Raw genomic sequence first — 115,343 nt, 5'->3', positions numbered from 1 at the left:
ATAACATAATCAAACTTTTTTACCTGGGCAACTTCTTTCTTTGCCGTTTTAAGACGCACATCAATATTATTTGTTCCGCCGGGTCTTGCCAAAAGTCTTTTTTTAAGCTCATTCCAGCTTGGCGGCAGTATAAAAACGCTTACGGCGTTCTTATAATGTTTTTTTATTGATTTTTGGCCTTGCACGTCTATAACCAAAACGGGTATTAAACCTTTTTTTAACACGGTGTCCAAAGATTCTTTAGGCACGCCGTAGTAGTCGGTAAATACGTTGGCCCACTCGGCCATTTTGTTATTTTTGATAGCGCTTTGAAACTTTTTAACAGACCAAAAATGATAATCCTTCCCGTCTTTTTCGCCTTTTCTAGGCGAGCGGGTTGTGGCGGTTACCACCCTCTTAGCAGTGCGGTCTTTTTTAAGAAGTTCGTTAACTATAGTTGTTTTCCCTCCGCCTGAAGGCGAAGAGACTATAAGTACAAAAGCGTCCATAGTTTATTTTATTAAATATAAATGTTTTTATCAAGGTAAGAACGTAATCCGTTTAAAATTGTTAAAATTTAAATAATGAAGCTTTTTAACAATAAAAAATTTTACTATATTTTACCGTCTGTTATTATACTGCTGGCGGCGGGAACATTTTATTACTTTTTTAAAAAAGCGGACCGTGTGCATAATTATACAGTCTCTCCGTCTGTAATATTTTATGACCGAAACGGCATTCCCATGCGTACTTTTCTTTCCGCCACGCAAACTTATTCCAAGCCCGTGTCCGTTGAAAATGTTTCGCCCTGGATGATACTAGCTTTAGTAGCCGTGGAAGATAAACGCTTTTTTACACACCCGGGCATTGACGTTAAAGCTGTTTCAAGGGCGGCTTGGCAAAATTTATCAAGCGGGGAAGTTGTGTCTGGCGCCAGCACCATTACACAGCAGCTTGTGCGCGCTATTGAACCCAGGAAAAAAAATATATGGTCAAAAATAAAAGAGGCTTTAACCGCTGTTACCGTTGAAAAAAGTTTAGATAAACAGCAAATACTTGAGCAATACCTAAATACGGTAGAGTTTTCCAACATGGTGCAAGGCGTTGAATATGCCTCAAATTATTATTTTAATACAAGCGCGGAGGGGTTGTCACTTTCCCAGGCGGCGTTTTTGGCGGCGATGGTAAAATCCCCGGTTAAATTTAACCCTGTAAAAAATTTCCCCGCGGCTTTAAAAAGGCGTAACAGCGTTTTACAAAAAATGGCTTCCAACGGTTTTATAACCGACGAAATGTATGATATCGCCATTCGTGAAACTATTGAAATTACCGCGGAAGGCCGTTCCTTTTCAGCCCCGCATCTGGCCGAGTTTTTACTCCGTGAAATAAAAACCGACGACCATGAAATAATAACAACAATAGATTCCTCCTTACAAAAATTTGTGTCCGAGCTGGTACCCGCTTATGTGGCTAAACTTGAAAAAAACAATGTAACTAACGCCGCGGTAATAGTGATTGATAATAAAACCGGCGAGGTGCTTGCTTATTTAGGTTCGGCCGATTATTTTGATTCCGACACCCAAGGCCAGGTCAACGGGGTTAACGCTTTGCGCCAGCCCGGATCAGCCTTAAAGCCTTTTATATACGCTTTGGGGCTTGAAAACGGCTACACCGCCGCTACTGTTATTAATGATGAGGACACTTTTTTTAAAGGCGGTTTCAGGCCTAAAAATTATGACGAGACCTTTCACGGCCCCGTAAGCGTGCGTAATGCTTTAGCCTGCTCTTACAATGTGCCCGTTGTGCGCGTGGCTGAAGATATGGGTACGCAAAAAATAATTAAAATGCTGCAAAACGCGGGTTTTGACTCTTTAAATAAAAATTCCGATTTTTACGGCCTTGGCATTTCTTTAGGAAACGGGGAAGTTAAACTTTTAGAGCTTGCCCGCGCCTATATGATGCTTGCAAATAATGGTGTTTTTAAGGATTTAAGATTTACTATAAGGCCCGCTGTCGGGGAGCGCAGGGCAAGCAAACGTGTTTTCGGAGCGAGAACGGCTTTTATAATAAGTGACATTCTTTCAGACAACAACGCGAGAGCGGCGGCTTTTGGTTTAAACTCACCATTAAACACGCCCTTTGCTTTTGCGGCTAAAACGGGCACTTCCAAAGATTACCGTGATAACTGGGCGCTTGGTTATACGCCGCAGTGGACAATAGGCGTTTGGGCGGGCAATTTTGACGGGCAGCCTATGCGCAAGGTTTCCGGCATTTCCGGCGCGGCCCCGCTTTTAAAAGATATCGCTGTTTATATGCATGAAAAATACGGTTCAACCGATTTTATCGTACCGCAGGGAATAGAACGCCGTTATATATGCCCCTCCTCGGGCCAATTGGCGAGCCCGCGCTGCCCCCATAAAAAGGCGGAGGTTTTTAATATTGATAACTTTCCCGTGGAAATATGCCGCCTGCATAACGGAGCAAATGAGAGCGGGGATAACTTTGAAATACAATTTCCAAGAGAAGGCGACGTTTTTAAAATAGATTCCGCCATACCTTTAAACACGCAAAAAGTTTTGTTTAAAGCTTCTGGCAAAAGGCCTTTAAAATGGGTTGTAAACGGTAAACAGTTCGGCTCTGACGAGCACAGCGTGTGGTGGCAGCTCGATAAAGGGGAGCATACTCTAGAGCTGTATTCTGCCGACGGTAAACACCAAAAAATAAAGTTTTTAGTTTTAGACTGATTATTAAAAATCTATATTTTGTACAGGTTTTTGTTTCCAGCCTGTTTTATCAAAATGCCACCATTCGGTGCGGGTGTAGGTAAAGCCCGCTTCAGTCATTACTTTTTTAAGCAAGTCCCTGTTTTCTAAAGCTTCTTTTGATACACTGCTTCCGTTGTAATCCATATGAGCTTCTTTTTTAAAAGAATCAAATTCGGTTGGCATAGGTAAAGGGGTGCCGTCTTGTTTGGCAAGCGTTAAATCAACCGCCATCCCCCTGCTGTGGCGGGAGCCTTTTTCCGGCCTTGCCACATAACTTGGGTTAGGATATGCCAGCCAAAGCTTTTCCTGCGCGCTTTGCGGGCGGTAACAGTCGTAAAAAATAAAAGTAAGGGGTTCGTCCCTTTTCTGAAGGATTTTTAAAGCCTTTAAAATGCCCTCGGACGCTTCTTTTTGTAAATAGCATTGGTCGGTGTCATAAATAACTTTGCCTGTAAAATTGTTGGTTGTTGCGTAACGTATGTCAAAATAAAAAAGGGGGGAAAGCTCTTTTATATTAACAAACCCGGCGGTTTTTAAGGCGTTGTCGTGAAAAAGGGGGAGAGTTTCCTGCTCAGAAGTAATGGCGGAAGCTTCAATAATTTGAGGGGTAATATCCTTTACAGGGGGAATAGCGTTATTTTCTTTTCCCCCGTTATTTTGGGAAGGGAAAAACAAAATAAGCCCAGTAAAAACTAAACAAATAATAAGAACCGCAATCCATGTTCTGTTAACGCGTTTGTTAATGCTTTGGTGTTTATCAAAATTGTTGTTCATAACTTAAGTATATAAAAATAAAAAAGGCGGGTTTTTATATCCGCCTTTTTTATTAAATATTTTTTGTTAGTTTATACCGTGCATCCACTTTTTAAGCTTGCCCGAAAGCGCCCAAATAATTAAAGCGCATATAAGGGCCGTAGCCGCGGGTATAGAGAATAAAGAAACCAAACTGGCCTCATTATATTCCCCCGCGAAGAAGCCGCCCAAAAGTCCGCCGAAAAAGTCCGAAGCGAACCAAACACCCATAAATAAAGAAACATATTTAGCGGGTGAAAGCTTGGTAATCATAGATAATCCTACGGGAGAAATACATAATTCGCCCAAAACATGCATAAGATACAAACCGCAAAGCCAAAATATGCTTACCAGGCCGCTGTTTTTGTATGCGTATGCGGCTATGGCTATGATAATATAACCTATGCCCAGTAAAGCTAAACCCCAGGCAAATTTAGCGGGGGTGGAAAGTTCTTTTTCGCCCATTCTGCGCCATAACCAGGCGAACACGGGCGCTAATAACACCACAAGTAATGCCGGGAAAGACTGAAAAAAGCTTGTAGGCATTTCCCACCCGAATATTACTCTGTCAGTGGATCTGTCCGCGAACAAAGTTAAAGAAGAACCCGCCTGCTCATAAAACGCCCAAAAAAAGATTGAAAAGAAAGTAAATATGAATATAGCTAAAATCCTGTCCTTTTCCACTTTGGTAAGGGGCTCATTTTCCCCTTTATCGTTTTTATTTTCCTCAATAGCGGGACGTATGCCTATATCGCCCAAAAACCTGTTCTTTAACCAAATAAACCATACTAAACTGATTAACATGCCTATACCGGCGGCTAAAAAGCCGTATCTGAAGGCTACTTTTTCGCCTAAATAACCGCATACTAACGGAGCTAAAAACGCGCCTATGTTAATACCCATATAAAATATGGTAAAACCGGCGTCGCGGCGATTGTCATTTTCATCATAGAGTTCCCCCACTATAGAGGAAATATTCGGTTTAAAAAAACCATTGCCCGCTATAATAAGGGTTAAACCTATTGCTAAAGCCGCTATAGGAGGTAAAAACCCATAAGAGGCAAGCACAAACTGCCCGCACATCATTAAAACGGCGCCTATGATAATAGATTTTCTTTTTCCTAAATAGGCGTCCGCTATTAAACCGCCAAATACCGGCGTAAGGTATACCAAAGCGCCGAAAAGTCCATAAACTCGGCCCGCGGCCCTGTCTGAAAGGCCTATTATTTGGCTGGTCATAAAAAGCACCAGCAGCGCGCGCATCCCGTAATAATTAAAACGTTCCCACATTTCCACGCCTGAAAGCATGAACAGGGCAGGAGGCTGTTTATTTTTATTAGTGTCCATTTATTGTTGTTTTCCTTTGTTTTCAAGAAGTCTTTTAATATATTTTGAAGCTTTATAAATTATATTAAAAAAAGAACCCCGCGTTTAAACTGGGTATATCCGTGTTTTGTTATGTAACATTTTCTAATTTATCAAGCATCCGCTTTTACAAGTTCACAAAAAAGAAATTAAAAAACGGTTATGATATGGAACAATCCGCTTTTTGTCGCTTATTGTAAAAATATTGTTATTAACTCTGGCTGGCGCAAAAAAGGGGGGCTGGGGGGAAAGAGCGATTTTGATTTTGGGGATACCTAGATATCCCCAAAATCAAAATAACGCATTTTAAAAAAAGGATTATTTTAAAATAACCATAAATTTTGAAAAATAAGCCAAAAAGTAAAGAAAAAAGACAATTTTCAAAATCATGGGTAATTTTGCATTTTTAAAATAGTGTCTAAAAATACCAAATTATATTTTACAAAAATCTAATAATTAATATTAGATTTTAAAAAATGTTTTGGTTGTAATTTATAGTAAATTTAAAAACTGCCTTGTTGCTTATTAAAAAAATCTAAAATAAATATTAAATTATATTTTTATTTTGTTATAAAATAAACAATAATATAATTTTTATAACAATAATTATAGGTTGCTAAAAGATTGTTTATTGAGGTATTTTAATTGACATAATAAAAATTATCGTTAGTAATTGATGCATGACAAATAACTCCCCCAGACTAAAAATGCCTTTAAATTTGAGATTTAGCTTTTTTGTTTATTGTGTAAAAACATAAAAATTGATTTTATTGGGTAACCTTTATGCTTTAAATTATGACTTTTAAAAATTGGCAGCGATTTTGGAATTTAAGTTTTGGGGTAGGGGAATGTATATAAAAATTGAAAATTTATAAAAAAGGCATCTTTTTTAAAAATAGAAATTTTGTAAAAAAATATGACTTTTGTGATATCTTAGGTTTTTCTTTACTTTTTTTTAATAAATAGATAGCATTAAATTATTGAAAATAATGTTGGCCTATTTGTTGGGCAAAGCTATTTTTGTGTTTACCGTAACAATTGCGAATGCTCTTAAACCCCTTCTTTTGGCTTACAAAAACCTTATATTTAGCGCGGTTTGGCTTAAAAAAATATTTTGGGAAGATAAAAAATATAATTTCCCCCTTTCTCCAAAAGGCGGCGGGAGGCGTGCAAAAAAACATTTTTATTATATTTGGAGGCATTTATGAGTAAAGTTGCATTATTTATTATTGACGGGTTTGAGGAGGCTGAGGCCGTTGTAACGGCTGATTTATTAAGACGGGCGGACGTTGGGCTTAAAATAGTTTCCTTATCAGATAAAAAAGAAGTTTTAGGCAAACATAACATTACCGTAACCGCGGATGTTCTTTTTAATGAGGTTAAAAACGATATTTTTGATATGCTTGTAATACCGGGCGGCACCATTAAATATATAGAACATAAAGGCTTGTTGGAACTTGTAAAAAAACAGCACGCCGCAAAGCGGAATTTGGCGGCTATTTGCGCGGCCCCCGCTGTATTTGGCACGGCAGGTATTTTGGAAGGTTATAAAGCCACAATTTACACCGGTATGAGGGTATACTTGGGGCCCGGGGCCGTTTATGAGGAAGAGCCTGTTGTTACCGACAGACACATTACAACTTCCCGCGGGCCTGGCACATCAATGGCTTTCGGCGTGCGTTTGATAGAAATACTTAAAGGTAAGGATGTTGCGGATAAAATTAAGGAAGATTTCCTTTTAAAATAATCCCCCTTCCTCCTCAATAAATTTAGGTAAAACAGCCTAAAACTAAGATGATAACCACGGGCGGCGGCTAACCCCGTGGTTGTTTTTTTGCAAATTTTTGCCGGAGCGCAAAATTTAACTTGCGTAGTCAGCTTGGGGTTGAAGGACTTCCTCTTCTATAGTGAGGTTATGGAATATGGAGCTGTTTGTTATTAATAACTAATAAAGGCCATACCCGCGGCAGCAATGCTTAAGCGTCGTGAAACAGTAAAAGTGTCTACCCCCCGGCGGGGGTGCGTTGCTTACAAAGCACGCTTATTTACTAGAAATAGGTGTCTACCCCCCGGCTTACGCAGGGGGTGCGTCGCAGTACTTTTATAAAAAATACCCGCTGTTTAATTTAAACAGCGGGTATTTTTTATAAATATTAATTATTTTTCTATATTTTCCACGGCTTCTTTTAAAGCTCTTTCCCTTACTTCGGGAGGAAGGTTCCTGTAATAATCCTGCCAGCCGGCTGAAATAGTAGTTTTTTTACCAAAAACTGTTGTAGTTTTTTGAAATGCCGGCCCGCCGGTTTTAACTTTAATCGCGGCGTCATCATCACACATAAGCGTATAGATGCTTAAATCTTTCAATTTGCTTACATTGCGTATTATAGCGTAATGGGCCTGTTGTTTAATTTCTTCTTCTTTAGATGTTTTTTTAACGGTTTCAAGAGTTTCAACTCTTTCATTGTAAAGTTCTTTAACGGGTTTTATAATTTTATTGCAGTATTCGACAATATTTTCACTGTTTGAGGTTGAGGTAATATATATGAAAGCCGAAGACATAAGATATTCGAAATCACCATCTTTATAATGTTTAACCGCGCCGTTAGCTAAAGAAAAATCGGATTGTCTTTTATATTTGTAATCACTTATTGCGTTTTGGATATAATCCGCCATTTTACCTATGCTGCGGCCTTCTTTTGGCGAATTATTAAAAATTACGGTTTTAAAGTCTGAAGCGAAAGCCGTTTGAGACATTAAAAGCGCTGCTGAAAATAACGTTAAAACAATATTTTTTTTCATCTGTTGCCCCTTAATATAACCTGAATAAATAAATTATATGGATTTTTAACAATATTTACAAGGTCCAAAAGACCTAGATTCATATAGGTCCTTTAAATGGTAAAAGCGTTATAAATTGTTATAATAATTATTAAGCAGGAGGAGTAATATGAAAAAATTTTTAACAGCTGCCGCCTTATGCGCGATTTTATTTATAACCGCCTACGCTGGGGATAACGCGTCACCTAAACACCCTATGTTTACCGGAAGGCCGGCAAGACCTGAAAGAGACGCCGAAAACGACTGGCGTGCCAAAAACCCTTATTATATTGCCATACGCTCGGGCGATATTAATGAAATAAAAAAACTTGTTAATAAAGATAATGTTAACACTCCCCTTGTTAATGAAGAGACGGGCCAGGCTGTTATCACCCCTCTTTTTATTGCTGTTATTTCTGATAATCCTAAATCCGTGAAATATCTTTTATCAATAGGTGCGGATGTTAATTATAACCCCGGTTATTTTACCCCCCTTTCAATATCGGCTATAAGAAAAAGCGCCGGCATGGTTAAATTGCTTGTTGAAAACGGTGCTGACTTAAATTATAAAAACCCGCTTTTAAGCGCTGTAACGGGCAGAACGTCTGACCCCGAACTTGTTAAATACCTTATAGAAAAAGGCGCTAAAGTTGACGCCCCAGACGGTATGGGCGTAACAGCTTTAATGACGGCCGCTTTATACGGTAAGTTTGAAGAGGTTAAAATTTTAGTCCAAAGCGGGGCCGATGTTAATGCCGTTTCTAAATTAGGGTATGACGCACAGGGCAGGGTTTTGGGAACCACGCCTTTATTTGACGCTTTGGCCACTATGGGTACAAAGGACCTGCCTTCTTATGAAATAGCCAAGTATTTAATAGATAACGGCGCCGGAGTGGTTTTTTCAATAGAAAAATTAAACGGGCTTTTCCCCTTTTATCCGAAAGTAAAAAACTACCCGAATGATAAAAAATATATTAAAAATTTAAACAAATATCTTAAATCCGTTGAAAAAAAAGAGAGAAAAGCTTTAGACCAGGCGCTTAAAAAACAATAGTCTTATTTATACAAAAGTTTATAACTTTATAAAAAACACCCTTATAAAAACAAGGGTGTTTTTTTTTGCGAAAAAAGATGTACAATATTTGGGAAGCACCTTTCTGAAGTAAATTTCTGTTAATAAAAATATATGGAGGCTTACTATGTGGTATGGAATGAGCGGCCTGCACCTGTATGAACAATACGCTATATTCGGCGTTTTGGGAGTTGCGGTGTTAGGTCTTTTTTATGCCTTGTTTTTAAAAAGACAAGTTATGGCCCACCCTGCAGGGGACGCGAAAATGCAAGAGGTTTGGGGCGCTATAAAAGAAGGCGCGAACGCTTACTTAAACAAACAGTTCAAAGCGATTGTACCTTTAATTGTTATTTTGACAATATGTCTTTTCCTTTCAGTATATATTGTCCCGGTGACTGCCGAAGCTATGAAACGCTTTGAAGGTCTATCCCCCGAAAAAATAAAGTTAATTATCGCTTTCGGGCGCGCAGGTTCTTTTATTTTGGGATCAGTCTTTTCGCTTTTAGTGGGACAAATAGGTATGCGTATAGCAGTTGCCGCCAACGTGCGCGTGGCGGACGCTTCGCGCAGATCTTTTGGCGAATCGCTTAAAATAGCTTACCGCGCGGGTACCGTTACAGGTATGCTTACCGACGGTTTAGGCTTATTTGGCGGTACGATAATATTTGTTATTTTCGGTATTTCCGCGCCGGACGCTTTGTTGGGTTTCGGTTTTGGCGGTACTCTTGTAGCTCTCTTTATGAGGGTAGGCGGCGGTATTTATACCAAAGCCGCTGACGTAGGCGCCGACTTGGTGGGTAAAGTTGAAGCGGGCATTCCGGAAGACGACCCCAGAAACCCCGCCGTGGTAGCCGACTTAGTAGGCGATAACGTGGGCGACTGCGCGGGTATGGCGGCCGACATTTTTGAATCCTACGAAGTTACCATTGTGTCAGGCCTTATTTTAGGTCTTGCGCTTTGGCATATTACAGGCAACTATGAATGGATAGTTTACCCCCTTATCGTACGCGGTATCGGCGTAATGTGCTCTATCATAGGTACTTACGTTGTGCGTGATCACGGCGGCAAAGGCGACGCGATGAGCGCCATTTTCAGAGGATATTTTACTTCAGCCGTTATTTCCATAACGCTTTTTGCCGTATTAGCGTATTTTTATATGAGGGACATTCCCGGCGGTTGGTGGAGACCATGGGTAGCCGTTTCCGTCGGTGTAATTTTAGCTATGGCCATTGACAGACTTACCGAGCACTTTACGGGTACGGAAGGCGCGCCTGTTAAAGAAGTTAAACGTTCCACGTCTACAGGTTCCGCCACAACCATATTAAGCGGTTTCGCCGTAGGTTTGGAATCTTCGGTATGGTCGGTAGTCGTTATCGCTATAACGATATTTATTTCAATCGTTGTTTTCGGCTCAATTGAAGGTTTGACGGGGGCCGCTAAATTTAACTTTATTCTTTACGGCGTAGCTATGACCGGTATCGGCATGCTCACCTTAACGGGTAATAACGTGGCTATGGACTCCTTTGGCCCCATTGCGGATAACGCTAACGGCATAGGCGAAATGGCCTGGCACGGCAAAACGGATGAAGAAACAAAAAAAGCCCGCCAAATCATGGCTGACTTAGACGGCGTAGGCAACACAACAAAAGCTATTACGAAAGGCGTGGCCATAAGCTCCGCTGTTATAGCGGCAGTGTCTTTGTTCGGCTCTTACATGGTTGACGTAAGCAATGTTCAGGTAATTATTAATAACGCCTGGCAGAACGCCGGGCTTGACCAGGCGATGGTGCTTTTAAAAGACGTGGGTATAGTTGTTTCCAACCCGTTAGTCTTTGTAGGCATGTTGCTTGGCGGCGCGGTGCCTTGGCTGTTCTCTTCTTTCGCTATTAACTCCGTAACACGCGCGGCTTCATTAATTGTGCACGAAGTAAGAAGACAGTTCGGCTTAGGTATTTTGGAAGGCAAAGCCAAACCCGATTATGATAAAGTTGTAAGAATTTCAACAGCCGCTGCCCAGAAAGAACTTGTTAATCTGGCACTTTTAGGCGTTATTTCCCCTATTCTTGTGGGCTTGACGCTGGGTGTTGAAGCTTTGGGCGGTTTCCTTGCCGGTATTATTTTATCGGGCCAGCTGCTTGCCGTGTTTATGTCTAACGCGGGTGGTGCTTGGGATAATGCCAAAAAACTTATTGAGGATGAACCTTCCGACCCCGCGAACAATACGGGTAAAGGGTCAGAACGCCATAAAGCCAGCGTAGTAGGCGATACGGTGGGCGATCCTCTTAAAGATACGGCGGGCCCGGCTCTTAACCCTATGATTAAGGTTGTTAACCTTGTATCGGTTATCGTGGCGCCTGTTATCGTTACTTATAATAACGAATATACAAAATTAGGCGTGTGGGGCTGGTGCTTAGCGGCGGCGCTGCTCGCTATCTTAACTTGGGCTATTGTAAGAAGTAAAGCAAGAGTTGAGTAACATTTTAAAAGCCCCGCCGTACGGCGGGGCTTTTTTATGAGAATACGGAACACTCCTGCGTAAAGCCGGGGGATAGTTAGCCTTCTGATTTCACAACACCTCCGCCTTGCTGCTGCGGAGGTGTTGTTTAGTGAAATCGCAAAGCGAAGCTTTGAAACAAAATAAACCACGGGCGTGAGACTGGGTAGTTTTATTAAAAAGCGGATTATTTATTGGAGTAGCGCAGTCTTTAGGTGTAAGTGGCGGCAATCCCTTACCAATGTAAATTAACGCATATTTGCCGAGGAAACCCGCTTACCGTGCGCGCAGGGCAAAGCCGGGCTTTAAAACAGGTAAATACTCCTCTTCTAAGCCGGGGGAGTTTTGCTTTTTAACTGTGTGAAATTACGTTGCGTATCAGTTTATATTTTCAAGTTCTGTTTTTATTTTTCTTATAAGTTCTTTTCTTTTTATGTTATTTTCAGCTCGTGACAGGTTGTTATTGGTAATTTCTTCTTGTTTAAAAAGTCCGTCCGCGTAGGCCCGTGTTTCTAGGTTAGAGGCGTATTGCTCCAGAAAAAATTTATAAAATTCTTTATATTCCGACAGTCCGCCTTTTTCTATTAAAGCGTTATCCCATTTAAAAATTAAGCTTCTGTCACGGTAAAGAGAGGCTAAATCCGTATCTTCAAGCGTTAAAGGCATATCAGTAAGAGCGTTTTCAATTATCACAAGAGCGCCTGCCGCTATACTTAAATAAAGAACTGAGCGGCCCGCCGTTTTTAAAGCGCGGTTTGTTTTTGAAAGTTTTGCCGCCGCCGCATTTGCCGCCGGGACCGCTTTAACGCCCCGTTTCACGAATTTTTTTGGAAATTTTAACCTGTTTTCAGAATCCTCTATAACTTTGTTTATTGAAACCATGCTTTTTTTAAACCCGTCATTATAAAAAACATATTTTCCCCCCGAACTTTCCAAATCCGTTCTTGCCATCATGCGGAAACAATCCCTGGCTTTCTTTACATTTTCAAGCATTTCGGTTTCTTTTACGGTAATAGCTGTTTTTTCTAAAACATGCGACGGCGCATTGCTTTTTAAAGCCCGTTCCATGTATTCCAAGCCTCTTTGGTAATCTTGCGCTATTTTCGCCATATTTGAAACATATTCGCCGCCCAAATAACCGTTTTTTTCGAAATAGGCTATATAAGAGGAGGTATTGGCTTTTATTTTTATTTCGCGCTCTAAATAGCTAAGATATCCGCGGAAATTCTTTGCGTAAAGCGGATCAATAGGTATTAGTTTAGAAGGAAAATCATTCATAAGCCTATTAAAATCTGTTAAAAAAGTTAAATAAACCGTTCTTTCATGCGCCATGGCGGTAAAGTGGAAGAGTTTATCCCCCCGCATATATCCTAATAAAGAAAGTCCCGCGGCGGCTGAAGCGGTGTCAGTCCTTTCTATTTTAAAAGAAGCTGGAAATTTCGCTTCAATGTTTTTTAAAATTTCAACGGCCTCCGCATCGGAAATAGAGGATTTTGGCGTTTCTTGCGAAAAAGCAAAAAAAGCAGACATGCAAAATATAATTACTGCGGAGGTTTTAATTATTTTCATATTATTTTTTGTTTGGTTAAGTTAAAAAAGATAGCCTTACCTAACTATTATATAAAAATATTCCTCTTACGTAAATATTTACCCCGCGTTCGTGGGGCAAAAAACTTGCTCTTTTTGTAATTATCTTCTTTCAAAGTTGGTGCTTGTTTTGGGGTCAATAACAAAAAGCGCCTCCCAAGACTTCTCGCAGGGGAAGGCGGACGGCAAGCAAAATATCTCCGCTACTGCATTTACATAAAGTGGTCTTTAGCGATATAAATAAACATTTTTTGGTGTAGTATGAGGACTGCTTAACAGATAAAAAACCCCGGCATTAAAAGCCGGGGTTTAAAGTTTTTTGTTTTATGAACGGTTTATACTGTCTTGAAGTTGCGAATTTATTTCCTGAGCTATACCCTTTTGCTGTAATTTAGCTTTTTTAAGCCTTTCAATGGCGTCTTTCTTTTTATTTTGCTCAAGTTGTTCCTTTTTTACGGGCGTTTTGTTTTCTTTTTCCGCCAAAAGAACAAGTTCTTTTGTTATTTGAATTACGGTTGCTTTTCTCGCGGAATTATCTCTTATTTCCTGGAACATAAGGGCCAGCATGTTTTTTTCCGCCAGTATTTCAGGGTGGTTTTTCAAATTGGCTGAATCTATATTAAAAAGATGCATAGGATCTCTTGCCATGGATTCCAAATCCGTATCGTCGAGCTTGTTTGTATCCGGAGCGTTAAACACAAAACTGTCCATTATACTATACCCGGCCAAAACCGCGCCGACAACGATTAATATGTTACCCGCTTTTGTAAACGCTTTAAGGCTTCTTATATGTTTTGCTTCTTTAGCTAAACTTCCCGCAGAGCTGCCTACAAATTTTTCATAAGAAATTTTGTTTTGGGCAAGTAAAACATCGAGTTCTTTTTCAACGTTTAAAATCGCGTTATGCTTTTTTTCTATAATGCTTATTTTTGTACCGCCGCCTAATTCTATGCTTCCGGGTTTAAGCATGCCGGAACTTATTCTCTGTCCTTCTGAAGTATATCCCATGGCTTTGCTGTGAATATCTTGCAGTTCTTTTATAAGCATATCCTGCCCTTGCTGGGTGAGCCCTAAGGAAGGCACGTCTCTTTTTAATTGTGATAAAGATTTCAACATGTTTTCAGGGTAAGTGTTGGAAGCTTTGTTTAAATCATAAATAAATACTTTCATACCGCTGATATCTTTTGCGTTTTCTAACCTTTTCGCAAGTTCTTTTAAAGCGGTTGTGGTTTCCGCTTTAAGCGTTAAATCCACATTACCGATATTACTGAGCTGTCTTCTTATTTGAATGGCTTTTGCCGATTGCGCAAATGCAGGGTCAGCCGCTATAGCTTTTTCAAGGGTGTGGGACATATATGATATGGCAAACTCATGATTTTCAGCCAAAAGCGCTATTAATTGAGGTCTTTTGCGAAGCCTTGCATAATACGCGCCGGTAAAACTTGCGAAAGCGCCGGCAGTTGCGGGAACATTATAATTGGAAGCTTTATGGTCATGTTTTAAAATTTCTTGTACTTCTGTGGGAAGTTCCTTTTCCATTTCTTGAACCATAGCCTTAACTTCAGCGTCGGTAATGGTTGCCATGGGAAGTCCGTTAGCGTCTCTAGGTATTGAGTCTTGCGCTTGTAAAGGCAATGTTACGCTGCCGGTTACAAGAGCAAAAGATAATATAATGCTTGCGGCTGATTTGAGTATTTTCATAAACCCTCTTTAAAATAAGCTTAAATCTATCTTTATATTATAAATTATATATATAGGGCGTTATTATTGCATGAGCCTAAAGACCTAAATAAAAATAGGACTAAAGACCTATTTTTTCAAATCTTCCGATATCTGCTTTTTTAAATCATCCGCCTTTTTACGCATAGTGTCGCTTGCGGCGGGAATATTTTCCTTGTTTTGGGAAATATAATTTAAATAGGAATAAAACTCCCCGGGGTTATTTTTATAGTCGTTAAGCATTAATTTTATATCATGTTTAACTTGGTTTAAACCCGCAGAAAGTACAAGTTCATCCCCCATTTGGAATAAATAGGCTATGTCTCTGTTTAATGCTTCCAGGTCGGTATCGCTTAAAGAAAAACTGGTTTTGGTAGCGGCGGTTTCATACATAATATATAGAATTCCCGCTATGAAAATAAAAGAACCCGCGCGGGAAAACATTTTTGCTTTATTGGAATAAGCCGCTATATTGGTTGTTTTGGCTTTTATAACGTGAAGTTCATCATAATATTTTAAAAACTCGGATGATTCTCTAAAAAAAGGTTTTTGCGCTTTGTTTTCCAAAATAAGTATTTCCCCAAAATCGTTGATAGCTTCGTCCAAAAGAAGGTTTATTTTAGAAATATTTTTTGTTTCCGACGCCTGATGAAGGCTGTTTAGAGCGTTTTTGTAATAATGAAGACGGAAGGTTTGGTCATTAGATATTCTTAAAAGACTGCCTTCGGCGTTATAAATATTTGTCATTGCGCGCTTTGTTTCATTTAAAGACAGGTGCAGTTTTTTTAACGCTTGCTGTTGGGATAAAAGCAATACCGGGTGCGCGCCTGCCATTAAAAACAACCCCGTAACGGATGTTGCAAATCCTTTTTTATGCCCGCGCTCTCTTTTAATATTTAATTGGTTTACTTTTTGTTCTATTTCACGTATTAAGCGTATGCATTCTTCGTCCGTGGGAAGAGGCGCGCTTTGCGCAAAACAGAGACATACGCCGTTGTTTAACAGCGCTAATGATAAAATAATGCTTATAAATATACGCTTAATCATCATTGTTTATGTCTCTGTTTTTTATTTTACCGCAAATTATAAATTTGAGGCTATTTGCGCTCTCATATTTTCTGTTTTAGCCTGCGCCGTTTTTTGCTGAGTTTTACTCTGTTTAAGAATTTCTTTAGCTTTTTGGAGCTGTAATTCTTTTTTCTGCTCAGGCGTTAAAGCTTTCCTAATCATGTTTTGGCTTGCTTTTATTTTGGCAAAATCATTATCCGCCGATTTGGCGAATTCGGGGTCGTTGTCATATTTTTGCAAGAAGTATTGAAAACTTACAGCGTAATCTTCTATTCCCGCTTTTTCCCTGACGGCTTGCGGAATGTGGAAGACGTAAGAAGGGTCCCTTAAAAGATTCTGCTGGTCCGTTTCGTCTAATTTGGCTAAAGATGGGCCGGATTCATCTTCACTAAAAGCAGAGCTTATGATGCTGTAAGAAACAAGCGCTACGGAAATTACTATAAGGCCTTTTCCGACGGCTCTTCCGATTTTTGCGGCTTTGCTTACACCCGCCGCTTTTGCGGCTGAAGCCGACCTTGCGGCATTAACCGCTTTTATTTGGGCTTGCGCGGCTTCCGAGGCGAGAGCGTTAGCTCTTTTGCTCAACTGGGCTACATTCTCAACATTTTTAACAAAATCGGCGTCTATCATAAAAAAACCTAAATTATGCCCGTCTCTTATTTTTGCTACTTCAAGGCATTTTGTGGCTTCGTCAATATATCTAGCCATTCGCTGGGCTTTTTGAGCTTGGCTTAAATGTGGAAAAGCTTTATTTATTTTGGTAAGGTTGGCCATTTCAAGGTATTCTTCCGCTCTTTTTAAGTCGAAAATAGTTTTAAAAAAATCAACGTTTCCCACAAAATCAGGGTAAACATTGGCTTTAAAAGAGGTAAATGTTTTACCTTGGGCAAGTAATTGTCTGGCAAAGTTGCCTTCGGCATGTTTTACTGCCGACTCCAGGACGCGGGCTTCTTTTACAAAAATGATTTCCTTTGCCGTTAAATAGTTGCGGAATGTTTCGGCTAAATCGTTTTGTATGTGTACGATATTCGTTTCGGCAAGAACATTAAAAATTTTATTGTTATAGATTAAAACAATAGGTGCGGCTGCAAGCGCTGTACCGGCGGCAACCGCGCTGATTCCCTGCGGGGTTGGTTTTATTTCAGGAAATTTTGTTTCTATTTTTTTATAAATACGTATAGCGTCAGAGTCGGAAATTGTAATTTCTTTTTTTAATTTTCCGATATCCTGTGCGGACACATATGTAAAACTATTTGAGATAAGCACTATAGAAAGAGATAATCCCAATATTTTTTTTATTTTATTCATAAGTTTGGCTCTCCGTTAAGCAGTTGTATAAATAACCGTTAAGATAATTATAAATTTAATTTAACAAAATAACATGAGCCGAAAGACCTAAACGCTGATGGGTCTTTAGACCCAAAAATTAAAAAATAAATTTGGTGTGGCAGCTGATATTTATTTAAAAGGTTTTTCGACATGTATGCGGGATTTTAAAGAGGATTTGCGGCAATGGTTGTTGATTTTATTGTAATACTATTAATGTTGTTTTAGATTTTGTATTTAAAAACGCTTTAATTGGAAAAACTCGGCAATATTTATTATTTACATTGTTACAATTTTGTATTTTGCTATTTTAGGGTTCTCTTTACGGCGGGCTGATATAGATAAAATGTTATTAGGTATAAAGCTTGCGGGATGGCAAAAGAAATTCTTTTTATAGGTTATATAATGGCCGCGTTCACTAATAAAAAACAGGCTTTGCACGATATAATGGCGGATTGTTTGCCGGCAGATAAAAATTTTAGTGTTAAAAAAACAAAAACATAATGCCCGGCGCAGCTTCTTTAGTTTAAAGAGTTGCGGCAGGCATTTTTATGTTTTATATAAGTTTTTCGGCTATAACGAACGCTCTTGCAAAGCCTTCGTCGGAAATTTTATAACTTCTGTTTCTTTTTGTGCCTTCAAAAGAAAGGGTGCCCTGCTTTAACTCTGAAGATAAAATACGGTCCAGCCTGTCATTTCCCTCCATAAAACCGGATAGTTTCATTGACTTAGACAGTTTTAACGCCCCGTAAAGGGGTTCCTTTAGCAGTATTTTAGCCGCAGCCGCTATTATTAAAGCGGCCGAGGAAGGGGTTAAAGCTTTGAATTTTCGTCTTATTACAACAATGCCCCCCTCCGTACGGCAAACGTTTTGCCAAACGCTTAAAGCATTGATTACAATGGCGTTATTTGTAAAAGAGGTGTCCTCTTTCTGTGCGTTGACGTCGGAAAGTGATTCTTTTCTTTGCGCCTGCCTTAGAAATTTAGGGATATTAAAGTTTTGCGCAACGGAGTAGGCTTCCGGGTCAGGTTTATATTCTTTCGGAGCGGAGTCAAACTGTTTGGGGCGGGCAAATTCCGTTTTTTGCATTTTTGCAAAATCACCGTTTGTTTTGCCTATTAATGTCAAAAATTCATTCTTTTGCTCATTTATGAAGGCTTTGTCGCCTTCCGCTTCAAACTCCTCTCCGGTTTTTAGTTTAATTTTAATTCTCGCGTTTTTTCCATATTCCATAGTATCCGCCCGCTCTAAAATAATTGTTAAAAACAATCTGCCAACATGGCTATGACATATAATAACAATTGGTATGACATATGTCAATATATGGCAAACATATGCCATTATATGTCAGTATTTATGGATAACCTTAATTTTCTGACGTGAAATCAAGTTTGTTTTTTGCTATATCTGATAATTTAGCTTAGATGTCCGGTAAATTATTTGTCAAAATTTGCAACTGCTTTTACTTTTAAAAAACAAACAGCTTTTTTACGGAGTTTTAAAAAATGACCCCTTTTTTGCTTTTTTGCAAAAAAAACAAAAAAGAGACTTGTTCTTGCGGGGCTTTAAAATCAGGTGTGTTTTTTTTGTTTTTTAAAATCCCTGCTAATTTTGCTTTTTTGTTAAAATCAAAAATTACGAGTTAAAAACTATTGCGGAAAGGGGTAATTTATTTATAAAATAACAAAGTAATTAAAATTAATGAAAGGAGCTTGTAATGAAAAAAATAATAGCTGTGCTGTTTGTCGGAATGTTAATTTCAACATCCGCTTTCGCAAACGAGTTTGGTTTTGGATTTAAGCTTGGCGCTACCCAGAAAAAAACTAACATTGATAAATTTAAAGATTCTATTCAACCGTATATGAGAAGTACTGATTTAACGGAAAATAATTTTGTTTACGGTTTAGAAGGTTTTTATGAATATTCTTTAAATAATGACGCTTCAATCGGTGTAAAATTAGGTTTTGAAGGAATAAGCAAAGATGAACTTGAGGGCGTTTCTCTCTCCAATCTTAAGTATGATGTAGAAATAACATCATCTGTTCTTCCTTTAACAGTTTATTATAAATATAATTTAAATGAGAAGTTTAACGTTTGGGGCGGCGCCGGTGTTTCTATGGTGTTTGCTAAATTAAAAGACGGCATGGAGTCCTATAAAGAAAACAAAGTTTTCCCTCATATTAACGCCGGAGTTGAGTGGAGAATTTCACAAATGATGGGCTTAGGTTTTGACGCCAGATATTCTTTTTCTTCAAAAATAGACAAATGGGACGGAACCACATTCTACGCGACCGCTTCCGAAAAGGTTATGCTTGATTTAGACGGTATTAACGCAGGTTTAACATTAAGATTCTATTTTTAAATAAATTCCAAATAAATTTACCCCAGGCTTACGGCCTGGGGTTTTTTCTTATAAAACCGCGCTTTATGCCATGAACCATGGCAATCAAATCTTTTTTTTGGTAAATTTATGCGGTAACATCGCATTCCTTGGCGTTAAGTATGCCGAGCAGTTGCTTAAAACTTGTTTTTACCGAGGAAGACGCTGTGCCTGCCGCAGGGTATACCGCATCATAAACGCTAAGGCTTTTGTCTATATATAAAGGTACATTATCCAGGCCGAAAGGACATACCCCCCCTATAGCAAAGCCTGTTACGTCAATAGTTTCTTGCGGTTTGGTAAACTCCGCTTTAGATTTTGTTATTTCCTTTACCTTGGAAGAAGATATTTTTTTATCCCCTGCGCACAAAATTAAAAAAAATTGACCTTCTTTATTTTTTAAAAGAAGGCTTTTGGCTATTTGGCCCACTTCAACGCCCAATTTTTCTGCCGCCATAACGGATGTTGCCGTGGAGCCTTCCTCATGTTCAATGGCTAAAAGGCAGTGTTTGTCTAAAAAATCCTTAACTTTAGCTGGTATCATGAGCTTAAAAGTTCCTTTTAAATACATCAACCACATCGTGGAGTGAGTTAAAAACAGCGGTCGCTTTTTTTTCTATTTCAGGTGAAGGCATTTTTATATCCGGTATCATAAACACCCGCATTTGGGCTGCGTTTGCGGCCAAAACCCCGTTTTCGGAGTCTTCCAAAACAAGGGTTTGTGAGGCAGGCACGCCAAAATCTTTTGCCGTTTTAAGAAACAAATCCGGCGAAGGTTTTGTTTTTTTAACGTCTTGAGCGGTGTTTATAACAGAAAATCTATTAATTAAATTACTGTTTTTTAAAGCGTGCAAAACAAATTCTTTGTCATTTGAGGAGGCAATGCCTTTATTTATGTTAAGGCTGTCAAGCAAGTCTAAAAGTTCGCTGACTCCCGGCCTGTGATCTACCCCTTTTTCAATTACGTAGTCGTAGGCTCTTTTAAACATAAGACCCTCATGCCTTTCCGCCGGGAAATCCTGCCCAAGTTTGCTTTTTAAATAAGCCCTTCCATTTGCGCTGCCCACGCCTACACAGGGCAAATAAAGTTCTTTATCGGCTTTATACCCCAGCTCGTCCATGGTTTTGCAAAATAAATCCATATAAAGCTTTTCAGTTTCAAGCAAAAGTCCGTCCATATCAAAAATTACAAGTTTTATATCTTTTATGTTCATAATCAAGTCCTTAAAGTAATTTTGCCATTTTTTGACGGCTAATGCCATTATTTTGTAAATTATTTGTATATGACACCTTTATTAATTGCCGCATTCATAATTTTTCCTACTTTAGGTTTTTGCGCTTATTCTTATTATAAAATGCAAAAACTTGAAAAAGCTTTAAACACCGCCTGGAATACTTTAGATATACACCTGCGCGCGCGAAACGATGTTATAAAAAAAATGGCTTCCATAGCGTCGTATGGTATGCAGGATAACAAATCCTTTTTATCTTTAGCAAACAATCTGAAAGAAGAAATTGATTTTTCTGCTGACCCTGTAAAAAGAACTTTAGAAGAGAAGGTTCTTGCCGAAAATTTTTCTTCTTTTTTAAGACAGCTTTATTTAATAAAAAAAATTGAAGAAAATGAGGATTTCCAATCCTGTAAAACACAACTTGAAAAAGTGGAAAGAAAAATTAAATACGCTTCGGGCGGTTATCATCACGCCGTAAGGGATATGAACACCGTAACGGGTGCGTTTCCCGTTAATATAGTGGCTAAAATGCTTGATTTTAACAAGAAAGAATATTTTGATTTTACTTTTACAAAAATATAAAAGGTATTTAAAAATGAAAAAAATATACGCTTTGCTTATATTATTGTCAGCTTTACCCGGGCTCAACGCCGCCGTTTTAACTGATTATAAGGCAGATATTACGCTAGCCGATTCCCCGGCTGTACTTGTTAAAGAAAAACTGGTTTTCGATATAGGCGAAGATGAAACACCCGATACTTTTTTTAAGGATTTTAACACAATACATAATTCCGCCCTGTGGGTAAAAAAAGATAAGGATTTTAAAATTTTATCCGTTGAAAAAGACGGCCAACCCGTAGCCTATACAGAGCAAAACACCCCAAACAGTAAAAGGATTTTTATTGACTCTTCAGACCTTAAAAAAGGCAGCCATGAATATACCGTATATTACAAAACCTCTTTAATAAAATTTTATAGCGATTCCGACGAGCTTTATATAGATACAACCGGTTCTTTTAATAAATACAATCCTTCAAATATTTCCGTTACCGTTAATCTACCCAAGGGCGTGATTCCCGTTTATTTAAAAACACTATACGGTGTTGACGGTAAATTAGCCGAATTTAACGGCGGCAGGGAGTATTCCGAAGGTAAGCTGAATTTCAATTTTGAAAATAAAGACAATAAAGACGCCTCCGTTATTATTTCTTTAGGTTTACCCAAAGGAACGGTTTCCGCACCCGCCGTCAGTGAGTTCCATGATTTTATGGCGGATAATAAAAAAATTGTTTTGCCCCTTTTAATAATTTTTACGCTGCTTATTTACTATATTATTGTATGGATAGTTTTAAGAAACAGGAAACCGCAGGAAGATAAAACAGTTTCAACGCCGCCTTCTGATTTAAGCGTTGCGGCCGTACGCTACTTATATAAAAAAAACCCCGGCCAGATTAAAGACAGATATAAAATGCTTACGTCTTCTATTTTAAACATGGCTGTTAACGGCATTTTAAAAATTGTGTTAAGCGGTAAAAACATATATTTGGAAAAAACAGGTAAAGAAAATAAGAGTATTTCTGAAGATGAAAAAGCTTTACTTTCCGTTTTATTTGAAGGAGGCGCCAAAAAATTTACACCCGCTGATAAAACATCCAAAGAAATACAATCTATAATAAGCGCCCACAAAAAAAACGCCAAAGAGCATGTTAAATCCAAATATATAAGAAGCGATAAAGCGCTTGATATAACCGGCTATGTTTTGGGTTTGTTAGGTTTTATTTTCTTATTATTTAGTTCTGGGGGCGGTATTTTGTATTTAGGCAGTATGTTTATTTTTATAATAATTACCGTTATTACTTTTAGAAGGTTTTTCCCCCCGTTTACGGACGCCGGGATTGAAAAAATATCTGAAATAGAAGGTTTTAGGAAGTTTTTAAGCGGCTCTGATAATAACGGGCAAGCAAAGCTTGATAACGATGTTTTTGCCAAATATCTGCCCTACGCCGTGGCCTTAGGAGTTGAACATAAATGGGTAAGTAAATACGCCGCTTACGTGGAAAGCGTTTATTCGGAAACACAGTTTAACTGGTGCGAAATAGATTTTGGCAGCGAGCTTTTTGAAGAGCACCACACAAGCAAATCCGGGCAGCTTGCCTTTATTGCCGGCAGCGGGTTGGTTGAGGAGTTTAGCAAAACAAAAAATATATCCTACACAGAGGATTTGTAAGCTGACGGCGCAATTTAATTTTAAAAATATTTCTATTGTATTTATTTTGCCTTAAATATAAGTCATTCTTAATACAGGAAATATAAAATCACTAACAGGAGATAAGAATGATAAAACAAGGCTCAAAAGTGAAGTTTGATTATACTTTAAAGGTTGACGGCGAAGTAAGGGATACTTCCGAAGGGAGAGCGCCTTTGGAATACGTTCACGGCGCGGGACATATAATTAAAGGGCTTGAAAAAGAACTTGAAGGCATGAAAGCGGGCGAATCAAAAGTAGTCACCGTTGCCGCCGCTGAAGGTTACGGCGAAGTAAACCCTGAAGCTAAAAAAACCGTTCCAGCAGAGGCTATTACGAACGCTAAAGAAATTAAAGTGGGCGATGTTGTCGGCGCGCAATCGGGCGGGCACAGCTTTCAAGCGGTGGTTACAAAAGTTTCCGATAAAGAAATTGAGCTTGATTTTAACCATCCTTTAGCGGGTAAAGAATTGCTTTTTGATGTTAAAATAGTTGAAGTAAACTAGCTTATTTTACTAAAAAACCTCCCCCGGCAAAAACCGGGGGAGGTTTTTTTGTGTATTTAGATATAACAGCCGTTTCATAATTTTCAGGCAGCGCTGTTATAAAACATAATAATTAAAAACAAAAAGATATCGGTTTATAAAGCAGTGTAAAAAGGATAATCTGTACTTAATTACTTTTGCTGTTGCTTTTATTTTTAGACACACCTTCTTAGCGGGAGCAATGAAACTACCCGGTTTAACGCCCAGGAGTTTCTTTTGTTTCAAAGCTTTGCTTTGCGGTTTCACTCAACAACAAACAGCAACACCTCCGCGGCAGTAAGGCGGAGGTGTTGCGAAATAAGAGGTTATCCATCCCCCGGCTTACGCAGGAGGTGTTTATCCTATCATAAAAAAAAGGGCCTTCAACTTGAAGGCCCTTTTTTTAGTGTTAAATTAATTACATATAATTGTTTGGCTTTCATTGCCTACTTGAATTGTTGAAGCGGCTGCAATATTATCTTTCATGCTGGTAAGGCAGGCCGTAGAGGAAGGATCTATACAGCAGTAATCATTTGCCTTACAATTTGCAGTTCCTGCCGATTGCTCAACTAAAATCATATGCTTCCCGCCGCTTATATCCTGTATTTCAACCCAGCGTAAAGTTCCGCTCGCGCTTGCTGAAGGGAACGCCGCATACCCGCCGCCCTGTGTTTGCACTGAAATATTGCTGGCGGAATCTTGCCCTTTTACTTTACAGGTAAGAACGTTTTGGGCGTTAAAAGTAGCCGCTTTTGTATTTGCGTCGTTAGCCAGTTTTGCTATTTTCGCGTTACCTTTAACATCAACTTCTGAGGTGCCCGTAATATCTAATTTCGGGGTAATAAGTTCAGCGCTGGGCAAACTTGCCGCCTGGCCTACAGTTAACCCTTTGCCTACCACTATTGTGCCCGCGCCGCCGTCAGTTCCTTTTACGGTTAAACTGCCTTTAGCTTCTAAAAAATTAATATTTGCTTTTTCTTTAAGCTCAAGGTTTTTGCTTATATTAAGCACGTCATAATTACCGGTTGGCGAAGGGTGGAACGCAACGCTGTCAATGGTTTCCGCAAAACAGAAAGCTGTTAATAATAAAACAAACGGTATTGGTATAAATTTTTTCATAATTATCTCCTTATTGCGCTACTAAAGCCCTATATGTGCCTGAAGCCTGGTTCAAGGGCGCGGCCGGAATAGTTTGGTATGCCAGTGTTGCCGCGGCTTTTGATACTGATGTGTCATTATAGGCTTTACCGTCAGATGCGGCAGCTTTTACCGCCGGTTTTTCAAGAGCCACATTATTAATTGTAACAGCGTTAAATTTGATTTCTTTAGCCGCAATACCATCAGCACCGTCGACAACCAAAGTTCCGCCTACATTCGCGGTTTTAAAACTGGCTTCACTGGTCGTATCAAGCGTGGCTACCTGCATTGAATTACCGACAAAAACATTTTCAACGTTTATTTCTTTGGTTTCAACTTCCATCTCGGTATTTTTGCCTAATTCCATTTGGTAAAACTGTGAATCTTTTTTTACATCTAAATTCACAAAGGCCGCAGCGGGTTTAGGTAAGATAGTAACCATAGTAATGGTTTCCGCCTGAGAAGATGCGGCAAAAAACACTAAACATAAGACAAAACATAATGAAACTATAATATTTTTCATATTCCCTCCCCTTTTTATTAAAGGGTAAATAGTTGTTATACTCTTAATATAATAATCATATAATAGATAAAAGTCAAGCCCTTAAAAATATTTGAAGGCAGTACCCTGTTATATCAGTTCTAATATAAAATAATATATTGACATGACTATTTTATTGCATATAATAAAGATATCTGTACAATTGTAGTTTAATGGAGAATGCACTATGAAAAGACCTTTAAGGCTGTTTTTTGTGCTTGTTTTTTTGTTGATATTTTCAAGCATATGCTGTAAAGCTGACATTTATGTTTCAAAAGTTATTCCCGAAATAGGCTTTGACATACTTACCATTAACGGAAAAGAAGTAGTAAGAGTCAAGCTCCCCTATTCTGTTAAGGCAAAAATTGATACGGATGAACCCGCCCAAGTAAAATTTCAAATATATACTCCGAAATCTGATTTTATAAATTCCATTTCCGGAACCAAAAGTCTTAAATCTTTTTCCTCGTCGAAAACTACAGTAAAAAACATATTAAGCTCAAAATCTTTTGCAGATTATAATATGTTAAAGGCCATTACAGAAGGCCCTAAAACAAAAGCGGGGACTACGAGAGGCAGTGATGAGGAAGATGTTGAGCAAAATATGTATAAAATATGGGAATCAAATATTTTTACTCTTACCCCGGGGGAACATGAAATTCAAGAAGAATGGGACGGATATGGCACGGTAAACGGTAAAAAATATCCCATGGGCGGCATGATTTTAACTTTGGTAAGAGACGTTAAAACAGATTTAATAGTAGGCAGCCATTCTTCTGTAGGCGAACATTTTATGCCTTATTACTCCGATTTTGAAGTTGTAAATGAAGATAATTACCTCAAAGTAAAAGAAACTAAAATGACTAACGGCGACGCTCAGCACGGTTATATTATTGTTAAAAATTACGGCTGCGGGGCTGACGTAACTTCAACAGAAGCCTACAACGCAGGCGTTGAAGCTATAGCCAGGGAGTATAACGGTTTTTGCGCGAACAATGTTATAGGATATGGTTTCGTGCAAGATGATAATGATAAAACCAAATATAAAAATTTCCCGGCTGATACTTTAAATACCATGACGGCTACTATAAGAGATTTAAACGGTAAACCTGTTAAAACCAACGGAGAGGAATATTATCTTTATTTCTATTCTGTGCCTGTAAAAAAAGAACCCACGCTTCCTTTCGGAAAGTATTCGGGTGTTATATTTATGATGCAAACAAAAATGCCGGTTATTACCGAAGACCCCGATGACGGCGGCGGTGACGAACCTCCCCCTCCGCAACCAGGCGTTGTAACGGCGGATAACCTTGCGGTAACACTTACATCTTCACAGGTTTCATTAGGCGGCGGAATCAGCGTGGTAAAGGAATTTACCCCTGTAAAATACGCCTATAATGTTAACGTGGCAAACCAACCCGCCAAACTTAACGTAGAGGTTCATGTGGAAAAGACAGCTTTTGTTAACGGTTTGCTTGCAGGGGCAAAGTCCGCCAAAGCAAATTCTAAAGATTTAAATTCAGCTGTGCTTCTTAATACAAGAGGACAAGAAATAAAAGTTAGAAGTACAAAGAGCGCGCCGGTAATTGATACTGATACCGTTAAAGTTTGGGAAGGCGGAGTTTTTGAACAGCCTGTGGGTGAAGGTAACCTTGCCGGAACCTGGGATGGTATGGGCACTGTGGGCTCAAGCAAACTTTTTGTTGACGGGGATTTTATACTTCTTGTAAGGGACGCTCAAACCGGGCAGGTGTTAAAATCTGTTCAAAAAAATATTACAAGATTCTCGCTTTTATATTCCGACACTAAGTTTGAGGAAGAAAAAAGAAACGGCTCCGCCGGTGTTGACAGCATGGCTGTTTTAAAAGACGCAAGAGCGGTAACCATGGACGGTGAAAACACAGGATATATTTTATTAAAAGACTACAAATGCGCCATGAACTATACATCTGAGGCTTTTAACAAAGGAATGCAGGGTATGCTTAATTATATTAACTCAGAATGCCCTTCAGGCACTATTGTGACCTCATTTTCTTCTTTAAAAGAATTAACGGCTGACAAAATAAGCCAAGATGATATTGTTCTATATAATGAGAAAGGTAAATTGTTGGTTACAAACAGCGAGCAATATTATCTTTTAACGCTTAACAGAAATAAAAACCAAAATCTTACTTTAAATACAGGAAAAAGAGAAGGTTTTGTAACCATCGCAAAATTTGTAATGCCGGTTGCTACCGGTGAATATGAACCGTCTACAGGTGTTGAGGATGAGGATAAACCGGACGCTCCTAAAGTTACTTTTTTAGGAGCCATAAGAAACCAAGATCTTAACGTCAGACTTGAAAATTGCGGCAACGGAAAATGCGATATTTACAATTTGAGCGGCCTTAAAATAGGTTCTGTAAGCCTTACTGAAGGAGAAAACCGTATTGACATAGGCAAGCTTAGAGAAAGAGGTAACGGAGTTTATATAATAAACGGCACCGCTAAAGACAAAACCGGTAAAAACGTTAAAATAAACGGTAAAGTATTTTAATTAGCCTTAAAAACAACAAAAAAATTCCCGGAAAGGCAAAACTTTCCGGGAATTTTTTTATGAGAATACGGCTTCCCCCTTCTAAGCCGGGGTATAGATAGTCCGGACACTCTTATAGACTTGACGGGGCAATACGGCTTCCCCTTCTAAGCCGGGGTATAGATAGTATCTTGATTTCACGATGCCTCCGCCTTGCCGCTTCGGAGGCGTTACTGTTTGTTGTTGAGGGAAACCGCAGCTTTGAAACAAAAGAAATCCCGGGCGCTAGTATGGGAAGTTTTATAAATCCGGCGCCGCCGCTGCCTAAATTGAATATTGCCGCCTAGGGTAATTTTTGTATCGCTCTCTTGTAGTTTGCGCTGTTTGCTATGGTATAAATACAAAAAAATAAACTCCCGGGGTTTAAAACCCGGGAGTTTGATTAATAACGCATAATTTTGGAAGAAAGGTTGTTATTTTTTCCCCTTCCCTCCCAAAAACGTCATTATTTTCCAGCCGTCGCCTATAAGATAATCGCTCAAGCTTTCTATGGGAGTTTTTTCTTTACAGGCACCCTGGCTTATTTCCCCGTCTTTCTTTAAGACGTTTTTCTTCTTTTTTCTACCAGACATAAGCCTTGCCCCGCTGTTTATTGTTATTAGTCTTAACAATAGAACTACAACAAATATATTGTAATAAATTTACACTAAAATTGCATAGTTTGTTTATACTACTGTAAAATTAGTGTAAAAAATACTTTTCCAATGCGCGCATATATGCATATAATACTTCTTGAAAGAAATGTATTAATTTAATAGCATAATACTGAAGCTAAAAAATTATCACGTAAGAGGGGTTTTATGGCAAAGGGCTTATTTTCTTTTTTCTCACATGAAATGTTACCTGAAACAAAGGCTGTTTTTGACAACGCTAAATCGTTGTTTGAAAACTTTTACGCGCCCACGCTTATTATTGACGATAGAGGCTCAATACTATACGCCAACCAAAAAGCCCTTGACCTGCTTAGCTATACGGCTGAGGAAATTGACAATACTCAAATTACAAAGCTCTCGATAAAAAAAGAAACCATTACCCAACAGCCTGTTTTTTACCAAAAAATAACCGCAAAAGACGGCAAAAAAATATATTCTAAAATAGCCGTGACGATTTTTGAGAAAGAAAAACTTTGTATTTTAAATATAGAAGAACTTTCCCCCGGTTCCCAAATAACAAAAGATAATATTTTTCAGATGACGGACTCCTCCCCCTACGCCATGATTATAAGGGATAAAGACGGCATTGTTCTTTTTTGGAATAAAAAAGCCGAGGAACTTACGGATGTCCCCGCCAAAGATATCATAGGCCAAAATCTCGGCGTGTTTGTAAAAGATAAAAAAGCTTTAAAAGAAATAGAAAAACGGGATAAAGAGGTTATTTCGTCTAAAAAACAGCAATATATACAAAATCTCCATATAGAATTTGGCGATAAAAAAAGAATTTATAATATTTTTAAGAACTACATGGAATCGTCTTACGGAGATGTTTTTCTTTTTGATATTTTTGAGGATATTACCGTATCCGTTGCAGAAAATGTCAAGAACCAACAGGTTCTTGCCTTCCTTCAGGCTTTAATAGACAATGTTCCTTTAAGTCTTTACGCAAGGGATAAACACGGCAGATATTTATTAAGAAACAAAAAATCCGTTGAAATGTTTCATGGTGGAGACACGGCGGATTTTTCTGAAAATATAGCTATGCTTTATGATGAAGAAGTTGCCGAAGACGCCTGGAAAAACGCCAATAACCCCAAACATGAAAGCGAGGAAAGGGTTAAAGGTTATTTAAGCAGGGAAAATACAGTATTAAAAACGGGAAAAATTTTAGACATACCTGTTGAAGAGTATAAACAGCCGGACGGTTCAACAGCGCTTATTCACCTTACAAAAGTTCCCGTGCGCGATAAAGACGGCAAAATGATTTCCGTTTTAAGCGTTGCGCAAGATATAACGGCCGATGTTAAAAAAGAACGTGATATATTAGAAACCAAAAAACTTTTAGAAGCGGTTTTTATGCACTCGCCCATTCCGATGTACGTACGTGATATAGACGGCAAAATAATACTTTCCAACAAAACTAGCGAAGAACTTTTGGGCCGGGATACCGTCCGCGCCGAATATGTTAAAGACGACGCTATGGACCACTACTATATATCCCGTGAACAGGAAATGTTAAAAGCCGGCAAAATAGTTGACATGCCCGAAGAAACATTTATTACTAAAACGGGCGATGAATTTATTTTGCATCTTATTAAAGCGCCTATTTTTGACGAAACGGGCAAACCTTTTTGGATGCTTACTATAGCCGAAGACATTACGGCCAAAAGAAAGAGCGAAAAAGAAATAATAACGCTTAATGAGTTTTTACAGACCGTGGTTGATAACTTGCCCGTTTCTCTTATAGCTAAAAAATATAACGGCGAATATATTTTATGGAATAAAAAGAGCGAGGAACTTTTCGGTTACAAAGCTTCCGAAGTCGTGGGTAAAGATTTTTATCAGACAGGCGTCAGCCAGGATTTAAAAGACTACATTAAGGAACAGGACGCCAGAGTATTTGGATCCGGACGGGAAATGGACATTCCCCAGGAACTTATTTCAACCGTTAAAGAGGGCGTTAAAATAATGCATACGGTAAAAACGCCTATATTTAAAAAAGATGGAACGCCCGACTATCTTATTTCCGTTTCGGAAGACATTACAGTTAAAAGCAAAATGGAAAAGCAGCTCAGGGAATCAAGGGAAAAGTATTCCTTGCTGGTTGAAAATTCAGGCGAAGGCGTTATAATCGTTGAAAGGGACAAAATTATTTTCGCCAACACCACTTTTGCAAAGCTGATGGGCTACGACTCTGTGGAAGAACTTGCCGATGTTAATATAAACAATTTGGTAAGCCCGCAGCACATAAAAGAATTTGAGGAAGTGTATAACTCCGTATCAAGCAATGTGGACGTTATTTCCCCCCATGACATTACCCTTCTTAAAAAAGATGAAGATGAAGTTCAGCTTGAGGTAAAAGCGGTAACTTCTAAATACATGGGTAAGAAAATAATACTGATGTTTTTTAAAGACGTTACAATAGTTAACCGCGCCATACATGATTTGAGGCGCGACAGAGAACTGTTTAGAAACAGTTTTGAAAATTATCCTTCAGAGCTGGCCATTGTTTCACATAACGGGTATGTATCGCAGCTTAATTCCGCAGCCAGAAGAATGTTCGGCGTCAGGCTTGAGGATAGGAATGTTTACCGCCAATTCTACATAAAGCCTTTCTTAAACCTTGCGGCGCGTAAAAAAATGAAACGTCTTGAAACTGCGGAAACGGAATTTATTTTTGACCCTTCAAAATTTGACGGAAATTTAATAAAACTTTCCAACGGTAATAAAAAGAACCTTAGCCTTAAACTTGTACCGATAAACAAAAAAGAGATAAAGAAAAACACTTTGTCTTCGGAGTATCTTGTTGTTATAAACGAGATAATTCCAATAAAGGCTGATTTGGATATACAAGATGTTATGCTTCTTAATATACCCGCCGTCAAATGTAAAACAGACGGTAAAATAGAGGCTGTCAACTCCGCGTTTTTCACGCTTGGGCTTGCTAAAGAGCTTTGCCAAAAAGGCGCTCTTATAAACAATATGTTTATAAAGTCCGACCGCCGCGTGGTTTACCGCGACATGGAAGAGCTTTTTAAACAAGGTTATATTTATTCAAGGTTTTACCATTTACAGACGCCGGTTCCTATGGAGGTTGAATTTAACGCCGCCGTAACAGAGGACCGCGGGTTTATAGTAACGCTTAAAAACAACACCGCGCATAAACAAATGCTTGAGCTTCTTGCTGAAAGGCAGGAAACTACGGACGCTGTTCTTTCCGTCACAAACGGCGCTGTGATAATAAGTAAGATGAGAGGCTCGTTCCCGGGTAAAATAGTACGCGCCAATAAAGAAGCGCAGGAGTTGTTCGGTTACAATTTGGCTGAGTTTTTTGAAATGTATCTTGATAATTTGATGGTTTCGCGCAATAATAGCAAAACTGACTTTGCCAAACACATTATTGAGCAGCATATAGAAAAAATTGGAAAAGAAGGAAAAGCTATTTTTACCGCTAATGTTTATAATAAAGAAAATAAAGAATTCTTGGCTGAAATAATGTTAAGCTTGTTTAATATAAACTCCGAGCTTATGCTTCTTGCGGTAATAAGGGACGTTAATTCTATAGTCAAACTTGCCGGCGGCGCTAAACTGCAAAATAATAATGAAATGGAAAGCATAAAAAAACTTTTACCCGGAGTTATGTTAAAAGTTGACGCGGAAGGCATTGTTGAGGAAGGCTATGCCGGCGGAAATTCCCGAGGCGGTATTTATAATATAGCGCGTTACCAGTATAAATCTCCTTACAGCTATTTACCTAAAGACGTGGCTGACCATATAATTTACTCAATTAAAGAGGCTGTAAGCGTAAACACGCCGCTCACATTTTCTTTCTCAATAAAAGAGTCCGACGGTATCAAATCTTATGAAGCGGCAGTTTCCCCCATAGCGTCAGAACAAAAAGCCTTTTTACTCGTAAGGGAAATTACTAATAAAACGGAATTTGAACGCAGAATCCAGGAACTTTATAGTGTAACGTCTACCCATCCGGAACGGTTTACAAATAAAGTGGACGAAATTTTAAATCTCGGTAAAGAAATTTTTAAGGCGGACGCCGGGTTTATAATGCGTTATTCGGGTAAAAATGACGGCAGTTTTACCATAGTATACGCTTCGGAAAATGATATTAACATTAATAACGGAATGGTTTTTCCCGAGGAAAAGTGCTTTTCTAATATTAAAATGGGCGATACCATAGTGTCTGACGAGGTTAACCTTACCGACTGCAGTTCAAACTCGTTTTGTAAAAATAAGGAAATTAAAGTTCTTATCGCGGGGCCTTTATATCTGTCGGGCGAGGTCACGGGCGCGCTTTGCTTTGTAAGCCAAAAGAAGAAAATAAAAATTAAAGAAGGGGACAGTGATTTTATAGGTTTAATGTCACGCCTTTTGAGTTTTGGTATAGAGCTTAGGGAAGCCGATAAAATTGTTTTAGAAAGCAAAAGCAGGCTTGAGAAAACATTAAAATATCTTTCGCTGCCCGCCGCCGTAATAGATAAAAACGGTAAAGTGGAATTTGTTAACGGCAAATTTCAAATGGTATATAATCCTAAAACGGAAGAAAACTTAATCGGCAAGGATTTTTTTGAGGAGTTTACAGTTTCCCCCCCGTCGGCCAGAAAGAAATTTTATTCTATTAATGAGGTGGACGAAGCCTTTTCCTGGGAGCAGTCTTTTGTAACGGGTACAGGTAAAAGAATTGAATGCGTTTGGAAAGTAAACGGGATTAAAGACAAGAACGGCAAATTAAGCGCTTACTCGCTTATAGCCGATTTTAAATAAATTAAAAGCCCCGCCTGACAGCGGGGCTTTTTTTGCCCTTAAATATTTTTGCAAACAAATAAAATATTTTTAAACTAACACGTGAAATTATTTTATTTAACCTTTTTCTTCATTATATCGACTATAACAGCGTCAACGTCGCACATTCCGGTAATTGATATATTGCCCAGGTTTTGTATGGTTTCTTCGGCTGTTTTACCTATAAATCCTTCAAGTTCCGTAATGCCGTAATTGTTAAGGCCCATATAGGCGGCTCTTATAGCGCTGTCAACGGAGCTTACCACCTTTAAAGCGCAGCCGCTTTTTGCCCCGTCGCATAACATGCCGCCGATATCGCTTATAATATTATTTATGGCTAATGTTATTTTTTTTAAATCGCCGTTTTGCTGGTAGACAATAGCTCCCGCGGCGCCGACTCCCGCGGCTATGGCGCAGCCGCATAGAGGAGAAAGACTTCCCGTATAAACTTTAACATATCCGTTAAGTAAATGAGAAAAAGCTATGCTTTTTAATATCTTTTCTTCTTTTACCTTTGATTTTTTACCCACGTTATAAGGCACTAAAATGGCCACTACGCCCTGATTTCCGCTTTCGCCGCTGCTCATTACCGGTACGGCAATGCCGTCCATCCTTGCGTCGGCCACGCGGGCGGCCATTATTTTAGTTTCGGTAACAAGATTTTTTTGCAAAATACTTTTTTCCACAGTGCTTTCTAAAAAAAAGCCTACTTTTTTTAGTTTTTTGCCTTCTTTACAGGCGTTTAAATTCATTTCAACGCCTTTTTTTATATATTTTAAATCCGTGTTGTCAGCGTTATCCGCAAGTGCTATAAGATCTTTTAATGTGGCTTTACCCAAAAGCTGCTTATAATTATCTTCTTTCTTTTTGGAAGGTTTGTTTTCAAAAATAACTTTGCCGTTTTTTGTTAATTTGCTGACCGTGGTGTGGCTGTCCGATATAACACAGGAGGCTTTGTCTTTACCGTTTTCAACCTCTACTTTTATATAAAAGTGTTTTTTACAGGGAGCTACTTTGATAAACGCTTTTTTATCGTCTATTAATTGTTTGGCGCGCTTAAGTATTGACGGTGTGGCGGCTTTTAAAATTTCCATTTTTAACTGCGGTTTTGCTATCAAAAGCCCGGCGGTTCCGGCAAGTAAATTACCCCTTTCCCCGCTGGTATTGGGAATACGTACCGCAAGGCCGTTTTTAAATGTGCCGGCGTCTAAATAAAAAACCGCTTTTTGCACGGGTTTGCCCAATTCTTTAGCTGCGTAAGCGGCACATAAGGCCACGGAAACAGGTTCCGTACAGCCCATAGCGGGGTAAACTTGGTTTTTTAAAACTTCTTTAAGCAGGTTCATTATATAACTCTCCAAATAATTTTGTTTAATTGCCCGTTATCTGCGTTTCCTCAAGCGCGGGCGGCGGAGGAACAGGCGTTTGGTTTATGCCGTCCTCCTCATCAGTAAACATAGGTTTAATTTTATAAAACAAAAACGCTACCGTAAATGAAATAAATCCTATTAAAAGCCAGGGAATAATTTGTGATATCGGGCTTAAATACTCAATCATAACGCCCGCGCCGAACATGCCGGCCGCCGTGCCTATATGGCGCGAAACTTCCTGCATACCCAAATATCTTCCTCTTGCTTTTTCGGGCGCGATGTTGGAAATTAATGTATTGCTGCCGGGTGATATTGCCATTTCGCCCGTGGCTACAAGAGCTATGCCTATTGCGGCAAGGGTAAAACCGTGTGCCGCGCCTACTAAAATGTATCCGCTTCCGTATATTATACAGCCTATTATTAAAGCTGTTGTTATGCGCATATCAGTCATAATTTTACTTGCGTGGTATTGCAGCAAGACTACTATGGAGCCGTCTATCGTAAACAATAAACCTATTTGGGCCTGCGTAAGGCCTATATATTTTACCCCGTGCAGAGAAAGACCCGTTACCAACTGCGCCGCCACTACCGAAATTAAAAAAATAAGGGCGCAAAGTTTAGCCAGCCTTTGGTTTTTAAGTTCCAGAATCATATCGGTAAATTTAGATTTATGTTCTTTGCTTCTTACAAAAGTTTCTTTAATTTTTGCTTGAAGCATAGCTGCCGTGCCGATATAAGATACCGCGGTGATAATAAAAGCCGCGCCGAAAGAGTAGTTTGCTATCAAACCGCCCAAAGCGGGGCCTGCCGCCCAGCCCAAATTAAGGCCTATTCTTATATATCCGAAAGCTTCAAGCCTGTTTTTCGGGGCGACATTGTCCGCCACCCAGGCGTTTGACGAAGGACGGAAAAACGCGCCGAAAAAGCTTGCTATCATATGAAAGATTATAATCCATATATAATGCGCGTCCAAAATCATTCCAAGGCCCATTAAAGCTAAAAAAACCGCCCCTAATACGAGCGAGGCGTTCATTAATTTCTTTCTGCCGAAAATGTCCGAAAGTTCCCCGCTTATGCCGCTCGCGAAAGCCCTGCCTATAGTGGAAATAGCTATAACCGCGCCTACCATACTTGCGGGCAAAGCGCGCTCTACGTTAAGATATATCGCAAAAAAAGGCACGCTCATTCCATAGCCTGCCAATATAAGCGCGTTAGCGAGTGTGATTATAAAAATTTCACGCGTCATTTTCATATAACAAATTGTAACATTTATAAATTAGTAACACTTAAAGGAAATTTTTATTATAATTATATTTGTTTAATTAGCGCAAATAAGTTATTAAAGTTTAGGAGAAAAAACATGTCTGATATCAGAAAATATATAGCTGAATGTGTAGGTACGATGTTTTTGGTTTTTATGGGTTGCGGCAGCGCTGTTTTGGCGGCAAACCATGTAGGTAATTTAGGCATATCTTTTGCTTTCGGTTTAAGCGTACTTGTTATGGTGTACGCTATAGGGCCTGTTTCAGGCTGTCATATTAACCCCGCTATTACTTTAGCCATGCTTGTGTTTAAAAGAATAAAGACTAAGGAAGCGGTGTGGTATATGGTTGCTCAGTTTATAGGCGCCGCTGTCGGTGCCGCTGTTTTATACGGCATAGCTAACGGCACTGTGGGATATAATATTTTAATTAACGGCCTTGGACAAAACGGTTATGGGGCGGTAGGTTCGCCGGGTGGATATTGCGTTTTATCCGGCGCTTTAATCGAATTCGTGTTAACGGCCTTATTTTTGTTTGTTATTTTTGGCGCCATTCACAAAAATACACCTGCGGGATTTGCGGGTATTGCTATAGGTTTTGCCTTGGTTTTAATTCATATAGTAGGTATTCCCGTAACAGGCGTGTCGGTCAATCCGGCAAGGTCTTTCGGCCCCGCTTTAATTAATCTGATAGCAGGGAATTCATTTCCAATGTCGCAGCTTTGGTTGTTTATTTTAATGCCTTCGCTTGGCGCGCTTTTCGGCGGGTGGATGCATCACGTGATTTATAAAGAAAGCAATTAATCTTTGTTTAAGCAAAACCCCTTCTTAGTTTATTAAGAAGGGGTTTTTTTATGCAAAAAGGGCCAAAAGTCCCAGCATTTATTAGGACTTTTGGCCCTTGCGGACTAAGTAACTCAATCGTAGAATATAAATACTATGATAATACTTAAAAAACTTATATCAATATTTTTATGCGGGGTTTTAATTTGCGGTAATTTATCCGCCCAAGTGCCCGCCGGGGAAAAACACCCTCAAACACTAAAAGAATACCAAACACGTCTTAAACAAGACGAAGTTACTTTAGCCGGTATGAATATTCCTTTAAAAATTTTTATCGGAGGCGGCATAGCTTTTGTGGCTTATAAAATTTTAAACACGGCCAGTGTGATAAGAGTTGATGTAAAAGTAGGCGGATATATTGTAGAAAACTATCATCTTAATAAATCTTTTATAGATGATGTTATAGATTACGCCACCGTAACAAAAGATGTGAACTTACGAAATAAATTTCTAACTTTAAGAAGAAGAGGGGTTAGAAGCGGCAGCGGGTTTTTGGATTCTTTTGCTACGTTAGAAGCTCATGAAGTTTCTTTAAATATACAGAACTGGCAAAAACTTAGACTATCCCCAAAAATATCAAAAAGTACTTATATGATTGGAGCAATTGACGATATTTCCTTTAGTTCCGCTTATATACTTAAAGAATACCTTGATGAAAGGATGCCCGTAAAAAAATTTTTACAAATGAAGGAAAAGTTATATGCGAATATTGAAAACACCACAGACTTGATACCTGTAAAACGGTTAAGAGAGGAAATTTTTGTAAATAAATTGCCCCAAACCGAACAGGCTCAAGCATTATTGGAATTAAAAAAATACAGAAATGCTTACCTTGAAGGTAAAGGTATGATTTATGAACATGCCGCCGTTAGAGATGAAAGCTGGGCGCTTCGTAACGCCAAGGGCGTTAAAGGTATTGTTAAAAGATTTTTATGGGTTTCGGCGTTGCTTTTTACGGTTGATACTCTCAGCGCCAAAACAAGTGATGACGCGGCTGTTATAAGAATAAAAAATAATTTCGCTTTATTTTTACAGGCTGATGACTCCGTTTTAAATCAAATAGAAAAAAATAAAGAATTAACCGCCGCTATAAAAGTTATTTTAGACGACGTTCACGATCTGGCGCAAAAACCAGAAGAAGCGCTGCTTGAAGAACAGAAAAAGCATGAAGATTTAAAAAAGCAGGTGAAAGTAAAACTTGAAAATAAAGTAAATTTAAAAAAATACGGTATAAAATAAAAAATCGCCGCTTAACGGCGGGAATTTTTTTGCCTAAACGGTACGTTTACGGGAGTGTAAATAGCATTTATAATTATAAGAAGATATTTCCAATATCTAATTTCCCTCTTTATTATTTAATAAAAGTCTTTTGCCCTGCTTACCTAAATAAAAAAACCTTCCGTTCGGGCGGAAGGTTTTTACTTTGAATTTAATTTTTTAATTCAGCCTGTGCATTTTTGAACCGGAGGAGTTTGTTTGTGATGTTTTTTGCGCTCCTACAGCCACACATAAACCAGCGGGAGTTGTGGAAAGCTGCACGCAGTATATACACGGGGATTTTTCTGTAGAAGAGCAAGTCTCTGTACCGGGAGGGTAAGCCATAACCGTAAGCCCTCTCATTGTTATAGCGCAATTTGAGTTAGCAGTAATTTCTCCCATTCCCCAAACGTTTTCCTTTAATATTATCTGGTGTTTACCGTTTGTATAGTATTGTCCTCGCGCGTCGGAAGCGCACAAAGTAAACCCGGCGGTAACATCTATATCAAGTTCGTCAACGCTGGTAGCGTATCTGCCCATAGCAAGAAAAACCCTTTCCTGGGCGTCCGTAAGAGCTTTATTCATAAGTATAAGCTGTGACATTCTGCTTTTTGCCACGGCTTTATTATATTGTGGCAAGGCTATAGCAGCCAAAATACCTATTATAAGCACAACAACAAGAAGTTCAATTAAAGTAAAAGCTTTTTTATTATTTAAATGTTTTCTCATAATAAGTATATTAGCAAAAAATTAAACATCTTTTATTAAAATGAGTAATTAAATGAGCTAAAATATTTAAATAATTTAAAAGAGCAGGGAATTCATTTTTAACGAGAAAAGGGTTTATTTTAATTAAATTTAAAAATAGTAAAGAATAAAGCCCCTTTTTATGAGCGGCTTTATTCTTTTGCGTAAAACGTAAAAAAACACGCTAAAAAGTTAATTTTTGAGCGTGTTTTTGTTTACAAAGTAAAATTGCGATAATAAATTATATCGGTTTGGCTGTAAATTGTCAATTTTACGTCGTAAAGTTAGTCTAAGCTAAAATTTGCTTAAAGCATCCTAAAGTTATAAAATATAATTATTAAAACCAATAAGCAATACGGTTTAAAATTTTTGTGGCCCGTTTATTACGGGTATCAGTTGTTTTAAATTTAAATAACAGGGGCCGTATAACCGCCCCATTACAGGAGAGTACCATATATGGCAAAATTAGTCGCAATGGACGGTAACAGCGCAGTCGCTCATGTAGCGCACGCAACGAATGAAGTTATCGCTATTTATCCTATCACTCCCTCATCAAATATGGGTGAGATAAGTGACCTTAAATCCGCCAAAGGCGAAAAAAATATTTGGGGTAATACACCAATAGTAAGCGAATTGCAGTCTGAAGGCGGGGCTTCCGGCACCGTTCACGGCGCTTTATCCGCGGGCGCGTTAACCACAACGTTTACAGCTTCCCAAGGTTTGCTTTTGATGATTCCTAATATGTACAAAATATCAGGGGAACTTACGCCTACGGTATTTCATGTTTCAGCCCGCGCTATAGCCACGCACGCCTTATCAATTTTCGGCGACCATTCGGACGTTATGGCGGTACGCCAGACAGGCTGGGCAATGCTTGCCAGCGCAAACCCGCAAGAAGCAATGGACTTCGCTTTAATCTCACAGGCGGCTACATTAGAAGCAAGGGTTCCTTTCCTTCACTTCTTTGACGGTTTTAGGACTTCACACGAACTTAACATGGTTGACCCTTTAACCAAAGAACAGATGCTTGAGATGCTAGATGCGGATTTAATAGCCAAACACAGAACAACAGCCTTAAACCCCGAACATCCTACAATTCGCGGTACGGCTCAAAACCCTGATGTTTACTTCCAGGGCCGTGAAGCGGTTAACAAGTTTTTTACCGCTACGCCCGCTATCGTTAAAAAATACATGGAAAAGTTTGAAAAAGTGGCCGGCCGCAAATATGATTTATTTGAATACGTGGGCGACGCTGACGCGGATAAACTTGTTATTATTATGGCTTCCGGCGCGGACGTTGCCGAAACAGCCGTTGAATGCTTAAAAGGAAGTAAGGTAGGCGTATTAAAAGTAAGACTTTTCAGACCTTTCTCAATCGAACACTTTGTAAACGCCATTCCTAAAACAGTTAAAAAAATAGCCGTTATGGACAGAACAAAAGAACCCGGCGCTTTGGGCGAGCCTTTATTCCTTGACGTTTGCTCCGCTTTCTTAACGGAAGAAGGCCGCAAAGCTTTCCCCGTTACGCCCATTATAGTAGGCGGCCGCTACGGTATCGGTTCAAAAGAATTTACCCCCGGTATGGTTAAAGCTGTTTTTGATAACTTAGCCAAAGACCAGCCCAAGAAAAGCTTTGTAGTGGGTATCATTGACGATTTGACTGACTCATCTCTTCCCAACTCAATTGACTGCGATTCTTTAGGCACAAGCGATACGTTCGGCGCGATGTTCTTCGGTTTAGGCTCTGACGGTACTGTCGGCGCTAACAAAAACACAATGAAAATCATCAGCGAAAAGTCGGACAATTATTCACAGGGCTATTTCGTTTATGACTCTAAAAAAGCGGGCTCAATGACAACATCACATATCCGCTTCGGCAAAAAAGTTATCAAAGCTCCGTATCTTATTGAAAAAGCTGATTTTATAGCCTGCCATATGTTCTCTTTCTTAGAAAAATATGACGTGCTCAGCAAACTTAAAATAGGCGGTACATTCCTTCTTAACGCGCCTTACCCGGCCGACCAGGTTTGGGACCATATACCCGCCGAAGTACAACAGCAGATAATAGACAAAAACGCTAAATTCTACGCTATTGACGCTTCCGAAATAGCGCTTAAAACAGGCATGGGCGCAAGAACAAACACTATAATGCAAACGGCATTCTTTGCTATTTCAGACGTAATTGAAACAGCAAAAGCCATTGAAGCCATTAAAGAAGCTATTAAGAAAACCTATTCCAAAAAAGGCGAAGAAATTGTTAACAAGAACTATGCCGCCGTTGACGCGGCTTTAGACGGTTTAAAAGAAGTAAAATATGATAAAAAAGTTACTTCAAAACTTAATGTAAAACCTTCTGTTCCCTCATCAGCCCCCAAAATGGTTAAAGAAGTGCTTGGTGAAATGATTGCTTTTAGAGGCGATAGTTTACCCACTTCAGCTATGCCCGAAGGCGGTATTTTCCCTACGGCTACAACACAATATGAAAAACGTAACATCGCGCTTTTGTGCCCCCAATGGGACCCCGAAGTTTGTATACAGTGCGGTATTTGTTCTTTAGTCTGTCCGCACGCCGCTATCAGAATGAAGGCCTACAGCGCGGATCAGCTTGACAATGCACCTAAAACATTTAAATCGGCAGATGGTAAAGCCGACCTTGCCGGCAACAAAGTAACAATACAGGTTGCCGTTGAGGACTGCACGGGCTGCGGCGCGTGTGTTTTTAACTGCCCCGCCAAAAATAAAACCAACCCGGAAAGAAAAGCTATCAATATGACGCACCAGCTTCCTTTAAGAGACACCGAAATTGATAACTTTGCTTTCTTCTTAGGTCTTAAGAGCGCAGAAGTTAAAACCAAAAAAGAAAGTATTAAAGGCTCACAGTTGCAAACGCCTTTATTTGAATTCTCCGGCGCTTGCGCAGGCTGCGGTGAAACGCCTTACGTTAAACTTTTAACACAGCTCCATGGCGACCATATTACAATCGCCAACGCTACGGGATGTTCCTCAATTTACGGCGGTAACCTGCCTACAACTCCTTATTGCAAACGCGACGACGGCAAAGGCCCTGCTTGGGCAAACTCCCTGTTTGAGGATAACGCCGAATTCGGTTTGGGTATCAGACTCGCTTACGACCAGCTTAAATCTGACGCCGAAGCCTTGCTTAAAGACGTTGCCGCCAACGTTAAAGAAGTTGAACCCTTGGCAAAAGAAATTCTTGAAGCCAAGCAAGTTTCAACACAAGACGTTGACGCGCAAAGAGCAAGAGTTGCCGCTCTTAAAGAAGTTTTAGCCAAGCAAAAATGCGCCCACTGCGCAAGGCTTGCAAGCATTGCGGATTACCTTATTAAAAAATCCGTTTGGATTTTAGGTGGCGACGGCTGGGCTTACGATATCGGTTACGGCGGTTTGGACCATGTTTTGGCAAGCGGTAAAAACGTTAAAGTTTTGGTTATGGATACGGAAGTTTACTCCAACACCGGCGGACAAATGTCAAAAGCTACGCCTATGGGCGCGGTTGCGCAGTTTGCCGCGGGCGGTAAAACACAGCCTAAGAAAGATTTGGGCATGATTTCCATGACATACGGCAATATTTATGTGGCGCAAATTTCTATGGGCGCTAACATGTACCAGGCCGTACAGGCTTTGGCCGAAGCGGAAGCTTATGACGGCCCGGCTATAGTTATAGCTTACGCGCATTGTATAGCGCACGGTATTGACATGAGCAAAGGTATGGGTGAAGGTAAAAAAGCAGTGCAAAGCGGCCGTTGGCAGCTTTACCGCTTTAACCCCGATCTTAAAGCCCAGGGTAAAAACCCGCTTACACTCGACAGCGGCGCGCCTACAATTGACGTTGCCGATTTTATGGGCGGTGAAAACCGCTTTAAAACATTGGCAAAAGCCAATCCCGAAGTGGCGGCAAAGTTGTTAAACCTCGCCAAAGCGGAATACGATTGGAGACGCAGCGTTTACGAACAGCTCGCAAACTTCAAATGCGACGTTAAAAAAGCTGATTAGTTTTAGAACAAAAAATCCCCGCTTGAAAGGCGGGGATTTTTTTATTGAAAATTGCTGTAAATTCTACTATACTTTTAATGTTATGATTTTGAAAAGTAAAATATATATTGGTTTAAACTACCGGCGTCAATATTAATTAAAGAAATACTTGCCGCCATTTTTTTTGCAATAATACGGCAGAGTAAAAAAATAAACGAATTTTAAGGGTGTAAAGGGATAATTTTTTGAAAAGCATAAAAAATATTATTTTAATGTTTGACCCGTATAAGCAAAGTTTTTTGTTTTTTAAATATACTTGGCTTACGGTTGTTTTTATTTGCGCGGCTGTTTGGCTTGTTTATGTTTTCCGTGACAGCGGCTTTATAAACGGAGTGCTTTATAACCCTATAGTTTATCTTCCAAACTTTCTTATTCACGAATTTTCGCACAGATTTGCGGGCCCGGTAATGATGATACTGGGCGCGCAATACGGCGATGCCATGAATTTTCAAGCAGTGCTTGTAATTATTGCCGGCAACGCGGGTGAAACATTGGTGCCTGTTTTTTTATTTTTTTGCGCTTTAAGGTTAAAAGGCGGACGTATGCTTATGCCTCCTTTGCTTTATTGGATTTCAACAACCTGGTACGACGTGGCGAGATATGTGTCCGACGCAAGAGCAATGACTTTTCATCTTGCTTCTTCTGACATGGTCAGCGACTCAAAACCCGGCACAAAAGGGGACTGGTGGTATATTTTGGACTATTTTGATGCGTTAGAATACGATATTTTAATAGGCCATGTTTTTTATTTTATAGCCGCGTTTTGCTTGGTTATGGCAATATTTAGCGCGTGGTATATTTTTACGCATCTTGAGGAATTTGCTCTTGAAGGTAAAAAAAATATTAACAAAACTCCGGTAAAAATGCAAACTTACGAGGAGCTTACTAAAGATCCTTTTTCTAATATTGTTCCCCCTCCCTCACAAACGGACAACTCCATGCATGTTATAAAAATAAAACCTAAAAACGAGGACCTATAATTATACTAGGTCTAAAGACCCATGTAATTAACACAGCCTTTACATATAATTATAGTTACTAAGACAGTACGGATAAGGCATTTTATGAGGAAATTATTTTTTATTTTTACGATTTTATCTTTTTCTTCCTTCCTTTTAGCTCAGGAAGCGCCCTCCGTTGCGGCTAAGAAGGATACGTCCTCTTCCCGCGCGTATAAAACTGTGCCGTCAAATGAATACAGACATTATGAAACGCCTGAGGTTGCTGGCTCAAGCCAACAGGAAGATAGAAAAAACCAAAAGCATTCAAAAGCTATACAGAACGTAGTTGAAAAAAGACTTACACCCGAAGAAAAAGAAAAAATTTTGGAAAATTTAAGAAAAACCTCCCAAGAAATAGAAAAAACTAAACAGGAAGCTCTTGCCGCAAGAAAAGCGTCTTCCAAAACTCTTTATGCCTTTGTTGAGGAAACCTCCCAAAACGGCGTGTATACTGAGGAAGAAATATCCGAAATAAAAAATTTTTTAATCATTTCCGTCACAGGCAGCGCGGATGGCGTGTCTGACTTTGACGCTAAGGAAGCTATAAATAAAGCTGATATTGACCAAAATTTAAAAGCTTTAGACCAAATCATTCTTTCGTATGACAAACTGGGTAATGTAAACGGCGTAGTGGAAACGCTTAAGATGAAACATTTTCTTAACGTGGTAAAAACTAAAAAAGAAGTATATGAAAACGCGCTAAAAAACGCAGTTTCCTCAAAAAATAAATAGCTCTTGATTTTACCTGAAAAAATTATTTACTTTTGGTGTATAGAGCAGTTATAAAAGGTTTCTGTACTATAAATTTGTTTAAGGAGAGATTTTATGAAATATACAATAATTCCTCCCGCGCAGGTTCCCCCATTACCGGTACCGCCTACTGTTTAATTTAAAACAATTACAGGCCCTTTAAAAGGGCCTGTTTTTTTTTGCTTTTAGACCCATAGCAAAAATAGGTCTTTTGGCCCATGAAATAGTTTAACCTCTTTTGTATATTTAATTAAAGGAAGTTCAATCCAAATGTGTCAATGGAGAAAAAAAATGAAAAATACCAAAGTTTTATTAGCAGTTTTATTTTTAGTTTTTGCTATTACTGCTAAAGCCGTTCCGCCTAAAAATTTTGACTTATCCGGAGTTAGTGAAAAAATTAATGTTTTGTTACAAGAAGATAACAAAACTAAATTTAAAAAAGATAACCCCGTTCTCCCGCAAAACGTGCATACAAACAATTGTGATGGTTACCATTGCGACGCTTATAACTGCGCCTTAGCGGGAAATGAAAACGCCCCGGCACACAAGAAAGGTACCCACACAAATAACTGCGACGGTTACCATTGTGACGCTTATAACTGTGCTTTAGCGGGAAATGAAAACGCGCCTGTTCCTCCTAAGCATAAACCGGTTCCTCCGCAAAATAAAAGCGGACACACAAATAATTGTGACGGTTACCATTGCGACGCTTATAACTGTGCTTTAGCGGGAAATGAAAACGCTCCGGCGCACAATAAAGGTACCCACACAAATAACTGCGACGGTTACCATTGTGACGCTTATAATTGCGCTTTAGCGGGAAATGAAAACGCGCCTGTTCCTCCCCAGACAAAACAAAATATTATAGATGAGGAATATTTCCAGTACGGCTATTATAAATTAAACCCTTATTACAACAGCGTTGATCCGCACAGCGTAAAATATGTTCAAACTAAAGAAAATGATAAGGATGTTGTTTTTGCAGTATTAAAGGACGGCAGGATTATTAAAAAAAATGATTCAAAAAAAATTAACCCGTATTACAATCCTTCGGATCCTCATTCAGAAAAATATTTAGATTAGTTCTAAACATTAAAAACACGGGATTATATATCCCGTGTTTTTTTGTGCCAACGTCAGAAAAGTTATATTTTAAAGAAGAGATTTTTATTTTTTGATATAATAAATATATAACGGGCGTGTAGCTCAGTTGGGAGAGCGCTTCGTTCGCAACGAAGAGGTCGTGGGTTCGACTCCCATCACGTCCAAAATTTAAAAAACGCGGATTGAAAAATCCGTGTTTTTTTATGAGAACATGGAACACCCCTGCGTAAAACGGAGGATAAATATAGCCTCCTGACTTCATAACGCCTCGGTCTTGTTGGCGTGGAAGCGCTGCTGTTTATTGCTGAGTTAAACCGCAAAGCGAAGCTTTGAAACAAAAGAAACTTCAGGAGCGGAATTTGGGAGTTTCATTTAATATCTATTGCAAAAAACTTATTTATTAATATAATGAATAATAGGTTATTAACAAAGGATATATATGAAAAAAGGCTTTACATTAATAGAGTTATTGGTTGTTGTGCTTATTATAGGCATACTTGCCGCTATCGCTTTGCCCCAATATACTAACACGGTGGAAAAATCACGTACGGCGGAAGCAAAAATTGTTCTTAAGGCTATGAAGGAAGCCCAGGAAAGATATTTTCTTACAACCGGCGCTTATACAACAGATTGGGATGATTTAGATTTAGAAAAACCTGTAAGCAAAAACTGGAATTACGTTATAGCGGCTGATTTATCAGTTTACGCTGTAAGAAATAAAACCGCGCCGACATATTTACTTGCTTACAGATTTAACAATCCCGTAGCGCGCGGAAGGGATTCTATTATCTGTCGTTCGGATACTGATACTGATTACGGCAGAAAAATATGCAAAATGCTTGGAGCTGCTGAATATGTATCCGAGGGTGGTTATGAAAATTGGGTTTTGCCTTTGTAATTAAAAATTTAATAAGATACTTATATAATGGAGGGTTTTATATGAAAAAAATAACAGTTTTAATATTCGCCGCGTTAGTTTTGGGCGCGTGCGCTTCAACAAGCGCTAAAAAGCAGGATTTTCCGCCTGACTTTTACTGCAAATCTGCCGCTGCTTACAACAAGGGGAATTTTGACGAGGCTAAGGCTTTGCTGGCGCAAGGCTGCGCGGGAGGCATTAACAGCGCATGCGTAAGGCAGGCTATAATAGCTATGGAGCAGGGTAATATTGCGGAAGCTTCCGCTATTTTTGAGCAAACCTGTAAAAGAGGCGACGGTGCTGCCTGCTATAACTTAGCTTTGCTTAAAGAAGATTCGGACGCTAAAGCGGCAAAAAAGTTCTATAAAAAAGCGTGCAAACTTAAAGTTGAGCAAGCCTGTGAAAAAGCAAAATAAATAATTTACGCAAAAAAACGCCCCGTCAAACGACGGGGCGTTTTTTTGCGTTTTAAAATCAAATCGGATGGTCCTTCCATCCGGTCATATTGGTTATCGGCGCCTGGGAAGTAAGCGTTTTGCAAATACTTTCGCCTGTCGCGTCATTATCCATACGTCTGCAAAATGTACCTGTAGTGCCAAAAATAATTTCATACCTTATCGCCTGGGGCGTGGTTCCCCCCATGCTTCTTACAACAACCGTTTGGTAGGGCTGCTGGCGCAGACTTATATCAAAATTTTTAAGTTTTATATTACCGAAGGTTGAAGCGCTGTCCCCGGCCGCAAGAATAGCCCCCGGGAAGTCGATATCAAGCTCATTCGGGTCAAAACAATAGTATCCGTTGGCCAGGTAATAAGCCTGCTCAGCCTGCCATACGGCTTTGCCTACTATATAGCCTTCAGCCGAGCGTGATTTTATAACCGCCTTTTGATATTGCGGTAATGCGATGGCGGCTAATATGCCTATTATAAGCACCACCACTAATAACTCTATTAAAGTAAATCCATTTTGTATTTTCATTTAAAAAGTATATAAGTTTTTATCTGTTACATCAAGATATTATTTGATAAAATATATTAACGTTTTAACGAGGGAGATTTTATGCCACAAAAAATTTATGTAAATCACATCGGAGAATATTTGGGCAGTGAAGTAACTTTAAACGGCTGGGTGTATAATATGCGTTCCAGCGGTAAACTTCATTTTATACAATTGCGCGACGGCAGCGGAATAATACAATGCGTTATTTTTAAAGGCAATGTAACGCCTGAAGTTTTTGATACGGCCGCTAATTTAACACAGGAAACTTCCGTTTCAATTACAGGCACCGTTAAGGAAGACAATCGCTCCAAATTGGGTTTTGAATTAGACGTAAAAGATATTAAAATTATAGCCCCTTCGGTTGATTATCCCATTACCCCCAAAGAACACGGCGACGCTTTTTTAATGCACAACAGGCACCTTTGGTTGCGCTCTTCCAAACAAACGGCAATTTTAAAAATTAGAGATGAAATTATTTTCGCTATAAGAAAATTTTTTCACGAAAGGGAATTTACTTTAGTTGACTCCCCCATTTTAACCCCGGCCGCCTGTGAAGGCAGAAGCACTTTATTTGAAACCGAATATTTTGGCGAAAAAGCCTTTTTAAGCCAAAGCGGCCAGTTATACGGCGAAGCCGCTGCTATGGCGTTGGGTAAAATTTACTGCTTTGGGCCTACTTTCAGGGCGGAAAAATCTAAAACCAGAAGGCATTTGACCGAGTTTTGGATGGTAGAACCAGAAGTCGCTTTTAACGATTTAAATGACAATATGGAACTTGCCGAAGATTTTATTGTATATATTGTTGAATCGGTATTAAAAAACCGCCGGGCCGAGCTTGAGCTTATAGGCCGTGATATAAGCAAACTTGAAAATATTAAAAAGCCTTTTCCCAGAGTTTCTTATACTGAAGCCATTAAAATTTTAAATGATTTGGGCAACCCCACGGAATGGGGCGGCGATATAGGCGGTGATGAAGAAACCTTAATCTCAAACAAATTTGACCGCCCTGTGATTATCCACAGATATCCCGCCGCTATTAAAGCTTTTTACATGAAGCGTGACCCGGAAGATCCCAAAGTAGTTTTAGCTATGGACGTTATCGGCCCTGAAGGCGCGGGTGAAATTATAGGCGGCAGTGAAAGAGAAAGCGACTATAACGCCCTTGTTGAACGTATGAAGGAGCAAGGTATGGCGCCGGAGGATATGGACTGGTACCTGGACCTTCGCAAATACGGCAGCGTGCCGCACAGTGGTTTCGGCATGGGTATTGAGCGTATGGTGCGCTGGATATGCGGTTTACACCATGTGAGAGAAACAATTCCATTTGCCCGTATGATGGATAAAATAAGACCTTAAGTTTTGTGTTGCCCGTAGAAAGAATTTATACCCGCGTAAAATAAGTTTACGCGGGTATTTTTTGTTACAATAGGATAATGATTTGAAATTAAAGGGGTTAAAGATATGACAAACATTAAACACAGATATTTGCAGGATTTGGCTTTCCTTATTGCTAAAATAGATAAAGAACAATCGGAAAATATTGACAAAGCGGCCGTTATAGTAGCGGACACTTTAGAAACAGGCGGTATAATACATACTTTTGGAGCGGGGCACAGCGCCAGCGTGGCTTTGGAAGGCTTTCACAGAAGCGGTTCTTTTGTGCAGGTTAACGCCGTTTTAGACCCTGTGCTTATGTTTCACTCGGGCGCGGTGAGAGCTACCGAAACGGAAAGAAAAGAAGGTTATATGCTAGATATATTAAAAACCCATTCATTCCAACCCCAAGATTGTATGATAATAGTTTCAAACTCCGGCCGTAACCCTGCAGGCATTGACGCCGCTCTTTACGCAAAAGAACGCGGAGTTAAAGTTATAGTAATAACGGCGTATCAGGCGCAAAAAAGCTCCAAGTCACGCCATTCAAGCGGCAAAAAACTGTCCGACATTGCCGACGTTATTATAGATAATCTTGCCGGTAAAGACGAAGCTAATTTAAGTTTATTTGAAGGCAAAAAGTTTGGTCCCGTTTCAACTGTATCCGGCGCGGCTATAATAAACGCCGTTTATTTTACCGCGGCCGAAAAGCTGTTAAAAAAAGGACATAAACCTGAAATTTACACAAGCAGCAACGCGGGCGGTGATGAAGAAAACGCCAAATATGAAAAAAAGTACGCTTCGCGCATCAAACATCTTAATTCTTAAGACTTAAACGTCATAAATTTTATAAAATATAGGCATAGCAAAATTAAGCTGTGCCTGTATTTTTTTATAAGGGCGTTAAACGCCCCATTTTTATGCTGTTTTGGCAGATAAAAGCTTAGTTTTTAATCTTAGCTGTACAAAAATAAGTTTGATTTAATTAATTAGGACACAAGGAGAGTAAAACATGGCTTGCGAAAACAAATGTGCTTACGAATGTTCCCATGAAGTTCAGCAAATGTGCTGTGTAGCTAAAGGCCCCAAGCACGGCCCCGCCCCTATACCTGAAGAAGGCAAATGGGTAAAAGCGACACAGATTTCAGATATAAGCGGTTTAACCCACGGCGTGGGTTGGTGCGCACCGCAACAAGGCGCTTGCAAATTAACATTAAACGTTAAAAAAGGCGTTATTGAAGAAGCTTTAATCGAAACATTAGGCTGCAGCGGTATGACGCACTCCGCCGCCATGGCCGCCGAAGTTTTAACAGGCAAAACAATTTTAGAAGCCTTAAACACCGACCTCGTTTGCGACGCTATTAACACCGCAATGAGGGAGCTTTTTCTCCAAATCGTTTACGGCAGAACGCAGACCGCTTTTTCCGAAAACGGCCTTCCCATAGGCGCGGGCCTTGAAGACTTGGGCAAAGGTTTACGCTCACAAGTCGGCACGATGTACGGCACAAACGCCAAAGGCGTAAGATATTTAGAAATGGCCGAAGGCTACGTGCTTGAAATGGGCTTGGATAAAAATGATGAAGCTATCGGATACAAATTTGTACACCTCGGCAAAATGATGGAAGCTATTAAAAAAGGCGTCGATCCGAAAGAAGCTTTTACAAAGAACGTAAACAGCTACGGCCGCTTTGACGAAGCTGTTAAAAAAATTGACCCGAGACACGAATAAGGAGAGCCAAAATGACAATAAGATTTGAAAGCTATGAAAGAAGAATAAAGCAAATTGAAGCGGCTCTTAAAGAGTACGGTATAAAAGATTTAGAAGAAGCCAAAAAAATCTGCACCGACAAAGGCGTTGACGTTGAAAAAATAGTTAAAGGCATTCAGCCTATCGCTTTTGACAACGCCGTTTGGGCCTACACGGTTGGTGCGGCTATTGCCATTAAAAAAGGTAATAAAGCGGCCTCCGAAGCGGCAGAATCAATAGGCATAGGTTTACAGTCTTTCTGTATTCCCGGTTCCGTGGCGGACCAGCGCTTAGTAGGCTTAGGCCACGGTAATTTAGCCGCTATGTTACTTAGGGAAGAAACAAAATGTTTCTGCTTCTTAGCCGGGCACGAATCCTTTGCCGCCGCTGAAGGCGCCATCGGCATTGCCAGAACGGCCAACAAAGTCCGCAAAGAGCCTTTAAAAGTTATTTTAAACGGTTTAGGTAAAGACGCCGCTTTTATTATAAGCAGAATTAACGGCTTTACCAGCGTTGAAACAGAATACGATTACGCCACGGGTAAACTTAACATTGTTAAAGAAACCCCTTTCTCCAACGGCGATAAAGCCAAAGTAAAATGTTATGGCGCTGACGACGTAAGCGAAGGGGTTGCTATTATGAGGCATGAAGGCGTTGACGTTTCCATTACAGGTAACTCAACTAATCCTACCCGCTTTCAGCATCCCGTTGCCGGCACATATAAAAAATGGGCTGTGGAAAACGGCAAAAAGTACTTCTCAGTCGCTTCCGGCGGCGGTACGGGCAGAACGCTCCACCCGGACAATATGGCCGCGGGTCCCGCGTCTTACGGTATGACTGATACCATGGGCAGAATGCACGGCGACGCGCAGTTTGCCGGCTCGTCATCAGTTCCCGCTCACGTGGAAATGATGGGGCTTATCGGTATGGGTAACAACCCTATGGTAGGTGCCACAGTAGCGGTAGCCGTAGCTATTGAAGAAGCAAAATAAGTTTAAGCTTTAAAACAGCCTTCAGATATTTTTATCTGAAGGCTGTTTTTTTATAAGTAAAACTTAACTTTTATAAAATTCTTTTTTGATAAAATATAAATATGCGAAACATTAAAATAATAGCCTTTGACGCTGATGACACTTTGTGGGATAATGAGCCTTATTTCCGCGAGGCGGAGGCTTTATTTTGCGATCTTATAAGCCCCTATTATCCTAAAAATGAAATTTATTCCGAGTTGCTAAAAACAGAAATAAAAAATATTTCAATTTACGGCTTTGGCGCAAAAAGCATAACATTATCAATGATAGAGGCAGCCATAAAACTTTCCCAAGGTAAAGTTACTTCCGATGTTATAGGTAAAATAATAGAAAATGGCAAAACTTTGCTTAATATGCCTATAAAACTGCTGCCCGGGGTTGAAGACGTTTTAAAAGAGCTTAGTTCTAAATATAAACTTGTTGTGGCTACTAAAGGCGATTTGCTTAATCAGGAGCAAAAACTAAAAAAATCAGGCCTTGCCGGCTATTTCCACCATGTTGAAGTTATGAGCGATAAACGTACTTCAGACTATATAAAACTTATTCGTAACCTACACTATAAGCCTCAAGAACTTATTATGGCGGGCAATTCAATTAAGTCCGATATTTTACCTGTTTTGGAAGCGGGGGCCTGGGCCGCTTATGTGCCTTACCATGTTATGTGGGCGTATGAGGAGGAAGGCTCTTTGCCTGATTCCCCCCGTCTTATAGAGCTTAAAAATATAACTGATTTGCTTAAACATCTAAAATAAAAAAGCCCCGCCAAAACGGCGGGGTTCTTTTTGTTTTAATATTTCTATTACGCTTTTAATTTGTTTATATACTTTTTAATAAGGAAAGTGTGTTTTGTTCAAACACGGGTTTTTGCCTGGCTTGCTGCTCTCTTTGTTTTTTTGCTTTATATTCCATTTCAAAATTGTAAGTTGTTAAAGAAGAGGCAAGTATTTCATAAAACTTTTCCACAGTAAGTTTTTCCGTAGGATAATTTTTAAGTTTTTCAAAAACTCTTTCCGGCACGAAAGGATGTTTGTTTAAAAGTTTTACCGTAGTGTAATAATTGTTCATATATGTTTTTAATTCGGGATACTCTGCAAATATAGCGTACAGATTGTAAGCGGTATCATCAATATCTTCCGAAGAGGATGCGAATAAAGAAGGGTATTTTTTTAACATTTCAACCTTTTTATATGTTTCCACTCCGGGGTGGTTGAAGTAGGAGAAATCTTTGGAAAATGTCATCGTTTGGTGTACTGCTGTGGCCGCCAAAAGCATCCAGCTGGCGCCTTTTATGCCGTATTTTAAGCGTGTGGCGGCGGCGCCGCTTGTTCTTATCGCTTTTTCAATAAGAAGCATGCCTCTAAGAGTTTCCCCCAAAGTAATTATGACAAACAGCCCCTGCCCGGCGGAAATAAGTTTTTCCTGCATTATCGGGTGACTTATATTTATAAATTTACCGGTATACCAAATACGCGCCTGGATATTGCCCGGCATTAAAAGCGTTTGCCCGAAAACCTGGGCAAAACTTCTTTCAGTGGTTTCGGTAATAGCCAGGTAGCGGGCGGTTTTTTCTTCCGCGCCCGCATTTATTTTTCTTTCGTAATTTTCCTCATATTCTTTTTGAAGCTTTTCCTGATAGTCTTGTAAAGAAGCAAGTTCTTTATTTAAATTCTGTATTTTCTGTTTTATGCTGTCAATCTCAAGCATTACTATTTTGGGGTTCTTTGCCCGGGCAAAGCCCGTTAAGGGCAGGTTTAAAAACAGCACGGTTATAAGCACAGCGGAGGTAAATCTTGTCATGTTTAAAAGCGGCTCCTTTTATATGTTGTTTGTTAGTTTAAGATAAGAATATTAATTATAACAAAATATTTTAGTTTATGCTAACACTTTTTTGTTTTCCATTTTTATTATTTCCCCTGTTTACAAGATAGATTTTTAATGGTAATATTTAAATTATTTAATTAGTTTGTATTAAAAGGAGAGGTTATTTTATGGGAACAAAAGACATAGAAATTGTTAAAAATTCAGGTTTAAATGCGGAAGAACTTATAGCTAAACTTAACAGTGCTTTTGCTGATGAATGGCTTGCCTATTATCAGTATTGGGTAGGGGCTAAAGTGGCGGAAGGTTTAATGAGACCCGACGTACAGAAAGAGCTTGAAGAGCACGCCGCCGAAGAACTTGACCACGCCGGAAGAGTGGCGGACAGAATTATTTCTTTAGGCGGAACGCCTATTTTGGAACCTAAAGAATGGTATGAAAAAACTAAAGCGGGATATCTGGTGCCTTCAAACCCCGATACCACGGTTTTACTTGACCAAAATATTAAAGGCGAGCGAGCGGCTATTTCCGTATACAAAGAACTTTTTGATATGACAAAAAGCAAAGACATTATTACGGCCCATATGGCGCGCCATATTATGGAAGAAGAAATTGAACATGAACAGGATTTAGAAGATCTTGTTAAAGATATTTCCTACGCTAAGAAGAAATAAGTTTTTAAAACAAAAAGCCCGCTTAAAGCGGGCTTTTTTATGAGACTATGCTCCCAGCCTGCGTAATCCGCTATGGGATAGACCCCTGATTTTACAATACCTCCGCCTTGCCGCTGCGAGGTATTGCTGTTTGTTGTTGAGTAAAATCAAAAAGCGAAGCTTTGAAACAAAAGAAACCCCGAGCGTAAGCCCGGGGAGTTTTATACGCTAGAAAAGCTGTTATTATTTTTCTGAACGCAAAGCTTTTTTAGACAGAACTCTTTTGGCTTTATTCCTTGCCCTTTTTACTTTTGTTCTGCTTTTAGAATTGGAAGTTGTGTACCTCCATTCATCTTGTTTTACGTGGTTTTCTCTATCCATTACGATATCTCTTGCAGTTTTTCAAAAAGTTTAATTTGTTCAGCAGTTGGCGCTTTAGGAACGTCTATTATTATTTTAACGTATAAATCCCCTTTACCGCCAAGCCCTTTGCCGCTTAATTTCATTCTTTTGCCGCTTTGTGTTCCGGCAGGTATTTTTATTTTTACGTTGCCGTCTAAGGTTGGCACTGTTATCTGTCCGCCCAAAACCGCCGTCCAGGGCATAACGGGCACCCTTATATCTAAATCCTGCTTATTGTGGGTAAACCTTGCGTGCGGTTCAATAGAAATTTTTAAATATAGATCTCTTGGCGCGCCGTTTCTGGCGGTTGAGCCAAGGCCTTTAAGTTTAAGGGTTTGTCCGTCCCGTATTCCGGCGGGGATGTTTACTGTTGCTGTTTTACCTGAAGGCAAAGTAAGCTGCATTTTACCGCCGCGGTGGGCGTCTTCCAAAGAAATTGAAAGGCCTGCCTCATCGGCTTGCTGGCCGGGCTGGCCTTTCATGGAACCAAAACTGTTTGTACCGAAGTCAGCTTCTCCAAAATCGCCCATTCCGCCGAATATACTTTGGAAAAAATCACTAAAATCACCCGCGCCGAAACCTCCTGAAAAATTTTGTTTGCCGCCGCCGAATCCGCCGCCCATATTACCGTAATATTGCTGATATTGCCCTCCCTGCGGGCCGTTACTGCCGTAAGAACGGGAATACCCCCCCGTGCCGCCGCCTGAGCGGGCATGATTTTGGTAATCTGGGCCAAGCTGGTCATAAACCTGCCTTTTTTGTTTGTCTGACAAAACTTCATACGCTTCATTAACGTCTTTAAATTTTTCAGTCATAGTGGCTTTATCCGCGTCTTTATGAAGATCCGGGTGGTATTTGCGGGCAGCCGTTTTAAAAGCTTTTTTTATTTCCGTTTCCGACGCAGTTTTGTTTACGCCTAAAATTTTATAATAATCTTTATATTGTGCCATAGTTTTTTACCCTCTAAATCTATTATACTAATGAAAAAAGCCCCTTGTTAAGGGACTTTTTTATAATTTAAAGACGTCCTTTAAGCATTAAACGCTTTTAAGGTATAGCATCCATTACTTTTTTAAGATGCTCTTCGCTTTTACCCCTTATTTCAACCGTTTTTTCCTTGCCTTTTGCGCCTTTAACAATGTTAATGTAGTTATTTTCAACGCCAAAAAACTCCGCAAGAAAATATTGTATGATGTTGTTTGCCTCATCTTCAATGCTTTTTGTTTTAACTTTTACCCTTAAAACACTACCTATTCTGCTTACAACCTCATTTTCACCTGCTGTCGGTATTACGCGTACTTTTATAATCATTTTACCTCTTACCTCCAAACGGCCGGCCGGTTTGATTCGGCTTTAACTTCTAACCAAAAATTGCGCTTCCTATACGCGGCATGGTTGAACCTTCTTCCACCGCGGTTTCAAAATCGTTCGACATCCCCAAAGAAAGCTCGGCTTCCGGGCCTAATTCTTTATCATTAAGAATTTTAATCTCTTTAAAGAGATGTCTTAAATCCTCTATATTTTCAACTTGCGGCGCTATAGCCATAAAACCTTTTAAATTAATATGTTCTAAAGTTTTTATATGTTCAACCAGGGTATGGACGTCTTGGGGGTTAGCTCCGCTTTGCGTGGCTGATTTAGTAAGTTTTATCTGAAGCAGGCAGTTAACCTTTTTACCCTGTTCTTTAGCTTTTGCATTAATAAATTCGGCGTGTTCAATAGTGTCTACGGAGTCAATGTAATCAAATAAGTTCACTATTTTAGCGATTTTATTTTTTTGTAAGGCGCCTATAAAATGTAATGCCGTTTTATTACGCAAGGCTTTAAATTCGTCTTTATTCCAGCGTTTTTGCGCGTCCTGTAATTTGGACTCGGCCGCGCTCGCGGCACCCAAAAAACCTAAAAGTTCCAAAACATCCAGGTCTTTGGCGTATTTTATTACCAATATAGGTTTAATCCTTTTAAAATTACGGTTTCTTACTTCTGCGGAGTTTCGTATGCGGGTAATTACTTTATTGTATTTTTCTATTACATTATCAGTGTTTTGCATAAAAAGCCCTTGACATATTATACAAAAAATTGTTTCATATGTCCCTTTTTGGAAATTGAATTGCTTTTTACTGTTAAAGTTTATATATTAAATATTATGAATAAAGCATTTACCCTAATAGAACTTTTAGTGGTTGTTTTAATTATCGGTATACTTGCGGCAATAGCTTTGCCGCAGTATAATAAAACTGTTGAAAAATCGCGCGCTTCCGAAGCATTTTTAATAGTTAAAGCCATTTCAGGCGCGGTTGACAGATATCTTTTAGCCACAGGCGTGCCAACTAATGACTTTGACAGTCTTGATATTGAAATACCCGGCACGAAAGCTCGCGGTTAATAAAATACAGGGTAAAACTTTTACTTTTGATATAAGAAATTTAAACGCCGGCTTTACCGGAGCTTATGAAGTGGTAGCCACAAGGAACGGAACTTCGGACTCCACAAATTATTATATTTACAGGCATTTCGGCGGATATTTTACTTGCGTGGCTAAAACGGAAGCCGCTAAAGCCACCTGCCGGGGTATCGGCGGCAAGGGCGGTGGTTGGGCGGCAGGTTCACAGGGATGGGCCTATTCGTTTGATTAAATTTTGTTAAGATAGAATTTATTAAATTTTAAAACCAAAGTTTAACCGCTTTGGTTTTCTTTTTTTAAAAAGCTATAATTTTTTATATGGCATCTTGGTTTAGAATTAATAAAGCGCCGCTGGCGCGCCTTCTTACAATGGAAGGAAGCACCGCCATGGCGCGTTATACCATGGTGCTGGTTTTGCCTTGGTATATTTTATCTACAAATTCAGGCCCGCTTGCTTTGGGAGGCGTTGCTTTTGCCATGATGATGCCGGGCGTTTTTGGCGCCTATACCGGCGGTTGGGCTATAGAAAAATTAGGCGCACGAAGAACTATTTTAATTTCCGATATCTGCCAATTGCTTTGTACGGTTATTATATTTTTTACAGCCGCTTATGATTTTATACCTGTTTATTTTCTTATTTTCATTATATTTTTAAGCGCTTTTTGTTATGCTCCCGGTAAGGTGGCAAGAACAACTGTTATTCCCGTTTACGCACGTTACGGAAGGGTATCGCAGGCAAAGGCGTTCGGTTACAGAGAAGCTGTTAACGGCACCGCCACGGTTATAGCGCCCCTGATAGGCGGGTTTGTTATAGCGTGGTTTGGCATTCCCGTGGCGGTTTTGGTGAGCTTATTGTTTTTTTCCGTAGCGGTGGCTTTATGCCTTCAAATGATTAAAAGAAAGGACCGCAGGCTTAAATATAAATCCAAATCAAGTTTTAAAAGGGGTTTTAAATATGTTTTAAAACATAAACATATTTTTTTGGCCATACTTTTTACGTTGCCGTTCTTTATTTTGGGAACTTCTTGGGAAGTTGTAGTTTTGCCCACTTATGTTAATTTACATTCTTATAATTCGGTTTTCTTTGGGTTTTTGGAAAGCGTTTTCGGCATGGGCATGTTAATAGGCGGACTTTTATACGCCGCTTATGGCAGGAAGGTTAAATTTAAATATATCCTTATAATAAACTACCTTGCCTATATAATTCCCATACTTATGTTTATTATTAACGTAAATAAGGCAACAGTGCTTGGCGCTACTTTTATTTGCGGTATTCCTTTTGGCGCTTATGCCGCGCTTATGACAACATTTTTAACCTTTAATACACCCGAATTTATGAGGGCAAAAATTTTAAGTCTTTATATATCTTTAGGCGCGGTTTTTGAAGCCGCGGGTATACTTTTAATAGCCTTTTTAATAAACGGCCTTAGTTTTAACAATACCATGAAAGTGCTTATAGTTATTTTTTGCCTGGTTTTATCCGCCAGTATTTTTGTGGATATAAAATCCAAACCAATAAGAAAAAAATAAAAAACCCGGTTTCTTTAACCGGGTTTTTTATTTTAAACAGCGTATCTTGTATAAGGGCCTTTCTACAAAGCTTGGGAATCTTAGGAAGTTCCTCCTAAGTTTTTACAAACTTTTTGTGCGGTTGGATTTGTTGTTAAAGCAAAACAATATCTTTTGCCTTGCCTTGAACTTGCTTTATCAAGCCAAACCTCATAAACTATGGGGAATTGCGCTCCCTGCTGCAAATAAACGGTTACCTTTTGGTGTTAGCCATGCAGGTAGTTTAATGTTACATGGTCATTAACATATCTTACCGTATCATCACCTGCGGGTACAGAGCCGACGATATCACTTTAAAGATAAAAAGATTTTCACTTTATATATAAATATTATAAGTTTTTTATTTGCTTGTCTTGTATTTTAGACATTGTTATTAATGCGGTAACAGAACCTAAAAGACACATAAGCATGTCTTTTTGCGCGTCCCAAATGTCGCCCTGAAGGCCAAGGAAATCGGCGGCTCCGCCGGCGGTAAACTCGGCAGCGAGCCACTCAATAATCTCATAAGAGGAGCTTACAAACATAGCCACGCATACGCATAGAAAAAACAGCATTTTCCCTTTTTTCATATCAGATTTTCTTAAAATAAGTTCCCTTGCCACAATAGCCGGCATAAACCCTTGGAAAAAGTGCCCAAACCTGTCATAATGGTTACGGCTCATATTGAACATTTCCTGTAAGTAGTTGCCTATAGGCACTTCTGCGTAGGTATATTTTCCGCCAATCATTAAAATAAGGCCAAAGAACCATATCCAAAAATATGTAACCTCTGTTAATTTAAAATTTTTGTATGTGGCCGCAAGTATTACAAAACCTATTACCGCGGGAGTTACTTCCATGGCCCATGTCATTAAATCTGACGGGCCGAAAAAGGACCATATTAAAACAGCGGCCCATGTGGCTGAGTAGAATAAATGTGTTTTTTTCATTTCTCTATATATTAGCAAAAATAATAAGATAGCCCGCGTACATAATAGCAAGGTCAGCGCCCATATGGGCAAGCCAGGGGGATATAAGGGTTTTTTCCTTTTCATAAAGAATGTTAAATATTATTCCCCCCGTTATAACGCATAATGTTAAAAATAAAGCCCAGCCTAAAGAAAAATAAAAATTACAAATTATAAAGTGGTGCAGTCCGAAAGCCGAGGCCGATAGCAGTATAGCCCCGACCCTTCCCATAACTTTTAATAACCTGCCAAAAACAAACCAGCGCCAGTAATATTCCTCAAGCAGGGAATGAAAAAAAGATATAAATACACTGTATAAAAAATAATGTTCCATTACGCCAAAATTTAAGGCTTTGCTTTTAACGGCTTCGGCCCCGTTTTGCGCCGCAGATGCAAACGGATGAAAATGTAAAAATATAAAAGCGGCGGTAAAAATAAACGCTCCCCAAAATAAGCCTAAAAAAACAGGTTTTGCTTTAAAACGCAAAAGTGCTTTAAAGTCCACAGGCGTTTTGATTATAAAAAACACACATAGAACAGGCCATATAAATATAAATAGTTTACTAAGCGCGTATATGTGTTTCGCAAGCGCTTTACCGTCTAAAATATTAAAATAAAAAACAGAAGCCGCAAACGGAATAAGCATTGCCGGTATAAGGCAAAACCAAATTTTGTTGCTTAAATCTTTTTTTTGTATTTCGTTTTTATAAATACAGGTGTTCATTAATCCTCCAAATATATTTCCTGGTAAATAGTTTACTAGTTAAATATTATTTTGTCAACCTATTTATAAAAATATTGTGTACAATAATAATTACAGATGTAGCGCAGAAATTTTTGGCATTTTAATAACAGGGTTTTTATGGCTGATTTCAGAGATTACGGCATTTTGCCGGAAAAGGGCAGACAATACGAGGAAGTTATTTATGTTATGGCTCTTATTTATAATATTATAAATAACGAGGCTTCCAATTACCTTGCCCGGTTTGATTTAACTCCCGCCAAATTTAATATTTTAATGGTTATTAAATACAGCGGCAAAAATGACGGCTTAACACAGGTTGAAATAGGAAAACGTCTTATTGTATCAGCCGGGAACATAACAAAGATTTTAGACAGGCTTTCCGCACAGGGGTTTATAACCAGGGCTCCCAGTAAAACTGACAGAAGGGCAAACGTTATAAAAATCACCAAAATAGGCAGCGACACTGTGGAAGAGGCCTGGGGCGGATATGACGCAATTTTAAAAAAAGCAAGCTCTTTTCTTACTGCGTCCGAGCAAAAGAATACAGCTTTTGTTTTAAAGAAATGGTTTAACAGTTTAATAAAAGGTGCATAAAATGAGTGAAAATGTTGATTCTATAAACCAGTATTTCAAAAAAATTTCTGAAGTATCGGAAGATTTGAGCCGTGAGGAAATGGAAAAACTTTGGAAGCGCATTAAAAAAGGTGATACCGCGGCAAAACAAAGAATGATGGAACTTAATTTGCGGCTTGTTATACCGGCGGCAAAACGCTTTATGCGCAAGGACATTGATTTACTTGATTTAATTGAGGAAGGCAACTTGGGCCTGCTTCAGGCTATTGAAAAATTTGACCCTTCCAAAGGATTTCGTTTTTCTACATACGCTATTTATTGGATAGATCAGGCTATCCGTAAATATATAGACGAACAAAGCGGCGCCATTAAAATCCCTTCCCATGCCTGGGGCGATATTAAAAAGTGGACACGTACGTGGAACGCGCTTAAAGACTCTTTAGAGAGGGAACCTTCTTTAACAGAAATGTCAAGGGAACTTGACTGGAGCGCTAGGAAGATAAAATCGATTTTAGAAACAATTAATGCCGCCAAGGGTATAGATTCGCTTGCTCTTGCCATAGGCGAAGAGGACGAAGTAACCCTTGAGGACACTTTAACCGATGACGGCAAAGGCAATCCTGATGATGTTTTTTCCCGCTCATCCTCAAACTCCGCGCTGCTTGCCGCCCTTGAAGAGCTTAACCCAAGAGATAAAGAAATTTTAATGATGCGTAACGGTCTTAAAACCAACGAGCCTATGACTTTGAGCGAAGTTTCCAAAATAATGGGTCTTTCGCGCGAGCGTGTGCGCCAAATTGAAGAGCGCGCTATAAGCCATATACGCAAAAAAGCGCATAAGCTTGGTATTTTGGAAACACACAATATAAGCGACAGAAGAACCAGGCAGATACACACGGGTATGGAACTTAAAAACAAAACCAATGTTTTGGGTGAAATAGTGGGTACCAGCGCTTTAGAAAAACTTCTTAAAAAAAGAATGGAAGAAATTAAGTTAAGAGAAGCGGCAAAAAGAGCAAAAAGCGCGCATAGTTTTAAAAAAACGCCGGCGAAGGCTAAAAAAGAATTGAAAAAAACGTTTCCCGCTAAAGAGAAGAGCGCAAAAATTGCGGTTAGCCGGATAAAGAAAACTAAAACACCCCAAAAAAACAAAAAGAAAAAATGAATATAGATTTAAAAAAATATATTTTAGACGTGCCCAATTTCCCGATACACGGAATTGGTTTTAAGGATATAACCCCTCTTTTAAACAATAAGGATGCCTTTAAAACAGCTATTAATTTAATGATAAAGGATTTTAAAGATAAAGGCGTTACAAAGGTTGCGGGTATAGACAGCAGGGGTTTTATTTTATCAGCCCCGGCTGCGTATGCTTTAAACGCGGGTTTTGTTCCTGTAAGAAAAAAGGGCAAATTACCCCGCTCCACCTACTGCGAAAAGTTTGCTTATGAATATGACGAAGCTCATTTGGAAATACATACGGACGCTTTTTCTCCCGCCGATAAAATACTTTTAATTGACGATGTTTTAGCTACCGGCGGAACGGCCGAAGCCGCGGTAAAACTTATTAAAAAAAGCGGCGCGGAGCTTATAGGAATTTCTTTCTTATTGGAAATTTCTTTTTTAAAAGGTATTGATAAGCTTGATAAAAATTTAATAAAAACTATTATAAGGTATTAATTGAGGTCTTATGAAAAAAGGGTTTACGTTAATAGAACTTTTGGTTGTAGTTTTAATTATAGGCATACTAGCGGCAATAGCTTTGCCCCAATATACAAAAACTGTTGAAAAGGCCCGCGCGGCGGAAGTTTTGGCTTCTATAAGAACTTTAAAAGACGCGCTTGAAATTTATTATATGGAAACCGGCGTGTATCCTACAGACCCTGAAGCGTTGAATGTAACTATACCGATATCATCTAATTACGATATTGCACTGGATAATACATTAACAAATATAAGGGCTGTAAATAAAAAAGGATATTCCGGTTATATACATATAAGATACTTCCCCAAAAATGTTGTTTCACCCTTCGCGGGGAAACTGCTTTGCGTAGCAAATGACGCTTCCGCAAGTTCTACCGCTCTTTGTAAATCATTAGGAGGGAAATCTTTGGGTCATTATATCCATATGTCTAGCGGATATATCGCTTATGAATTAAATTAAAAGGTTATTTATATGAAAAAAGGATTCACATTGATAGAACTTTTGGTTGTAGTCTTAATTATCGGTATTTTGGCGGCGATTGCTTTGCCTCAGTACCAGGTGTCTGTAGCCAAGGCAAGGGCAAGCGAAATGTTTATAAACGTTAAAGCTTTGAGAACCGCGTCCGACGCGTATGAACTTGCCACGGGGCAGAGGCCAATAAGTTTTGACCAAATTGACATTGAAATACCTTATGTTAGCACATGCGATGACGGCGGCGCTAATTACCATGTCGGCGGCTGTATAAGAACGGCAAAAGATATTGTTTACGGTTTTGACGTTGATGGTTACATTCATTCCGCTTATAAGGGAATTGCTATAAGCAGCTGGTATAAAAACACAGGCCTCTGGAAAGGCACTTACACATGCGCAGGGCAAGTGTAAATAATAAGGCTGATAACCAGGCCTGCAAATCTTTAGGCGGCGTTTTAAACGGCGTGCAAACTAATACAAACAAGAATGTTTACGCTATTAACTGATTTTAAAAGCCCCTGTTAAAATCAGTGGCTTTTTTACTTAACTAAGTTTATTATTCTTCTTTAAAAAACTATTCATCTTTTCTGAAAAAACAAACATTATTATGATGTAAACGGCGATTACCGCCGGCATAAGAAAAATCTTATCTGAAGCTAAAAAGCCAAATAAAGGCGGCATAAAAGTTGTTCCTGTATAAGCAAAACCCATTTGCAGGCCCATAACAGCCTGTGAATTAATCTTGCCGAAGCGGTTTGGTGTTCTCATGCAGCATGGATGGGTAAATAGGCGCACAGCCGAGTCCTATTAAAAGAAAGTCTGCCAAAGTAAAAATAACCGGCAGCGGCAGCATTGTTATAACTGCGCCCGCTAAACAGGTAAGCTGGCCTATGCGTATTAAGGAATAATTTTTTAAAGCTATTGTGGCAAAGCCGTTTAAAGCCCTTCCGGCGGTAATACCCACAAAAAAAAGCGCGACGCCCCTTGCCGCCATATCAACAGATAAACCTTTATAGGTAACCAAATAACTGCCGCCCCAAAGGCCGGCGGTAGCTTCCGTGGCGCAGTAAAAGAAAAATGGCACAAGACCTGTTTTTATCATGGGGAGTTTAAAAGAGTTTTTATGTTCTGTTTCTTCTTCTTCAGTAGGCGTTTGCGTTTTTGCCGCGGCAAACTTTTTCCATAAAGGAAGCGAGATTAAAAGAATTAAAACAATGCTAAACTGTATAGCGGCAAGCACAATTGCGCCTTTACGCCAACCGTTATTTAAAACTATAAAAAAAGACATTATTACCGGGCCTGAAGAAGCGCCTATACCCCAAAAAGAATGCAGCCAGCTCATATGGTTTGCTTTATAGTGAACTGCTACAAAGTTGTTTAGCGCCGCGTCTATAGCTCCGGCACCTAAACCTAAAGGCGCGGCCGCCAGACAAAGCCATAAAAAAGAAGGGGAGGCCGAAAAACCTAAAATGGCGGCAGCAGTCATTGCTACGCTTACAAGCGTTACCATGCTTGTTCCAAAACGTTTTATTACTTTAGCGCTGGCAAAACTTGATATTATTGTGCCGCCTGATATTATCATGGACGTAATGCCCGCGTAACTGATAGGCACGCCCAAATCCGCATGAATTTTGGGCCAGGCTACGCCTAAAAGAGAATCAGGTAATCCAAGACTTATAAAAATAAGGTATATGATTATAAGAAGTAAAGTAGCCATATTAATTATTATATAATTTAAAAATGATACGTTATTACGGCAAAAAACCTTACAAAGCGGTTGTTGTGCACGGCGGGCCCGGGGCTTTGGGGTCTTTGGGTGCTTTCGCGGGTAAATTATCTTCTTATTTCGGCGTGGCCGAGCCGATTCAAACCAAATATTCCATTAATGAACTTATTGAGGAATTGCACGGGCATATTACTTGTTTAAAAGAAAAAGAGATTACGCTTTTAGGACATTCCTGGGGCGCGTTGCTTTGTGTTTTATACGCGGCAAAATACTCGCAAAAATTAAGGCGGGTTATTTTGGTTTCCTCAGCTTCATTTGAGGAAAGATTTTCCAGCCTGGCTGAAAAAACAAGAAGGGCCCGTCTTACGGATAAAGAATACCAAACTTCTCAGGAAATACTGGCCCGAGGCGACGCTGAAAAAATTAATAAATTTTTTGATAAAACGGATAATTATGACGCGTTTGAAGAAGAAAGCGCTTTAATTAAATTTGATTTAAAAATGTTAAATGAAATATGGAACGAGGCTTCCGGGTTAAGAAATCAAAATAAATTTATTTCTTCATTAAAAAAAATAAAATGTCCTATAACGGTAATCCACGGGGAATATGACCCGCACCCCTACCTGGGTGTGGTAAAACCGCTTGAGGAAAACGGCGTTAAATTTGATAAATATATTTTGCCTAAATGCGGGCATTACCCTTACAGAGAAAGATTCGCCTGCGACGTATTTTATCAAATTCTTAAAAAAATAATTTAATTAAGTATTTTGTATAATATATAAAGAAGTTAACATTTTTATGCCCCGGTAGCTCAATTGGATAGAGCAGATCCGTCCTAAGGATAAGGTTGTAGGTTCAATTCCTATCCGGGGTACCATATTAAAACAAAGGCCCGCGAATTTTCGCGGGCCTTTAATATTCTGCTTTAAATATATTAAGACGTTGCTTCGGATATTCCTTCCTTTTCCAAATCAAGCGCTATGTTTGACTGGTTTAACTCATGCGCTCCCGGGAAGGCCAAGCCTATAAACGGAATTAAAATTAAACATCCGCCTATAAGGTCCAAAACGCCTAATGTGCTTAATGTGGTGCCGATGTGCCTGTAGTCGGTTTTGTAGCCTTCTTTCTTAGCCATTATCTGCACATCCTGGTTTCTTTTTACTTTTACGGTTGTTGTTCCTGTGCCTTTCTTTTCACCGTTAATATAAATTTCGGCTTCGGAAACATTTGTCATAACCGTAAGTTTTTGCTTGCTGCCTCCAAAAGCGGAGCAGCCTGTTAATAAAGCCGCACATAATAAAAACGATATTATTTTTTTCATATTTATCTTCTGTTTCGTTTATTTTTGTTATTGAACTTTTTATGCAAAGCTGTTGCTTTTTTAAAACCTATTTTTTTAGCGTTACGTTTAAATTTATCGCTAAATTTACTTTCGGTTCTGTCATGCCGCGAGTTTTTATTTTTTTGGTTAAACTTTTTATTGTTTTGCCTGTTTTCATAAGGAACTGAGGCTGGCTTTTCTTTAGAAGTAATTTTTTGGTTTTTATTTTCAATCTTTGTTTTAATTCTGGCTTCCCTTCTTTTTTCGGCAAAAGTAAGCGGCTCTTTTTTAGGCTCGGCGTTAACTTTTTTCTTTTTAAAATCTTTTTTTTGGTTTTGGCTCTTTTTATTTTCACGTTTTTTAGAGGCAAAATTTTGTTTTTGTTCTTTATGCGCTCTGCCTATGGGACGCTGGACAACATCCTGCCCTTTTAAAAACTTTTGAATATCATTCCACAAATGTTTGTCATTAGGCGTAACAAAGGAAATGGCAAGCCCTTTTGCGCCAGCCCTGGCGGTGCGGCCTATGCGATGTATATAATCTTCCGCTCTTAAAGGCAAGTCGTAATTAATAACTAACTGTATATGCGGTATATCAAGCCCTCTGGCGGCGACGTCGGTGGCAACAAGTATGTCAAACTTTTCTTCCCTGAAATCTTTTATCGCCAAATTGCGTTTGCCCTGCCTGTATCCGCCGTGTATGGAATTTGCTTTAAAACTTTCTTTTGTAAGATGTTTGTCAAGCCATTCAACGGAAGTTTGCGTACGGGCAAAAATTAAAGTGCTTCCCCCTTTTGCGCGGAGCAGGCTAACAAGGGTTTCAAATTTATTATCTCTTATAACGGAAATAATTTCTTCTTCAACGTTTACCGCGACGGAATTTTCAGGGTCGACTGATATTCTTTTAGGAGCGACCAAATATTTTTCAGCTATTTTTATAACGCGTTTGGGGTAAGTGGCTGAAAACATCATCATTTGCCTTTTAACGGGTAGTTTAGCCATAATGGATTCTATTTGATTTATAAAGCCTATATCAAGCATTCTGTCCATTTCGTCCCAAACGGCTACTTTTGTTTTGGATAAATCAAGCTCACCCCTGTTTATCATATCATTAAGTCTGCCCGGGGTGCCAATAATACAGCGGGGGCGTTTTTTTAAGGCTCTTGACTGTTGGGTAATTGACTTTCCCCCCACTATAAAGGCTGATGTCAGCTGGGGGTAGTTTTTGGTAAGCATGGTAAAAACTTTATGCACCTGCTCGCCCAGTTCGCGGGTAGGGGTTACAATTAAGGCGTTGTTGCTTTTATTTTGCACCAAATGTTCTATAACGGGAATACCGAAAGCGCATGTTTTGCCGCTACCCGTTTGGGCGGAAGCTAAAACATCGTGGCCTTCTATAGCTAAAGGTATTGTTTGAGCCTGAACCGGAGTAGGCGTTGTAAAACCCATGTTTTCAATGGTTTTTAGGGTTATTTCTGAAAGGCTAAAGTCTTGGAAGTTATTATTTTTCATTTAATTTTAAATCTCATATATATTTTAGCATTTTTAATTACTATATATTTATAAAGGTATTTAAGGTATCATTAATATTATAAGATTGTATTTAGAGTTAAAGGCAAAGAATTTACACGGGGGTTATATGACAAATAAAGAGATAAAAAAAGGAACAAAACCGGTTTTTACCGAAGCTGACATAGCTAAAGAGCAAGCACATATAGAACATGTTCTTACTTCTGTAAAGGACGCTCAAAAACAATATGCCCAGTATACGCAAGAACAGGTTGATAAAATCTTCCGCGCGGCGGCGGCCGCGGCGGCTTCAAAACGTATTTTCCTTTCTAAAATGGCAGTTGAAGAAACGGGTATGGGCGTTATGGAAGATAAGGTTATAAAAAACCAATTCGCTTCGGAATATATTTATAATACATATAAAAATGAACAAACCTGCGGCGTACTTGAGAGGGACCAGGCCTTCGGTTTCGCAAGAGTGGCCGAACCTATAGGCGTAATTGCGGGTATTATTCCCACCACGAACCCTACGTCGACAGCTATTTTTAAATCTCTTTTAGCTTTAAAAACCCGTAACGGAATAGTTTTTTCCCCGCATCCCAGAGCTAAAAAATGCACAATAGCGGCGGCTAAAATAGTACTTGAAGCCGCTGTCGCCGCGGGCGCGCCTAAAAATATTATCGGCTGGATTGAAGCATCCTCAACCAAAGCGAGCGAATACCTTATGAAGCATGACAAGGTAAACTTAATACTTGCCACAGGTGGTCCGGGCATGGTTAAAGCCGCATACAGTTCAGGCAAGCCCGCTATCGGCGTGGGTGCCGGCAACACCCCTGTAGTCATAGATTCAACAGCCGATATTAAAATGGCGGTAAGTTCCGTTATTATGAGTAAAACCTTTGATAACGGCATGATTTGCGCCAGCGAACAAAGCGTTATTGTTGAAAAGTCCATAGCCGAAGAGGTCAAAAAAGAATTTGTTAAAAGAGGCTGCCACTTTGTTACAGGTAAAGACCGTGAAAAACTTGCCAAAACTATAGTGCAAGACTATCATCTTAATTCTAAAATAGTAGGGCAAAGCGCTCATAAAATAGCCGAGTTGGCGGGTTTTACGGTTGACCCAAAAACAAAAATATTAATCGCCGAGGCCAAAGACGTAAATTGTGACGAGCCTTTCGCTTATGAAAAACTTTCGCCCGTGCTCGCTTTTTACACGGTTAAAGATTTTTATTCGGGCGTTGAGCTTGCGCAAAAATTAATAGAATTCGGCGGAGCGGGGCATACCTCGGTTCTTTATACCGATGAAGTAAATACGGAACATATCTCTATTTTCGGCGAAAAACTTACAACAGGCCGCATCCTTATTAATATGCCTTCTTCACAGGGGGCTATAGGCGATGTGTACAATTTTAAGCTTGTCCCCTCGCTCACATTGGGCTGCGGCTCATGGGGTGGCAACTCGGTAAGTGAAAATATAGGAGTTAAACATCTTATGAACATAAAATCAGTAGCGGAAAGACGCGAAAATATGCTTTGGTTCAGAGTGCCGGAAAAAATTTATTTCAAGGCAGGAGCGACAACCCTGGCTTTAGAAGAACTTAAAGGCCGTAAGCGCGCTTTTATAATAACGGATAAAACCATGGAACAGCTTGGCACGGTTAAAAATGTAGCTAAAGTTTTGGCGGAAGCGGGTATACAGGTGCGTATTTTCAGCGACGTTAAACCCGACCCGGATCTTTCCAACGTGCGTGAGGCGTTAGAGCTTGTTAACCTTTTTCAGCCGGATATTTTAATAGGTTTTGGCGGCGGGTCCCCTATGGATGCGGCAAAAATAATTTGGCTTATGTATGAACACCCGGAAGTTAAGTTTGAAGATATAGCTTTAAGATTTATGGATATCAGAAAACGTATTACGGCTTTTCCAAAATTGGGTATTAAAGCGACAATGGTTGCTATACCGACCACTTCGGGTACAGGTTCTGAAGTAACGCCTTTTACCGTTATTACGGACGACGCTTCAGGTATAAAATATCCTATAGCCGATTATGAGTTAACGCCTAAAATGGCTATTATTGACCCGGAATATGTTATGACAATGCCTAAAAGCCTGACCGCTTTTTCCGGTATGGATGTTGTTACCCACGCTGTTGAGTCTTATACCTCTGTTTTTGCCAACAATTTTACGGACGGACACGCTTTGGAAGCTTTAAGGCTTGTGTTTAAATATTTACGTCAGTCTTATAATGAAGGAGCTAAAGCGCCTATAGCGCGTGAGAAAATGCATTATGCCGCCACAATAGCCGGTATGGCTTTTGCTAACGCGTTTTTGGGTATATGTCATTCCATGGCGCATAAAATAGGCGGTATGTATCATACGGCGCACGGTTTAGCCAACGCCATACTTTTGCCCTATGTTATTGATTATAATGCAACTGACAACCCTGTAAAACAAGGTTTAATGCCGCAATATAAATACCCGTTTGTTAAAGGGCGTTATGCCAAAATAGCTGATTTTCTGGGCATTACGGAAGGCTGCGGGGATGATACAGATAAAAAAGTAATGCGTCTTATTGAAGCTATACAAAAACTTAATAAAGATTTAGGAGTTCCCGTTTCTTTACAGGAAAGCGGCATACCTGAAGCGGAATTTTTAGCTAACCTTGACGCGCTTTCCGAAGAGGCGTTTGACGACCAGTGCACAAGCGGCAATCCGCGTTATCCTTTGGTAAGCGAAATTAAAGATCTTTACTTAAAAGCCTATTACGGTAAGCCTATAAAACACAAAAAAAATTAAACAATAAAAGCCCTGCTTGCAAGCAGGGCTTTTTTATCAACAGTGTAAAAATTTCTCAATGTAAGTTTGGGGAAGGTTAATTTAATTTATCTCTGGCGGAATAGGGGGTTTGTTTCATCTATTATTTTTTCTATTTTAGAAGTATCAATATTTTTAAAATCAGCTATTTTTTTAGCCATAGTATCAGAAGAAAGGGGTTTTTGTTTAACAGAATTAATGGTTCCATCTTCATTATAGTTAACCTCAACTAAAGTAAGCTTCCCCTCTAAATTAACGTTTACCTGCCAAGTTCCCGAGGGTAAATTGCCCGCTTTCATTAAACCCTTGGCGTAAATGGTAATCAAAGTATCGGGAGATGTTTTTGAATAGTCAATGTTAAGCGTTTTTAATGTTTCGCGTATTTCATCATTTAAGGGTTTATTGTCAATAAGGCGCTCTTCTTTATATGTTAAATTTTCCGGTGAAGTGGGCGTTAATATAGAAATATGTTTGGAATTTTTTCCAACAAACAACTTTACGGGAGTATCTTTTTGGGTAACCTCAACACCGTTTTTTATTTTTATATTTTCATCGCAAAAGCGGGTGAACGTTTTGTTTTTGCCTTTATAAAATTTAGCAATAATGCCGTCAACCTCATCGCAGGAAATGCTTTCATAACCTCTCATCATAAGCCCCTGCCCCGTTTTTGACGAGGAGTACAGCACGTCTTCCCCGCGGGAAGTATATTGGTCTGTTAAAGCGAAAGCGTGGCCCAGTTCATGCGTTATGATTGAAAAGTAAGTTGGATCGTCATCATAGAAAAAACTTTTATTAAGCTTCCATATTAAATCCTGCTCGCGCGGCGTGTATTTCCCATATGCTATTTTTTGCATTAAAAAAGGTATTTGTTTAACAAGTTCTTTTTCCTCGCTAGTTATTATTGTGGGGATATCACGGTTTTCCTCGGCGTAGAGTATAACATCGATTATGTTTTTTGCTATACAGATATAAGGGGGCACGTTTGGCTGCATAGAAAAAAAAGCCGTGGTCACTGAGCTTCCATGTATAGCTTGGCAATATTTAGGCGCTTCAATAAAGTTTATATCAGCTGTTTGACCGTGTTTATGGGTTGGGAAATACTGTACAAATTTAGGATTATTACTTAAATCACAATTATAAATTCTTTTAAATTCAATCTTTCTTTCTAATATTTTTATAAGGTCTTTAAATTCTTCTTGGCGGCCCTCTTTTTTTATGCGTAAAGCCATGCCGTAAGTCCATTCTTTAAATGCCGCTTTTATATGTAGATCAAGGTTTTTGTCAGAGATGCCGGATTTGCCCTCAGGCTGCGCTATACAATAGGTTATTTCATTTATGTTCGGGTCCGTTATTTTATCAAACAAAAACACGTCTTTTTCCGGACGGGAAAGAGTTTCATAAGTTCCGTAAGGACTGGCCCCGTAAGAAAAAACCGCCGATAATGCAAGTAAAAAAAACGCGGAAAATCTTTTCATATCAATATTTTATGTGATTTTATTTTAAATTAAAAGGGCCAAAAGACCCAGACAGAATTAGGACTTTTGCCCATAAATCCTTTGCGCGGCTAAATATATGTAAAAAATTTTGCGTAAAAACATAGGACTTTTTTTTTCTTAACGGTTTTTAATTTTTTTGTAAAATATCTGTATATGAAAAAGAGCGCAAAGGTTATTTTATATGTTTACACGGACCCAATTTTTATGATGACGGCTCCCGGCACCTTTGCCCCCAAGAAAATTTAAAAAGGACTCCCTGCCCCCAAACGGCAGGGAGTTTTTTTATAAGTAATTATTTATATGAAACAAAAAGGAGAGCATCAAGTATGCCAATAGTAAGAACAGCTGCCGAGCTTAAAAAAATACAGGAAATACTAAAAACAGCGCAGGAAAATAATATTCAGTTTATCAAAATATGGTTTGTTGATATTTTAGGTAATTTGAAATCACTCGCGATATCGCACCGTGAGTTTGAATACGCCTTAACGGAAGGTATGGGGTTGGACGGATCTTCCATTGAAGGGTTTGCCAGAATATATGAGTCGGACCTTGTGGCTTTACCTGATTTGGATACCTTTACAATTTTGCCTGAGGAGCTTATGGGAATGCCCGTGGCGCGCCTTTTTTGCGATATCAAAAGACCCGACGGTAAACAATTTGAAGGCGATACCCGCTATATATTAAAGAAAAACCTTGCCGAAATGAAAAAAGCCGGTTTTGACCAGTTTATGGTAGGGCCCGAACTTGAGTTCTTTTATTTTAAAGACGACAAAAATATTGAGCCTTTAGACAAAGGCGGTTATTATGACAGCATACCGATAGACGAATCCCATTCTTTAAGACGCAAAACCATGATAATGCTTGAAAAACTCGGCATACGCGTTGAATACGCCCACCATGAGGTTGCCCCCTCCCAGCATGAAATAGATTTAAGGTATGACGAAGCCTTAAAAATGGCTGATAACGTTATTACCTATAAAGCCGTGGTTAAAATGATGGCTGAGCAGCACGGGTGCTACGCTACTTTTATGCCCAAACCCATGCAAGGCCAAAACGGCAGCGGCATGCACGTTCACCAGTCTTTATTTAAAGACGGCAAAAACACCTTTTTTGACGCTAAGGACGAATACTATCTTTCCCCCACCGCCAAACATTATATAGCCGGTGTTATGGAAAATGTTAAAGGTATTGTGGCCATAACAAACCAGTGGGTTAACTCCTACAAACGTCTGGTTCCCGGTTATGAAGCGCCTGTTTATATCGCCTGGGGCCGTAAAAACAGAAGCACTTTAATAAGAATACCGCAGGTAAAAACGGGCAAACCTAACGCAACGCGCATTGAGTGCCGTTTTCCTGATCCGGCCTGCAACCCTTACCTTGCTTTTTCAGTAATGCTGGCGGCGGGGCTTGACGGCATTAAAAGGAAATTAAAGCTTTGTGATCCTGTTGAGGATAATATTTTCAAAATGACCAAAGAAGAAAGGAAATGTCATAAGATTGATAATCTTCCGGGGTATCTTTTCCACGCGGTTGACGCTTTAAAAGCAAGCGATGTTACCAAACGCGCGCTTGGCGAACATACTTTTGAAAAGTTTATAGCTAATAAAAAAGTAGAGTGGGACCAGTACAGGCTGCGTATAACGGATTACGAGATTGAGAAGTATTTGCCGTTATTATAATAAAAAGATAATATATTAAAAAACAGAAGCGTAGATTTTTTAAAATCTACGCTTCCTTATCAAGAGGTTAAAAGTGAAACAAATATTAATTTTAGATTTTGGAAGCCAATACACCCAGTTAATAGCCAGACGTTTAAGGGAAGAGCAGATTTATTGTGAAATTTTGCCCTTCAATACAAAATATGAAGATATTATTGCGCTTGATCCTGCGGGTGTTATTCTTTCCGGAGGGCCAAGCAGCGTTTACGGCGCGGGCGCACCTAAACCGGACCCGAAAATATTTTCCATAGATAAACCTGTTTTAGGTATTTGTTACGGTATGCAGCTTTTGGCGGTTAACGGCGGCGGTAAAGTAACCGCTTGCAAAAAAAGAGAATACGGTTTTGCCGAAGTTAAAATTAAAGCCTCTACTTCTAAACTCTTAAAAGGCATGCCTAAAAAATTTACCGCATGGATGAGCCATGGGGACGGCGTTCACGCCATGCCTAAAAATTTTAAAGTAACGGCAACAACGTCAACGTCCCCCTTCAGCGCGGCGGAAGATGATAAAAACAAACGATACGCCGTGCAGTTCCACCCCGAAGTGGTGCACACTGCGCACGGTTCTAAAATACTTAAGAACTTTGCCCGTGTAATATGCGGTTATAAAGAAAAATGGACTCCCGCTTCCATAATGACAGCGTCCATTGCCGCCATGAAAAAACAAATAGGCAAAGGGCATGTTATATGCGGTTTGTCTGGCGGGGTTGATTCGAGCGTTGTGGCGGCTTTACTTGCTAAAGCCATAGGAAAAAATTTGTACTGCATTTATGTTGACACTGGCCTTTTAAGAACGGGCGACAGGGAAAGAACCGAAGGTCTGGCTAAAAAACTCAAAGTTAATCTAAAAATAGTAGACGCGGAAAAACTTTTTTTAACCAAACTCGCCGGCGTTACCGACCCTGAAAAGAAAAGAAAAATTATAGGTGCTCTTTTTATTGAAGTTTTTGAAAAAGAAGCCAAAAAATTTAAAGACGCGCAATTCCTGGCGCAAGGTACGCTTTACCCCGATGTTATTGAATCAATGTCCGTAAAAGGCCCTTCGGACGTTATTAAAAGCCATCATAACGTAGGCGGCCTGCCTGAGAAAATGAATTTAAAGCTGGTAGAACCGCTTAGATTTTTATTTAAAGATGAAGTAAGGGCATTGGGGCGCGAACTTGGTTTAGGAAGCGAAATTGTTGATATTCACCCTTTCCCGGGCCCAGGCCTTGCCGTAAGAATATTAGGCGCTGTTAATAAACCGGATTTGGACACTTTACGCGCGGCCGATTTTATTGTGCGTGAAGAACTTTATAAAAGCGGGTGGGATAAAAAATCCTGGCAGGCTTTTGCCGTTTTGCTTCCCATTAAAACCGTGGGCGTTATGGGTGATGAAAGAACTTATGAAAAAGCCGCCTGCGTGCGCTGCGTTAACAGCGTTGACGGCATGACGGCCGATTGGACCAAACTGCCTTATGACGTTCTTCAAAAAATATCCGGCAGAATTATAAGCGAGGTAAGAGGTATAAACAAAGTAGTTTACGATATAACCTCAAAACCGCCGTCAACAATTGAATGGGAATAATTTAAAAAGCCCCGCTGAAAAGCGGGGCTTTAATATTTTAAAATAAAACTCCCCTGTTAATTTTAGTTACACTGGAACGTTACCTGATCCTGCCTGCCAGAACTGCAGTCATTGGCATAACACATACTGCCGTAGCTGGAACAATACGCGCCTTCTATGTTATTGTAAGACAACTGCCCGCCCATGCCATAGCAGCTGCTGTATTCCATGCAAGATCCGCCTGCAGAAGCGCGGCTAATCTGCCTCCATCTATAGCTGCTTCCCGTTCCGCCTGAAATATTTGTCATGGTAACATTAATATCAACGTCAGCATTCTCTACACAAGCCCTTCCCCAGCCGGAATACGCGCCATTGTTTTGCGGGCCGTATGAAATATTGCTGCCGCTGCTTGGAGGCGATACTGAAATGTAGCTGGCATAACAGTTTGCGCCGTTAATTTGGAAATCAAAACATTCATCTTTTTGCGCGTAGTATTCTAAAACTTTTGATTCGTCTGTATATATGGTGGCGTAACGGCTGCCGCTAACCGTTATTCCACAGCGTCCGTTAGTGGAAAAAGTGTTTAACCTAACATTATAGTATTTGATTTTTTCACAGCACGCGCCGTCTTCTTGGTATTGGGCGCTTGTCCTTTTGTATCCGCTAAGACAATTACCACACGGTGTTTTGCATACGCCGTTTATATTAACCTGGTTGCCTATACATCTTATTGCGTCGGCACAGCATTCAACCTCTCTTTTATAATAAAAATTTCCTCTGCAATCAACAGCTGTTAATTGCACTTCCGGCACTTTTGAGCAGTCAAGAACATAACCCGGAACTTTTTTTCCGCTAAAGTTTCCGCCTGAGTTATTGCAACCATGCCACTCCGCAGGTATAAAGCATGTTACACCTCTTGAGTTATTACAAATAGCTATCTTTTCCATATCTGACAGATTGCTAGATTCAACAGTCCAACTTGCCGAATATCCGCAGGTAGTAACCTCGGTTTTGCTTGAATTTGTCCAACAGCACTGGTTACCAACAAAATAGCTGCCGCTGCATTGTTGATCCGTTTTGTACTCCATAGGAGGTACAATGGGGGTATGAAAGTCGCTGCAGCTTCTATTGTTTTTAAAGTCTTCAGTAGTGCAGGTATATCTGTTTAAGCTGTCTCCGTTGCATGTATCATAACCGCCTATTCCATAGTTGCCGTATAAATTGTCCTGCTGTTGAAAATCATCACTTAATCTCGAAAAATAGTCTACACATGTTTTCTTTTCTGCGCCGCAGACAAATTTTTCTTTACTATTGCTGTCGCAGGTATCTAAACCGTTTGGTACATAAATAGCTGTAAGTTGGAATTCTTCCGGGCCGTAATTATTAAAAGCACATGTAGCAGGTGCGACATCCCCCTGGTCAATAGCTAAAAATGTTTTGGTGTCCTTGCCTTTTGAAGGGTCCGAAGGGTCAATATAATAAGTAATACTCCTCCATACCATGTTGGAAGCGCCCGGTACAGCAGCCTTAGCGTAAGGAAATACTTTTGCCCCCGTTCCCGTGCCTAACATAATTGTATTTGCCGCGTAAGCATTGCCCGTGGCTGAGTTTGTTATATTTACAGCCTGCGCCTGCGGTATACCGCCCGAAGCTATTTTAAGGTATTCGCCTTCAACTTGCAATGTACCCGTTGCTGCGGTGCTTTTACCTGTTTTTGTAGCCTGGGCCTGTACTTTTTTAATATCCGAAGTTAAATTTTCATTAACTTTTAAAACGCCTATATCGGCTGTTTTAAGTTTAACTTTAGCGCCTGCGGCATCCGCAGGATTGACTTTAGTGTCGTTAACCTGAACATTGGAATAAGACGCGTAAGGCGTGGGATAATAGGTAACCATTTCCATGGATTCCGCCGCCCAAATGTTGCCGCTCAAAAATAACACTGCCGATACAAGTACAACAAAGGTATTTTTCATATATTATTGTCCTATTTTACAGAGTTTGTAAGTATTAATTCTTATAAAAGACTTTATTGCTATATTAATATTAAAAAGATAATATTAAAATGTATATATTAATTTTTATAATATTTATAGGCTATAAGTCAATAAATTAATATATAAAAGTATTTAATTTAAACGTTAAAAAACACTGTGGTAATAACTGAAGAGAATAATTTAAAAACCTCCGCAAATAATATTTGCGGAGGTTTTTAAATTGCCGGGAAAATATTCCCATATATTTAATTTAATAGCCTGAGGCGCAGCCCAACCCGCCTCCAATAGGAAAAGGGTCAGATTTGCAGCATGTTAAGACTCCTTGAAGCCTGACATCTGTACCTGATTCCGGATTTGTTGTAAATTTATAGTATCCTCCTCTTGTTCCGCATGGGCAGTTAAGCGTATATCCGCCATCCATACTGCAATACTCTTTACAGGTAAGTCTAGCTTTTTGTTGGTTAATAATATAGCGCATCCAATCCTGCGTAGGAACACTGTAGTATGGGCTGTCATAGGGTATAACGCCCCCATACTTACATTCCGCTGAATCAGAACCAAAAGTTAAACAACCGCAAGCTTTGAAATTTCCGTTAACGCAGGAACACTCTGTAGAAGAAGGGTTGTTCTTACAAGGGTCGCACGTTGTTACGGCTGAATTACATTCCATACATTTTGATAAATCTGTCAATCCCCCCGTTTTAACGTTGTAACACAGGTCCTGGCAATTGGAGGGATCAAAACATTCTCTGCATTGTAAACCGCCAGGAACAGATATACACGGGTTGCATTTGCCGGTTGCTTTATCAAAAGAGTATGTTGCGGGGCATTGTACAAAGCCGTCGCCGCACGGGTCCGCTTTGCAGCATTCGCCGTCTTCAGTATATTTAGATAAAGTTTTTATCTGCCCTATCGGACAAAGCGTCGGGCACGGTGTTTTGCATACTCCGCTTACATCCACCTGAGGGGCGGAACATGAAGCCGAACCGCAACAAGTTACGGTTGTTCTTTCATAATCAATAACAAATTCGTTGCATACGACAGTACGTACTTTTTTAACAGCAGTGCAGGTTCCATCATTATATTCACAAATTTTTCCCGTGTAAGGATTTACATAATGAGATTGCGTCACATCGTTACACATGTAATATGATTTGGTAGCGTTGTTCTCACAGTTAAATTCTTGTTCAATATTTTTACCGGGACATGTGTCATTCCAAATTAGTATTTCCTGCCAGGAACCATAGATATTTTGCGGATCCCAGCCGTTACCGGGTATGCGGTGCCTTATGTCATAACAAGTTCCTTCAAAGGTCCCGTCGCATTTATATGCGGTATTAGGGTTTTTATCGGGGCAGGTATCCATTGCTGCTATTTGCGCTTTAGCCTGGTCAAAGGAATAGCTTTGTTTATCAGGCATATAGCTTGACCATAGTGCGTTACTATGCGATTCATATTTATCTTCACATGCGTTTTGTGGCGCGCCCTGGTCAATAACTAAAAATGTTTTGGTGTCCTTGCCTTTTGAAGGGTCCGAAGGGTCAATATAATAAGTAATACTCCTCCATACCATGTTGGAAGCGCCCGGTACAGCAGCCTTAGCGTAAGGAAATACTTTTGCCCCCGTTCCCGTGCCTAACATAATTGTATTTGCCGCGTAAGCATTGCCCGTGGCTGAGTTTGTTATATTTACAGCCTGCGCCTGCGGTATACCGCCCGAAGCTATTTTAAGGTATTCGCCTTCAACTTGCAATGTACCCGTTGCTGCGGTGCTTTTACCTGTTTTTGTAGCCTGGGCCTGTACTTTTTTAATATCCGAAGTTAAATTTTCATTAACTTTTAAAACGCCTATATCGGCTGTTTTAAGTTTAACTTTAGCGCCTGAAGCGTTAGAAGGGTTAACTTTAGTGTCGTTAACCTGAACATTGGAGTAAGCAGCGTAAGGTGTGGGATAATAGGTAACCATTTCCATGGATTCCGCCGCCCAAATGTTGCCCGATAAAAGACAAATTATTGATAACCCTGCTAAATATTTTTTCTTCATATTTATGAATATCCTTTATTATAAAGTCATTTATACATATTGTTTATAAATATAACAATTATATATTAAAAAAACAAGGGTTTTTAAAAAAAATAAATTTTTTTTTATCCATTTTGTATATTAAAAATAATTATTTTAGGTAGTTCGTTGTAATTTTATTAAACCACGCAGAATTTATTTTCTTTTAAAAAAGACAGGGCCTCCTAACGGCAGGTCCCGTTTTTTTAATGAAGACCGCAAAATTGCAGTATATTACATATATAAATATAAAATAAAACGCGAATTTTTTATTAAAATTGTAACTTGCCGTGTTGGCAAAACTTTTAATAATTAAAGTTCATATGCGGTTAAACAGCAATTAAAAAAGCGTAGCGAATATTCCGCTACGCTTTTTATATATAAAAACTTATTTTTTTAAGTCTAAAACTTCGTCGATAAGGCCGTACGCTTTTGCTTCTTGGGCGGACATATAATAATTACGTTCGCTGTCTTGCCTGATTTTTTCTTTATCCTGGCCGGTGTGATGGGCTAAAATATCAAGCAGGTGTTCTTTGTTTTTACGGAGTTCGTTTGACTCAATTTCAATATCGGTAACTTGGCCGCTTATGCCGCCGCCCCATATTAAAGGCTGGTGAATCATAATTCTGGCATGAGGCAAAGCGTATCTTTTGCCTTTAGAACCCGCCGCTAAAAGAACTGCGCCGAAACTCATTGCCTGGCCCATGCATATTGTTGTTATAGGCGCTTTAATGAACTGCATAGTATCATAAATGGCAAGACCCGCCGTTACAAGCCCTCCGGGTGAATTGATGTATAAATTTATTTCCCTTTCAGAATCTTCAGCGTCCAAATACAGCAGCTGGGCTATAATCATTGTGGCGCTGGCGGTATCAACCTCACCTTCGCGGCCGCCTACAAATATAATTCTGTCTTTAAGAAGCCTTGAAAAAATATCATAACCTACGTTTTTTTCAATAATTGTGGGTATTATCATGTCCGTTTTCTCCGGTAAAAAATATTTGTTTATATTATAACTTTTTTAACTTTACAATATGTACCTTATTCCGTCGCTTGTGTTAAATAATTTCCCGCCCATTGATTTGCATAATTTGTCGCCAAAACTGCCCGCGCCCATTCTAGTAGAACAGGTGATTACGCCGCGGTGGGAGGCGTTAAAAATGTTTTCAAAATCTTCCGCATTTGTATATCTTACGTCAATCCAATACTTGCCGTCGTAAGAATTTTTACCCGCTTCTCTTATAAAAATATGTGATTTGCCATCCATTCTCAATTGTAGTTTGTTAACCACAATTTCGTTTGCGCTTATAATGTTTTTAGCGGGTAAATCAATATCAAGCATATCAAATGCCGTGGCGTATTTCCCTTCTGCTAAATAATATCTGTCCTGCGCGTCTTTGATGGCTTTACCCAAAACTAAAGCTTCCGTAACCCTGGCTTTTTCCACGGCTAAATTGTATTGCGGCAAAGCAATGGCCGCAAGTATTCCTATTATAAGAACAACTACTAGCAGTTCAATTAAAGTGAACCCTTTTTTCATAATATTCCCCCTTCTGTATATATTATAACAAAAACTACTTTTTAACTATTTTTTGCCGCCGCGGCCGCGCTTGCCCATGCCCAGTGCAGGTTATACCCCCCCAACCGGCCGGAAACGTCAATACATTCCCCCGTAAAGTAAAGCCCCTGTATTTTAACAGACTGCATGGAAGATGAAGACAGTTCCTTAGTGTCAACCCCTCCGCCGCTTATTTCCGCCTTTAAATAAGAGTTGTTTTTTTGAGGAACAAAGGTGTAAGAGGTTAAAATATTTTCTAAATCCGATATGGTTTGCTTTGTCGCGTTAGCGGCCTGTATATCAAAACCCTCAAGCAATGTTTTTAACATGCGTTGGGGCAGATAATCTTGAAAAAACTGCAAAAAAGTTTTATTTGTCTGCCGTGCCAGAGTTATTAACTCTTTTAAATTTATTAACGGCAAGAAATTTATTTTTATTTCCTCTTCACCCTGCGTCCATAAAGACATTTGCAAAGCGGCCGGCCCGCTTACGCCGTAATGGGTAAAAAGAAGGTCGTCAATAATCTTTACTTTCCCGCAGGTTAAGGCGGCCTTGCAGGAAAGCCCTGTTAAAGTGCCAAATTTTTTAAGTTCCTTTTCCCTCCATAAAAACGGGCATAGCGCGGGGTATGGCTCAACAACATTAAGCCCAAATTTTTTAGCAGCGTCAAAAGCGAAAGAAGACGCCCCTATTTTAGGCATGGGAAGCCCGCCCGTAGCTATAATAACGTTTTTAGCGTGCAAGTCTTTTGAAGATGTTTTTATAATAAAATAATTTTCGGTTTTTTCAATATCAAACGCTTTTATGTTAAATAAAAATTCAGCCCCTGTGTTTTTGCATTCAAGAGTAAGCATATCAACAATATCTTTTGCGTTAAAACCAAAATATTCGCCTTTTTCCCTTTCTTCCCAGGCGATGCGGTGTTTGTCTAATAAAGCCGTGAAATCAGAAGGTTTAAACCCCGCCAAAGCGCTTTTGCAAAAATGTATGTTTTGTGAGCGGTAATCTTTAAAAGAAACGGATTTGTTTGAAAAATTACAATTCCCTCCGCCTGTTATTAAAAGTTTTTTACCCGCGTTTGGATTATGGTCTATTATTAAAGTATTTTCCCCAAGCAGCCTTCCCGCCATAAGGCCGGAAGCTCCCGCGCCTATAATCACCGTTTTATATATATTCATATTTTTATTTTACTTTATTTGGTAAATCTCTATATAAAAAAACAGCCGCCATATTTCGGCGGCTGTTTTTTTATAATTAAAACTATTTGTTTGTGATATCGAGTTCGACTCTGCGGTTTTTCGCGCGGCCTTCTTTTGTTTTGTTGTCCGCAATAGGATCCGCCGCTCCGTAACCTTTAGCCGTAACGTTAGCTTCGTTTACTCCGTTTTCAACGAGTACGTTTCTTACGGAGTTAGCTCTTTTTTCGGAAAGAACAACGTTGTAAGCCGGATCGCCTAGAGAATCAGTATAACCTTTAACTTCGGTTTGCATGTTGGGGCGGGCTTTAAGAACCACGGCGACTTTCTTTAAAGGATCATAAGATTCTGTTTTAAGCTTGTCGCTGTTAGTTTCAAATAAGATAGGGGTTGTGAAAGTGACAACCTGTTTTGTTCCGGCTTGTCTTACGCTGGCGTAACCTGATACTTCTTCGGATAAATTTTTAGGTTCCGGTTTAGCTTGGTGTTTAACTATAACAACCTTTTTTTCAATTTTAACTACTTTAGGGCAGGGTTTAACATTCCTGAAAGGATGGCATGTCCCGCATTTTTGTGCCGCCGCGAATGTTGCGGCGAACATCATAACTAACATAATTGCTAATATCTTTTTCATTTTTATTCTTGCTCCTTAAGTTAAATACTTGCAAAACCATTCTATCAAACCTGGTTTAAAATTACCAGTTGATTTTAAAAGATGTTTTGGTTATTCCTGACAGGGGAACTTTGCTTTTTAACTCTTCTATGCTAATTTCCAGCAAAGGATGTTTCGCTTTTGGCGCTATTTCGTAAAGTGGGAAAAGGACAAAGTTTCTGTCCTGCATTAAAGGATGCGGAACGGTTAACTCCGGCAGATTTATAACTTTGCTGCCATAGAATATAATATCTAAGTCTATTTCCCTGGGGCCGTTTTTAAAGGTGGGCTTGCGGCCTAAAGAGGTTTCAAATTCTTTTAATTTGGATAAAAGTGTTAAAGGCTGTAAACCGGTAAACAGGCTAAGCGCCATATTATAAAAGTTTTTTTGCCCGGCGTATCCCCACGGTTCGGATTCATAAACAGAGGACGTTTTTTCTATTTTCCCGACGCTTTTTATTAAACCTGCCGCAGCTTGCAGATTTCTAAGCCTGTCGCCCTTATTAGAGCCTAGGGCTATAATAACTTTACTCATCTTCCCCTTCATAAATAACGGCGGATTGGGGTGTTTCATAAACAGTTACGCAATGAAGCATTTTTCCATAAGAATCCTTTAAACGGCGGAAAATCCATACAGCAAGTTTTTCGGTAGTAGGATCTTTTAAAAAAATATTTAAGTTTTTATCTTTTAATTCTTTATTAATAAGAGTATTCATATCCTCTTCCACTATACGAAAATCCGTAAGAAAACCCTCATTGTTAGTAAATCCGCAAAGTTTTATCTCGTAATGGAAGGTATGTGTATGCTGGGCTTCATTAAGCATTCCTTCATGAGAATGTGCCGCGGTAAAAGAGCTTTTTTTAATAAGATAAACCTTATGCTTTTCCATAAAAACATCCTTTTACTTAAATTATTTACACAAAATTATATAATATTTCACATGTGCCTATTTAAGTATAAGAAAATGTTTTTTTTAGTTTTTATTATTTTTATCTCCGCCTGCGTTGAGCGAAATAAAAACGATATTTTAATCCCCCCCGCCGCGCCTGTTGCCTTACAAAAGGATAATATTACGCTTACCTTCGCGGGCGATTTGATGGCGCATAAATCCAATACAAAAATAAAAGATTTAAGCCTTATTTATAAAGACGTTAAAGAAATTTTTGAGGAAGCGGACCTTTCTTTTGTTAATTTAGAAACCCCGATTTATGAGGAAAAAGGTTACAAAGGGTATCCCCGCTTCAGTATTAAAAAAGAGTATGCCGACGCCGCCCAACAGGCGGGGCTGAATGTATTTTCCTTAGCTAACAACCATACAAACGACCAGGGCGAAAAAGGCGTTGAGGAAACTTATAAGTATTTTGCCGAGAGAAAAAAAGATAATATTTTTTCCGCCGGAATACGCGCTAAAAAAGAAGACGGCCTTTCTTACTCTTTAATAGAAACCGGCGGATGGAAAATACTTTTTGCCGCCGTTACAGAATTTTCCAACACTGTTGATGAAAGCAAAAGGGTAGATATAATATCTTCCACACCCAAAGGCCGAAGGAAATTTAAAGAAACTATAATAAAACTGCGGGAGGACAACCCCTGCGATGTTTTTGTTTTGTCAATGCATACTTATGAACCGGAATATGATTTGGAAGTAAAAGAAAGCCGCAAAACATATTTTAAAGAACTTAATAAAGCGGGCATTGATATTGTTTGGGGCGCGCATCCGCACGTTTTTCAAGGCTGGGACCAAACCGCCGATAAAATGGCAATTTATTCTTTAGGCAATTTAATTTCCGCGCAGCGTTTTAAACTTAATTATGACAACCCCGGCGAAAATAAACAATATACGGGTGACAGCGCCCTTTTACAGATTAAGCTAAAAAAATCCAAAGACGGCGGAGTAAAGATAGTAAATATTTTTCCTTACTTAATAACCACGCATATTGATGAAGACAGAAACTTCGTAATACGCCGTTTAACCAGTGAATTTGCCGACGAGCAAAACAAAAAAACAATGAAATACTATTTAAAACGCATTGAACTGATGAATAAACGCATTTAATACCTTGCGTCTTATATTTTTATATAATTAGTGTATTGGAGAGGTGTGTGAGTGGTTGAAACAGCAGGTCTCGAAAACCTGTATACCGCAAGGTATCGAGGGTTCAAATCCCTCCCTCTCCGTTTTACTATACAACGGGTGCTCACGACGAGCACCCGTTTTTTATTGTCTTTTTTGCTTTCTATCGTCTATCTATTAGTAACCCTTTGTAACTTTGCTTATATTTGCTTCACTCTTTATCTAGCTTACAATCGGGTACCAATTCGGGTACCGCAATTGGGTACCAGTTAGACGTAAGTTTTACGCACACTCTCTACGTCCTTTATTATTCCCGTGAGAGAACTTGTCCGAGTAAAGAGGATTATGAACATTAGTGCCATTGTGAACCGTATTGGGATATGGAGCAGGGAAGTTTATTTAGAGGAATTTGTGTAAATTGTTAAGCCGTTTAGAGGTTTTTCTCTAAACGGCTTTTTTGAAGCCAGCTTCCGTATCTTTAATTGTTTTAGATTTATTTTCTTTTTTGATATTATTCATAAATTTAAAATCTCAACACTGCCGTTCTATTGACATATCATTTTTCCGCACTGGTAAGCAAATTTGGGTTAATGGTCATAACGTGGTACATACCATTGATATTTGCAACCATATCGCGTATAAATTCGCGCATATTTTCATTGGTATAGCCGCCTTTTTTGAGGTCTTGAAATTCGCGGCGGAGAGCTAAATCAACCGCTTCCTGCGGCGACTTATATAAGCAAATGCCGCCGAATACATTCCAATGGCGGCTTTTATCCGCGCCGTCTTCTTTATTTCCGGGAAGCAGAAAATTATCAAGCGCAAGCGAACTTGGCAACATGTCATTTGGAATAAACTTAATCCAGCCGTATGGAATGCGGATTGCCTCGTCCAAAAGGCCAACAGCTTTCTTTTTATCTCCGCCTTTTAAACGCAACGCTTCTCTAAAAAGTAAAACCATCGGTAAATTGTGATTATTTACGCGCAGGTCTTGCAGCTTCCGTGACGTGCGCGCCACAGCCCGTAAGTAGCGCGGATCATGCTGGGCGTAGTCTATCAATGCGCGGAAATCGCCATCTTTGGCAGAAGTCTTGTAGTATTGCCACTCAGCACGTTGTAAATAGTTTTGCAGATCACTCAGATTACGCGCCGGTTTCATATTGGAAAAATCGTATTCCATACCCAAATCTTCTTTACTATAAACTGATACTTGCCGTAGCACATCTGTCCATTCTTTATTTCCGATTTCAAACTCCGCATAAAGCGGAGATTCCAACAGATCGCGCAAGTGGTCTCGAAAGACTAACAATTTAAGCGGAAAATCCGGCTGGTTGCGGGAAGTAAGCGTTTCGGCATCTTCAGTCAATTCAATAAGAGACAGCAGCAATTCATATCGGTCGCCGCTATCATAGAGACGTTTTGCGTTTAGCAATTTAATCCGCGCATAATCTTTTTCTATGTCCGTAAGGGTAGACTGACGTTTTTTCCAAGCGTTATCAAACCGTACAGCTTCCGCATATATTTCAGAATCAAGTTTGTCTGCATATGAATCATTGGTGTTTGGTTTAAAATCTTTCAGCCAATCCAATACCGAGTTTTGTACTCCGGCGTATGGCAATGCCCAAAGAGGACGCAAGTGATACTGTGCCACAGGTACATAGCGATATAATTCGCGGGGACGGGGAAAGGTTTCGCTGCGTGCCTGCGCTACCTCCAAAGAAGCATAAGGATTTCCGTTAGCCGCCACAAGTTGGCGGATAATATTAATGTCCTGTTCGTCAATATAGCCGTTTTGATTGAGATCTAAACGTAAAGTTGCGGCATTATCCAATGAATATGGATTATTAATAAATGTATAAAATAGAGATATATCTTTATTTGTCCAGCGATGATCGCCATCCAAATCACCTAACATTATCAGTTCAGATTCAACAGTGATACGATGCTTTGGGATAACATATTTCCAATAAGTGTATCCCATAAAGCCTAAAATTACCGCTCCCATTAAAATATATCTAAGCCATTTTGCCATAAACCCTTTTTTGAAACAGATTTGATTTAAAAATTTCTATTATAGCATTATAAAATTAAAAAAATTAAGATGCAAAGGGTGTTGTGTTTCAAAGATTTTTAATTTGGGTATAATAATAAATGTAAGAACTTGAACATTGTTATAAGCTAATTGTTCAATAAATTAAAAAAGTGCTGTTAGTTAATTGCCATTTTAAAAAAGCAATTAAACTTGGGGGAAATATGGAAAAAACGGATTATGCAAATTGGATACCTAAAAAACTGGTATTTATTTTGGGAGCGGCGTCGGTTGTTACAATATCATTGTTTGCGGCAAGTTGTTTATTAAAAGGCGGTTTTATTATAACGGTTATAAAAGCCGTCTTGTTTATTCTTGCGGTTTTATCAACAGGATTTTTCTGTTATATGTACTATGCGAGAAAACTTTTTTCTTATGAAGGTGGCGGAGTTCAAGGCAAAGTTTTAGATAATGTTTTAAACCACCTTAATTGGGATGGAAACGGGAAGTTGCTTGACGTAGGCTGCGGAAGCGGGGCAATGGTAATAAAGGCGGCAAAACGTTTTCCAAACGCAAAAATTACAGGTATGGATTATTGGGGAGCGCTGTGGGATTACGCCAAAGAACAATGCGAAAATAACGCTAAAATCGAAGGCGTTAGCGACCGGGTTCACTTCCAAAAAGGCGACGCGGCAAAATTGGACTTTGCTGATGCCGAATTTGACGCTGTAGTCAGCAATTTTGTTTTTCATGAAGTGAAAACTCAGCCTGATAAAGTTGCTTTAATAAAAGAAGTTTTACGTGTTATAAAACCGGGCGGAGTTTTTTCATTTGGGGATCTGTTTTTTTCTAAAGCTAATTATAAAGATTTAGATGTATTGATGGAAACCTTGTCAAAAGAAGTTTCCGAAATTCATTTTTCAGAAACCAGAAAAAGCGATTTTATTCCGCGTATTTTGGCCACTCCCGTTTTATTGGGTGAAACGGGCTTAATTTACGGACGTAAATAACCCATTTATAATAAAAAATAATATCCGGGACTGATGTCCTGTATAGATTACCCCCCTAATTAACCGCCTGTCTTGGAAATTAGGGGATTTTAATATATATTCCTAAACACATTCTTTGTTTTGTAAAATATTAATATGATTAACTTACTGCATTTAAAATATGTTCTTGAAGTTGAAAAAACAAGTTCCATCAGCAAAGCGGCGGCTAATATGTATATGGGGCAGCCTAATCTCAGCCGCGCTATAAAAGAACTGGAAAAAATTTTAGGAATAACTATTTTTAAAAGAACGTCTAAAGGTATTTCCCCCACTCCGCGCGGCGAAGAGTTTTTGCAATACGCTAAAAAAATTATCTCGCAGGTAGAAGAAGTAACCGCGATGTATAAAAGTTCTAAAACTGAAAAACAGTCTTTTTCAATATCAGTGCCGCGCGCCAGTTATATTTCCCACGCGTTTACGGAGTTTGCAAAAAATATAGATCTTTCTCTAACGGCCGAGTTTTATTATAAAGAAACAAATTCCATGCGGGCGATAAGCAATATCTTACAGGCGGATTACCGCTTAGGCATAATACGTTATCAGGCCGCTTTTGAGGAATATTTTAAGGTTATGCTTTATGAAAAGCAGCTGGCTTTTGAGCCTGTACGCCAGTTTAGTTATGTTTTACTTATGTCAAAAGACAATCCTTTGGCAAAAAAAACGGATATAAAAGCCGATGATTTAAAGAATTTTATAGAAATCGCCCACGCGGACCCGTATGTTCCGTCTTTGCCTGTTATTGACGTAAAAAAAGCCGAGCTTTCGACTTTTGTTAACAAGCGTATTTATGTTTTTGAAAGAGCCAGCCAGTTTGAGCTGTTAAACAAAATTAAAAAAACTTTTATGTGGGTTTCTCCCGTGCCGGAGGAACAGCTTAAACGCTACAATCTGGTGCAAAAAAAATGCTCTATAAACAAAAAAATATACAAAGATATTTTAATTTACAGGAAAAACTACCGCTTTACCCCGCTTGATGAAAAATTTATAAAAGAGTTAAACAAAGCAAAACTTCTTAAGTAAACCCGACGGAATTTACTTTTAATCAGTAAAAGCATATCGATAAAAACATATCGATATGCTTTTTTTATATTTCACATATGCCGGGCTAAATTCTAAAATATTAATAATAGGAAAGAAGTAAGACTATATGAAAACAAAAGAAATTTCAAAATCAACATTACAGCGGTTACCCGCGTATCTTAATTATTTAAAAACGCTCTCCCCGCGGGAAACGCCCAACATTTCGGCCACTGCTTTGGCGGCGGTTTTAGGGCTTGGCGAAGTTCAGGTAAGGAAAGATCTTGCTTCGGTAAGTTTAAGCGCGGGTAAGCCTAAAACCGGCTACAGCGTGTGCTCTTTAATAAAGGAAATAGAAGAATATCTTGGTTATAACAACATAAAAGACGCCGTAATTATAGGTGCCGGTAAAATGGGCACGGCGTTACTTAACTATTCCGGTTTTGCGCAGTACGGTTTTAATATTGTAGCTGCTTTTGACATAAACGTAACAGAAGATGGCGGTGAAAAAGGTAAAAAAATTTTTCCGCTTTCTAAGTTTGGCAATTTGTGCAAAAGGCTTAATATAAAAATAGGTATTATTACCGCTCCAGCTTCGGCCGCGCAGGAAGTTTGCGATCTTATGGTCGCCAATAATATTTTGGCCGTATGGAATTTTGCTCCTATTCACTTAAACGTACCGGAGCATATCCTTTTGCATAATGAAAATATGGCAGTGTCGCTTGCCATACTTTCTAAACACTTGAAGGAAAATTTGAAAAAATCTAAGAAACACCTCTAAGGAGATCTGTATGGAAAATAAGAAGTATGACATTATTGACAGCGTGGAAACTCTTGGCAAAGCTTTTGAACGCGTTAGGGCAGCCCAAAAAGTTTTTGCGGGTTTTACACAAGAACAAGTAGATAAAATATTTAAAGCCGCCGCTCTTGCGGCCAATAACCAAAGAATCCCTTTGGCGAAAATGGCCGTGGAAGAAACGGGCATGGGTATTGTTGAAGATAAAGTTATTAAAAACCACTATGCTTCCGAATATATATATAACGCCTATAAAAACACCAAAACCTGCGGCGTTATTGAGGAGGACAAAGCTTTCGGTATAACCAAAATAGCTGAGCCTGTCGGCGTCATAGCGGCCGTTATTCCTACCACAAACCCTACTTCTACCGCTATATTTAAAACTCTTATTTCCCTTAAAACAAGAAACGGCATTATCATCAGCCCGCATCCTAGAGCTAAAAAAAGCACTATAGCCGCCGCAAAAGTAGTTTTGGAAGCCGCTGTAGCGGCGGGCGCTCCTGAGGGGATTATTTCCTGGGTTGACGTCCCCAGCTTGGATATGACAAACTTTGTCATGAAAGAGGCTGACCTTATTTTAGCCACAGGCGGCCCCGGTATGGTTAAAGCCGCTTACTCCAGCGGTAAGCCGGCAGTAGGCGTAGGCGCGGGCAACACCCCTGTTATTATTGATGACAGCGCCAATATTTTACAGGCCGTAAATTCTGTTATACTTTCTAAAACTTTTGATAACGGCATGATATGCGCTTCCGAACAGGCTGTTATAGTATTAGAAAAAGTATATGAAAAAGTAAAAAAAGAATTTACTTTGCGCGGCTGCTACTTCTTAAATAAAGAAGAAACGGAAAAGGTTAGAAAAACCATTATTATTAACGGTGCTTTAAACGCTAAAATAGTAGGCCAGTCCGCTTTTAAAATAGCCGATCTTGCCGGAGTTAAAGTAGCGCCCGAAACCAAAATTTTAATAGGCGAAGTTGAAAGTGTTGATATTTCCGAGGAATTCGCCCATGAAAAGCTCTCCCCCGTTCTTGCCATGTATAAAGCAAAAACTTTCGGCGAAGCTTTAGACAAAGCCGAACAACTTGTAGCAGACGGAGGCTACGGACACACTGCGTCAGTTTACCTTAACCCCGTTACGGAAGCTGAAAAGAAAGCTCAGTTTGGCGCACGAATGAAAACCTGCCGCATCTTGCTTAACTCCCCTTCATCGCACGGCGGTATAGGCGATCTTTTTAACTTTAAACTTGCCCCTTCGCTTACTTTGGGCTGCGGTTCATGGGGCGGCAACTCGGTATCCGAAAACGTGGGTGTAAAACACCTGCTTAACATAAAGACTTTTGCTGAAAGGAGAGAAAATATGCTTTGGTTCAGAGCGCCTGAAAAAATTTATATTAAAAAAGGATGCCTAGGCGTTGCTCTTGATGAGCTTAAAAATGTAATAGGCAAAAAGAGGGCTTTTATAGTTACCGACTCTTTCCTTTACAAAAACGGTTATACCAAACCTATAACGGATAAATTAGACGAAATGGGCATTCAACACGCCACTTTTTCTAACGTAGCTCCGGACCCGACCCTTGCCAGCGCTAAAGAAGGTGCCGCGCAGATGGTTACCTTCCAGCCTGACTGCATTATCGCTTTAGGCGGCGGTTCCGCTATGGACGCGGCCAAAATTATGTGGGTTCTTTACGAGCATCCTGAAGTGGACTTTTTGGATATGGCCATGCGTTTTATGGATATACGCAAAAGAATTTATACCTTCCCTAAAATGGGTGAAAAAGCCTATTTTATCGCTGTACCTACAACAGCGGGCACAGGTTCTGAAGTAACGCCTTTCGCGGTTATTACGGATGAAAGAACCGGTGTTAAATATCCTTTAGCGGACTACGCTCTTATGCCTAACATGGCTATCATTGACGCTGATATGATGATGAACGCCCCCAAAGGTTTAACCGCCGCCTCCGGTATAGACGCTGTTACCCACGCTATAGAAGCTTATGTTTCAATCATGGCTACCGATTATACCGACGGCCTTGCGCTGCGCGCTCTTAAAATTATTTTTGAATACCTGCCGCAAGCCTATGAGAACGGAGCTAATGACCCCATAGCCAGAGAAAAAATGGCAAACGCAGCCACAATAGCCGGTATGGCTTTTGCCAACGCGTTTTTGGGTATATGCCATTCACTGGCGCATAAATTAGGCGCTTTCCACCATTTACCGCACGGTATTGCCAACGCGCTTATGATTAATGATGTTATACGCTTTAACTCAGCTGAAGCTCCTACAAAAATGGCGGCTTTCGCTCAGTACGAATACCCTAAAGCTCTTTCCAGATACGCGGAAATAGCCGACAGTCTTGGCCTTAAAGGTAAAACAGAAACCGAAAAAATGGAAAACCTTATTAAAGCTATTGACGAACTTAAAGCCAAAATCGGCATTAAACAAACAATTAAGGAATACGACGTTGACGAGAAGAAATTCTTAGAAACCTTAGATGAAATGACCGATCAAGCCTTTGACGACCAATGCACAGGCTGTAACCCCAGGTATCCTTTAATAAGCGAAATGAAACAGCTTTATCTTAACGCTTATTATGGTAAAAAAGGAGGGAAATAATTATGAAGTTAGAAAAAGTTATTGCTTTAAGAAATTCCAAAACCATTTATAGAGACGGTGATAAAGCGATTAAAGTTTTTGATAAAGATTTTTCTAAAGCGGATATTTTAAACGAGGCTCTTAACCAGGCCCGTGTTGAAGAAACGGGTTTAAATATTCCCAAAATACTTGAAGTTACCAAAATTAACGAAAAATGGGCCATAGTATTAGAATTTATTGAAGGCAAAACACTTGCTAAAATCATGGAGGAAAACCCTGCTGATTTTGACAAAAACCTTGAGCTTCTTGTAGATTTACAGATGTCGGTGCATTCTAAAAAAGCGCCGCTTCTTAATAAGCTTAAAGATAAAATGAACCGCAAAATATCCGCCTCAAGCCTTGACGCGACAACCAGATACGACCTTCATTCCAGGCTTGAAAGCATGCCTAAGCATGATAAAGTTTGCCACGGTGATTTTAACCCCAGCAATATTATTATAAGCAAAGACGGCACGCCTTATATATTGGACTGGTCCCACGCTACCCAGGGCAACGCTTCGGCGGACGTAGCCAGAACATATTTGCTTTTTAATCTTGAAGGTAACATGGAGGGCGCGGAAAAATATTTGGACCTATTTTGTAAAAAAAGCGATACTGCCAAACAGTATGTACAAAAGTGGATGCCTATAGTGGCGGCGTCGCAATCGGTTAAAGGTAAAGAAGTTGAAAAAGAGTTCTTGATGCACTATATTAACGTGGTAGACTACGAATAGTTTTAAAGCGAAGTAAAGTAATCTGTCCCGTAAGGGACAGATTACTTGGTTTAGAGCTTACTACCGGATAAAAAAAGGAGAGTTTTTATGAAAGTTACTGTATGTATAGGCAGTTCATGTCATTTAAAAGGCTCAAGACAAGTAGTTGAAGAGTTGCAGTACCTCGTTGCGGAAAATAATCTTAAAGAAAAAGTTGAGCTGTCGGGGACGTTCTGTATGGGTAACTGCCAAAAAGGCGTTTGCGTTACGGTAAACGGGGAAAATTTTTCCGTTTCGCCCCAGGAAACAAAAACCTTTTTTAAGAACCAAATTCTTTCAAAAATATAAATTAAATTTATTTTGAGGTCTGCGCCATGCGGGAAATTTTAAAATTAAAAAAATCAAATTGCAAAAACTGTTACAAATGCATAAGGCATTGCCCCGTTAAGTCTATAAGAGTGTCCGGCAACCAAGCCCATATCATTAATGATGAATGTATTTTGTGCGGACAGTGCTTTGTTGTTTGCCCGCAGGGCGCAAAACAAATTGAATCAGATATTGAAAAAGTAAAGGTAATGCTTTACGGTAAAGAACCTGTAATAGCAAGCCTTGCTCCTTCATTTATTGCAAATTACGGCGGCGCGGGTATAAAGTCTTTAAGTAAAGCGCTTAAAAAGCTAGGGTTCCATTCTGCTGAGGAAACCGCCATAGGCGCCACAATGGTTAAAAACGAGTATGAAAATATTTTGGCTAAAAAAGAACATGATATTTTAATTTCCTCTTCCTGCCACTCGGTTAATTTGCTTATTCAAAAGCATTTTCCCTCCGCGCTTAAGTATTTAGCCAATGTAATGTCACCTATGCAGGCGCATTGCCGGGATATAAAAAAACGTTATCCCGGCGCGAAAACAGTTTTCATAGGACCTTGCGTATCTAAAAAAGACGAAGCCCAGCGTTACCCCGATATTGTGGACGCCGTGCTTACTTTTGAGGAACTTACCCAATGGTTCAAAGAGGAAAAAATTACCGTTGAACCTGAAAAAAATAAAACCGCGGAAGGCAAGGCAAGGTTTTTTCCAACTTCGGGAGGGATATTAAAAACCATGAGGGGCACCGCTAAAAAAGGGGAATATAAGTATATAGCGGTTGACGGTACGGAAGCGTGTATAGACGCTCTTAACGATATTAAAGATGGCAACATTTTCCGCTGTTTTATAGAAATGTCCGCCTGTAAGGGCAGCTGTATAGGCGGCCCTATTATGGAAAAATACAACCGTTCGCCCATAAAAGGCTATATGCAGGTTGCCGCTTATGCGGGTGAAAAAGATTTTAAGGTTGAAGATTATTCCGGCAAGATAACACAAAAACGCAACCCGCTGCATTTTAATAAAAAAGAAATTCCCCCCCATGAAATAGAGGAAATTTTAAAGCAGATGGGCAAAACAAAACCCGAGCATGAACTCAACTGCGCTTCGTGCGGTTATAATACCTGCAGGGAAAAGGCCGCCGCCGTTTACCTGGGTAACGCTAATATATCAATGTGCCTGCCGTTTTTAAAAGACAAGGCGGAAAGCTTTTCTGACAATATTATTAATAACACGCCAAACGCTATTTTGGTTCTTAATGAGAATTTAGAAATTCAGCAAATTAACAGATCGGCTTGCAAACTTATGAATATAGCCCACCATTCTTATGTTTTGGGCGAGCCTGTCGTACGCATTTTAGATCCGCAGATTTTTATGCAGGTGCGCGACAGCGGCGCAAGCGTGAGGGAAAGAATTACCTATCTTTCCGAATACAAAAAATATGTCGAAAAAACTGTTTTGTACGACAGGGACTTTCATATTCTTATTTGTATTATGAGAGATATTACCGCCGAAAAAGAAGAAGAAAAGAAAAAAGAAGAACTTAGAAGGAAAACTATAGAAACCGCCGATAACGTTGCCGATAAACAAATGCGTATCGTGCAGGAAATCGCCTCTTTATTAGGGGAAACGGTGGCGGAAACAAAAACCTCTCTCACAAAACTAAAGGAAAGCATTAACGATGAATAACCTTTATGTAGACATTGGCTGGCAAAGTTTAATAAAGAAGGGAGAGTATATTTGCGGGGACCATGTTGACATTGTAAATTATGACAGGTCCTCTGCAGTTATAGTTTTGTCCGACGGGCTGGGCAGCGGAGTTAAAGCGAATATTTTATCTTCGCTCACTTCAAAAATTATTACCACAATGCTTTCCCAAAATATAAAAATTGAGGATTGCGTAGAAACCGTTACCGCCACTTTGCCTGTTTGCTCCGTCAGGGGGCTTGCTTATTCCACATTTACAATTTTGAATTTTATTGATAATGAAGAAGTTGAGATTATATGCTATGACAACCCTAATGTAATCTTGCTCAGAAACGGCCAAAATATTGAATTATCTTCCGTTATGATGGATATTAACGGCAAAAAAATACACCGTTCCAAAGTCAAACTTCAGGAAAATGATATTTTTATCGCCATGAGCGACGGCGCCGTACACGCCGGTGTGGGGCCGGCCCTTAACTTCGGCTGGACAAGGGACAATATTGTTAATTTTATGAAAGATATAAGTCTTTCCGGCTATACCGCGAAAACGCTTACAAAAATATTATTAGACGAATGTTTTGCCCTTTACGGCGGCGAACCCGGCGACGACACTACTGTCTGCACAGTAAGAATAGCCAAAAGGGAACCAATGAACCTTATGATAGGCCCCCCTTCCGACAGGGATGACTGCCAAAGAATGCTTTCTTTGTTTTTCTCTAAAGAGGGTAAACATATATTGTGCGGGGGAACAACCTCCAAAATAGCGGCGGAATTTTTAAATAAGCCGCTTGTTGCTAAACTTGATTTTTTAGACCCCGATGTGCCGCCCACGGCGGAAATTGAAGGTGTGGATCTTGTTACTGAAGGTGTTGTTACAATAAACAAAGTGTTAAGTTACGCTAAGGATTATCTTAAAGATAATAACACCTACAGCCAATGGAGTTATAAAAAAGACGGCGCGTCGAGGATAGCACGCTTGCTTTTTGAGGAAGCTACGGATATAAACTTTTATGTAGGGCTGGCCATGAACCCCGCCCACCAAAATCCGGAGCTGCCTATAAACTTTAATATAAAAATGCAGTTGGTTAAAGAATTGTCCTCCTGCCTTGAAAAAATGGGCAAAAGAGTTAAATTAAACTATTTTTAAGGAACCGATTATGATTAAATTTGACACTAAAGTACAATTATTGAAATACAAAGTTTTAAAAGAAGTAGCCAAGTACGCTTTTGAGGACAAACTGCTTGAGAATATGATGAAGATACCGGAAAACATTATTCCCGGTAAAAACGCCACAATGCGTTGCTGCGTTTATAAAGAAAGGGCCATAGTGTCCGAACGCGTAAAAATAGCCATAGGCGGCGACAAAAGGCGCGCCAACATTGTTGAAGTTATTAATATAGCGTGTGATGAATGCCCCGTGGGCGGCTATGAAGTAACCGCCGCTTGCCGCGGCTGTATAGCACACAGGTGTGAGCAAGTTTGCCCCAAAAATGCCATAAGTTTTGACCATGAACAAAAAGCGCATATCGATAAAACAAAATGCGTGGAATGCGGTTTGTGCGCCAAAGTATGCCCTTTCAGTGCAATACTTTCTTATAAACGTCCGTGCGAAAAAGCCTGCAAAGTCGTAAATGCCATTTCCATGAATTCTACGAAAGAAGCTAAAATTGACGATAAAAAATGCGTTTCCTGCGGCGCTTGCATTAACCAGTGCCCGTTTGGCGCTATTATGGATAAATCTTTTATTTTAGACGTTATAGATTTAATAAAGAAAAGCGAAAATAACACAAAATATAAATTGTACGCCGTTGTGGCGCCTTCCATATCAAGCCAGTTCTCTGGTTATAAACTCGGGCAGGTTATCACGGGTTTAAAAAAGCTGGGTTTTTACCACGTGGTTGAGGCCGCTTTGGGCGCCGATATGGTGGCTATGAAGGAATCTTCCGAACTTGAGGAAAAGGGTTTTTTAACAAGCTCCTGCTGTCCCGCTTTTGTAAGTTATATTAAAAAGAATTTTCCTGATTTGGAAAAAGATATATCGCATAATTTTTCCCCGATGGCGGAAATTTCAAAGTACATTAAAGAAACAACTCCAGGCGCTAAGGTTGTGTTTATCGGCCCTTGTACCGCAAAAAAGATGGAGGCCCATTTAGATAATGTGCGCCCTTATGTTGATAATGTAATAACATTTGAAGAACTTCAGGCTCTTTTTGGGAGCAAGGATATTGATTTAGGCGCTTTGGAAGAAGGCGTTCTTGATAACGCTTCTTACTATGGCAGAATTTTTGCAAGAAGCGGCGGACTTTCAGACGCTGTTGCCCAAGCTTTTAAAGAAAAAGGCAGTTCCTTTGCGTGCAAGCCTGTTATCTGCGACGGGCTTGAAGCCTGCAAAATGGCTTTATTAAAAGCAAAAAGCAAAATTTTAGACGGCAACTTTATAGAAGGTATGGCCTGCCAGGGCGGCTGTATAGGCGGCGCGGGCTGCCTTACCCACGGTCCTAAAGATAAAAACCAGGTTGACGCTTACGGCAAAGAAGCTTTGGAAAAAACTATTACAGACGCCATTTCCGTATTGGGAACGGACAGCTCAAATACTTCAAAATAAACTTTAGTCAAAGAAATAGCGTAAAATATATTAACAAACCCGTGCTTTTGGCACGGGTTTGTTTTTTATATTGTGGTTACCAAAAGTATAAGCGGCATTAAAAACATTCCCTCCTGTCCCCGTTTAAGCCAAAGCAGGGCGCAAAACGCTTTTTATTTTCTTATGTAGAGGCTTTTTATCAGCCGTAAGATTTTTATAGGTCTTTTTTTTATTAAAGTTTATACGTCTTTTTTTGTAGAATGTTCTTATAGAAGCATATTTAAGCAACACGGCTATAGAAAATATTGCGTGAGGTCCTTTTGGCTTTACCGTTAAAAAAAAGATTACCCCGCGTCATTTTTTTTGCCTTTATCAGGAGAATTATTAATGAACTTAAGCAAACTTTCTTCCGTAGTGGCGGATTCCGCCACGCTAAAAATTAACGCAAAAGCCAACGCTTTAAAAAAACAAGGCCTTCCTCTTATTCATTTGGGCGGAGGCGAGCCTGAATATCCCGCTCCCAAAGCGGCTGTTGAAGCGATTTTGGCCAAAGCTAAAACGGAAAAAATAAAATATTCCCCCACCACAGGCACCGTGGATTTAAAAGAAGCTGTTATCAAATATACCAAAGATAATTACGGCAAAACGGTTGAAGCGCAAAATATTATTATAAGCAGCGGCGCTAAACAGGCTATTTATAATTTTTTACTTGCTGCGGTTAACCCCGGCGACGAGGTTGTTTTCCCCGTTCCTTATTGGGTAAGCTACCCCGAAATGGTTACAATGGTAAGCGGCGTTCCCGTACCGGTCAAGCCGGCAAACGGTTTAAAAGTTACTTTAGATGAAGTTAAAGCTAAAATAACCCCTAAAACAAAAGCCGTAATGGTTAACAGCCCGAGCAACCCTTCAGGCATGATTTTTGACGAAGCCTTTATTAAAGGCATTGTTGAAACCTGCGAAGAAAAAGGCATTTTCCTTTTGATGGACGATATTTACAACAAACTTGTGTTTGGCGGCGCGGAATGCCCCGTGGCTTTTAAATACGCCAAAAACGCTGATAATTTGGTTGTTATTAACGGCGTAAGTAAACTTTACGGCTTAACCGGGTTAAGAATAGGCTGGGCTGTAAGCGAAAATAAAGACCTTATTGCCGCTATGGGCCGCATGCAGGCGCAAACAACATCATGTAACTGTGATATTTCGGAGGCGGCCGCAGCAGCCGTTTTAAACGGAGACCAAAGCGTGGTAACCGACTTAAAAGCCCAGCTTGAGGAAAACAGAAACGCTTTAATGCAGGAGCTTAAACAAATTAAAGACGTAGGCGTAACTGTACCTGAAGGCACTTTTTATACTTTGGTTGATTTTAGGGCTTACGGCAAGAATTCAATGGAGCTTGCCCAGTTTTTACTTGAAAAAGCTTTAGTCGCTGTAGTGCCGGGCGACGCTTTCGGCTTAGACGGTTACGCCCGTATAAGCTACTGCGCGTCTAAAAATAACGTGGTTGAAGGGGCAAGGCGTATACGCTGGGCTCTTGATAAAACCTCACCCGACGAAATAACTATCGGCGGTAAAATTGTTAAAAGGACATGGTAACTATGAGAAAACCTGATTTATTTAAACCTGATTTTGGCTTGGAATCACTTGGCATAAAAACGAACAAAACCGTTTACTGGAACCTTTCTACCCCCGCTTTATATGAGGAAGCCTTAAAAAGAGAGGAAGGAAATATTGTAGCCGGCGGGCCTATTTGCGTTGAAACCGGTAAGCATACGGGCCGTTCCCCGGAGGATAGATTTTTTGTTGAAACAAACGATGTTAAAGATAATATTTGGTGGAGCAAGGGCAATAAAGCGATAAGCGAGGAAAACTTTGAAAAACTTTACGCCAAAGCCCTTAAATACGCTGAAGATAAAGAATTATTTGTGCGTGACGCTTATGTAGGGGCGGACGAACAATCACGCATGAATATACGTTTAATAAGTACAATGGCCTGGCAAAACCTGTTTGTTAAAAACATGTTTATAGAGCCCGCTAAAGAAGAGTTAAAAGGCTTTAAACCGCAGTTTACGGTTTTCTGCCTTCCGAAAATGCAGGCAAACCCCGCGGATGACGGCACAAGGTCCGAAACGGCTGTTTTGGTTAACTTTAAAAAGAAAATTGTTCTTATTGCGGGAACAGAATACGCAGGCGAAAATAAAAAATGTATTTTTACCGCTATGAACTACTTTTTACCTTTAAAAGGTATTTTAACCATGCACTGCTCGGCCAATGTGGGCAAAGATGGAGACAGCGCTTTATTTTTCGGCCTTTCGGGCACGGGTAAAACAACGCTTTCGGCCGATATTACCCGCGGTTTAATAGGCGACGACGAACACGGCTGGGACGACAGGGGCATTTTTAACTTTGAAGGCGGCTGTTACGCTAAAGTTATCAAACTTTCCGAGGAAGCCGAACCCCAAATATATTCAACAACACAGCGTTTCGGCACTGTGCTTGAAAACGTTGTTTTTGACAAAAACACGGGCGCGCTTGATTTAGACAGCGACGCTCTTACCGAAAACACCAGGGCATGTTACCCCCTTAACTTTATTGATAACGCTGTTGAATCAAAAAAAGGGCCGCATCCTAAAAACATTATTTTCTTAACGGCGGACGCTTTTGGCGTTATGCCGCCTATTTCCAAACTCTCGCCGGAGCAGGCTGTTTACCACTTTATTTCAGGCTATACGGCGAGAGTGGCGGGTACGGAAAAAGGCGTTAAAGAGCCGCAAAGCACGTTCTCAACCTGTTTTGGCGGGCCTTTTATGCCGCTTCACCCTTCCAAATACGCAGATCTTTTGATGAAAAAGATAAAAGAACATAAAGCTGACTGCTGGCTTGTTAACACAGGCTGGACAGGCGGCCCTTACGGTGTGGGAAGCAGAATCAGCATTAAATACACAAGGGCGCTTCTTAACAGCGCTTTAAGTGGAAAATTGGCAAAAGTTAAATTTAATACTGACCCTGTTTTCGGTTTTCAGGTACCCGAAGAGTGCGAAGGCATACCTTCGGAAATACTAACTCCTTCCAACCTCTGGAAGGATAAAGAAGATTACAACAAAAAATATAAGGCGTTAGCCCGCTCTTTTGTTGATAATTTTAAGAAATTTGAGGACGGCGTTTCCAAAGAAATACTTGCGGCGGCGCCCAAAGTTAACTAGAATGTATATATCAAGTGCAGCGGTTGGCTGGATTGACCGCTGCATTTAATTTACAATATTAAGAAATAAAAACACAGGAGACTTAAACATATGGCAAAAGCAAACGCAAAATTTATGGCACCTTTAACACCTAGCGCAGAACTTGCTGCGATCGTAGGTTCTAACCCCCTTCCCAGAACAGAAGTTGTTAAAAAAATGTGGGATTATATTAAAAAACATAACCTTCAGGACGCAAAGAACAAAAGAATGATTAACGCTGATGACAAACTTAAAGTAATTTTCAACGGCAAAGCTCAAATCAGCATGTTTGAAATGAGCAAATATATCAGCAGCCATTTGAAATAAGCTTATTTTGCAAAGTTTTAAAAAACCCGTTATTTACAAAATAACGGGTTTTTTATTTTACAGTAAGGACCTATTTAAATGTAGGCCCAAAAACTATAATATTTAGGTCTTATGGCCCTTTTTTATCTCTATGTAAATAATTATCATAATGAATATGATAAAAAAACCGCTGAGTTTAATATTAATCACAACAATGTTTGTAAACTGCGCCCCTGCGGAAGCCTTATCCCAGGTGCTAAATGGTATAGCTTTGGAAAACAGAATAGAAGCGGCCAGGCAGGACAATACGCGTGTAAATATAGAACAGCAGTTAAAATTAAAGACGGAAATCGCCAGATATTCGGGCCAAATAAGTTTATCGGAAAAAATCATAGAAATTCTTACCTTAGATATAGAAAAAGCGTTAGAGGCGGGAGACTCCGCCGGGTTTTACCATAAAACTAACATGTTAAACAAAGCTTTACTTAATTTTTTAGATAACAAAGAAAACCTGCATGTCCGCGCTATAGGCGCCGGCGCTTTGGTAAACCAGTTGGCTTCCGGCGCGGTAACAGCCCAGGATGCGGAAAAAGCTTATTTAAGATTTGAAGAGATATTAGTCCGCACGCAAAAGTGTGAAAGTACAGAGTGTAAATTAGCCGCTTTAAGCGCTATGGGTTTAGGCTTTAGTAAATACCGATACTATGCTGAGGTAAAGGAATCTCAAACGCCGTCGGATAAAAAAAGAAGTGAAAAAATTCCCGAACAAAAACATTATTTAGTGTTATTAAAAGCCGCTTTAAAAAATGATTACGGCAATCAGTATTCAAAGGCTGCGGTAATTGAGGGCGTAATACCCGCCATATACTCTTTAGGCGGAACGGCGGAATTATCGGAGGCCGTAAAAACCATATTAAATGAAGAACGAAACTTTGCCGGCAACATAAAAAGCGGTTTAACAAAAGGAGCCGTACAGATAGCTGCGATGAACGCGCTGTACAGTTTGGGTAAACCGGGTTGGGGCTTGTTAAGACAATATGCTTTTAGCGGGGCAAGCATGCCGACATTTACTTACGCTAATATTAATTTAGCTTATGTCTCTGATTTAACTAAAGAAGAAAGAGCCGCCAATAAAGCTAATTTAGAATTTTTATATTGTAATGTTGACTTTGGTTTAAGCGCGCAGGAAGACTGGAAATTCAGGCAAATCTTGGCATACGCTTACGGGACAGGTAAAGACGGTATAATAAGATCTGAAAAAGACAAAAATAAATGCGCTGTAGTTCCCCCAATCGGGCCGGACCCCAGGAAAGTAAATAAAGAAATAATGGATGCCATAGGGCAGGAATTAGTTATATTCGCGGCTTTGTGGTATATAGGCCCTGTATTAGGGGCTTTAAAGAACGGGGCTGTGATATTAAAGCATTATAACAAGATAAAGTATATAGCTAAAGCCAGGGGTGTAAGCGTAGGCGAGTTTTATGCAATGGGACAGATAAAGACCTTACCTAAATTCGGAAGAGCTATTCAGAACGGTGATGGTTTAACTGCAAGAGCTTACGGTGGCGGAAAACAGTTGCCTAAGTCCCAGGTAATCCCGCAGGCGGGTGTAGCGCAAGATTTGGCAAAAATGCCTGTTGAGTATATAACAAGGGGGCCTGCCAGGCAGCCTATGTTAAGACCCGATGTTCCCGTAGCTAAGAACAATACAAATACGGCGGTATTAACCAAGCCAAAAACGAGGCTAAGACCTACGGTTGAGCAAGTTATCCCCAATTTACAAATAACAAAAGATTTGGCTAACATGGCAGGCGGCAATACAGGCAAAGCGGCGGCTGGCTCCGTCAGTGAGGCGGCCAAACCCATATTAAGCCAAAGCAATAAAATTATTGGCGGTACCTCCGCAGGGATAATGGCGGCCCTAAAGATTTTAAATAATAAAGAAGAAAAGCCTATAATAGAAAAGAGTTTGGAAGAAGAGCTGGCAAACGCCAGGAACGGATTAATAAGCCAAAGACTGATGGAGAATTTTTTTCAACTTACGCAGGAACAGCAAAAAGAATTAAATGAAATATTAGACAGCAGGCAACAAGGAAATATTGAAGAAATAACTGTAAATCCTAATAAAAGCACAGAAAAAGAGGCCAAAGAAATTAAACCCGAACCTACGGTTCTCTCTTTTATTAATTCTATAAAAAATGTTTTTAACCAAAAAAACACTAACGCTTCCGCAAAAAATAAAGAATTAACAACCCTTTCTTTTTATTCCGCGGGTGGCGGCAACGCGATAACCGAGTTAAATTTTGCTCCCGAGGCCGATCTTAGCCAAATAACTGAAATAGCGCAGCATGACCAAAAATTAAGGCCCTTATGGCTGCTTAAAGAAAACGGCGAAACAAAATTTTACCTTAAGGTTACCGATGAAAAAGAAATTAAAACTTTAATAGCTTTAAACGAACTTCAAAAAAATAAATCTTTTGAAAGTTTTAAAGATATTGATATATTAACACCTTCGGTTTATAAAGGCGATTTAAATAAACTGCCCCAGCCCTTAATACAGCAAATTAACTCCGAGTACGCTAAATTTAAAAAAGGCTCCAACGCTTGGCGTTACGGTAATATTCCGGTTTTAACAAAAGCCGTTAATTCTGGAGGTTTTGACCCACAAATAAATTTTAAAGGAAATAAAATTTATACTAAAGAAGCAATAGAACGCAATATGCAGATGCTTCTTGGCAAACCGATAACAAGGCGGGAATGGGAAAGTATTGAAAATTACTATGCTTTTATTAACTCCAAAGGATATGTAAACGGAGATACCTTCCATAACCTTATTCTCAAAAGAGACCCCGCCACTATGCGCCTTGTTCATTTTTCAGCCGATTTTCAGGAAAACGCCAATCCCGCTTTGAAGAAAAAACCCTCAAACGATAAAGAAGACCTTAAAACCATTGAAATGTATTATATGAGATACGGCTTTTTGGAACATCCAAAAAACATGGTTTTTATTAACGTTGAAAACAATCCTTTAGCTGAAAGTAAAGATTATACAAACCAAAATACTTATAAAGATATTACTAATGTTATCGCTTACGATAATTACTCTAACGTGTGGGGGCTTTCTGGCGGGCAGACAAAAGTTGATTTCCAGCTTGCCTCAAAAGAAACAATAACGGGTTTAAAAACAATCGCAAGATTAAAAGATTTCGGCGTTTTCAGGAAATATAAAAATATTGATTTTGTTTTCCCTAAAATAATGTCTTTTAACACCGCTTATCTGCCTGAAAACATTAAAGCGCAGCTTGACAAGGCGGAAGCTTTGGCGGTTAAAGAAAGCGGCATAACAGAAATTACCGGAGTTATACTTACTGCTCCTTCCAGAGAGGGTGAAACACTTTTAGATTTACCGATAAGCAAATCTTTTAAGGATAATCCCATAAAAATCCATGAATGGCAAGATATTGAAAATCTGATAAAAGAGCTTAATATAAACGGCGTTTATAACGGACATATATTTAAAGGCCTTCGCTTGCACAGGAATGATAATTCTAAACTTGTTCTTACGTTATTGGATTTTATCCCGGAAGCGTATCCTGCCGCCGATATAGATTTAAATATATTAAACCAGTATAAAAAAAGGCTTGAGGCGGAAGGCGTAATAGAAGAGAAGAGAACGTTGAAAATTAAAAAACGTGTGAATCCCGCGCTCTTTAAAGGCGGCACGCTTGAAAAAGCTATAGCACTTAACAGAAACAACACTGTTGAAATTAAAAATACTAGTTTTACCCCTTATGATTTTTCTAAAGGGGAAGAAGGCCTTGCGCCCTATCTGACCCAACAATTGAACCTTGTGGATAAAGAAAGCATACCGCTTGCAAACTTTAAATATTTTCTAAATGATTTTTCCGCTAATAAAAAAGACCAATTATGGCAAAAACAATTTAATGAAAGCATAAAATATCTTAAAGACAGCCAGTTAAAATTAACGACAAAAATAAAAGACCAAACGGAAATTCAGGCGGAAGTAGCGGAGCATCTTAAACTGGCAAAAGCAACGGGATTTCAAATAAAAGCTGCGTCTGGTTTAATGCCTTTTTTTAAATTCACGCCAAAACAAACATTTTTTGAATATAAGAAATTTCAGGCGCCCGCACTTGAGTATGAGGTTAAAGTAGGCCTTTTTAAATATAATGAATTCCCTGAATTTGTTAAGAAAGTTATGCGCGATTCTTTATACAAAGGCAAATATACAACGGTTATCCTTCATGCTAAATCAGACAAAGTTACAATTATGTATGATTTGGACCAAAAAATACATAGAGACACTTTTATTTTCTCTAACCATGAGATTCAAGATTTTCACAACTGGCATTTCCATATATCTAAAGCTGTTTTTGACAGAGAAACAAAGAGCTTTGTAGTAGGTAATTTTTCTTTCAGCATTGAAATGCCTAAAAGAGAAGACAGAATTCTTGTTTTTGATAAAGATAAAAAAATTACTTTTGATACTTTTGATTTAAACAACACAAAACAATTTAACAACTGGCTTTATGAGTATCTTAATGATTTAAACAGCAAAAATAAATTTTCTGGAGTAAGTAAGCGTAAAGATTTCTCCGCTTTTGATTAATAAATTTTTCAAAAAAAGCCCTGTTTAACAAGACGGGGCTTTTTTGTCTCCTAAATTGGTAAAATATAAATATGAAAACCATATTTTTCGGCACACCGGAAGTTGCCGTACCTTATTTAGAAATTTTAAACCGTTATACTGAGGTTGTTTTGGTTGTTACCCAGCCTGACAGGCCCAGAGGGCGCGGTATGGTTATAACCCCATGCCCCGTTAAAGAAACGGCCCTTAAAATGGGACTAAAAGTACTTTCACCCGAAAAAATTACCGATATTGAGGCAGACCTTAAGGCCGCCGGGGCCGATTACGGCATAGCCGTAGCTTACGGGCAAATTTTAAAGCAACATATTATTGATATACCCAAACTGGGTATAGTTAATATCCATTTTTCTTTACTTCCCAAATTCCGCGGGGCGGCGCCTGTGCAGCACACACTTTTTGCAGGTGAAACAAAAACCGGAGTAACCGCTTTTTGGATTGATAAAGGCATGGATACCGGCCCTGTCTTCGCTTATAAAGAAACGGATATTCTTCCCTCTGAGGACGCAAAAACCCTTTTTACAAAGCTTATTTCTTTAGGCGGCATTTTGTTAGAAGACGTTATTGAGTATATAAGACTGGGGCAAATAGTAAAAATACCACAGACAAAAAACATTTTTACCCCGCAGGAAGACGGCTCAATGTTTAAGGAAGAACTGCCTCTTCCCACTTACGCTCCTATGATAAAGAAAGAAGACACCATTTTGGATTTTAATAATTTTGGCGCGGAAACATTTTTTAACCGCGTCCGCGGGTTAGCCTGCGGTCCGCACGCTAAAGTTATTACCAAAATTAACGGTAAAGAGGATTTACTTCAAATTATAAAAGCCTCTTTGCTCGAAAAGAACAAACAATGCCCGCCAAATATGCCCCGGGGTTCGGTTGTTTCTATTGAAAATGACGGCAGAATATTAGTAAAATGTTATGACAGCTGTATATATATAGATATTGTGCGGCCCGCAGGTAAAAAAGATATGACTGCCGCCTCGTTCGCAAACGGGCATAAAATAAAACCGGGGGATGTAATTTTTTATTAAACCCATTGTATAGGAACTTTAATGTCAAACGAATTTTTTAATGAAGTAGCAAATAAAAAAAGTAAAAATAAAGCCAAAAGGCCTAACAGGAAAATAGCTTTTATAGCGGTAACGCTTATTTTTTTCGCCGGCCTTATTTATGTGTCCGTAGACTGGGCTTTGGACGCGCTTATTCATACAAGAAAGGAAGTTCCCGTGCCGGATTTAACTAGTAAAAAAATATCAGAAGCGCTTGACCTTTTGGCGGCGAGCAATTTAGCTATGAAAAAAGCGGGTGAGGAAATATCGCCCGATGCGGCGCCCGGTTCTGTTGTAAGACAAATCCCCTCACAAGGCTCTGTTGTAAGAGAAGGCCGTATTATAAGAGTTTGGGTCAGCGCTACTGAAGAAGAGTTTGCCATGCCAAACCTTATCGGCATGACACTTAGAAACGCGCAGCTTTACGTGCGCCAAAACGGCCTAATGACCGGAAATACGGATAACGCTTATTCAAATGAATATGAAAAAGGCTCCGTTATTGACCAAACTCCTAAAGTTGATTCTATGGTGAGAAAAGGCTCCGTAGTAAGCCTTATTATTTCAAACGGGCCTCCCCCCGCAGACGTTATTTTAATACCCGAATTCAGGCTTAAAAAACTTTTTGAATTAACCCGCTGGGCAAGTTCAAACGATATTGAAGTTGAAATTAAGGACGACCCAAAATCTGCTTTCCCCAACGGGACTATTACAGAACAATCACCCATCGCAGACAGTGAACTTAAAAGAGGTTCAACCGTTTATATCACGGTAAGCAGGCGCAAAGTTGAAGGCGAGGAAAAAACATACAGGCTTCATTATGAACTTCCGCAAGGTAAAAACTCAAGTCACGTAAGAGTTGTGTTAATTGATAAAGACGGCGAAAAAGATATTATTAATGAAACAAAAACACCCGGTTCCAAAATAGATATGGACGTACCTTACGGCAGCGAATCTAAAATAAGAATTTACGTAAACGGCATATTAGTGCGAGAAAGAGAGGTAAAATAATTATGTCCAAAATGCCAAAACCTAATGGGAAAACAGCCGTAGCGCCGTCCGTTTTATCGGCAGATATGTGGCGCCTTGGCGAACAGGTTTTGGAAGTGGCTTCCGCCGGAGCGGACTGGCTTCATTTAGATATTATGGACGGACATTTTGTGCCTAATTTAAGCTTTGGTCCGGCAGTATGTAAAAGCCTCTCTGCAAAATCACCCCTTCCCCTGGATGTCCATTTAATGGTAAAATATCCTGGTGCTTTTATAAAGCCTTTCGCGAAAGCCGGGGCTGATAATATTACTGTGCATATTGAGAGCGAGGACAATACTCTTGATATGCTTAAATCAATTAAAGAGCTTGGTTTAAGCGCGGGCATATCAATTAAGCCCGATACCGACGCTCAAAAAATTATTCCTTTTTTGGAATATACGGATTTAATTCTTGTTATGACGGTTCAACCCGGTTTCGGCGGGCAGGCTTTCATGGAAGAAGGCAGGCAAAATATTATTAAAGTAAGGCAAATTTTGAAAGACAAAAAATGTTTAGCCTGGGTTGAAGTTGACGGCGGGATAAATATGGAAACAGCCAAGCCGGCGGTAATTGCCGGGGCGGACGCTTTAGTAGCAGGTAACGCGGTTTTCGCCGCTAAAGACCCGGGGCAAGCCGTAAAAGATTTGAAAGATATAATTAAATAAAGTTCCGCCGCAGCCCTCTGCTAGGAACGCTTTAGGAGAACAAAACAATGGCAGTAGTACTTAGATTACAAAGAGTTGGTAAAAAGCAGCAACCGCAGTACAGAATTGTAGCTATCGAAAAAAAGAGCGCAGTAGGCTCCGAAGCTAAAGAAGTTGTAGGTCATTACAACCCCTGCAATGCTAAAGCAGCAGATCAGATTAAACTTAATCAAGAAAGATATGATTATTGGGTTAAAGTGGGTGCAAAAGCTTCTCCGACAGTGGCGGCACTTGCAAAAAAAGCTTCCGCTAAATAAAACCATTACGGAGGTTTTTTATGAAGGATATGGCACTGTATCTGCTTAAAGCCCTTGCCGTTAACGGCGAAAGCATTGTAATGGAAGAAAGGGAAGAGCAGGACAAAATTTACTTGACCACTAAAGTTGACCCGGCCGACAAAGGCAAGGTTATAGGTAAAGACGGTTGTATTATTAAAGCCGTGCGCACGGTACTCAGCGCTGCGGCTTCAAAACAGAATAAAAAAGTATTTTTGAAAATAGAGGACTAATGTCTATTAAAATAGATGTTGTGACTCCCTTTCCCGACATTGTTGACGGGCCTTTAGGCCAAAGCATACCGGGCAGGGCAAGAAAAGAAAAAATACTGAATCTGGGGTTTTGCAATCCCAGGGATTTTGTTAAAGATAAACATAAGTCTATTGACGACAGAGTTTACGGCGGCGGAGCGGGGATGCTGATGAAGGCTGAACCACTTTACCAAGCTATTAAAAAGCTTAGGAAAAAAGGCAGTGTAGTTATTTACACAAGTCCCCGCGGTAAAGTTTTTAATCAAACACTGGCAAAAAAACTCAGCTTGAAAAAGCATTTGATTTTTGTTTGTGGTCATTATGAGGGCGTTGACGCGAGAATATACCCCGAATTTGATTTAGAAGTTTCTTTAGGTGATTTTATCCTGACCGGCGGTGAAAGCGCCGCTGTGGTTATGATAGACGCTATCACAAGGCTTTTGCCGGGCGTATTTAAAAAATCAGGGGTAACAGAGTTGGAAAGTTTTGAAAACAACCTTCTTGAACCCCCCCAATATACCAGACCTGAGGTTTGGCGAAGGAAAAGGGTGCCGGCGGTGCTTTTGAGCGGAAACCATAAAGAAATTGAAACTTGGAAACAAAAAGAAGCTGTAAAAATTACAAAAAAATTTAGACCTGATTTGCTGCCAACCTCTGAAAAGAGAACCTCTCTTAAGGCAAAAAAGGCAAAGTAATGTTTAGGAGATAAAAGTTGTTATGAATATAAATGACATAAAACATGACCTTAAAACCAATGTGGTTGATTTTCAACCCGGCGATACGGTTAAAGTAATGGTAAAAGTTGTTGAAGGCGATAACGAAAGATTACAGGCATTTGACGGCGTTGTCATTGCCAGAAAGGGCAGCGGTATCAGCGAAACATTTACAGTGCGCAAAATCTCTTTCGGTGTAGGCGTTGAAAGAATTTTTCCTGTACATTCGCCCAGAGTGGAAAAAATTGAAATTCTTAAAAGAGGCAAAGTCAGAAGAGCCAAACTCAACTTTCTTAAAGATCTTAAAGGTAAAGCTGCAAGACTTAAAGAAATTGCTATGCCCAGAAGCACACAAGCTATGGACAAAGAAGGCGCCCAAACTGAAGCTGAAGCTGTTGTGGCTGTTGAAGAAACAACAGAAGCTAAATAACTGCAGTTTAAAGAAATTAAAAAACAAACTCCGCTTTAAAATTAAAGCGGAGTTTGTTTTTTTAAGAGTAATATACTCTATATTTTGGGACACTGCCCCCGGCCCCGTGTCCCAAAATAGCAGATTTAATTATAATCCGGCAGAATAAAAAAGCGTTAAATTGTTTTATTTGTATAAATCTTACCGGTTTTTTATCCTTAATTTAATTTTATTTTATATATAAAAAAAAGATGCTCCCATAAAGAAGCATCTTTTTTATTGGGCGGAAAGGGACTTGAACCCTTAAGACCGTTAGGTCATACGCTTCTGAGACGTACGCGTCTGCCAGTTCCGCCACCCGCCCGATAAATCTATTTTACCATATTGTTAAAACAGCGGCGTTTTTTATCTGAAAATTGAAACTGCTTTAAATTTATTTTAAATATTTTTCCCTTTTATTTTTATAAAAGGCATTGATACAAACAAGGCTAAAAGCATTAAAGCCTGTGATATAAAACCTAAAATAAGCTGTGTGAATTTTACTGCGTAAGCGTCAGGCGTTGAAATGAAATATTTAACTAACATATCTTGCGCAAAAAATGTCAGAAATGTTTCTATAACGCTTATAACTATGGTTAAAATAAAAAACACCGCTATGGGCTTAAGATTTTGGGTAAAACAGGTTTTTATTTCATTAGGCATTTCAACATCGGTCTCATACCCCACAAAAAAAACACCTATCACCAAATTCCTTAAAAGCGCTACCAAAGCTCCTACCGCGGTTACTATAAGAGTTATAAGAAAATAATCTGACCCCGGGTCTCCGCTGAAAAAAGAAATTTGTATAACTAATGCGTAAACAAGCTGTAATCCTAACAAGGAAATAAAAAACCAATAATGCTTATGAAAATTTTCCACAAAATCACTTAATTTAAATTTGCTGTCATAAATAAGCACTGCGCCTATCCAAAAGATATAAGAAAACAGTGTAATAAAAAATGCGGCAAAAAGCGTCATGCCCCAAGCTGCAAAAGATGTGGAAACAATTCTTTTAGCCGGCGCTTCCAAAGCTGTTAAAATTGTTTGCGCGCCTACATACCAAACAAGCAAGAAAGCAAACGCGGTAAAAAAGTTCCTTCTGAAATGAGCCTTAAATGTTACATTCCAAGTTTTTTCCATAAACCCTTCTTCTCCTTTTAATTAACGCTTATTCTTTTGCGTAAGAAAGCGTTATAAACACTGCCGCAGTCATACCTACATAAGTAGCAAAGAAAATTGTTTCAGACAATATTAACTGTGCTGTTGAGGCGTTAGCAGTAACAACGCCCGCTCTGCTTAATATTAAAAATAAAAGCTGCTGGGCTATATTTATTAAAACAACCAGTATTACAAAAATTAAAGCAGGTCTAAATAAAGCCGTAAAATTATGTTTTACCGATTGAAAAAATGCCATAAAACTATTGTGTAAAGCCAAAAACCAGCCTATTATAAAAAATTTTATAAGAGATAAAAAACCCGCTATAACGCTTGAAATTTGCAATACATAAACCGCTTTACCTATTTCATTACCGGCGGCGATGGAATAAAAAAAATGTTGTGTTATTGTGTTATTAAAAAAAATCAGCAGTTTTATAGCTAAAAGCGATATAAAAAACCAATAGTGTTTTTTAACGGTTTCCTTAACTGCTTTTAAATTAAACTCGCCGTTATATATATTAACAACGCAAACCCATAAAATAAAATCTAAAAAAAGATAAAAAAAGAATATAAATATTTTAAAAACTTGTATTGATAAAGGCGACTGGTCCGGAAATATGGATTTTATGTGCAAGAAGTATGGAAGTGTCTTTATAATATACCACGCGAGCAAAAAAATAAACGCTGTTAAAAAATATTTTTTAAAGCGTTCTTTGAAGAATATAGTCCACGCCTGAGACATACAAACTCCTTAAAATCTTAAGCTGAAACTGGCTTCCGCGCCCGGACCGTAATTTGCCCAGTTGCCCGCCAAACTTAAATCTAAATAAAGCGGAAGTTTAAAATTAAGCCCGGCCGTATATCTTGGCGTAAACACAGTTTCATGGGTGCCGTTAAGAGCGTTGCCCTCATGTTGAATTGTTACTTTTGTAGAATCGACGCCTGCCGATATATAAGGTGTAAAATGTTTCATTGTCATTGAAAGAACTAAAGCGCCCTGGTAGTGCGCTACGGAAAAACTGTCCGCCACTCCGGCATTGGCCGCAAGCACTATCATTGTTTGGAAAGACCATTCATTTTGGACGGGTCTTAATATACCCCATCTCAAGCCGCCGCCCGCCGCCGTAAGTCCGTTGTAAGAGCCTGCCCTTATGAATCCGTCTATACGAAATGGCATTCCTATATCGGCCTGAATCCACGGCATAACCATGGAGCCGACGTTTTTAGGGCCGCCCAGCGCGGTGTTGTTTTTATGCGGTTCAAACCACATGCTGGCGCGCGGCCCCACCTGAAAGCCGCCCCACCCCAAAACGCGGCCTGTGGTAAATGTGCTAGAACCTATTAACCCGCCTATGTCTTTTGCGAAGTATTTAAGATTATCTTTTGTAACGTTTGCGGCAAAATCGTCATAACTTGCCTTACAAAACGCATTGATAGAAAATACCAAAATTAAATTTAAAATAATAAAAATCTTTTTCATATATAATAATTATATAAATAATGCGGTTAAAATACCAAAAAAATTAAAATCTATTTAAAAACTATAAAATCGCCCTTTTTTACATTGTTACCAATAGTTCCGGCTGGCAGTTCCAACGCGGAGGATGCCCCAAAAACAACCTTGCTTATACGCCAGGGTTTAAAATTTTGAAGTATGTGCAAAACCTCCCCCTCTTTGCTTAAAAAAACAGCGTCTATGGCAAAGCGCATAAAAAACATATGAATACTATTACATTTTTTAATAAGAAGTCCGTACCCTTGAGGTATATCTTTTTTACCTAAAAGCCCTTTCATACGGTCAAAAATTGCTGCCGCGACTTCAACATTATCGGCTAAAAGGAAATTATTATTTTGGTTTACCGCTTTCATTTTTAATGTCCTTATAAGATTGCCTTATTAAGTTTTTTAAGTAACGCTCAAACCTGCTGTCTTTAAACTTAAAGTCCGACGGGCGTCTTACCCGCACAACGCCTTTGTTTTCAGTTACCGTAAACGTAACAAGAAGCCGGGAATCAAAACTTATTTCTGCTAAAAATATCTTGCCGGCCTGTCTTATATCTAAAATTTCCGTTTTAATTTCTTTGTTTGTTTTACCCGTGTTTTCACAAGATTTATTATCTTTAAAACAAGAACTTAAAACACTGAGAAAATTTTTATCTAAAACGGTGATATTTTTATATTCATCACGCTCTAAAGGCATTTCAAGCACGCCGTTAACCAGTTCAAGGTTTAATATTTCAAACTTGCCGAAATCAAACTTTCCCATACCGTCGGTTAAAGTAAAATTTTCAATATTTAAGGCGTGCGAGTTTACTGCTAAAAATAATAGTAAAAAAGCACACCTTAAAAACTTTAAATATCCCATATTATAAAACGTAAAAAAGGTTCAACTTATTGCTTATGCTCTTTCAACGTAGGTGCAATAGCGGGTGTCCATAATAACTTTGTCGCCTTCGTTAATAAATAAAGGCACTTTTATTGTTACGCCCGTTTCAAGTTCCGCTTCTTTGGTTAAGTTTGAAACAGTATCGCCTTTTACGCCGGGCACTGTTGATTTAATGGTTAAAACAACTTTAATAGGAAGCACAATATCAAACAACTGGTCATTAATATACAAGCCCGTGCATTCCATATTTTCAATTAAATATTTTCTCTGGTTTTCAAGTTTGTCTAAAGGCACGGCAACCTGGTCATAAGATTCATTGTTCATAAAATGCGCCATATCGCCTTCGGAATATAGATACATAAAAGGCCTTTTTTCAACACTGACTTCTTTAAATTTATCTTCGGGGCGATAGCTTGTTTCAACATATGATCCGCTACCTAGCTTTCTTAATTTGACTCTTACAACGGCTCTGGCCTGGCTTTTACGGTGATGTTGGTAATCTACGATTTCAACAATCTCCCCGTTTTCATTTTCAAAAATTAAACCTTCTTTAAAGTCTGTTGTGCTTATCATTATTTTTCCTCTACTTATTTTTTAGTTAAAATATTCGCGCCTTTTGCCGTAAGTTCAACGGTATCCTCAAGGCGTACTCCGAATTTGCCGGGTATATAAATGCCCGGTTCTATAGTAAAAACATTACCCTTTTTAAGTATTTCCTGTGAAGGAGGGTTAAGAAAGGGCGACTCATGCAAATTCATCCCCACGCCATGCCCTGTTGAATGTATAAGCGGGCCGTAAGAAGCCGTTTCAATAATATCACGGCATATTTTATCGGCGTTACGCGCGCTCATGTTGGGGCGAACTTTTTTTACACCCTCTTTTCTGGCCCGTTCGACAATATTCCAAACTTTTGTAAATTCTGCCGCCGGTTTTTTGCCGTGCCACCAGGTTCTTGTAATGTCAGAGCAGTAGCCTTTGTAAATACAGCCGAAATCTACCAAAATCACATCCTCATTTTTAAGCTTAGTCGTATCAGTGGCGTGATGCGGGTCAGCGCTGTTTTTGCCAAAAGCCATAATTGTGTCAAAAGAAACGCCGCTCGCTCCTTGTGATTTCATATAATTTTCAAGCATTGAGGCCGCTTCAAGCTCTGTCATACTCGTTTTAATCCTGGGTTTTATATAAAGAAAAGCGTTATAAGCTATTTGGCAGGCTTTGCGGATATTTTTAATTTCTTCTTTATTTTTTACCATTCTTACCGTATTGGTAACGGCAAGTTCGGGCTTTATACCCGCTTTTTGGAAAATCTGCCCCGCTGAAAACAGCTCTTTATCTTGGTCAAAACAAATATTTTTAATTTTGTTTTTAATAACAAACTCAGCCGCCGCTGCTATTGCTGAAATATCTTCGGCCATTACAACCTTAGCTTCCTTAACGCTTTCTTTAATAGCATTAAAAGCAAGCGGGCGGGCGAATATCATGAAGTGTTTAGGCGTTATTAAAAGCACGCTTCTTTCGCTTGGCTGGAAAGGGCGCGCGCAAAAATATTGCATATCAATAACGTTAGTGGTTATATATCCTTCAATTTCGCATTGTTTTAAAGTTTTTAAAAACGTTTTTATTTTTACTTTGTAATCTGCCATAAATTATTTCTTTGTAAGAATTACGCCGCCTTTAGGTGTGACAACAACAGTATCTTCTATACGTATGCCAAAATGACCTGTGTAATAAATACCGGGCTCAATTGTTATTACGTTGTTAGCAACAAATT

General features: G+C 39.4%; 104 protein-coding genes, 4 tRNA genes and 1 pseudogene (2 of these 109 only partly in view). 61 read left to right on the top strand and 48 right to left on the bottom strand.

Annotated features, from left to right (window positions below; all coding sequences use genetic code 11):
* On the bottom strand, positions 1–488 hold the 5' portion of the coding sequence (gmk, locus tag EMIN_RS04295) for a guanylate kinase (protein ID WP_012415007.1). It extends 118 nt beyond the left edge of the window; 488 of the gene's 606 nt are visible here — the first part of the coding sequence; it begins with the start codon at positions 486–488; its stop codon lies beyond the left edge, outside the window.
* Positions 489–563: 75 nt separating this feature from the next.
* On the opposite strand from gmk, the gene pbpC reads away from it, so the two are divergent.
* Complete coding sequence (gene pbpC / locus EMIN_RS04290; protein WP_012415006.1) at positions 564–2,723, top strand: penicillin-binding protein 1C; 2,160 nt, start codon at positions 564–566, stop codon at positions 2,721–2,723.
* Positions 2,724–2,726: 3 nt separating this feature from the next.
* Here pbpC and EMIN_RS04285 read toward each other — a convergent pair whose 3' ends face one another.
* Positions 2,727–3,518 carry a M15 family metallopeptidase gene (locus tag EMIN_RS04285; RefSeq protein ID WP_012415005.1) on the bottom strand — a complete coding sequence of 264 codons (792 nt, stop codon included), beginning with the start codon at positions 3,516–3,518 and terminating at the stop codon, positions 2,727–2,729.
* Between the two features lie 66 nt (positions 3,519–3,584).
* Entirely contained in the window at positions 3,585–4,883 is a 1,299-nt protein-coding gene (locus EMIN_RS04280; protein WP_012415004.1) for a peptide MFS transporter, read from the bottom strand.
* Positions 4,884–6,105: 1,222 nt separating this feature from the next.
* Between EMIN_RS04280 and EMIN_RS04270 the strand changes: the two genes are divergently transcribed.
* Positions 6,106–6,648 carry a DJ-1 family glyoxalase III gene (locus tag EMIN_RS04270; RefSeq protein ID WP_012415002.1) on the top strand — a complete coding sequence of 181 codons (543 nt, stop codon included), beginning with the start codon at positions 6,106–6,108 and terminating at the stop codon, positions 6,646–6,648.
* A 410-nt stretch (positions 6,649–7,058) separates the two neighbouring features.
* Here EMIN_RS04270 and EMIN_RS04265 read toward each other — a convergent pair whose 3' ends face one another.
* Positions 7,059–7,700, bottom strand: coding sequence for a hypothetical protein (locus EMIN_RS04265; protein WP_012415001.1), 642 nt, complete (start codon positions 7,698–7,700; stop codon positions 7,059–7,061).
* A gap of 148 nt (positions 7,701–7,848) precedes the next feature.
* Here EMIN_RS04265 and EMIN_RS04260 point away from each other — a divergent pair, with 148 nt between their 5' ends.
* The gene (locus EMIN_RS04260) at positions 7,849–8,772 is read left to right on the top strand and encodes an ankyrin repeat domain-containing protein (protein ID WP_012415000.1); all 924 of its coding nucleotides are present in this window, start codon (positions 7,849–7,851) and stop codon (positions 8,770–8,772) included.
* Between the two features lie 145 nt (positions 8,773–8,917).
* Positions 8,918–11,266 (top strand): sodium-translocating pyrophosphatase, encoded by a 2,349-nt coding sequence (locus EMIN_RS04255; protein WP_012414999.1) that lies wholly within the window; start codon positions 8,918–8,920, stop codon positions 11,264–11,266.
* A gap of 396 nt (positions 11,267–11,662) precedes the next feature.
* Here EMIN_RS04255 and EMIN_RS04250 read toward each other — a convergent pair whose 3' ends face one another.
* The 4 genes from EMIN_RS04250 to EMIN_RS04235 all read right to left on the bottom strand — a co-directional run bounded on the left by EMIN_RS04250 (position 11,663) and on the right by EMIN_RS04235 (position 16,966).
* Positions 11,663–12,853, bottom strand: a complete 1,191-nt coding sequence (locus tag EMIN_RS04250) for a hypothetical protein (protein WP_012414998.1) — start codon at positions 12,851–12,853, stop codon at positions 11,663–11,665.
* A 342-nt stretch (positions 12,854–13,195) separates the two neighbouring features.
* Positions 13,196–14,572 (bottom strand): hypothetical protein, encoded by a 1,377-nt coding sequence (locus tag EMIN_RS04245; protein WP_012414997.1) that lies wholly within the window; start codon positions 14,570–14,572, stop codon positions 13,196–13,198.
* 108 nt (positions 14,573–14,680) lie between these two features.
* The gene (locus tag EMIN_RS04240; protein WP_012414996.1) at positions 14,681–15,640 is read right to left on the bottom strand and encodes a hypothetical protein; all 960 of its coding nucleotides are present in this window, start codon (positions 15,638–15,640) and stop codon (positions 14,681–14,683) included.
* A gap of 33 nt (positions 15,641–15,673) precedes the next feature.
* Positions 15,674–16,966 carry a hypothetical protein gene (locus tag EMIN_RS04235; protein WP_012414995.1) on the bottom strand — a complete coding sequence of 431 codons (1,293 nt, stop codon included), beginning with the start codon at positions 16,964–16,966 and terminating at the stop codon, positions 15,674–15,676.
* A 390-nt stretch (positions 16,967–17,356) separates the two neighbouring features.
* On the opposite strand from EMIN_RS04235, the gene EMIN_RS08745 reads away from it, so the two are divergent.
* Entirely contained in the window at positions 17,357–17,488 is a 132-nt protein-coding gene (locus EMIN_RS08745) for an RDD family protein (protein WP_012414994.1), read from the top strand.
* Positions 17,489–17,540: 52 nt separating this feature from the next.
* On the opposite strand, the gene EMIN_RS04230 is transcribed toward EMIN_RS08745, so the two are convergent.
* Positions 17,541–18,218 (bottom strand): hypothetical protein, encoded by a 678-nt coding sequence (locus EMIN_RS04230; RefSeq protein ID WP_012414993.1) that lies wholly within the window; start codon positions 18,216–18,218, stop codon positions 17,541–17,543.
* A gap of 484 nt (positions 18,219–18,702) precedes the next feature.
* On the opposite strand from EMIN_RS04230, the gene EMIN_RS04225 reads away from it, so the two are divergent.
* Entirely contained in the window at positions 18,703–19,347 is a 645-nt protein-coding gene (locus EMIN_RS04225) for an outer membrane beta-barrel protein (protein WP_012414992.1), read from the top strand.
* A gap of 106 nt (positions 19,348–19,453) precedes the next feature.
* On the opposite strand, the gene EMIN_RS04220 is transcribed toward EMIN_RS04225, so the two are convergent.
* Both EMIN_RS04220 and EMIN_RS04215 read right to left on the bottom strand, forming a co-directional pair.
* Entirely contained in the window at positions 19,454–19,909 is a 456-nt protein-coding gene (locus EMIN_RS04220; protein ID WP_012414991.1) for a YbaK/EbsC family protein, read from the bottom strand.
* 4 nt (positions 19,910–19,913) lie between these two features.
* On the bottom strand, positions 19,914–20,579 hold the full coding sequence (locus EMIN_RS04215; RefSeq protein ID WP_012414990.1) for an HAD family hydrolase: 666 nt from the start codon (positions 20,577–20,579) through the stop codon (positions 19,914–19,916).
* A gap of 69 nt (positions 20,580–20,648) precedes the next feature.
* On the opposite strand from EMIN_RS04215, the gene EMIN_RS04210 reads away from it, so the two are divergent.
* From EMIN_RS04210 to EMIN_RS04200, 3 genes are all read left to right on the top strand, one after another.
* A complete protein-coding gene (locus EMIN_RS04210) occupies positions 20,649–21,179 on the top strand; it encodes a LemA family protein (RefSeq protein WP_012414989.1) in 531 nt (176 codons plus the stop codon).
* A 13-nt stretch (positions 21,180–21,192) separates the two neighbouring features.
* Complete coding sequence (locus tag EMIN_RS04205; protein ID WP_012414988.1) at positions 21,193–22,824, top strand: DUF2207 family protein; 1,632 nt, start codon at positions 21,193–21,195, stop codon at positions 22,822–22,824.
* Between the two features lie 107 nt (positions 22,825–22,931).
* Positions 22,932–23,348, top strand: a complete 417-nt coding sequence (locus EMIN_RS04200) for an FKBP-type peptidyl-prolyl cis-trans isomerase (protein WP_012414987.1) — start codon at positions 22,932–22,934, stop codon at positions 23,346–23,348.
* A gap of 432 nt (positions 23,349–23,780) precedes the next feature.
* On the opposite strand, the gene EMIN_RS04195 is transcribed toward EMIN_RS04200, so the two are convergent.
* A complete protein-coding gene (locus tag EMIN_RS04195) occupies positions 23,781–24,485 on the bottom strand; it encodes a hypothetical protein (RefSeq protein WP_012414986.1) in 705 nt (234 codons plus the stop codon).
* Positions 24,486–24,495: 10 nt separating this feature from the next.
* A complete protein-coding gene (locus EMIN_RS04190) occupies positions 24,496–25,026 on the bottom strand; it encodes a hypothetical protein (RefSeq protein WP_012414985.1) in 531 nt (176 codons plus the stop codon).
* A gap of 205 nt (positions 25,027–25,231) precedes the next feature.
* On the opposite strand from EMIN_RS04190, the gene EMIN_RS04185 reads away from it, so the two are divergent.
* Positions 25,232–27,580: a hypothetical protein gene (locus tag EMIN_RS04185; protein ID WP_012414984.1), complete on the top strand. Its 2,349-nt coding sequence runs from the start codon at positions 25,232–25,234 to the stop codon at positions 27,578–27,580.
* A gap of 452 nt (positions 27,581–28,032) precedes the next feature.
* Here EMIN_RS04185 and EMIN_RS08900 read toward each other — a convergent pair whose 3' ends face one another.
* Positions 28,033–28,191 (bottom strand): hypothetical protein, encoded by a 159-nt coding sequence (locus EMIN_RS08900; protein ID WP_012414983.1) that lies wholly within the window; start codon positions 28,189–28,191, stop codon positions 28,033–28,035.
* A 228-nt stretch (positions 28,192–28,419) separates the two neighbouring features.
* Between EMIN_RS08900 and EMIN_RS04180 the strand changes: the two genes are divergently transcribed.
* Positions 28,420–33,051 carry a PAS domain-containing protein gene (locus EMIN_RS04180; protein WP_012414982.1) on the top strand — a complete coding sequence of 1,544 codons (4,632 nt, stop codon included), beginning with the start codon at positions 28,420–28,422 and terminating at the stop codon, positions 33,049–33,051.
* Between the two features lie 92 nt (positions 33,052–33,143).
* Here the strand turns inward: EMIN_RS04180 and EMIN_RS04175 are convergent, their stop codons facing one another.
* Together EMIN_RS04175 and EMIN_RS04170 are read right to left on the bottom strand one after the other, a co-directional pair.
* On the bottom strand, positions 33,144–34,415 hold the full coding sequence (locus EMIN_RS04175; RefSeq protein ID WP_012414981.1) for an L-cysteine desulfidase family protein: 1,272 nt from the start codon (positions 34,413–34,415) through the stop codon (positions 33,144–33,146).
* A gap of 25 nt (positions 34,416–34,440) precedes the next feature.
* The gene (locus EMIN_RS04170) at positions 34,441–35,691 is read right to left on the bottom strand and encodes an MDR family MFS transporter (protein ID WP_012414980.1); all 1,251 of its coding nucleotides are present in this window, start codon (positions 35,689–35,691) and stop codon (positions 34,441–34,443) included.
* Between the two features lie 108 nt (positions 35,692–35,799).
* Between EMIN_RS04170 and EMIN_RS04165 the strand changes: the two genes are divergently transcribed.
* Together EMIN_RS04165 and EMIN_RS04160 are read left to right on the top strand one after the other, a co-directional pair.
* On the top strand, positions 35,800–36,504 hold the full coding sequence (locus EMIN_RS04165; protein ID WP_012414979.1) for an MIP family channel protein: 705 nt from the start codon (positions 35,800–35,802) through the stop codon (positions 36,502–36,504).
* A 135-nt stretch (positions 36,505–36,639) separates the two neighbouring features.
* The gene (locus EMIN_RS04160) at positions 36,640–37,782 is read left to right on the top strand and encodes a hypothetical protein (RefSeq protein WP_012414978.1); all 1,143 of its coding nucleotides are present in this window, start codon (positions 36,640–36,642) and stop codon (positions 37,780–37,782) included.
* A gap of 198 nt (positions 37,783–37,980) precedes the next feature.
* On the opposite strand, the gene EMIN_RS09475 is transcribed toward EMIN_RS04160, so the two are convergent.
* The gene (locus tag EMIN_RS09475; protein ID WP_012414977.1) at positions 37,981–38,529 is read right to left on the bottom strand and encodes a type IV pilin protein; all 549 of its coding nucleotides are present in this window, start codon (positions 38,527–38,529) and stop codon (positions 37,981–37,983) included.
* A 474-nt stretch (positions 38,530–39,003) separates the two neighbouring features.
* Between EMIN_RS09475 and nifJ the strand changes: the two genes are divergently transcribed.
* From nifJ to EMIN_RS04120, 7 genes are all read left to right on the top strand, one after another.
* On the top strand, positions 39,004–42,561 hold the full coding sequence (gene nifJ / locus EMIN_RS04150; RefSeq protein WP_012414976.1) for a pyruvate:ferredoxin (flavodoxin) oxidoreductase: 3,558 nt from the start codon (positions 39,004–39,006) through the stop codon (positions 42,559–42,561).
* 224 nt (positions 42,562–42,785) lie between these two features.
* Positions 42,786–43,580: a hypothetical protein gene (locus EMIN_RS04145; protein WP_041691255.1), complete on the top strand. Its 795-nt coding sequence runs from the start codon at positions 42,786–42,788 to the stop codon at positions 43,578–43,580.
* A gap of 84 nt (positions 43,581–43,664) precedes the next feature.
* On the top strand, positions 43,665–44,333 hold the full coding sequence (locus EMIN_RS04140; RefSeq protein WP_012414974.1) for a hypothetical protein: 669 nt from the start codon (positions 43,665–43,667) through the stop codon (positions 44,331–44,333).
* Positions 44,334–44,642: 309 nt separating this feature from the next.
* Positions 44,643–45,434, top strand: coding sequence for a hypothetical protein (locus EMIN_RS04135; RefSeq protein WP_012414973.1), 792 nt, complete (start codon positions 44,643–44,645; stop codon positions 45,432–45,434).
* A gap of 112 nt (positions 45,435–45,546) precedes the next feature.
* Positions 45,547–45,619: transfer RNA gene (locus tag EMIN_RS04130), tRNA-Ala, on the top strand.
* A gap of 275 nt (positions 45,620–45,894) precedes the next feature.
* Complete coding sequence (locus tag EMIN_RS08260) at positions 45,895–46,353, top strand: type IV pilin protein (protein ID WP_012414972.1); 459 nt, start codon at positions 45,895–45,897, stop codon at positions 46,351–46,353.
* Positions 46,354–46,394: 41 nt separating this feature from the next.
* The gene (locus tag EMIN_RS04120; protein WP_012414971.1) at positions 46,395–46,787 is read left to right on the top strand and encodes an outer membrane protein assembly factor BamD; all 393 of its coding nucleotides are present in this window, start codon (positions 46,395–46,397) and stop codon (positions 46,785–46,787) included.
* Positions 46,788–46,845: 58 nt separating this feature from the next.
* Here EMIN_RS04120 and EMIN_RS09470 read toward each other — a convergent pair whose 3' ends face one another.
* The gene (locus EMIN_RS09470) at positions 46,846–47,349 is read right to left on the bottom strand and encodes a type IV pilin protein (RefSeq protein ID WP_012414970.1); all 504 of its coding nucleotides are present in this window, start codon (positions 47,347–47,349) and stop codon (positions 46,846–46,848) included.
* A gap of 81 nt (positions 47,350–47,430) precedes the next feature.
* Here EMIN_RS09470 and asnS point away from each other — a divergent pair, with 81 nt between their 5' ends.
* The 5 genes from asnS to EMIN_RS04090 all read left to right on the top strand — a co-directional run bounded on the left by asnS (position 47,431) and on the right by EMIN_RS04090 (position 52,274).
* Positions 47,431–48,726, top strand: coding sequence for an asparagine--tRNA ligase (asnS, locus tag EMIN_RS04110; RefSeq protein ID WP_012414969.1), 1,296 nt, complete (start codon positions 47,431–47,433; stop codon positions 48,724–48,726).
* Between the two features lie 105 nt (positions 48,727–48,831).
* Positions 48,832–49,572 carry a sugar isomerase domain-containing protein gene (locus EMIN_RS04105; RefSeq protein WP_012414968.1) on the top strand — a complete coding sequence of 247 codons (741 nt, stop codon included), beginning with the start codon at positions 48,832–48,834 and terminating at the stop codon, positions 49,570–49,572.
* Between the two features lie 184 nt (positions 49,573–49,756).
* Positions 49,757–50,473, top strand: a complete 717-nt coding sequence (locus EMIN_RS04100) for an iron-sulfur cluster assembly scaffold protein (RefSeq protein WP_012414967.1) — start codon at positions 49,757–49,759, stop codon at positions 50,471–50,473.
* Positions 50,474–50,484: 11 nt separating this feature from the next.
* Positions 50,485–51,483 (top strand): GGGtGRT protein, encoded by a 999-nt coding sequence (locus tag EMIN_RS04095; protein WP_012414966.1) that lies wholly within the window; start codon positions 50,485–50,487, stop codon positions 51,481–51,483.
* 101 nt (positions 51,484–51,584) lie between these two features.
* Positions 51,585–52,274 (top strand): HAD family hydrolase, encoded by a 690-nt coding sequence (locus tag EMIN_RS04090; protein ID WP_012414965.1) that lies wholly within the window; start codon positions 51,585–51,587, stop codon positions 52,272–52,274.
* A gap of 64 nt (positions 52,275–52,338) precedes the next feature.
* On the opposite strand, the gene EMIN_RS04085 is transcribed toward EMIN_RS04090, so the two are convergent.
* A complete protein-coding gene (locus tag EMIN_RS04085; protein WP_012414964.1) occupies positions 52,339–53,319 on the bottom strand; it encodes a hypothetical protein in 981 nt (326 codons plus the stop codon).
* A 191-nt stretch (positions 53,320–53,510) separates the two neighbouring features.
* On the opposite strand from EMIN_RS04085, the gene EMIN_RS04080 reads away from it, so the two are divergent.
* Positions 53,511–54,014, top strand: a complete 504-nt coding sequence (locus tag EMIN_RS04080; RefSeq protein ID WP_012414963.1) for a ferritin-like domain-containing protein — start codon at positions 53,511–53,513, stop codon at positions 54,012–54,014.
* A gap of 222 nt (positions 54,015–54,236) precedes the next feature.
* Here EMIN_RS04080 and EMIN_RS08895 read toward each other — a convergent pair whose 3' ends face one another.
* The 4 genes from EMIN_RS08895 to EMIN_RS04065 all read right to left on the bottom strand — a co-directional run bounded on the left by EMIN_RS08895 (position 54,237) and on the right by EMIN_RS04065 (position 56,445).
* Positions 54,237–54,374 (bottom strand): hypothetical protein, encoded by a 138-nt coding sequence (locus tag EMIN_RS08895; RefSeq protein ID WP_012414962.1) that lies wholly within the window; start codon positions 54,372–54,374, stop codon positions 54,237–54,239.
* Positions 54,374–55,345 carry a DnaJ C-terminal domain-containing protein gene (locus tag EMIN_RS09465; RefSeq protein ID WP_012414961.1) on the bottom strand — a complete coding sequence of 324 codons (972 nt, stop codon included), beginning with the start codon at positions 55,343–55,345 and terminating at the stop codon, positions 54,374–54,376. Before EMIN_RS09465 ends, EMIN_RS08895 begins: the two co-directional genes overlap by 1 nt.
* A 97-nt stretch (positions 55,346–55,442) precedes the next feature.
* Entirely contained in the window at positions 55,443–55,706 is a 264-nt protein-coding gene (locus EMIN_RS04070) for a DUF167 domain-containing protein (RefSeq protein ID WP_041691254.1), read from the bottom strand.
* Between the two features lie 49 nt (positions 55,707–55,755).
* Positions 55,756–56,445 carry a YggS family pyridoxal phosphate-dependent enzyme gene (locus EMIN_RS04065; RefSeq protein ID WP_012414959.1) on the bottom strand — a complete coding sequence of 230 codons (690 nt, stop codon included), beginning with the start codon at positions 56,443–56,445 and terminating at the stop codon, positions 55,756–55,758.
* 96 nt (positions 56,446–56,541) lie between these two features.
* On the opposite strand from EMIN_RS04065, the gene EMIN_RS09460 reads away from it, so the two are divergent.
* From EMIN_RS09460 to EMIN_RS04050, 3 genes are all read left to right on the top strand, one after another.
* A complete protein-coding gene (locus EMIN_RS09460; protein ID WP_012414958.1) occupies positions 56,542–56,781 on the top strand; it encodes a type IV pilin protein in 240 nt (79 codons plus the stop codon).
* Positions 56,750–57,031, top strand: a complete 282-nt coding sequence (locus EMIN_RS04055) for a hypothetical protein (protein ID WP_041691253.1) — start codon at positions 56,750–56,752, stop codon at positions 57,029–57,031. Before EMIN_RS09460 ends, EMIN_RS04055 begins: the two co-directional genes overlap by 32 nt.
* Before the next feature lie 86 nt (positions 57,032–57,117).
* Positions 57,118–58,329: an MFS transporter gene (locus tag EMIN_RS04050; RefSeq protein WP_012414956.1), complete on the top strand. Its 1,212-nt coding sequence runs from the start codon at positions 57,118–57,120 to the stop codon at positions 58,327–58,329.
* Between the two features lie 368 nt (positions 58,330–58,697).
* On the opposite strand, the gene EMIN_RS04045 is transcribed toward EMIN_RS04050, so the two are convergent.
* The gene (locus EMIN_RS04045; RefSeq protein ID WP_012414955.1) at positions 58,698–59,297 is read right to left on the bottom strand and encodes a DUF2238 domain-containing protein; all 600 of its coding nucleotides are present in this window, start codon (positions 59,295–59,297) and stop codon (positions 58,698–58,700) included.
* Between the two features lie 4 nt (positions 59,298–59,301).
* Positions 59,302–60,039 (bottom strand): CPBP family intramembrane glutamic endopeptidase, encoded by a 738-nt coding sequence (locus tag EMIN_RS04040; RefSeq protein ID WP_012414954.1) that lies wholly within the window; start codon positions 60,037–60,039, stop codon positions 59,302–59,304.
* A 138-nt stretch (positions 60,040–60,177) separates the two neighbouring features.
* Here EMIN_RS04040 and EMIN_RS04035 point away from each other — a divergent pair, with 138 nt between their 5' ends.
* From EMIN_RS04035 to EMIN_RS09450, 5 genes are read left to right on the top strand one after another with little or no spacing between them, the layout of a single operon-like run.
* On the top strand, positions 60,178–60,654 hold the full coding sequence (locus EMIN_RS04035; protein WP_012414953.1) for a MarR family winged helix-turn-helix transcriptional regulator: 477 nt from the start codon (positions 60,178–60,180) through the stop codon (positions 60,652–60,654).
* A gap of 1 nt (position 60,655) precedes the next feature.
* Positions 60,656–61,798, top strand: a complete 1,143-nt coding sequence (locus EMIN_RS04030; RefSeq protein ID WP_012414952.1) for a sigma-70 family RNA polymerase sigma factor — start codon at positions 60,656–60,658, stop codon at positions 61,796–61,798.
* The gene (locus EMIN_RS04025) at positions 61,795–62,313 is read left to right on the top strand and encodes an adenine phosphoribosyltransferase (RefSeq protein WP_012414951.1); all 519 of its coding nucleotides are present in this window, start codon (positions 61,795–61,797) and stop codon (positions 62,311–62,313) included. The genes EMIN_RS04030 and EMIN_RS04025 overlap by 4 nt, the downstream gene beginning before the upstream one ends.
* Positions 62,314–62,323: 10 nt before the next feature.
* Positions 62,324–62,797 (top strand): type IV pilin protein, encoded by a 474-nt coding sequence (locus EMIN_RS09455; RefSeq protein WP_012414950.1) that lies wholly within the window; start codon positions 62,324–62,326, stop codon positions 62,795–62,797.
* Positions 62,798–62,809: 12 nt separating this feature from the next.
* Positions 62,810–63,220 carry a pilin gene (locus tag EMIN_RS09450; RefSeq protein ID WP_012414949.1) on the top strand — a complete coding sequence of 137 codons (411 nt, stop codon included), beginning with the start codon at positions 62,810–62,812 and terminating at the stop codon, positions 63,218–63,220.
* 132 nt (positions 63,221–63,352) lie between these two features.
* Here EMIN_RS09450 and EMIN_RS09000 read toward each other — a convergent pair whose 3' ends face one another.
* Positions 63,353–63,577: a hypothetical protein gene (locus EMIN_RS09000; RefSeq protein ID WP_202943284.1), complete on the bottom strand. Its 225-nt coding sequence runs from the start codon at positions 63,575–63,577 to the stop codon at positions 63,353–63,355.
* Complete coding sequence (locus tag EMIN_RS04010; protein ID WP_012414946.1) at positions 63,546–64,526, bottom strand: MFS transporter; 981 nt, start codon at positions 64,524–64,526, stop codon at positions 63,546–63,548. The genes EMIN_RS09000 and EMIN_RS04010 overlap by 32 nt, the downstream gene beginning before the upstream one ends.
* Positions 64,527–64,549: 23 nt before the next feature.
* On the opposite strand from EMIN_RS04010, the gene EMIN_RS04005 reads away from it, so the two are divergent.
* Positions 64,550–65,293, top strand: a complete 744-nt coding sequence (locus tag EMIN_RS04005) for an alpha/beta fold hydrolase (protein ID WP_012414945.1) — start codon at positions 64,550–64,552, stop codon at positions 65,291–65,293.
* Positions 65,294–65,335: 42 nt separating this feature from the next.
* Positions 65,336–65,412: transfer RNA gene (locus EMIN_RS04000), tRNA-Arg, on the top strand.
* A 57-nt stretch (positions 65,413–65,469) separates the two neighbouring features.
* On the opposite strand, the gene EMIN_RS03995 is transcribed toward EMIN_RS04000, so the two are convergent.
* Both EMIN_RS03995 and EMIN_RS03990 read right to left on the bottom strand, forming a co-directional pair.
* Entirely contained in the window at positions 65,470–65,856 is a 387-nt protein-coding gene (locus tag EMIN_RS03995) for a PEGA domain-containing protein (RefSeq protein WP_012414944.1), read from the bottom strand.
* Between the two features lie 2 nt (positions 65,857–65,858).
* Positions 65,859–67,367, bottom strand: coding sequence for a DEAD/DEAH box helicase (locus EMIN_RS03990; protein ID WP_012414943.1), 1,509 nt, complete (start codon positions 67,365–67,367; stop codon positions 65,859–65,861).
* 127 nt (positions 67,368–67,494) lie between these two features.
* On the opposite strand from EMIN_RS03990, the gene adhE (EMIN_RS03985) reads away from it, so the two are divergent.
* A complete protein-coding gene (gene adhE, locus EMIN_RS03985; protein ID WP_012414942.1) occupies positions 67,495–70,158 on the top strand; it encodes a bifunctional acetaldehyde-CoA/alcohol dehydrogenase in 2,664 nt (887 codons plus the stop codon).
* 86 nt (positions 70,159–70,244) lie between these two features.
* On the opposite strand, the gene EMIN_RS03980 is transcribed toward adhE (EMIN_RS03985), so the two are convergent.
* Positions 70,245–71,651, bottom strand: coding sequence for a zinc metalloprotease (locus EMIN_RS03980; protein ID WP_012414941.1), 1,407 nt, complete (start codon positions 71,649–71,651; stop codon positions 70,245–70,247).
* Positions 71,652–71,998: 347 nt separating this feature from the next.
* On the opposite strand from EMIN_RS03980, the gene glnA reads away from it, so the two are divergent.
* The gene (gene glnA, locus EMIN_RS03975; RefSeq protein WP_012414940.1) at positions 71,999–73,351 is read left to right on the top strand and encodes a type I glutamate--ammonia ligase; all 1,353 of its coding nucleotides are present in this window, start codon (positions 71,999–72,001) and stop codon (positions 73,349–73,351) included.
* A gap of 73 nt (positions 73,352–73,424) precedes the next feature.
* A complete protein-coding gene (gene guaA, locus EMIN_RS03970; protein WP_012414939.1) occupies positions 73,425–74,957 on the top strand; it encodes a glutamine-hydrolyzing GMP synthase in 1,533 nt (510 codons plus the stop codon).
* A 62-nt stretch (positions 74,958–75,019) separates the two neighbouring features.
* Here guaA and EMIN_RS03965 read toward each other — a convergent pair whose 3' ends face one another.
* The 8 genes from EMIN_RS03965 to EMIN_RS03930 all read right to left on the bottom strand — a co-directional run bounded on the left by EMIN_RS03965 (position 75,020) and on the right by EMIN_RS03930 (position 83,288).
* Positions 75,020–76,909, bottom strand: a complete 1,890-nt coding sequence (locus EMIN_RS03965) for a hypothetical protein (protein ID WP_012414938.1) — start codon at positions 76,907–76,909, stop codon at positions 75,020–75,022.
* A 271-nt stretch (positions 76,910–77,180) separates the two neighbouring features.
* Entirely contained in the window at positions 77,181–78,974 is a 1,794-nt protein-coding gene (locus tag EMIN_RS03960) for a hypothetical protein (protein ID WP_012414937.1), read from the bottom strand.
* A gap of 406 nt (positions 78,975–79,380) precedes the next feature.
* On the bottom strand, positions 79,381–79,968 hold the full coding sequence (locus tag EMIN_RS03955; protein WP_012414936.1) for an ATP-dependent Clp protease proteolytic subunit: 588 nt from the start codon (positions 79,966–79,968) through the stop codon (positions 79,381–79,383).
* Between the two features lie 51 nt (positions 79,969–80,019).
* Positions 80,020–80,532 carry a type IV pilin protein gene (locus EMIN_RS09620; RefSeq protein WP_012414935.1) on the bottom strand — a complete coding sequence of 171 codons (513 nt, stop codon included), beginning with the start codon at positions 80,530–80,532 and terminating at the stop codon, positions 80,020–80,022.
* Between the two features lie 41 nt (positions 80,533–80,573).
* Positions 80,574–81,728 (bottom strand): BaiN/RdsA family NAD(P)/FAD-dependent oxidoreductase, encoded by a 1,155-nt coding sequence (locus EMIN_RS03945; protein WP_012414934.1) that lies wholly within the window; start codon positions 81,726–81,728, stop codon positions 80,574–80,576.
* 82 nt (positions 81,729–81,810) lie between these two features.
* On the bottom strand, positions 81,811–82,380 hold the full coding sequence (locus EMIN_RS08230; RefSeq protein WP_012414933.1) for an OmpA family protein: 570 nt from the start codon (positions 82,378–82,380) through the stop codon (positions 81,811–81,813).
* Between the two features lie 61 nt (positions 82,381–82,441).
* Complete coding sequence (gene folK / locus EMIN_RS03935) at positions 82,442–82,933, bottom strand: 2-amino-4-hydroxy-6-hydroxymethyldihydropteridine diphosphokinase (RefSeq protein ID WP_012414932.1); 492 nt, start codon at positions 82,931–82,933, stop codon at positions 82,442–82,444.
* On the bottom strand, positions 82,926–83,288 hold the full coding sequence (locus tag EMIN_RS03930; protein WP_012414931.1) for a 6-pyruvoyl trahydropterin synthase family protein: 363 nt from the start codon (positions 83,286–83,288) through the stop codon (positions 82,926–82,928). The genes folK and EMIN_RS03930 overlap by 8 nt, the downstream gene beginning before the upstream one ends.
* A 75-nt stretch (positions 83,289–83,363) precedes the next feature.
* On the opposite strand from EMIN_RS03930, the gene EMIN_RS03925 reads away from it, so the two are divergent.
* Together EMIN_RS03925 and EMIN_RS03920 are read left to right on the top strand one after the other, a co-directional pair.
* Positions 83,364–84,455, top strand: coding sequence for a CapA family protein (locus EMIN_RS03925; RefSeq protein ID WP_012414930.1), 1,092 nt, complete (start codon positions 83,364–83,366; stop codon positions 84,453–84,455).
* A gap of 37 nt (positions 84,456–84,492) precedes the next feature.
* Positions 84,493–84,577 (top strand) — tRNA-Ser (locus tag EMIN_RS03920).
* Between the two features lie 452 nt (positions 84,578–85,029).
* Here the strand turns inward: EMIN_RS03920 and EMIN_RS03915 are convergent.
* A complete protein-coding gene (locus EMIN_RS03915) occupies positions 85,030–86,505 on the bottom strand; it encodes a hypothetical protein (RefSeq protein ID WP_012414929.1) in 1,476 nt (491 codons plus the stop codon).
* 221 nt (positions 86,506–86,726) lie between these two features.
* On the opposite strand from EMIN_RS03915, the gene EMIN_RS03910 reads away from it, so the two are divergent.
* From EMIN_RS03910 to rplS, 20 genes and pseudogenes are all read left to right on the top strand, one after another.
* A complete protein-coding gene (locus tag EMIN_RS03910) occupies positions 86,727–87,512 on the top strand; it encodes a class I SAM-dependent methyltransferase (protein WP_012414928.1) in 786 nt (261 codons plus the stop codon).
* Between the two features lie 135 nt (positions 87,513–87,647).
* The gene (locus EMIN_RS03905; protein WP_012414927.1) at positions 87,648–88,571 is read left to right on the top strand and encodes a LysR family transcriptional regulator; all 924 of its coding nucleotides are present in this window, start codon (positions 87,648–87,650) and stop codon (positions 88,569–88,571) included.
* Positions 88,572–88,698: 127 nt separating this feature from the next.
* Entirely contained in the window at positions 88,699–89,349 is a 651-nt protein-coding gene (locus EMIN_RS03900) for a redox-sensing transcriptional repressor Rex (RefSeq protein ID WP_012414926.1), read from the top strand.
* Between the two features lie 10 nt (positions 89,350–89,359).
* Positions 89,360–91,978 carry a bifunctional acetaldehyde-CoA/alcohol dehydrogenase gene (gene adhE / locus EMIN_RS03895; protein ID WP_012414925.1) on the top strand — a complete coding sequence of 873 codons (2,619 nt, stop codon included), beginning with the start codon at positions 89,360–89,362 and terminating at the stop codon, positions 91,976–91,978.
* Positions 91,979–91,980: 2 nt separating this feature from the next.
* Positions 91,981–92,730, top strand: coding sequence for a phosphotransferase (locus EMIN_RS03890; RefSeq protein WP_012414924.1), 750 nt, complete (start codon positions 91,981–91,983; stop codon positions 92,728–92,730).
* Between the two features lie 87 nt (positions 92,731–92,817).
* Positions 92,818–93,057 carry a (2Fe-2S) ferredoxin domain-containing protein gene (locus EMIN_RS03885; RefSeq protein WP_012414923.1) on the top strand — a complete coding sequence of 80 codons (240 nt, stop codon included), beginning with the start codon at positions 92,818–92,820 and terminating at the stop codon, positions 93,055–93,057.
* Positions 93,058–93,083: 26 nt separating this feature from the next.
* Positions 93,084–94,763 carry a [Fe-Fe] hydrogenase large subunit C-terminal domain-containing protein gene (locus tag EMIN_RS03880; RefSeq protein WP_012414922.1) on the top strand — a complete coding sequence of 560 codons (1,680 nt, stop codon included), beginning with the start codon at positions 93,084–93,086 and terminating at the stop codon, positions 94,761–94,763.
* Positions 94,756–95,928, top strand: coding sequence for a SpoIIE family protein phosphatase (locus EMIN_RS03875; RefSeq protein WP_012414921.1), 1,173 nt, complete (start codon positions 94,756–94,758; stop codon positions 95,926–95,928). Before EMIN_RS03880 ends, EMIN_RS03875 begins: the two co-directional genes overlap by 8 nt.
* A 10-nt stretch (positions 95,929–95,938) precedes the next feature.
* Complete coding sequence (locus tag EMIN_RS03870) at positions 95,939–97,387, top strand: 4Fe-4S dicluster domain-containing protein (RefSeq protein ID WP_012414920.1); 1,449 nt, start codon at positions 95,939–95,941, stop codon at positions 97,385–97,387.
* Positions 97,388–97,753: 366 nt separating this feature from the next.
* Positions 97,754–98,959 carry a pyridoxal phosphate-dependent aminotransferase gene (locus EMIN_RS03865; protein ID WP_012414919.1) on the top strand — a complete coding sequence of 402 codons (1,206 nt, stop codon included), beginning with the start codon at positions 97,754–97,756 and terminating at the stop codon, positions 98,957–98,959.
* A gap of 2 nt (positions 98,960–98,961) precedes the next feature.
* Positions 98,962–100,566, top strand: a complete 1,605-nt coding sequence (locus tag EMIN_RS03860; protein WP_012414918.1) for a phosphoenolpyruvate carboxykinase — start codon at positions 98,962–98,964, stop codon at positions 100,564–100,566.
* A gap of 90 nt (positions 100,567–100,656) precedes the next feature.
* Positions 100,657–100,911, top strand: coding sequence for an SWIB/MDM2 domain-containing protein (locus EMIN_RS03855; RefSeq protein WP_012414917.1), 255 nt, complete (start codon positions 100,657–100,659; stop codon positions 100,909–100,911).
* A 148-nt stretch (positions 100,912–101,059) separates the two neighbouring features.
* Positions 101,060–105,520, top strand: coding sequence for a hypothetical protein (locus tag EMIN_RS03850; RefSeq protein WP_012414916.1), 4,461 nt, complete (start codon positions 101,060–101,062; stop codon positions 105,518–105,520).
* Between the two features lie 71 nt (positions 105,521–105,591).
* A complete protein-coding gene (gene fmt / locus EMIN_RS03845; RefSeq protein ID WP_012414915.1) occupies positions 105,592–106,593 on the top strand; it encodes a methionyl-tRNA formyltransferase in 1,002 nt (333 codons plus the stop codon).
* A 21-nt stretch (positions 106,594–106,614) separates the two neighbouring features.
* Positions 106,615–107,619, top strand: coding sequence for a PASTA domain-containing protein (locus tag EMIN_RS03840; RefSeq protein ID WP_012414914.1), 1,005 nt, complete (start codon positions 106,615–106,617; stop codon positions 107,617–107,619).
* 2 nt (positions 107,620–107,621) lie between these two features.
* Positions 107,622–108,302 carry a ribulose-phosphate 3-epimerase gene (gene rpe, locus EMIN_RS03835; protein WP_012414913.1) on the top strand — a complete coding sequence of 227 codons (681 nt, stop codon included), beginning with the start codon at positions 107,622–107,624 and terminating at the stop codon, positions 108,300–108,302.
* Positions 108,303–108,349: 47 nt separating this feature from the next.
* Complete coding sequence (rpsP, locus tag EMIN_RS03830; protein WP_012414912.1) at positions 108,350–108,598, top strand: 30S ribosomal protein S16; 249 nt, start codon at positions 108,350–108,352, stop codon at positions 108,596–108,598.
* 20 nt (positions 108,599–108,618) lie between these two features.
* On the top strand, positions 108,619–108,849 hold the full coding sequence (locus EMIN_RS03825; RefSeq protein WP_012414911.1) for a KH domain-containing protein: 231 nt from the start codon (positions 108,619–108,621) through the stop codon (positions 108,847–108,849).
* The gene (trmD, locus tag EMIN_RS03820) at positions 108,849–109,562 is read left to right on the top strand and encodes a tRNA (guanosine(37)-N1)-methyltransferase TrmD (protein ID WP_012414910.1); all 714 of its coding nucleotides are present in this window, start codon (positions 108,849–108,851) and stop codon (positions 109,560–109,562) included. Before EMIN_RS03825 ends, trmD begins: the two co-directional genes overlap by 1 nt.
* Before the next feature lie 22 nt (positions 109,563–109,584).
* Positions 109,585–109,911, top strand: a pseudogene (gene rplS, locus EMIN_RS03815) (50S ribosomal protein L19); the annotation flags it as partial.
* Positions 109,912–110,269: 358 nt separating this feature from the next.
* Here the strand turns inward: rplS and EMIN_RS03810 are convergent.
* From EMIN_RS03810 to EMIN_RS08225, 9 genes are all read right to left on the bottom strand, one after another.
* Positions 110,270–110,353, bottom strand: a tRNA-Leu gene (locus EMIN_RS03810).
* Positions 110,354–110,427: 74 nt separating this feature from the next.
* Positions 110,428–111,168, bottom strand: coding sequence for a hypothetical protein (locus tag EMIN_RS03805; protein WP_012414908.1), 741 nt, complete (start codon positions 111,166–111,168; stop codon positions 110,428–110,430).
* Positions 111,169–111,196: 28 nt separating this feature from the next.
* On the bottom strand, positions 111,197–111,928 hold the full coding sequence (locus EMIN_RS03800; RefSeq protein ID WP_012414907.1) for a hypothetical protein: 732 nt from the start codon (positions 111,926–111,928) through the stop codon (positions 111,197–111,199).
* A 9-nt stretch (positions 111,929–111,937) separates the two neighbouring features.
* Positions 111,938–112,666 (bottom strand): hypothetical protein, encoded by a 729-nt coding sequence (locus EMIN_RS03795; protein WP_012414906.1) that lies wholly within the window; start codon positions 112,664–112,666, stop codon positions 111,938–111,940.
* Positions 112,667–112,716: 50 nt separating this feature from the next.
* Entirely contained in the window at positions 112,717–113,055 is a 339-nt protein-coding gene (locus EMIN_RS03790; protein WP_012414905.1) for a DUF192 domain-containing protein, read from the bottom strand.
* Positions 113,033–113,551, bottom strand: a complete 519-nt coding sequence (locus tag EMIN_RS03785; RefSeq protein WP_012414904.1) for a hypothetical protein — start codon at positions 113,549–113,551, stop codon at positions 113,033–113,035. The genes EMIN_RS03790 and EMIN_RS03785 overlap by 23 nt, the downstream gene beginning before the upstream one ends.
* 33 nt (positions 113,552–113,584) lie before the next feature.
* Complete coding sequence (efp, locus tag EMIN_RS03780) at positions 113,585–114,145, bottom strand: elongation factor P (protein ID WP_012414903.1); 561 nt, start codon at positions 114,143–114,145, stop codon at positions 113,585–113,587.
* Between the two features lie 14 nt (positions 114,146–114,159).
* Positions 114,160–115,215: a M24 family metallopeptidase gene (locus tag EMIN_RS03775; protein ID WP_012414902.1), complete on the bottom strand. Its 1,056-nt coding sequence runs from the start codon at positions 115,213–115,215 to the stop codon at positions 114,160–114,162.
* 3 nt (positions 115,216–115,218) lie between these two features.
* On the bottom strand, positions 115,219–115,343 hold the 3' end of the coding sequence (locus EMIN_RS08225) for a M24 family metallopeptidase (RefSeq protein WP_012414901.1). The gene runs 934 nt beyond the window's last position; only the last 125 of its 1,059 coding nucleotides appear in the window; its start codon lies off the right edge, out of view; it ends in the stop codon at positions 115,219–115,221.

Source organism: Elusimicrobium minutum Pei191, from assembly GCF_000020145.1.
Classification (GTDB): Bacteria; Elusimicrobiota; Elusimicrobia; order Elusimicrobiales; family Elusimicrobiaceae; genus Elusimicrobium; species Elusimicrobium minutum.
This window is presented reverse-complemented; position numbering and strand designations above follow the sequence as displayed.

Coding starts and splice junctions, on each gene's coding strand:
- EMIN_RS03915 (WP_012414929.1), bottom strand. CDS start 86,505: ATGGCAAAATGGCTTAGATATATTTTAATGGGAGCGGTAATTTTAGGC.
- EMIN_RS03840 (WP_012414914.1), top strand. CDS start 106,615: ATGTCAAACGAATTTTTTAATGAAGTAGCAAATAAAAAAAGTAAAAAT.
- EMIN_RS04265 (WP_012415001.1), bottom strand. CDS start 7,700: ATGAAAAAAAATATTGTTTTAACGTTATTTTCAGCAGCGCTTTTAATG.
- EMIN_RS04175 (WP_012414981.1), bottom strand. CDS start 34,415: ATGAACCTGCTTAAAGAAGTTTTAAAAAACCAAGTTTACCCCGCTATG.
- EMIN_RS03825 (WP_012414911.1), top strand. CDS start 108,619: ATGAAGGATATGGCACTGTATCTGCTTAAAGCCCTTGCCGTTAACGGC.
- EMIN_RS04235 (WP_012414995.1), bottom strand. CDS start 16,966: ATGAATAAAATAAAAAAAATATTGGGATTATCTCTTTCTATAGTGCTT.
- EMIN_RS08230 (WP_012414933.1), bottom strand. CDS start 82,380: ATGAAAAAGATATTAGCAATTATGTTAGTTATGATGTTCGCCGCAACA.
- EMIN_RS04040 (WP_012414954.1), bottom strand. CDS start 60,039: ATGAACACCTGTATTTATAAAAACGAAATACAAAAAAAAGATTTAAGC.
- EMIN_RS04215 (WP_012414990.1), bottom strand. CDS start 20,579: ATGAACATAAAAGATATAAAACTTGTAATTTTTGATATGGACGGACTT.
- EMIN_RS04010 (WP_012414946.1), bottom strand. CDS start 64,526: ATGGCTACTTTACTTCTTATAATCATATACCTTATTTTTATAAGTCTT.
- EMIN_RS04260 (WP_012415000.1), top strand. CDS start 7,849: ATGAAAAAATTTTTAACAGCTGCCGCCTTATGCGCGATTTTATTTATA.
- EMIN_RS04045 (WP_012414955.1), bottom strand. CDS start 59,297: ATGAAAAAAACACATTTATTCTACTCAGCCACATGGGCCGCTGTTTTA.
- EMIN_RS03965 (WP_012414938.1), bottom strand. CDS start 76,909: ATGAAAAATACCTTTGTTGTACTTGTATCGGCAGTGTTATTTTTGAGC.
- EMIN_RS04200 (WP_012414987.1), top strand. CDS start 22,932: ATGATAAAACAAGGCTCAAAAGTGAAGTTTGATTATACTTTAAAGGTT.
- EMIN_RS03925 (WP_012414930.1), top strand. CDS start 83,364: ATGTTTTTTTTAGTTTTTATTATTTTTATCTCCGCCTGCGTTGAGCGA.
- rpe (WP_012414913.1), top strand. CDS start 107,622: ATGTCCAAAATGCCAAAACCTAATGGGAAAACAGCCGTAGCGCCGTCC.
- EMIN_RS04185 (WP_012414984.1), top strand. CDS start 25,232: ATGAAAAGACCTTTAAGGCTGTTTTTTGTGCTTGTTTTTTTGTTGATA.
- EMIN_RS04245 (WP_012414997.1), bottom strand. CDS start 14,572: ATGAAAATACTCAAATCAGCCGCAAGCATTATATTATCTTTTGCTCTT.
- EMIN_RS04135 (WP_012414973.1), top strand. CDS start 44,643: ATGAAAAATACCAAAGTTTTATTAGCAGTTTTATTTTTAGTTTTTGCT.
- EMIN_RS04050 (WP_012414956.1), top strand. CDS start 57,118: ATGGCATCTTGGTTTAGAATTAATAAAGCGCCGCTGGCGCGCCTTCTT.
- EMIN_RS03930 (WP_012414931.1), bottom strand. CDS start 83,288: ATGGAAAAGCATAAGGTTTATCTTATTAAAAAAAGCTCTTTTACCGCG.
- EMIN_RS04210 (WP_012414989.1), top strand. CDS start 20,649: ATGACACCTTTATTAATTGCCGCATTCATAATTTTTCCTACTTTAGGT.
- EMIN_RS03945 (WP_012414934.1), bottom strand. CDS start 81,728: ATGAATATATATAAAACGGTGATTATAGGCGCGGGAGCTTCCGGCCTT.
- EMIN_RS04005 (WP_012414945.1), top strand. CDS start 64,550: ATGATACGTTATTACGGCAAAAAACCTTACAAAGCGGTTGTTGTGCAC.
- EMIN_RS03785 (WP_012414904.1), bottom strand. CDS start 113,551: ATGGGATATTTAAAGTTTTTAAGGTGTGCTTTTTTACTATTATTTTTA.
- EMIN_RS09455 (WP_012414950.1), top strand. CDS start 62,324: ATGAAAAAAGGGTTTACGTTAATAGAACTTTTGGTTGTAGTTTTAATT.
- EMIN_RS04225 (WP_012414992.1), top strand. CDS start 18,703: ATGAAAAAAATAATAGCTGTGCTGTTTGTCGGAATGTTAATTTCAACA.
- EMIN_RS04270 (WP_012415002.1), top strand. CDS start 6,106: ATGAGTAAAGTTGCATTATTTATTATTGACGGGTTTGAGGAGGCTGAG.
- EMIN_RS03910 (WP_012414928.1), top strand. CDS start 86,727: ATGGAAAAAACGGATTATGCAAATTGGATACCTAAAAAACTGGTATTT.
- EMIN_RS03880 (WP_012414922.1), top strand. CDS start 93,084: ATGCGGGAAATTTTAAAATTAAAAAAATCAAATTGCAAAAACTGTTAC.
- EMIN_RS09460 (WP_012414958.1), top strand. CDS start 56,542: ATGAATAAAGCATTTACCCTAATAGAACTTTTAGTGGTTGTTTTAATT.
- EMIN_RS08260 (WP_012414972.1), top strand. CDS start 45,895: ATGAAAAAAGGCTTTACATTAATAGAGTTATTGGTTGTTGTGCTTATT.
- EMIN_RS04065 (WP_012414959.1), bottom strand. CDS start 56,445: ATGCAAAACACTGATAATGTAATAGAAAAATACAATAAAGTAATTACC.
- EMIN_RS09470 (WP_012414970.1), bottom strand. CDS start 47,349: ATGAAAATACAAAATGGATTTACTTTAATAGAGTTATTAGTGGTGGTG.
- EMIN_RS03905 (WP_012414927.1), top strand. CDS start 87,648: ATGATTAACTTACTGCATTTAAAATATGTTCTTGAAGTTGAAAAAACA.
- EMIN_RS04160 (WP_012414978.1), top strand. CDS start 36,640: ATGATAATACTTAAAAAACTTATATCAATATTTTTATGCGGGGTTTTA.
- EMIN_RS09000 (WP_202943284.1), bottom strand. CDS start 63,577: ATGAGAACACCAAACCGCTTCGGCAAGATTAATTCACAGGCTGTTATG.
- EMIN_RS04240 (WP_012414996.1), bottom strand. CDS start 15,640: ATGATGATTAAGCGTATATTTATAAGCATTATTTTATCATTAGCGCTG.
- adhE (WP_012414925.1), top strand. CDS start 89,360: ATGGAAAATAAGAAGTATGACATTATTGACAGCGTGGAAACTCTTGGC.
- EMIN_RS04170 (WP_012414980.1), bottom strand. CDS start 35,691: ATGAAAATGACGCGTGAAATTTTTATAATCACACTCGCTAACGCGCTT.
- asnS (WP_012414969.1), top strand. CDS start 47,431: ATGCCACAAAAAATTTATGTAAATCACATCGGAGAATATTTGGGCAGT.
- EMIN_RS03900 (WP_012414926.1), top strand. CDS start 88,699: ATGAAAACAAAAGAAATTTCAAAATCAACATTACAGCGGTTACCCGCG.
- EMIN_RS03870 (WP_012414920.1), top strand. CDS start 95,939: ATGATTAAATTTGACACTAAAGTACAATTATTGAAATACAAAGTTTTA.
- EMIN_RS08745 (WP_012414994.1), top strand. CDS start 17,357: ATGGCAAAAGAAATTCTTTTTATAGGTTATATAATGGCCGCGTTCACT.
- EMIN_RS03790 (WP_012414905.1), bottom strand. CDS start 113,055: ATGAAAGCGGTAAACCAAAATAATAATTTCCTTTTAGCCGATAATGTT.
- EMIN_RS04285 (WP_012415005.1), bottom strand. CDS start 3,518: ATGAACAACAATTTTGATAAACACCAAAGCATTAACAAACGCGTTAAC.
- EMIN_RS03775 (WP_012414902.1), bottom strand. CDS start 115,215: ATGGCAGATTACAAAGTAAAAATAAAAACGTTTTTAAAAACTTTAAAA.
- EMIN_RS04250 (WP_012414998.1), bottom strand. CDS start 12,853: ATGAAAATAATTAAAACCTCCGCAGTAATTATATTTTGCATGTCTGCT.
- EMIN_RS04190 (WP_012414985.1), bottom strand. CDS start 25,026: ATGAAAAATATTATAGTTTCATTATGTTTTGTCTTATGTTTAGTGTTT.
- EMIN_RS03955 (WP_012414936.1), bottom strand. CDS start 79,968: ATGATAATACCCACAATTATTGAAAAAAACGTAGGTTATGATATTTTT.
- EMIN_RS04100 (WP_012414967.1), top strand. CDS start 49,757: ATGGCTTGCGAAAACAAATGTGCTTACGAATGTTCCCATGAAGTTCAG.
- EMIN_RS03805 (WP_012414908.1), bottom strand. CDS start 111,168: ATGGAAAAAACTTGGAATGTAACATTTAAGGCTCATTTCAGAAGGAAC.
- EMIN_RS03860 (WP_012414918.1), top strand. CDS start 98,962: ATGAGAAAACCTGATTTATTTAAACCTGATTTTGGCTTGGAATCACTT.
- EMIN_RS03995 (WP_012414944.1), bottom strand. CDS start 65,856: ATGAAAAAAATAATATCGTTTTTATTATGTGCGGCTTTATTAACAGGC.
- EMIN_RS03960 (WP_012414937.1), bottom strand. CDS start 78,974: ATGAAGAAAAAATATTTAGCAGGGTTATCAATAATTTGTCTTTTATCG.
- EMIN_RS04025 (WP_012414951.1), top strand. CDS start 61,795: ATGAATATAGATTTAAAAAAATATATTTTAGACGTGCCCAATTTCCCG.
- EMIN_RS04230 (WP_012414993.1), bottom strand. CDS start 18,218: ATGGAATATGGAAAAAACGCGAGAATTAAAATTAAACTAAAAACCGGA.
- EMIN_RS08895 (WP_012414962.1), bottom strand. CDS start 54,374: ATGGATAGAGAAAACCACGTAAAACAAGATGAATGGAGGTACACAACT.
- efp (WP_012414903.1), bottom strand. CDS start 114,145: ATGATAAGCACAACAGACTTTAAAGAAGGTTTAATTTTTGAAAATGAA.
- EMIN_RS04090 (WP_012414965.1), top strand. CDS start 51,585: ATGCGAAACATTAAAATAATAGCCTTTGACGCTGATGACACTTTGTGG.
- EMIN_RS04035 (WP_012414953.1), top strand. CDS start 60,178: ATGGCTGATTTCAGAGATTACGGCATTTTGCCGGAAAAGGGCAGACAA.
- EMIN_RS03865 (WP_012414919.1), top strand. CDS start 97,754: ATGAACTTAAGCAAACTTTCTTCCGTAGTGGCGGATTCCGCCACGCTA.
- EMIN_RS03980 (WP_012414941.1), bottom strand. CDS start 71,651: ATGAAAAGATTTTCCGCGTTTTTTTTACTTGCATTATCGGCGGTTTTT.
- rpsP (WP_012414912.1), top strand. CDS start 108,350: ATGGCAGTAGTACTTAGATTACAAAGAGTTGGTAAAAAGCAGCAACCG.
- EMIN_RS03795 (WP_012414906.1), bottom strand. CDS start 112,666: ATGAAAAAGATTTTTATTATTTTAAATTTAATTTTGGTATTTTCTATC.
- EMIN_RS03855 (WP_012414917.1), top strand. CDS start 100,657: ATGGCAAAAGCAAACGCAAAATTTATGGCACCTTTAACACCTAGCGCA.
- EMIN_RS04165 (WP_012414979.1), top strand. CDS start 35,800: ATGTCTGATATCAGAAAATATATAGCTGAATGTGTAGGTACGATGTTT.
- EMIN_RS04030 (WP_012414952.1), top strand. CDS start 60,656: ATGAGTGAAAATGTTGATTCTATAAACCAGTATTTCAAAAAAATTTCT.
- EMIN_RS09465 (WP_012414961.1), bottom strand. CDS start 55,345: ATGGCACAATATAAAGATTATTATAAAATTTTAGGCGTAAACAAAACT.
- adhE (WP_012414942.1), top strand. CDS start 67,495: ATGACAAATAAAGAGATAAAAAAAGGAACAAAACCGGTTTTTACCGAA.
- EMIN_RS09620 (WP_012414935.1), bottom strand. CDS start 80,532: ATGAAAAAAGGGTTCACTTTAATTGAACTGCTAGTAGTTGTTCTTATA.
- EMIN_RS04280 (WP_012415004.1), bottom strand. CDS start 4,883: ATGGACACTAATAAAAATAAACAGCCTCCTGCCCTGTTCATGCTTTCA.
- EMIN_RS03850 (WP_012414916.1), top strand. CDS start 101,060: ATGAATATGATAAAAAAACCGCTGAGTTTAATATTAATCACAACAATG.
- EMIN_RS09475 (WP_012414977.1), bottom strand. CDS start 38,529: ATGAGAAAACATTTAAATAATAAAAAAGCTTTTACTTTAATTGAACTT.
- fmt (WP_012414915.1), top strand. CDS start 105,592: ATGAAAACCATATTTTTCGGCACACCGGAAGTTGCCGTACCTTATTTA.
- EMIN_RS04220 (WP_012414991.1), bottom strand. CDS start 19,909: ATGATACCAGCTAAAGTTAAGGATTTTTTAGACAAACACTGCCTTTTA.
- EMIN_RS04085 (WP_012414964.1), bottom strand. CDS start 53,319: ATGACAAGATTTACCTCCGCTGTGCTTATAACCGTGCTGTTTTTAAAC.
- EMIN_RS03885 (WP_012414923.1), top strand. CDS start 92,818: ATGAAAGTTACTGTATGTATAGGCAGTTCATGTCATTTAAAAGGCTCA.
- EMIN_RS04140 (WP_012414974.1), top strand. CDS start 43,665: ATGAGGAAATTATTTTTTATTTTTACGATTTTATCTTTTTCTTCCTTC.
- EMIN_RS04070 (WP_041691254.1), bottom strand. CDS start 55,706: ATGATTATAAAAGTACGCGTAATACCGACAGCAGGTGAAAATGAGGTT.
- EMIN_RS04195 (WP_012414986.1), bottom strand. CDS start 24,485: ATGAAAAAATTTATACCAATACCGTTTGTTTTATTATTAACAGCTTTC.
- EMIN_RS04080 (WP_012414963.1), top strand. CDS start 53,511: ATGGGAACAAAAGACATAGAAATTGTTAAAAATTCAGGTTTAAATGCG.
- folK (WP_012414932.1), bottom strand. CDS start 82,933: ATGAGTAAAGTTATTATAGCCCTAGGCTCTAATAAGGGCGACAGGCTT.
- EMIN_RS03875 (WP_012414921.1), top strand. CDS start 94,756: ATGAATAACCTTTATGTAGACATTGGCTGGCAAAGTTTAATAAAGAAG.
- EMIN_RS03990 (WP_012414943.1), bottom strand. CDS start 67,367: ATGAAAAATAATAACTTCCAAGACTTTAGCCTTTCAGAAATAACCCTA.
- pbpC (WP_012415006.1), top strand. CDS start 564: ATGAAGCTTTTTAACAATAAAAAATTTTACTATATTTTACCGTCTGTT.
- EMIN_RS04105 (WP_012414968.1), top strand. CDS start 48,832: ATGACAAACATTAAACACAGATATTTGCAGGATTTGGCTTTCCTTATT.
- EMIN_RS08900 (WP_012414983.1), bottom strand. CDS start 28,191: ATGTCTGGTAGAAAAAAGAAGAAAAACGTCTTAAAGAAAGACGGGGAA.
- EMIN_RS04180 (WP_012414982.1), top strand. CDS start 28,420: ATGGCAAAGGGCTTATTTTCTTTTTTCTCACATGAAATGTTACCTGAA.
- EMIN_RS03800 (WP_012414907.1), bottom strand. CDS start 111,928: ATGTCTCAGGCGTGGACTATATTCTTCAAAGAACGCTTTAAAAAATAT.
- EMIN_RS04205 (WP_012414988.1), top strand. CDS start 21,193: ATGAAAAAAATATACGCTTTGCTTATATTATTGTCAGCTTTACCCGGG.
- EMIN_RS04255 (WP_012414999.1), top strand. CDS start 8,918: ATGTGGTATGGAATGAGCGGCCTGCACCTGTATGAACAATACGCTATA.
- glnA (WP_012414940.1), top strand. CDS start 71,999: ATGCCAATAGTAAGAACAGCTGCCGAGCTTAAAAAAATACAGGAAATA.
- nifJ (WP_012414976.1), top strand. CDS start 39,004: ATGGCAAAATTAGTCGCAATGGACGGTAACAGCGCAGTCGCTCATGTA.
- EMIN_RS04095 (WP_012414966.1), top strand. CDS start 50,485: ATGACAATAAGATTTGAAAGCTATGAAAGAAGAATAAAGCAAATTGAA.
- trmD (WP_012414910.1), top strand. CDS start 108,849: ATGTCTATTAAAATAGATGTTGTGACTCCCTTTCCCGACATTGTTGAC.
- EMIN_RS03890 (WP_012414924.1), top strand. CDS start 91,981: ATGAAGTTAGAAAAAGTTATTGCTTTAAGAAATTCCAAAACCATTTAT.
- EMIN_RS04120 (WP_012414971.1), top strand. CDS start 46,395: ATGAAAAAAATAACAGTTTTAATATTCGCCGCGTTAGTTTTGGGCGCG.
- EMIN_RS09450 (WP_012414949.1), top strand. CDS start 62,810: ATGAAAAAAGGATTCACATTGATAGAACTTTTGGTTGTAGTCTTAATT.